The following is a 115343-nucleotide window of genomic DNA, read 5'->3' as shown; positions in this document are numbered from 1 at the left end:
TTAAAGATCCGGTACACGTGCATGATTTTCATGCTACCGTGCTGCATCTCATGGGACTTGATCACGAAAAACTAACTTTTAAACACCAGGGTCGCCGTTACCGGCTTACAGATGTTGCCGGTAAAGTACTACCGGGATTAATGGCCTGATAAATCAATTACTATGGAAAGAAGAAAATTCATACAGTCGTCGGCGTTAGTAGCTGCCTCATTTTATATTTCCCGGGATCTTTTTGCCAAACCCAAAGGACCTGTATACGGCCATAACGGGATGCGGTATGCCCTCGATATTAAATGGGGAACGCTGGACAGTAGCCGGTACCCGGTAAAGGATTGCCATGAAATGGTACAGGACAAGAAAGGCCGTATTATCCTGCTGACTAATGAAACCAAGAACAATATTCTCGTCTACAATAAATCCGGCAAACTGCTGGAAAACTGGGGACATGAATTCCCCGGGGCACATGGCCTGACCCTGACGAATGAAAATGGTACTGAGTTTTTATTTATCACCGATACAGAAAAACACCAGGTATATAAAACCACAATGGAGGGCAAGATCTTGCTGACTATCGATTACCCGGCAGAAACCGGCGTATACAAAAAGAAAGAAGAGTTTGTGCCTACCGAAACCACTGTGGCAGCCAATGGCGACTTTTACATTGCAGATGGTTATGGTGCGCAGTATGTAATACGTTATGACCGCAATGGTAAGCTGCTGGGGTATTTCGGTGGCCGCGGCGAAGGTCATGAACACCTGGACAATGCCCACGGTATTTGCGTAGATACCCGCCGCGGCGAACCTACGTTGATCGTGACCGACAGGACCCGCAACAGCTTTAAACGTTTCAGCATGGATGGAAAGCTACAGGAAGTTATCACCTTACCAGGCGCCTGCGTTTGCCGCCCGGTGATCAAAGGAGATCACCTGTATGCGGCGGTGCTTCGCTCGCCAAATATGGATGCAAATGGCAGTGGCTTTGTGACCATCCTGGACAAAGACAATAAGGTAGTATCCAATATTGGCGGTACTGTGCCGGTGTACACCAATGGCCAGTTACAGCCCATGCAGCAGGCAGAAAAAATATTCGTTCATCCGCATGATGTGTGCGTCGATAATGACGAAAACTTATATGTAGCGCAGTGGAATGCCGGGAAAGTATATCCCTATAAACTCAGGAGGGTGTAATGATATTGAAACAGCGCTTTCGTTGGCAGCAAGTGGGTAGTAGCCTGTTATTTGCTGCAAATATTTTTATCCTGTTTTTGCTGGTTTTCAGCAGCCGGTTGGTATTACCGCCCTGGTTGCAGGTATTGGGACGTATGCACCCTTTGTTGTTGCATTTTCCCATTGTGCTGATCATCATTGCAGGTATTTTAACGTTTATCCGTTTGCGGGAGCCGGCAGCAGAAAGCTGGAAGCAACAGCTTACGGCGGCCTTATTACTGGCAGGAGCGCTCAGTGCAGCCGTTACCGTTATCATGGGCTTGTTCCTTTCCACGGAAGATGGCTACCATGGCAGTGGGGAACTGCAATGGCATAAGTGGAGCGGTGTTACCATGCTTTGGCTGGCCTCTGCGCTATATTGGCTGGGACAATCGACTATACCCCGGCTGCTATGGCAGCAGGCAGGCGCCGTGATGACGATCCTGTTACTGGTGATTACCGGGCACCTGGGAGCAGATATTACCCATGGCAACAACTTTGTGCTGGGCCCCGTAATGCCCGCAGGAAAGCCACAGGTACCTTTTGACCAGGCATTGGTATATGAGCATCTGGTGAAACCAGTATTGGAAGAGAAGTGTATGAGTTGCCACAACGCCGGCAAAGCCAAAGGAGAGCTGGCCATGGAACTACCACAGCAATTGCTGAAAGGGGGAAAAAGTGGTAAATTGTTTATAGCGGGCAAGCCGGAGCTGAGTCTGCTCATGGATAGACTCCACCTGCCGCTGGATGCTAAAAAGCATATGCCTCCGGCAGGGAAGCCTCAACTAACACCAGAAGAAACAACACTATTGTATTATTGGATAAAGAGTGGTGCCGATTTCAAAACGAAGGTGGCCACCTTGCCTCCACAAGATAGTTTACGCCTGTTGGCAGCTGCCTTGCTAAAACCGGCTGCTGCCGCTCCAGAAGTATACGATTTTTCTGCCGCCGATGAAAAGTTGGTACAAAAGCTGAACAATAACTACCGCGTTATTTACCCGATAGCCGTGAATGCAGCGCCGCTGGTGGTAAATTGTTATAACAAAGACCAGTTTAATAGCAAGGCAATAGAAGAGCTATTGCCGTTAAAGAAGCAGATCATTGAAATGCACCTGCAGAAAATGCCGGTGCACGACGAGGATTTAAAAACCATTGCGCGGTTCGAGCAACTGCGTGTACTGAATCTCAGTTTCACTAACGTAAAGGGGCAAACGTTATCTGCCCTGGCAAGTTTGCCACACCTGGAAAGTTTATCGCTATCGGGTACCCCGGTTACGCTGGCGCAACTGCAGGTACTGAAATCGGCTACCAGGCTGAAAGAGCTGTACCTGTGGAATACCGCCCTATCGCCGGCCGACCTGGATCGCTTGCAGGCTTCCTTTAAACAGGTAGCAGTGATCAAAGGGTTTGTGAACGATGGCAGCGAATTACTGAAATTGAATCAGCCGCAGGTGGGTAATACTGCCATGGTGTTTGACCAACATATGCAGCTACTGCTTAAACATCCTATCAGGGGAGTGGAAATACGTTATACGACCGATGGTTCCATGCCTGATAGCGCCCATTCACCAGTGTTTAAAGACAGCTTGTTGCTGGAGGGTAGCACTACTATTCGCGTTATCGCCTGTAAGAAAGGCTGGCTGGCCAGCGACCCGCTTCAGGTATCTTTTTATAAATCTACGTATAAGCCTGATAGCGTGATCCTGTTAACGCAGCCCAATAGCAGCTATGCCGCCAGCGGAGCCAAAACCCTCTCGGATGGCCTCAAAGGAGGGCAGGACCAGGGCAATGGAAAATGGCTGGGTTATACCGGCAATAACCTCGAGGCGATGTTGCTGTTTAAGCAACCTGTGTCGGTGCAGTCTGTGTCGGTGGGCATCCTGAGAAGCATCAACGCTTATATCTTCCCGCCTACTAAGGTGGAAGTATGGGGTGGTATGGATGCGCAGCATATGAAATTGCTGAAGCGCATTATCCCGGCTGCAGGTCAGAAAGATGACCCGCTCACGGCCATGAATATTGATTGTACCTTTCCGCACACCACTGTTAGCTGTGTAAAGCTGGTACTAACGCCTATCGATAAGCTGCCGCTATGGCATCCGGGCAAAGGAGGCCATGGCTGGGTATTTGTCGATGAAATTCTTTTAAACTAAAAGCTGCGTAAAAAATAAAAGGAATGTATTAATTTAATACCCATCATTCCACGTATTTTATGCAACAGCTTTCCCGGTGTTTTTTGCTCTTATCAGTGCTGTTAAACAGCATTGTTACCTTTGCACAACAACCACATCCTATAAAAGTAGCCTGTTTAGGTGCCAGCATTTGTGCTGGCGCCGGACTGGCGCATCCGGAAAATGAATCGTACCCGGCACAGCTGGGGCATAAGCTGGGAGCCCGTTACCGGGTAACTAACTACGGCGTAAGCAGCACTACCTTACTGAAAAAGGGGGATTACCCTTATTGGAATACAGATCAGTATAAAGCTGCTCTGGCGGCAGCGCCGGATATTGTACTGATCGACCTGGGAGGTAACGACAGTAAACTGGTAAACAGAATACATCTGGATGAATTTGTATCAGATTATCGGGCATTGATACATGCGTTCAGGGCCTTGCCTTCGCATCCACGCATTTTGTTGCTGCAACCTGTTGTATCATTTGTTACTGATACCAGTCAAATCTGGGACCCGGTGATTACTCAACGCCTTTTACCCAAAGTGCAGCAGGTGGCTTATGAAGAACAGGTGGAGCTGGTAAATATGAACGCCCTGTTGAAAGGCAAGCCAGCCTTACTGCCGGATGGTATCCATCCTAACCTGGAAGGTAATACGCTCATGGCCAAAACCCTGTACGAAGTATTACATACCGGAAGGGACGACGCCTACGATCTTATTGGGCTGTTGAAGCAAGATAAAAGCATCTCTTCTTTTTATGGATATCGTTGTGCCGACTTTCAGTTTGCCGGACATGCCTGTAAGGTAGTAGCGCCGAAGAAACCGGCGTTGGGCCATCCCTGGGTCTGGCGGGCCCGCTTCTGGGGGCATGAGCCGCAGGCAGACATCGCGTTGCTGGAAAGAGGCTTTCATGTGGTGTTTTGCGATGTAGCGGAATTATTTGGCAATGCGGAAGCTATACAGGTGTGGAACCGTTATTATGCCCATCTGCATGAAGCAGGACTGTCCACAAAAGTGGTGATGGAGGGAATGAGCAGGGGAGCGGTATATGTATACAACTGGGCGGCCGTAAATCCGGAGAAGGTGGCTGCAGTATATGTAGATAACCCGGTGCTGGATCTGTGCAGCTGGCCGGGAGGCGCTATACGGCGGGGGAAGGGTAGTAGTGAATGGAACCAGTTTAAACAGGATTATGGGTTGGCGTCGGACAGTGTGGCGCTGCTTTTTAAAGGTAGTCCGTTATACAAAACAAAAGAAATAGTAAAAGGAAAATATCCCCTGTTACATGTATTGGCAGATGCTGATACCGATGTTCCACCGGCAGAGAACACTCTTCCTTTTGAAAGAAAGATAAAAGCATTAAAAGGAAATATAACGGTGATGCATAAACCGGGTTTTGCCCATCATCCGCATAGTTTCCCGGATCCTACGCCCATCGTGGATTTTATCCTGCATGCCGTATATCAATAGGACTTATTGAGCAGCCATTCCAGTTTATACATGCGGCGAAAGGAATCGTAATGCAGTAGTTCTGCATCCCGCTTAAACAGCGCATCCACCTGGTCAGGCAGACTGGCATGTGTGTCGGCAAATGCCTGTTTTATGTTCCAGGTAGTGAGTGCCTGCATAGTGCCATTGGGGGCGGAAAAATAGTATTTAAACTGGTCGGGGGGCCCTTCTTTGGGAGAAGTGGGTTTTTTCCGCTTGTAGAGCAGCAGCTTAGGGTTATTGTTTAATATCTGGTAACTATGATTCCCTTCAATACGGTAAATTTCGCCGGAAGTGAGCTGATAAGCAAAGATATCTTTTTTATAAATGTGTGTGGAGGTGCTCGCAGTACTCACCGTTACATAGCTTTTAGGAGCCAGGGTATACAGCTTTATTTTGGAAGCCTTACCGTTATCCGCGGTATAGCTAAGCTGTTTGTCCAGGTAGTCATTCATAGTACGATAGATGCCTGTGATCTTCTTTTGTGCGCTTAGCGCTGTGCTGATACACATAAAAAGGACCAGGCAGATGGTCTTCTCCCGATGTTTTATAATGCTGCTACAATACTCCATATGACGTTTTATTTGTTTCGGTGTACGGCAATTTTACAAAAACTGTGCTTCATTTAAAATATTATCGCAAAAAAAACGGCAGAAAAAGCTAAAAATGTTGTGGTATAACGGGATTGAAATGTGCAAATTTAGGCGCTTCACAGAAAGTATATTCTATTATTCAAGTAAAAAATCGAAATGAAACCAAGACGTTTCTTCAAAGGTCTGTTTACATTCCTGGTAATTGTGACAGGGGTTGCTGTATTGCCGGCTAAAGGGCAGGTAAATTTTAAAACCAGGCAATGGAGTCTTCAGCTGGATAATTCCGGGAAGATTACCAGTATGAAAAGCCTTGCTTTGCAGCGGGAGTTTCTCTATGCAGATAAAGCAACGGCGTTAATGAGCATCAAAAAGGAGGGGGCTATCCTTCCTTCTCAACGTTGTACCTGGAATCCGAAAAAATCGGAGTTGGTGTTATCTTACCCGCAGGGGGTAACGGCCACCGTAAAAGTGCAGCGCAACGACAGTTATACCAGTTTTGAACTGATCGACCTGACCCCTGCCGAACATGTTGAGCTGGTGTTATGGGGCCCGTATCCCACCACCATAGCAGATACCGTAGGCGAAGTGGTAGGAGTGGTACGTAATAAGGAATTTGCGATCGGTATTCAGGCATTGAACATAAAAACGCTGGGAGGCTACCCTAACGCGGAAAACGATGTAGAACCATCGTACGACATCTTTGAAAGTGGCCATAGAGTGGATGTGACGGCGGACGATATGAACAAGCAATTGTTCAGGGGCGACGTAGCACGGCCAACGGAATATGGGGCTTCATTGCAGGCCTATTGCCGCAATCGCGATAAGGACAGAGTGATTGAGAACTGGGGGCATGCTGCTTACCTGGCGCCCGCCTTTAAAGACGGAGGTGTTGTGGGCAGCAAGATTGCGCTGTTTGGCGTGGCCAATGCAGATGTGCTACCTACCATTTCCCAGATTGAACTAAAGGAAGGATTACCGCATCCTTTACTGGATGGCGAATGGGGTAAACAGGCCAGCCATGCTTCTGAATCGTACCTGATCATGGATTTTGGCGTAGATAACCTGCCGGCAGCGATAGCGGCTACCAAACAGGCTGGTCTCCGTTATCTTTATCATGGCGACCCCTTTGATACCTGGGGGCACTTCAAACTGCATGCAAAGGAGTTTCCGCAGAACTGGGCAAGCATGAAGCAATGTGTGGAAACAGCGAAGGCAGCGGGTGTACGGCTGGGTGTACATACTTTATCCAACTTTATTACTACCAACGACCCTTATGTAACGCCGGTACCTGATCCGCGGTTGGGCAAAGTGGGCTATTCAAGGCTTAGCCAGTCGATCGATGCCAACACAAAAGAGATTGGTATTGAAGACCCGGTTTTCTTTAATCAATTTCAAAATAATACGTTGAAGTCGGTCGTTGTTGGTAGTGAAATTATCCGTTATGGAAGTGTATCTGCTGCTGCTCCGTGGAAATTACTGGATTGTCAGCGTGGAGCCTTTGGTACTCATGCGGCCGCACATCAGCAAAATGATAGCATAGGGAAATTGATAGATCATGCTTACAAAGTATTCCTTACCGATTATGCGCTGGAGGAAGAAATGGCGACTACCATTGCCAATCTTTTCAATGAAACAGGCCTCATGCAGATTTCTTTCGACGGGCTTGAAGGATGTTTATCCTCCGGCATGGGACAATACGCCCGGCAGTTATTTACTAAAACATGGTACGATCATCTGAAGCCTGAGTTAAAAGGGAAAGTGATCAATGATGCCAGCACGCCGGGTCACTACTTCTGGCATATTTATACCCGGATGAACTGGGGAGAGCCCTGGTACGCGGGTTTCCGGGAGAGTCAGTTACAATTGCGCCTCAAGAACCAGCAGTTCTTCCGCCGCAACCTGATGCCATCTATGTTGGGCTGGTTCAGTCTGCGTCCGGAAACCACGCCGGAAGATATAGAATGGATGCTTGCCATGGCGGCAGGATACAATGCTGGCTTCGGACTGTCGACCAGCCTGGAAACGTTGCAGAAACACGGTAAAAAAGACGAGGTGCTTGGATTGATTAAAACCTGGGAACAGGCGCGTATGCAACATATTTTCAGTGAAGCCCAGCAAGCGCAGATGCGGAGCCTTAAGCATGAATTCCACCTGGAGATGACAGGGGCGAATGAATACCGGCTAACGCCAGTTTACAATGCTTACTTCAAGCATAGTCAACAAATGAAACAACCCGGAGAACCTGTTTTTTCTACATTTCAGTTCAATAACCCTGCAGGTAGCCAACCCGTTTCTTTTATTATTTCTCTCGCTGGCGGCAAGGATTTTGATCCCGACGTTACCTTCGATCAGATATCCATCGCCATCAATCATCAGGATGCCCTGGTGTTGCCGGTAAGCCTGAAAAGAAACCAATTCCTGAAATGTGATGGTAAAGTAGTGAAGTTGTATAACAAGCAATGGCAGGTGATACAAACGGTAGAACTGAGTAAGCCCTTGCCAGTGCTATCTGATAACGCCAATGAAATTGTTTTTGACGGGAAGTATTCCGGAGAAAATGGGGCAGATGTGAAGCTCGAGATACGTGCTAGTGGCGCTCCGGAGGTGATTCACGCAGGTCGCCGGGATTGAGCAATAAATGTGTTTTCATTAACAAGGCTGACCAAACAGGTCAGCCTTGTACGTTATATAAGATTCTAATAGCATCATTATTTACCAATCTCAAACGCGCCGCCTTTCATCAGGTCTTCATGCCGCAGTACCAATGCCGAATACGGCTTACCATTTCTTTTAACCCCGGGTTGAGTACTGGTTGTCAGCGTAGTTACCGTGTTATGCCCGGTATGAATGACAACGCGATCAAATGAAGGGACAGTCAGTGCATATTCTGGTGCTACGGGGTTGACCGGGTAAAATCCCATAGCTGCAAATACATACCAGGCGCTGATCTGGCCGGCGTCGTCGTTGCCGCAAAGTCCGCCGGGCCCTTCGTCATATTCATTGGCCAGTATTTCCCGGACGCGGGCAGCTGTTTTCGCACGGTTGTTGACGTAGTTGTATAAAAATGGAATCTGTTGTCCCGGTTCATTACCATGCCAGTATTCTTTTTTGATAAAGAGACTGTCGAGCGCCTCTTCAAATTTGGCCGCGCCGCCAGTGAGGCGGATCAGGCCGGGTACATCCTGTGGTACATAAAAGCCATATTGACGGGGCGTACCTTCTGTTATAAAGAAAAGTTTCTGATCGCGGTTAGGGTGTTTATACCAGCTGCCATTGGCGTAGCGGCCATTTACATCGCCCAGTGCTGTGTCGAATACATGCGCATAGTTTTGGGCGCGTTGCTGCAGGGCGCGATAGTCATCGTTTTTATGTAGCGCCTTTGCTATGGTCGATAACGCATAATCATCGAAAGCATATTCCAGGGTACGCGACACCTGCTCTTTGTTGTGGAAGGCAAAGGGCACAGCATCTTCCAACGGCACATAGCCATATTGCAGGTAGGAGGCCAGGGCTCTGCGGCCTTTACCCTGTTGATAATCGGCTGGTGCGGCCGTATCGAAAGCATTTTGGCGCATGAGGCGATAGGCCGCTGCTACATCATAGTCACGCATCCCTTTGTTATAGGCCGATGCAATAAAGGCGATGGCATGGTCGCCGATCATGGCGGCAGTATAGTTGTTCCAACAAGGGAAGATGGGCAGCCAGCCTCCCTGTTGTCCTTTCAGGATCAGCGAGCGTACGAAATCGTTGACCAGCTCGGGGTGTAGGATCTCGTATAGTGGTAACTGTGCCCGGTAAATATCCCACATGGAAAAATCGTCGTAGTAATTACCTGTCGCCAGTTGTTTTACCTCGTAGGATTGGGAGAAGGCAGGGTAGGTGCCTTTAACGTCGTTAAAAAGACGGGGATGCTGCATGGTATGATACAGGGCGGTATAAAATATTTTTTTGGTTTTTTCTTGAGATCCATCCACGATGATTTTATTCAATGCCTGGTTCCAGGCATCGTTGCCTGCTTTGGTGACTGCCTTAAAATCCCAGTGATTGATTTCGGCGCGGAGGTTTTCGCGGGCCGCGGCAATACTGGTAAAGGAGGTGCCAATGCGTACTTTGAGGATGCTGCCTTTATGCACTTTGAACTTAACGATGCTGCCAATGCCCGGTTGCGATTCCATGCTGCGGGCCTCCAGTAGCGTGGAATCATGGAATACCTTTGGTGCTTCAAAGCTTTCTTCAAATTGTACCACAAAATAGCCACTGAAGCCGGCGGGTTGTCCTTGTCCCTGGTAAATGCGATAGGCCGGATTATAGCCGCTGATCTCGTGTTGCCCGGGATCGATATATACCGCGCCTTTGCCACGGTCGCTGTTGGGGCGTATAATAAAGTAGCAATCGTCGTCCTGGTCGAAGCTGAATTGCATCATGCTGCAGCGGGCTGTGGCAGATACTTCTGCTTTCAGGTGATATTGAGGCAGCGTAATGCCGTAATAAGCTGGGGTGGCGACTTCACCGGCATGTGAGAACGTTGTAGCGTAGTCGTTAGGTTGTGTTTTCGGTGCACCGCAAATGGGCATGATGGTAAAGCTGCCATAGTCCTGGGTGCAGGAGCCGCTGAGCCAGTGCGTGCCCCGGAAGCCGCTGAAAAGGTTGTCTTTGTAATAATAAGGAGCCACGCATTTTTGCTCGGTGAGCCGCGTTTGTGGCGTCCACTGCGTCATTCCAAATGGAGTGCCCACCGCCGGGATGGTATTGGCCAGTTGTTCTGTGCCTGCGCCATGTTTGATGGCGGTCAGCGTAGTACTGTTGGCTGTACCGGTCAACGGATTTACATAAGGTACCAGGTCCCGCTGTTGTGCGATGGAGGATAAGGTAGTCAGCGAAGAAAAGAAGAGTATATAAAAGAATGGACGCATTACGGATTCATTTAACTTTGGCTATCCCAATAAAAATAATAAACTATTATGACCAATAAAATAAAAGTGTTGGCTATTTGCGGCAGCACGCGACAATCATCATCCAATCATAATATTATCAAGGCTTTTACGGCTTTAAGCAGCGATATTTTTGACGTACGGTTATACGATGGACTTACTCATTTGCCGCATTTTAATCCTGATGAAGATCTGGCGCCTGACGACGCGCCTGCGGCGGTACAGGATTTTCGCCGGCAGTTGGAGCTGGCCGATGCTGTATTGATCAGCACACCGGAATATGCTATTGGCGTACCGGGTACGCTCAAGAATGCAATTGACTGGACCGTGTCTTCCATGCATTTTTCAAAGAAGCCAGTGGCGCTGATTACCGCCGGTACCTCCGGCCATAAGGCGCATCAGTCGCTGTTAGGAACGCTGTTGATTATTGAATCGCGGATCAGTGAAGATACGCAGGTGGTGGTATCGTCGGTGAGGACTAAAGTCAATGACCAGGGTGTGATTACTGATGAGGTAACGCTGACGGCCGTACGTAAATTGATACAATCCCTGGCAGGATTGACAGATGGTAGCGTTACTGCCTGTTTGCCGCCACCGTCGTTGTTTTAACGAGCAGAAAGCTTAAAGCCGAAAGCAAAAAGCTATTGAAGAGGATGACCAGAGCGGGTATTATGTCCGCTAACATCATTCGCTTCAATAGCTTTTTGCTTTCGGCTTTAAGCTTTTCGCTTTTAGTTAACCGTAAACTGTTTGTTTTCCGTAATGCCTTTCCAGTTATCTGTACGGAAGGGCGCTGCCGGGAATCCTTCCTTATTAAACAGGTTGTCTTCTATATTATCGTCGGCCCAGCCATAGCGTACTGCTACGGGGGTAGTCACTTCATCGCAGGATACAATTACTTTATCACCGTTTACATAGGCTTTGGCGTAGTGGAATTGCTGATCGGCGCCGGCGATTTCAAATCCGCGGATATAGCCGTATTTATCTTTTACCACCAGGCCGGAACCGATGCTGGTAAAGCTGAGTTGGGCTTTGTTGCCGTTGATCTGCATAGATTGGAATACAGGTCCGCTATATACGATGTTTTGTCCGTAAGTGTTGTGAAGCGCTACGGCGGCGAGGCGTTTACCTACATCCTGTTTATTCCGGGGATGTATATCTTTCGGATCGCCTACGTCGGTAATCACCGCCATACCAGTATTAGGCAGCTGGAGCGTAAGGGTTTGGGCTTCGCGGAGCTCAGCCCAGTCGCTCCCTTTCTGGCTGTTACCATTGTTGGCGTTGAAGCTGGCCAGCTGAACGAAATAGAACGGGAAATCGCCCTGGTTCCACAGGCGGCGCCAGTCGGTGATCATCAGCGGAAATGCTTTCCGGTACTGGTAAGCGCGCCCGGCATTGGTTTCTCCCTGGTACCAGATGGCCCCTTTGATGGCGAAAGGCAGGATGGGGTGTATCATGGCGTTATATAACAGGGAGGGGTAGCTGTTGGGCCCCACGCTTTTTTCAGGTGAAATGGCTGATGCAATCCGGAAGGCCCAGTCGCCGGCCAGTGGTTGCTGGTGATCATCTACCTTGATAAAGATATTGGCGGCTTCGCCATAGAATCCGCCGCCACCGGCATTATCTTCTATTTTAACGGCAATCACGTTGTTACCGGCTTTTAATACCCCAGCGGGGACCTGGTAGGTGCGCGCTGAATTATAAGAATTGGTATTGCCTACCGGTGTACCGTTGATATAGGTAACATCATTGTCATCTATCGTGCCCAGGCTGAGTACTGCAGCTTTCCCGGCGTCGGCAGCATCAATGTTAAAGCTGCGTCGGAACCAAACTACCCCATCGAAGTTGGGGAGCTGTTGCTCTTCCCACAGGCCGGGGACTTTCATTTTCTTCCAGGCCTGGTCGTCGGTATTCACGGAAGACCAGGACGCAGCGGTAGCTGCGTCGGGGAGACTCCCCTGTACCTTTTGAATTAATTGAACTTGTTTTGCTTTTGCTACGCTGGAAAGGGAGTCGATGTTGAGCACCGGTAAATCTTTCATCAGGTCGCGGAACGTTTCACTGCCAGCCATACCATCTCGGCTGATCCACGTTTCCACCATGGTGCCTCCCCAGGAGGTATGGATCAGGCCAATAGGCACATGCAGCTGTGCCTGCAGGGTTCGGGCAAAGAAGTAGCCTACTGCCGTGAAGTTGCCGGTAGTAGCAGGATCTGCCGCTTTCCAGGCGCTTGCTTTTACATCGCTTTGGGGTGTAATGGCTATATCTTTCGGTAAATAAAAATGACGGATATTGGGGTTGGCGGACGCGGCTTCCTCGGCAGCAGCGTTAATCACGCCATTTACCTGGAATTCCATGTTCGATTGCCCGCTGCATACCCACACATCGCCCATCAGGATATCGTGCAGAGTGATGGTGTTATTGCCTTTAAAAGAAAGACTGTAAGGGCCTCCTGCGGTTTCAGGTTGAAGGAGCACTTTCCATTGACCGTTTTTATCTGCTTTTATGGTTTTAACCTGGTCGTGGAACCGGATAGTAATTTTTTCATTTTTATCGGCCCAGCCCCATACCGGGATGGGTTTATCACGCTGTAGCACCATATTATCCCCGAATATATTGGGCAAACGAACGGTGGCAAAACTGGCAGTGCTGATCATGGCAGCCGCCAATAAAAGAACTGTTTTTTTCATGATGTCGGTATTGTCTGTATAAAGAAAGGAGGGTAACTCCGTGGAATCGCGCCTATAAATGTAGCAAACACAAATTTCATATTTATATTTTTTTTGTTGGCCGTCAACAGGGGCTTAAAAAGATATAAAACTAACAGGCAATAGTGTAACAAGACCGGCCTGGGGGCGGCGTAGCTTTGCATTAAATCGAATAAATTATGTCAACCGCTATATCAATGCAACCTATTGCACACACGAAACGCCCGGTAAAAGAAACCTTCCCCGTACTGGAAATGACCTGCGCAGCCTGTGCTGTCAGCGTAGAATCTATGTTGAAATCTGTGCCCGGCGTGGCGGATGCCGGCGTTAACTTCGCCAACCAGAGCGCCTGGGTAGAATACGACCCGGGAGCTGTTACCCCCGAGCAGCTGCAACAAAGTGTACGCAGCGTGGGGTACGATCTGCTGATTGATAAGGAAAACCAGGAAGAAGAACAGGCCAACGCCCAGCAAAAGCATTACCGACAGGTGAAACAACGTACCATCTGGTCAGCCATATTATCGTTGCCTGTAGTCATTATCGGTATGTTTTTCATGGATATGCCCTATGGTAATTACATTATGATGGCCCTGGCTACGCCGGTGGTATTTTTCCTGGGCCGCCACTTTTTTGTGAACGCCTGGAAGCAGGCCCGCCATGGCAAAGCCAATATGGACACGCTGGTGGCGTTGAGCACCGGTATCGCCTGGATATTCAGTACTTTCAACACCTTTTACCCTGAGTTTTGGCACCAGCGCGGCTTGCATGCCCACGTATATTTCGAGGCAGCGGCAGTAGTCATTGCATTTATTTCTCTCGGGAAATTACTGGAAGAAAAAGCAAAATCCAATACCTCTTCTGCCATCAAAAAGCTGATGGGATTACAACCTAAAACCGTGCTGCTGGTAGGCGCCGATGGCCATACCACCGAAGTGCCCATTGCACAGGTAAAAGTAAATGACCTGTTGCTGGTAAAGCCAGGTGAAAAAATTCCCGTAGATGGTAAAGTAGATAATGGTAGTTCGTATATAGATGAAAGTATGATCACCGGTGAACCGGTACCGGTGGCTAAAAAGGCCGGAGATCCGGTGTTTGCAGGGACTATTAACCAGAAAGGCAGCTTCAGGTTCAGGGCTGAGAAAGTGGGCGCCAATACCCTCCTGGCCCAGATCATTAAGATGGTGCAGGAAGCCCAGGGGAGCAAAGCCCCGGTACAGAAGCTGGTAGACCGCATCGCCGGCATCTTTGTACCAGTAGTTATTGGCATCGCTATACTGACCTTTACTACCTGGATGGTATTGGGCGGCGATAATGCCTTTACCCATGCGTTACTGACCGCGGTGACCGTATTAGTAATCGCCTGTCCTTGTGCTCTGGGTCTGGCTACACCTACCGCCATTATGGTAGGCGTAGGAAAGGGTGCAGAAAATAATATCCTGATCCGCGATGCAGAAAGCCTGGAGCTGGCCCATAAAGTAGATGTGTTGATACTGGATAAAACCGGTACCATTACCGAAGGAAAACCGGTGGTAACCGATGTTCTCGACTATACCGGCGAGGAAGCTGCCTGGTCAGTATTATATGCCCTGGAACGTCAGTCTGAGCACCCGCTGGCCGAAGCTATTGTATCTCATCTCGCTGGAAAAAACATACAGCCGGTAACGTTACCCCATTTCGAAAGCATTACCGGGCAGGGGGTAGAAGCCCGTTATCAAAACCGTACCTGGTATGCAGGTAACCATAAACTGATGACCAGTCGCCAGGTGGTGATCAGCGATGCTACTGCCGCCAGTGCCAGCGCTTTACAGGCTGCCGCCAAAACCGTGATCTACTTTGCTTCCGGTACCACCCTACTGGCAGTGATAGCCATTGCCGATAAAGTGAAAGCCACTTCCAAGACAGCCATTGAAACCCTGCAACGTAGCGGTATCGAGGTATATATGCTTACCGGTGATAACGCCCATACTGCCGCCGCAGTAGCGCAGCAAACAGGTATTAAACACTACCGGGCGGAAGTGCTGCCGGCCCTCAAGGCGGCCTTTGTTAAAGAGTTGCAGCAGGCAGGTAAAGTAGTGGCCATGGCCGGCGATGGTATCAACGACTCCCAGGCACTGGCGCAGGCAGATGTAAGCATCGCCATGGGTAAAGGGTCTGATATCGCGATGGACGTGGCTAAGATGACGCTCATCACCTCCGACCTGAATAGTATTCCCAGGGCCCTGAAATTATCCGGAAAAACAGTCCGCACCATTAAACAAAATCTCTTCTGGGCGTTTATATATAACATCATCGGGATACCGATAGCTGCAGGCGTATTATTCCCCATCAACGGGTTCCTGCTGGATCCTATGATTGCCGGAGCCGCTATGGCACTAAGTTCTGTGAGTGTGGTAAGTAATAGCCTGCGATTGAAAGCCGCTAAATTATAGGCCGGTAATTATATAAAACGAAACATGAATTATATAACGATATGCCCCCCGGGTCGAAGTAATTTTACATCATCAATAAATCAATCACCATATAAAAAAAGTATATCATGGAAACGACTCAATTCAAAACCAATATCAAATGTTCAGGATGTATAGCCACTGTAACCCCCGTATTAAACAGCCTGGTTGGCGAGGATAACTGGGAAGTAGATCTGCAGAGCCCTGATAAGGTGCTAACCATCGCCAAAGAAAATATCGATAAGAGCGAAGTACGCAACGCCATAGAAAAGGCAGGCTATAAAGCAGAAGCACTGGCATAAAGTAAAACAGCCGCCGGCATCATTCATTCAACATTAAAACTGATCATATGAAAAAGATATTATTGACAGGTATAGCACTGGTAGCAGCATTTTTACAACCCGGTATGGCACAGGATCGCCCTGTATCCAAACAATTATCGCCTCTGCTGACGGAGTATTACAATATTAAAGATGCGCTGATTGGCAGCAATGCCGGTACGGCGTCCGCAGAAGCTGCGGCCTTTGTGAAAACTGCCGCCGCCATTGATATGAACAGTATGCCTGCGGCTGCACATGATGCTTATATGCCACTTTCTGCTAAGCTGGTGGCCGACGCACAGGCGATTGCCGATACCAAAGATATCAGCAAACAACGGGCTTCCTTTAAAACATTTTCCGACAACTTTTATCAACTGGCAAAAGCAGTATCTTTATCTGCTCAACCAGTATACCAGGAATACTGCCCCATGAAAAAGGCCTACTGGTTAAGCAGCAGCAATGCTATCAAAAATCCTTACTTCGGCAACCAGATGCTGACCTGCGGAAAAGTAAGCGATACCATTCAGTAGTTTTTTAATTTCCATCATGAGAGCACTATTTTTGTATATCACCTTTATGAGCCTGTGTAGCATTGCCGCCGCACAGGCTTCTTTGAACCAGCCACCCCGCGTGGTACGCTACGACCTCTATGTAGGCGATACCATGGTAAATTATTCCGGTAAACACAGTCACGCACTGGCCATTAATGGATCTATACCCGGACCCACCCTGGAATTTACCGAAGGCGACACCGCCGAAATTTATGTACACAACACCCTCAAGGGTGAAACCTCTATCCACTGGCACGGTGTCATCCTGCCCAACCAGGAAGATGGCGTATCTTACCTGACCACCCAGCCCATCAAAGGCGGGCAAACACATAAGTTCCGTTTCCCGATTGTGCAACATGGAACCTACTGGTATCACAGCCATACCATGTTCCAGGAGCAGAGCGGTATGTATGGTGCGCTGATCTTCCATAAAAAAAACGAAATTCCCGGTAAAGAATATACGTTGTTACTCAGCGACTGGACCGATATGCATCCACATACAGTAAACCGTTATCTGCACAATGCCAACGACTGGTTTGCCATTAAGAAAGGATCTGTGCAAAGCTATACAGAGGCAATACAACACAAACATTTCGGCACCAAAGTGACCAACGAATGGAAACGTATGAACGCCATGGATGTGAGCGATGTATACTATAACCGTTTCCTGACCAATGGCAAAGCAAGTAATGAAGCCCCGCAGTTTAAAGCAGGCGACAAAGTAAGGTTGCGGGTGATTAACGGGAGCTCTTCCACCTATTTCTGGCTCCACTATGCCGGAGGTAAAATAAAAGTCATAGCCAACGATGGCGCAGAAGTAGTACCCGTAGAAGTAGACCGGCTCATCGTGGGTGTATCAGAAACTTATGATGTAGAAGTGACCATCCCCGACAACATGCAGTACGAATTTATGGCCACCGCGGAAGACCGCACCGGCTCTACTTCCCTGTGGCTGGGCCAGGGTATGAAAATGACCGCTAAACCACTACCACGCCTCAAATACTTCGAGGGTATGAAGATGATGAACGACATGATGAAGATGAATGGCAACCTCGATACCAGCGGTGGTATGCAGATGACCAACCAGGAAATGGATATGAATACCGTGATGTATCCTGAAATAACCGGGGAAGAAAAGCCAGTGTCTATGTCACACGATATGCATGGCATGCAAATGGACAGCAGCACTGGGGACATCGTAACTCTCAACTATGGCATGCTGCGGGCGCCGGAGAAAACCACGCTGCCGCCGGGGCCGGTGAAGCTGCTGGAATTTGAACTAACGGGCAATATGAATCGTTATGTATGGAGTATCAATAACAAAACCGTATCAGAGACAGATAAGATCCTGATTAAAAAAGGAGAGATTGTGCGTATTGTGCTATACAACAACACCATGATGCGGCACCCGATGCATCTGCACGGGCACTTCTTCCGGGTACTGAACGGCCAGGGTGAATATTCGCCGCTGAAAACTGTACTGGACATTATGCCGATGGAAAAAGATACGATTGAGTTTGCCGCAACGGAAAGTGGCGATTGGTTTTTTCACTGTCATATCCTATATCATATGATGAGCGGAATGGGAAGGGTGTTCAGCTATGAAGATTCGCCTCCCAATCCACAGGTACCGGATCCTGCGATGGCTTACCGCATGCTGAAAAAAGATGACCGCATGCTGCACACGATGGCAAGAGTGGGACTGGAAAGTACCGGTAGTGATGGAGAGATCATGGTGGCCAATACGCGTTACCGTTTATCCACCGAGTGGAGGCTGGGATTAAATGACCGTCATGGTTATGAGAGTGAAAGCCATTTTGGACGTTACCTGGGAAAAATGCAGTGGCTGTTTCCTTACATCGGTTGGGATGTGCGCTACCGTAAGATGCATGAAGCAGAAAAGAATTTATTCGGACAAAGTAATACGAAAGATTTCAGGCAGGTATTTCATGTGGGCCTGGAATATACACTGCCCATGCTGATTGTAGCCGATGCATCGGTAGATACCGATGGCCGGGTACGGTTCCAGCTGATGCGCGACGATGTGCCGGTAACCAAACGTTTGCGGTTTAGTTTCATGGTCAATACCGACAAGGAATATATGGCCGGATTCCGTTATATCGTTACCCGGAACTTTGCTTTTTCAACACATTATGATAGTGATATGGGACTTGGAGCGGGAATCACTTTAAGCTATTAATTTTTTATTATGGAACATCAGCATCAGCACGATCACACGCACATGGACGGAGGAAAATCAGCCCATGATCATAGTGCTATGGAACACAGTGAACAGCAACACCAGGACCAACACGGCAAACAGGACAAACACGATCATCACGGCGGTCATGGTGGTCATCACGATCATCATGCTATGATGATTGCAGATTTCAGGAAGCGATTTTTTGTGGTGTTGGTACTCACCCTGCCGGTCATGTTGCTTTCACAAATGATCCAGCATTGGTTGGGTATTAATATCCATTTTCCGGGAGATAATTACCTGCTGCTGGCGCTTTCTTCTGTAGTCTTTTTCTACGGTGGCTGGCCATTTTTAAAAGGCTGGTGGGAAGAAATGAAGGGCCGGGAACCAGGCATGATGACACTCATAGGATTTGCCATCACGGTAGCCTATATCTATAGCGTAGCTACCATAGCGGGCTTGAAGGGAATGGACTTTTTCTGGGAACTTACTACGCTGATTCTCATCATGCTGCTGGGGCACTGGATTGAGATGAAGTCGATAGCCGGCGCCTCACGGGAGCTGGAGTTGCTGGTGCAGCTTATGCCCGATGATGCCCACCTGGTGCATGGGGAACATATCATGGATGTAAAAACTGCCACGCTGAAAGAAGGTGACGTGATCCTGGTAAAACCGGGTGAAAAGGTAGCAGCAGACGGTAAAGTGCTGGAAGGCACTACCTGGTTGAATGAGAGTATGCTGACGGGGGAATCTAAACCAGTGGAAAAGCAAAAGAATGATAATGTGATCGCGGGATCTATTAACGGCAACGGTGCTATTAAAGTAGCCGTTGCGCACGGCGCCGCCAACTCTTACCTTTCGCAGGTGGTAAAGCTGGTGCAGGATGCGCAGCAGTCGAAGTCAAAAACACAGCTATTGGCCGACAAAGCGGCGCGTTGGTTAACCGGTATTGCCATCTTATCGGGTATTGTCACTTTTTTATATTGGTGGGGAAGCGGTCGTGAGCTGGCTTTTGCCATAGAACGCATGGTAACGGTGATCGTGATCTGTTGTCCGCATGCGTTAGGGCTGGCGGTACCACTGGTTATTGCCCGCTCTACTGCTTTATCGGCCCGGCATGGATTGCTGATTAAGAACCGTACCGACTTTGAAAACTCCCGTAACATCACGACAATCGTATTTGACAAAACGGGCACGCTCACCGTGGGCCGTTTTGAAGTAGTACGGTTTGAGTCCCTGCAGCAGGGCATATCGAAGGAAATGGTATTGCAATTAGCTGCCGCTGTAGAAGGAAGTTCCGAGCATCCTATTGCCACAGGTATCATCAGTAAAGCGCAAGCTTTGCAATTGTCCTTACCCGCCGGAGCCAATATCCAGGCCATTACCGGGAAGGGGATCACCGGCAGCGTAGATGGAAAACAGGTACAGGTGATAAGCCCCGGATATGCTACCACGGGGTTTAGCAATGCACCGGCGGTAGACATACAGGCAGGGGAAACGCTGGTATATGTGGTGGTAGACAATACTATCGCGGGATTTATAGCCCTGGCAGACCAGATAAGACCAGAATCGGCGGGCGCTATTGCCACGTTGCAGGCCAATCATATCAAAACTACTTTATTGACGGGCGATAATAAAGTGGTGGCAGAAAGTGTGAGCAAGCAATTGGGTATGGACAGCTTCATTGCAGAAGTATTACCGCATCAGAAGCTGGACAAGATCAGGGAACTGCAGCAGCAGGGCGAATTTGTGGCCATGACGGGAGATGGTATCAATGATGCGCCAGCGCTGGCCCAGGCAAATGTAGGCATTGCGATAGGCAGCGGCAGCGACATTGCCGCCGAAACCGCCGGTATAGTGCTGGTCAACAGCAATCCCCAGGATGTGGTGAACCTGGTATTATTCGGAAAAGCCACCTGGCGTAAAATGATGCAGAACCTGGCCTGGGCAACAGGCTATAACATCATTGCCCTGCCCCTGGCAGCGGGGGTGCTCTACAAGGAAGGTATCTTGCTGAGCCCTGCTGCCGGCGCTGTATTGATGACCGTCAGCACCGTGGTGGTAGCGATTAATGCCAGTCTCCTGAAAGTGAAGAACGGGGGGAAATAGGCAGCGCCCCTGGAAGTCACATTGTGATATTATGTATATTCGTGTATTGATCGCTATTTTGCCCTGAAAAGGCAGGGTAAAAACAAAAGGAGGATTTAAATACTATATGGTGACGAATATTCAAAGCCTGGAGAATATACATTTGGCAGTTATTGGCCTGGGATATGTTGGATTACCACTGGCCATTGAGTTTGGCAGAAAATACGATGTGTTGGGATTTGACATTAACCGGGAACGGGTAACCGAATTGGCGGCGGGCGCCGACCGTACCCGGGAAGCCAATATGGAAGACCTGAAGACGGTGATGGAATTGAAAACCCATGGGCCGCTCGGACTTTCCTTTTCCTCCGACACTGCAGATCTGAGCAAATACAATGTTTTTATTGTAACCGTGCCTACACCCATAGATGCTTTTAAGGCGCCGGACTTAGGCCCGCTCCTGAAAGCCTCTGAAATGTTGGGAAAGATATTGAAGAAAGGAGACCTGGTCATTTATGAATCCACCGTTTACCCGGGCTGTACAGAAGAAGACTGTGTTCCGGTACTGGAAAAGACTTCCGGCCTGGTGTATAATACTGACTTTTTTGTGGGCTATTCGCCGGAACGTATCAACCCGGGAGATAAAGTGAACACGCTGACTAAAATAAAAAAGGTGACCAGTGGTTCTACGCCGGCCATCGCCGATAAGGTAGATGCGCTATATGGTTCCATTATCACAGCAGGTACCCATAAAGCGCCCAGCCTGAAGGTAGCGGAAGCTTCCAAAGCCATTGAGAATGCTCAGCGCGATGTGAATATTTCCTTTGTAAATGAGCTCGCGTTGATCTTCGACAAAATTGGTATTGATACCAATGATGTAATTGAGGCTGCCGGGACCAAATGGAATTTCCTGAAATACAAGCCGGGGTTAGTAGGTGGTCACTGTATAGGAGTAGACCCGTATTACCTGGCGCATAAGGCAGAATCATTGGGATATCATCCACAGGTAATCTTATCGGGCCGCCGGGTAAACGACCATATCGGTCACTTTGTAGCCAACAAAGTGGTGAAGCTGATGATCGACAAAGACCATAAGATTAAGGGTTCCAAAGCGTTGATCATGGGTATTACCTTCAAGGAAAATTGCCCGGACGTGCGGAACACACGGGTGGTAGATATATATGATGAGCTGAAACAGTTTGGGTTGGAAGTAGATATTTATGATCCCTGGGCCGATCCCAAAGAAGTGGAAGAAGAGTATGGACTGAAGATCATTGGTGCGATTGAAGAAGGAGCGGTGTATGATGCCATTATTGTGGCGGTGGCACATAAAGAATTCCTGAGCTTCGACTACGCAAAGCACCGGCGCAACAATGGCGTTATCTTCGATACCAAGGCCTGTATAGACCGGGAGTTGGTAGATGGAAGACTATAAAAATAATTGCGATAGCAAATGAAAAATGGGGCGTTTCCGTTGCGGGAACGCCCCCATTTTTTTTGACATCTTATTACTGGTTGATTTCCCCGGGAATTACTTCCACCACGTGTTTGGCGCCATTTCTCAAAATAGTGACCGGTATCCTTCTGCCGATTTGTTTTTCAGAGAGCAGGAGATGGAGATCATCCACAGCGGCTACGGGTTGCTGGTCGAAGGCAACAATGATATCACCGATATGCAGTTCGCTGTTATAGAAATTTCCGTCTGGTACAATTTCAAAAATGTATACGCCCGTTTGGGTAGTCAGTTTGTTGGCGGCAATCATACGACTGCTGAGGTTTACCGGTTGAGCTGCTATTCCCAGCTGGGCTCTCCTGATTTTGCCATGCAGGATCAGCTGCCCGGCTATCTGTGCGGCCAGGTTAGAGGAGATGGCAAAACAAAGACCTTGTGCCGCGGCAATTACCGCCGTGTTAACGCCAATTACATGACCTGCCGAATTAACCAGTGGCCCGCCGCTGTTGCCGGGATTAAGCGCAGCATCCGTTTGAATAACGTTGTCGATCAGCCGGCCGTTGGCGGCACGCAGCGTACGCCCGAGGGCGCTGACTACGCCTGCTGTAACGGTATGTTGTAATCCCATTGGATTACCGATGGCGATCGCGATCTGCCCTACCTGCAACGCAGACGAATCCGCCAGCTGCATGGCTTTTAGCCCCGTTTCATCAATTTTCAACACCGCAATGTCGGTAGAAGGGTCGGTTCCTTTGACCTCTGCTGCCACTTTACGGCCGTCGGCAAAAGATACCCGGATGCTGCCGGCATTTTCTATGACGTGGTGATTGGTAATAACAAAGCCATCGGAGGAAATAACAAAGCCGGAACCGGCACCCGTTTGCGGCCGCTTATCCCGCGTTCGCGGATCATTTGTCTTTATCTTTTTCTGTACTTCTATATGTACCACAGATTCAGCTACCGTGCCTACCACACCGGTAACAGTCTGAGAATAGGCATCTAATAAACTCCTGTCTTTCGACGCCTGATGCGTAAGAAATGAAATTGAGTTATCCATAATCTTTAGCGGGTCAAATATATTTCCAGTTTATTGCAGATGTCGTTTTGGCATTTTATCGGCTATTTTTTATGACAAGATAGCTGAAAGGAGCATAAAGCGGAAGCATAAGGTAAAAGCTACTGACGTGAATGACGAAGAAATACCCGGCTAAAATCATTCTCTGCAATAGCTTTTTGCCTTATGCTTTCCGCTTTATGCGCTTAATTGCCTATTTTGACGGTCTATGCCAGGAATCGATTTAAAGGCACTGTGGAAAGCTGTTTGTATGGAGGACGATCAACAGTCGTTCCGCCAGCTGTTTAATCATTTTTACACAGGATTAGTGCGGTTTGCCATGGACCTGACGATCAGCCGGGAAGCGGCGGAAGAACTGGTAGCAGATGTTTTTATTCAGCTCTGGAAAAACAGGAAACAAACGGACCCCATCCTGTATTTTAAAACTTATTTATATACGGCTGTACGTAACCGTTGTTATAACCATCACCGCGATCAGCAAAAGCACCAGTGGCTGCAGCTGGAAGAAGAAGATGCCCTTCCATTCGATGAAGTGCATCCGCAGCTGGAATGGAAAGAAATGCAGCAGTGGCTGGATAGGGCGGTGGAAAATCTCTCTCCCCAGGGGCGGACCATTTTCCGGTTGGTACGGGAAGAAGGATTTAAGTACAAAGAAGTGGCGGATATCCTGGGTATTTCTCCCCGCACGGTAGAAACCCAGCTGGTGAGGGCTACCGGTCGCCTGCGGCAGGCATTGCATCAATATGGCGGCGGTTTTAACCAGCCCATCTCCGGCCGCTGAAAAATTTTTTCTCCACTTGTAAGTAATTGTCTCCATCCTGGTGTCTATCCCGGTAAGGTACTCTTTGTCGATTAAACCAATCTTACATGAATGCGCATCGCCTGGATGAATTAATCACCGCTAAACTGAGCGGCACGCTGGATAAGAGCGGGCAGCAGGAGTTGGCGGCGTTATTGGAGCAACACCCTGAGTGGAGAACGGAGCTTGGTTTGCTGGAGCAATACTGGCAGTCGGCGCCAACGCCGGAAGTACCTGCTCCTGGTGCTTTTGATAAAATGATGGCAACAGCCCTGGCGCCTGTAGAAACAGATAATATGCCGGTGGTAAAGCGGATGCGTTGGTGGAAGTGGGCGGCGGCGGCGGCCGTAGCTGGCTTGCTGGGTGCACTCAGTTACCAGGCCTGGTGGCACAGCGGGCAATCCGCTGCCGGCGAGGCATTGGTGGCTACCCGCAATGGAGAACGCCGGCAAGTCATTCTCAGCGATGGTAGCATCGTACACCTGAATGCTTCCAGTCGCCTTACCTGTCAATTGAATGCCTATCGCCGGGAGATTTGGCTGGAAGGGGAGGCTTACTTTGAAGTAGCGCCTGATGCGGCCCGCCCTTTTACGGTACATGCCGCTCATCTCAATATACACGCCCTGGGTACTGCCTTTAATGTAAAGGCCTATCCCGGGGATGCCCTGTTTGAAACCACCCTGTTGCAGGGAGCAGTGGAAGTATACACCGATAAAACGCCCGATAATAAAATACGGCTACGACCCTACGAAAAGATTGCAGTAGCGCGTGACCAGCTCCGGGAACTACCGGCAGGAAAGCTGGAAATAAAACCGGTGGTGTCCAAAGCCGTCGTCGCCAAAGCGGGTATGCTGCCGGCGTTGGACAGTACAATACGGGAAACCGCCTGGGTAAGTAATCGTCTGCAGTTCGATTCGGTCAACTTCCAACAGCTGGGCATTTTGCTCGAACGCTGGTATGGAGTGCAGATCGTGTTCCGGAACGACGCCGTAAAACAGTATGTATTCAGCGGTTCTTTTGCTTCCGAATCGGTTACACAAGCCTTGCAAGCGTTACAGTTGACGGAGGATTTTCACTTTGAAAATAAAGGCACGCAGATCATTATATATTAAATACACGTTCACCTAAAAAGCGTTTATGAAAAACTAAAAACCTGTAACACAGTCCAATGAAAAAAACAGGAAATGCTGCAAACATTTCCTGTGTAAGGCAAATCAGCAAAGCGCCGGCCCCTCTTGCAACAGACGGCAGGGCTTTGCTATTTTATCACCCGTTATCACAAATTTATGGAAAAAGTCAACCAATCGGATGCATGCCGGCGAAAAACGGCTATGCGCAAGTATTTGATCATTATGAAGCTATCATTCTTTATTGTTTTGTTTTCCTGTATGCAGGTGGCTGCTACCGGGTATTCCCAAAAGCGCATCACCCTTAACCTGAAAGATACAGAGCTGAAAAAGGTGCTGGACCGCATTGCGGGACAGTCGGATGTTCGCTTTTTGTACAGCAACCGTAAGGTAGACCTGCAACAGCGCGTGAGTGTCAATACCTGGGAAGCACCCCTGCCAACGGTACTGGAGAAGGTATTGGCCGGCACCGGCTTTACCTATAAAGAACTGGAAGGGCAACTGGTGGTGATCATCCCGGAAAATACCCGTTGGGAGAATATAAAAGTCAAAGGCCGCGTTACCGGCATCGACGATCAGGCCGCCCTGCCCGGCGTTACCATACAGGTGAAAGGTACGGCTGTCGGTACGGTCACCGATGCCAACGGTAACTTTTCCCTCGATGCGCCAGCCGATGGCATCCTGCTGTTTCGCTATGTAGGATATGAGCCACTGGAACTGCCTGCCAAAGCCAATATGGAAGTACAGTTAAAAAAATCATCCAGTGCACTGACGGAAGTGGTGGTGATTGGTTATGGTGTTACACAGAAAAAAGACCTCACCGGCTCTATCGCCAGCGTAACGCCCAAAGAGTTCAATAAAGGCATCATCAGCAACCCGGTACAGGTGTTACAAGGAAAAGTAGCTGGCCTGGTGATCAGTAAACCCGGCGGTAACCCCAACGGCAAGATCAGTATCAGCCTGAGAGGCGCTTCTTCTTTATCGGCCAGCAGTCAGCCGCTGTTTGTGGTAGACGGTATCCCGGGTATCGACATCAATGCAGTTCCTCCCGATGATATCGTGTCGATCGATGTTTTGAAAGATGCTTCCGCAGCTGCTATCTACGGTTCCCGGGGCGCCAACGGCGTTATTATCGTTACTACCCGCCGCGGTAAAGACGGCGCCTCACAAGTTTCCTACAGCGGTTATATCGGCATGGAAAAACTCTCCAATACCTATGATGTGCTCGGCGCCTCCGCCTATCGCCAATACCTTAAAGACAACAGCATCGATCCGGCAGGCTTCGACCTGGGATCTGCAACCAACTGGCAGAAAGCTATTACCCGTACAGGTATCAGCCATAGTCACAATATTTCTATGAGCGGTGGTAAAGCCAATACCCGCTACAGCGCCTCTGTCAACTATCTCAACAATGAAGGCATTGTGCTCAACTCCGGCCTCGAACGCATGATTGGCCGCATTACGTTGGACCAGGGCGTGTTCGATAACCGCCTCCGTCTCGGATTATCCATGAATTATGTTGGAGAGAAAAATAGATACCAGGGCCTGGACCCCGACGGCAACGGGGACAACCGCATATGGGAACAATCTGTTGCCTATAATCCCACTGCGCCCGTTTACAACCCGGATGGTTCCTTTTTCGAAAAACTGGATATCAACGATAACTACAATCCCGTTGCCCTGGCAAACGAGATTAAACACCAGCGGGCACTGAACCGCTTTATAGGAACGGCCAAAGCCACCTACGATATCACTTCACACCTCAGCTACGACCTGTTGCTGGGATTGGAGCGTGCCTCCAGTGATCGCGGGTTATATTATTCCAAATATTCACCGGTAACAGAAGGCGCCGGCAGCAATGGTACTGCTACGCGCGCTTCTAAAACCTGGGACAATAAAACCCTGGAAACCTACTTTACCTATAACCTGCCCTGGGGAAAGAATGTGCTGAAAGCCACCGCAGGATATTCTTACCAGAACTTCTTTGCCAACAGCATGTCGGCTGGCAATACCCAGTTTGTGTCTGATATTTTCGGCTATAATAACTTAGGCGCCGGCCAGGGCGATCAGCCCGCGGTAGCATCCGGCGCAGAGGAAAACTCCCTGGTATCTTTCATCGGCCGTGTATTTTACAGCTATAACGATAAGTACCTGCTCACCGGTACCGTGCGCAGGGATGGGTCTACTCGCTTTGGGAAAGACAAGAAGTGGGGTACTTTCCCCTCTGCCTCGCTGGCATGGCGTATTACACAGGAACCATTTTTACAGAACAGCAGCTGGTTGCAGGACCTTAAACTGCGGGTAGGCTACGGTATCACCGGTAACCAGGAAATACAGAATTATAAATCGCCGCTCACTTATAGCCCCGGTGGTAAGGTGCTGGATAATGGCCGCTGGGTAACTTCCTACCAGATAGGGCAAAATGAAAACCCCAACCTCCGCTGGGAGTCGGCAGCGCAATTCAATGCGGGTGTAGATTTTACGTTATTTAAGGGAAGACTGAGCGGAACGCTGGAATATTACGATAAGCGTACCAAAGACTTGCTCTTTAATTACAATGTTCCTTCACCGCCTTATCTTTTCCCTTCCATGCTGGCCAACGTAGGTAAGATCAGCAACAAGGGGGTAGAACTGTCGTTGAATGGCGCCATTATCGATCATAAAGATTTCAGCTGGAATGCTTCTTTCAATATTTCACGTAACTACAACGAGATATTGTCTATCGCCAACGACCAGTTTAAAAGCGATGCTATCTACGATGGTACTGTTGGCGCACGCGGGCTCACCGCTGTACAGATCGTGAAAGTGGTGCCTGGTTATTCTATCGGTACGTTTTACATTCCCCATTACATTGGCACCGATGCAAATGGTAACCAGCAGTTTGAAGATCTGGATGGCAGCGGTACTTTCGATTTTCGCAGCGACAGCCGCGTGGCGGGGAATGGCTTACCTAAATACCAGGCGGGTTTAGCCAACAGCTTCCGTTATAAAAACTTCGACCTCAACTTTTTACTCCGCAGCCTTTTTGGTTACCAGATCTTCAATGCCACTGAACTGGTGCTGAGCGATCGTTTCAGCCGGTTGCCCGGCCGTAATGCCATGGCTAAATATGCTAACAGCAATATTAAAGGCACCTACGTATCCGATCGCTTTATTGAAAATGGCGCCTTCCTCCGCCTGGATAACTTTTCACTGGGATACAATATCCCGGCAGTGCATAGCAAATGGTTCGCTAATCCCCGGGTATATATTTCGGGACAAAACCTGTTCGTGATTACGAAGTATTCAGGTCTTGACCCTGAACTACCTATAGATGGCCTCGCGCCAGGGATCGATAACCGCAATATCTATCCGAAAACACGTTCATTTGCCCTGGGCTTTACGGTCAACTTTAAATAAAAACAATCCACATGAAAGCAACCTTCTTTACATATACTTTACTAGCAGGGATGGTGTGTTCCCTGTTTAGTTGTACCAAACTGGATGAAACATTTTATGACAGGGGTACTGACGATAATTTTCTGAAGACAGAAGATGAACTGAATGCTTTTGCCAACGGCGCTTATGCCAAGTTGCGCGGATACCGCGACAGCTACTGGAAAATGAATGAGGTCACCACCGATGAAACCACGGTGCCTTCCCGTGGCGCCGACTGGAATGAAGGCGGTTTATGGCGGGTATTGATCAGTCATGAGTTTCCAATCACACACCAGTATATCAATGATATGTGGAACTTCATTTACCGGGATGGGGTAAACCCGGTAAATGCCATCCTGCAAAAGCTGGAAGGTTCCACCATCGTACTGCCTACCAAAGATCAGCTGATTGCGCAGATGAAAGTTTTGCGTGCATTTCATTATTACCTGGCTATGGATGCTTTCGGGAATATTCCCATTGTAACGTCCTTTGCACAAACGGAGCCGCCAAAAAATACGCCGAGGGCGCAGGCTTTTGCCTTTATCGAAAAAGAGATCAAAGATAACCTGGCGGCGCTGCCCACTACGCTGGACACCAAAAACTATGGCAAAGTAACCAGGGGCATGGCCTTTATGTTACTGGCTAAATTATATGTGAATGCGGAAGTGTACACCGGTACCCAGCGCTGGGCCGATTGTATGCGTATGTGCGACTCCGTTACAAAGATGGGGTATCAGTTGGAAGCCGATTATTTTGCTAACTTCTCTACAAAAAATGAAAATTCTAAAGAGAATATTTTCGTAGTGCCTTATGATGCTATCAACGCCAAAGGCATGATGCTGCATTATCTTACGCTGCATTACAACAACCGTTATACTTACGGGCTGCCCAGCTCGCCCTGGAATGGCTGGTGTACCCTGAAGGCATTTTACGAAGCGTATGATGCCGATGATAAGCGTAAAACCATGTTCCTGATTGGTCAGCAATATGCCCAGGATGGTACGCCGTTGAAGACAGAGCAGGGAGCGCCGTTGATCTTTACCAGCACTATCGGCGATCTGGCTAATGCTACGCAAACAGAGGGCGTGCGCATCGTGAAATATGAAATCCAGAAGAACACGCCTTATTCCGACCAGGACAACGACCTGGTGATTTTCCGTTATGCCGATGCACTGATGCTGAAAGCAGAATGCCTGCTGCGTACTGGCCAGGAAGGTGCGGCATTGGCATTGGTAAACCAGGTGAGGAGCCGCAATTTTGAAAATGGTAAGCCATTCACTACGCTCACGTTGGACAATCTCCTCGCTGAGCGGGGACGGGAGTTTATATGGGAAGGTTGCCGCCGTCAGGACCTCGTGCGTTTTGGCAAGTGGAACGGCGCCTGGCAGTTTCATCCTGTTGACCAGCCTTTCCGCCGGCTATTTCCCATTCCGCAGGCCCAGCTGGATGCCAATCCCAACCTGGTGCAGAACGAAGGATATAAATAGCAATTATCTTCATAAAACAACAGCAGCGAATGACCAAAGTCATTCGCTGCTGCCATTTTAAGTGAACAGTCAGGGCTGTTTTATTTCTGTTCGCGGAAGGTCTCGGTCGTGGCACCAGGGGCCATTTGCATGCCGGAAAGCGAACCGCATCAACAGCACGTTAGTGCCGATAAATAATATAATCACCAGTATAGCAGCCACTTTGGTGATGGTACGAAGGGCTGGTTTTTTTGAAAAACCGCCAAAAACATAACCGATAATAAACACCATACATGCGGCAAATAGTATGCGCAGGATGATGATAAACACGAGTCCCATAATAACACAGATTTAAAGATTACTTGAATTTGCTCAGCAGGGCCTGGTCTTCCGCTTTACCCCAGCGCGGATAGTTTCCATTGGTGGGGGTATTCAGTTTAGACAGGCTTTCGCCGGCGAGTTTTTTCGCGAGGTCTTTGTCGCCGCCCCACATCTTCGGTGTATAATATTTCAGCCAGGCAGACACATACAAGGCCCGGGGATTTTGTGCATCCAGGGCGGTGGCTTGTTTCAGGAACTGGTCTGACAGCATGCCGTATTTACGTCCGTATGTCATCGGATTGATAAATACCTTGGTGCGGTATATCATGCTCAGCACGGTGTATACTTCCGCCACTTCCTTTTGCTGGGAGCCTGTATCCAGTAAGGACAATGCTTTCTTGGCCTGTTCTTCTCCACGATTGGCATAGCTTTCAATTTTATCACCATCGTCTTGTAAGAGGAAACCGATTTTAGCATTGCAGAGGGCGGCATAGTAGGGCGCCAGCCAGGTAGGTTGTTCACTGATCCCGGTAAATGTTTTTTCCAGTTGTTCGTAATCTTTTACCGTTTGCGCCTGGTCCAGTTTGGCGATAGCCGCTGACAAGCCGCCAGACTGTGCATACGTGCTGTACTGCAATAAAACTGCTGAAAATAGGGTGAAGAGTAGCTTTTTCATTTTTCTTTTTTTGTGAGATTTATAAATCATTGTTGAGAAAATCCTCTGTACGGTCTATGCCTAAGCTCATAAACACCCCGATGAACACACTGCGTGTAGCCGGAGGCGTTATAGCCTCTTTAATTTGCCCGTTATAGCTGTAATTATATCCAAATACCTGCCGGGTGCCGGTAATGTTGTTGATGCCAGCAGCGATACCAGAAAAATCTTTCCAGCGGCTGTGCTTAAAGAACGAGCAGAGGTAGGCTACGTGCAGGTTAAGCATATTGTATGCATTGGTAGTACCCTGGTCGGTAATGCCGTTGGTAGTAATATGATAGTAAGGCCGGCCGGTAGCAAAGGCCCAGGATACGTTCACGCTGGTATTGATATCGGGCAGGAACTTTTTTACCGCGATGGTAGCCGTATGCGGCGCAGCAAAAGAAGGGCGCAGGGAGTAGGGGTAGTCCAGGAAATTGCGTTTGGTATCCAGATACGTATAGGTGACCCAGTAGTCGAGATTTTTGAACGTTTTTTTATCTCTCCAGAATAATTCCACTCCTTGCGCATAGCCTTTGCCGTTATTGTCCAGTGCCGGCATTGTTTTAACCAGGTGTTGGTACTGCTTATAATACGCTTCCACGCGAAACAGGCGGTTGCTGGCTTTCCTGGTATAATTCAGCACGTAATGCGTAGCGCTGGAAAACTCGAGTTGGCGCGATAGGTAAAGAAAGTCATTCGCCGGCTCCTGGTAAAAAATGCCATAGGCCAGGTTAAATTGTCCACCGTTATGCAGGCGGTAGGCGAGGCTTATCCTGGGCGCCAGCACTGCCTTGCCCAATGCGCTGGCATACTCCATACGCAGGCCTGTTTTAGCAGCGAGGTTATCGGCCAGGTAGATATCTCCTTCGGCAAATACGGCAGTCAGGTGGTCGGTGAACCGTATGGCGCTATCGTTGGCATTTCCCTGGTCGTGCGTATAGAATTGTTCTGCTCCTACACGTAGCGCTTGTCCCCGTGGAAAGAAATGGGTGAGCAATATCCTGGCTTGTGCAAAGTTGCTGTTAATGATGCGCTGGCCGTTTTTATAGATAAACGGAATGGTTGGCAGATGTACCGGATCGCCTTTGGCATCACTGAGCAAGTAGCTGTTCTGTTGCTTATTGTAGCTGTAAGCCGCACCCAGCTCTATCTTCCAGTTATTGCTGAGCAGGCTGCGGAAACTGAGGTTGTTATAGCTATTCCAGCCTTTTACCCGAAAGCCTGCTTTGAGGGAGCTGCTGTCGATATCAGGGGTGTTCAGACCTACGTCGCTGTAACCCCAGTTGCTGTAAAATTTGAGCATACCGGTCTTACCGGTGCGTATCCTGAAGTTGGCATTGCCATCGAGGTAGGCGGGGCCAGCATAAAAATCGGGCTTTTGCGGCACAACGGAATTATACAACGCGAGGTTGCTATAAGAGATTTTGGCGCCGTAGCTGCTGCGGTTGTCCGGTGCCAGGTATTGCATACCTGCAGAGAGGTTCATTGGAAATATGCTGAAGCTGGCCGACGTTTTTTCCGGGAGATCTACGCTTTCCAATATGAGCGCGCTGCTCATGGCCTGGCCATATAGGGCGGAATAACCACCGGAGCTGAACAGGATGCCTTTAAAGAGAAAGGGATTAATGCGGGCGTACTGTGGTACGCCGGGAACAGCGGGGTAGTTGGGTGTTCTGAGCAGGGTACCATCTATAAATTGTTTGGTTTCATCGCTGGTACCACCGCGCACGAAAAGCCCTTCCTGTTCGCCGATCTGCTGGGCGCCGGGCAGGGAGCGTAATGCCTGGGAAATATCGCCGTTGCTGCCAGCTACGGTGACGGCATCTATTGGCGTTAGGGCGGCGCCTTTGGCCTTATCGCTGGCTTCAAAAGCGCCGGCGCTTACTACTACCTCGCGTAAGCCCCTGGTACTTTTGATGGTGGTATCGCGTTTCATGGTACTGTCGGCTGCCGGCGTTTTTTGCTGTGCATGTGTGCCAAAGGCAAACAGTAACAAGAGACCTATGGTAAAGAGTGTTTTCATCGCTTAAAGAATGATCTGTCCACAAAGCTATCGGGAATAGCTACTGCGTTTTTGGTGTGTAGACAGGATGGGTAAGTGTCGCGATGAAATGGGAAAAGCTTACTGGTTCAGCAGTTTGTTGACATTGTCTTTGTAAAATTCGCTGACCGGAATTTCTATATCACCGATACAAACCAGGTCGCGTTTGATCGTAGTGATTTTGTCGACCGAATCAGGCGGTAGTTTTGCTGGAAAATAATGCTTATAATATCAGTGAGGTGGCTTATAAAGTCGGGCACAGTGATCCGAAGTATTGCAGTAAAGAATTTAAGAAGCACTTTGGGAAACCACCCAGTGATTGGACATGCAGCGTGTAATCACCTGATGGAATCATTTCCCGCCAATGTTGCTGCTGCTTCTTTTTTGATGAATTCAACCTCGGGACTATTGATCTTTATAGGCATAGACATTATCATGGTTGCCACCCGCTGGATGTTTGCCGAATCGGCAGTTTTTTTATACAAGCGTAATAAATCGTTTTTTACGCCAAACCTGTTGGGCAGGTAGTAGCCAAGCCATTCGTAACAGGCAATAGCATGGTGGTAGTCACCGCGCACGGCGTAGGCCTTTCCCAGCTGTTCTATAGTTAATTTGCTGACAAAATAGTTCCTGCTGCGCTGGAGTATAGGCAACGCGAGCATTGCTGTATTGTGATTTTCCTGTAAAAACAACCCGTAGTCCGTTAGGAACTTTCCATTCTGCTGCAGTATTGGGTAGAGATTTTCATATACTTGTTGCGGGGGAACGTCGGAATTATATCGTCCTTCTGTGAGCATTTCCCATCGTTGAATAGCCTTGTATAGCTGTAGTCCCTTATATATCCCCATGCCCGCCAGTACTAACAGGCATAACATTAAACCTGTTAGCAGGGCATTTTGGTTTGGCGGTGAGTCTATGGAGCTGACCCGTACCAGTACTGATATGGCAAAGCATAAAGCCAGTATCAGCAGGAAAATATTAGTATGCAGCGCGTAGGTGGTGAAGCTGCATGCTAGTATACCTGTTACTGTTAGTTTGGTAACTTTTAGCAAGCTGCTGTAATTGGTGTTGCGTGTGCTGTAAATGTATATCAGCGCGACCATAAAAATTAGAAAGCCGCCAATGCCCACTTCTTTGAGCAGTTGCAGGTATTCATTAAAGAGAATATAGCTTTCACCCGCTGAAAATATTTCCGCCTGAGATATGTCAGGGTGGCTCCTAAAATAGTCCGATTGCCATTGGGGATAGTACCAGCTGAAACGACCAAGACCCGTACCCAGCCAGAAGTGGTCAGTGATGTGCTCCCAGGTAATTCGGATTTTAAGCATTCTGCCGAGGGCCGACATTCTCTTCGCCTGGAACAGGTAGTAGCCGGCACCGCTTAATGTCAGTGTCATCGACGCGGATAAAGTCAATTTTACGATCATCGGCATAGCGGCTGCATATCTCCGGAGGTTTTTCGACCAGGTACTTCCGGCAAAGGCTAATAGCATTACAAATGCTGCAACAATAGCAGACCGGCTTTTCGTGACGAATACAAGGGATATGACGGCTAAAGCAATGATGCTGCAAATGATAAGAGGCGCCCGCTTTTTCAATGGCAGAATATAGCAAAAAAAAGGAAAGCTTATCACCAGGTAGCAGGCGTAAATGCCGGAATTATGTAGGTTGCCCCTGATCATCAAACTCTCATTTTCGCTTCCTGCTACAGCCAATAACTGGGAATATCCGGCATAGAGCTGGAACATGAAGGCAACCGCCAGGGAGACAATTATCGGGATAATGCTGTCGATATTATTGAAGAGAAGTAACGAGCATAATAGGGCAAACATGCTGATACAAACAAAAAAATGTTCATTACCAAAGCTATAATAATTACTGAACAGGAGCAATACCCAAACAATAGCCATGGTAAATACGACGAAATAACCAGGACCGTTGGGCAGCGTTTTTACCGAATTGCCGATGTATCCGGGTTTTATTGATATAATAAAGAAGAATATCAGTGAAAATGGAAAATACAGTAAGGTCCATGCCAAAGTATAATGGTTATTAATATATATCTCATAGTTAAATGAAAATGGGTAACGTAGAATGAAGTACAGGATGCAGGCCAGCCAGGGTACTGCAATAAGGAGTGCGCTTATGCGTTGGGATATATTCATGGAAGGTGATTAAGTTTTTTTCTCCGGCTTCCTGATAGATTACCGCCAAACCTGGAGACTATTTCTATATTCAAAGGGGCGCTCCAACCGTTTGTTACCGACTTTTTCAGTCAGGCGGTATACACCACCTGTAGGGGCTTTTACTGTCGGTAATATGGAATCACGCGTGCACAATATGTCTGATAGCTTTTGCCAGTTGCCAGCTTTGTCAATTCCGTATAGGGTATAAGTATTGCCCTTTTTAACCCAGGATCCGGAGCCGGTGTTGAGTTTGGAAAGCTTCATCTCGCAAAGTTGCTGATCGTTGGCTACGAGTTGGGTTTGTTGGCCTGCAGAATCCAGCAGGAATGGCTGTCCTACAAGCTGGAAACTATTACCATCGGGTAGTGCCATGCGATAGAGAATGTTTTTTCCCATTTGTTTTACATGAACCAGTGTGCCTCGTTGTATCCTGCCCCAATACACGGGTGTCCATTCGCCATAGTTGAAAGCGCAGATATAAGCAATCCGTTTGGTCGTTTTTTGTGGAAGCAAATAGTCGATATCAGCCGTCTGTGTATGAATGGATGTAACATCCAGCCAGTGATCATGTGCTATGCTGCCTAACAGGAACGAATCTGTACCCATGAATGGCCTGATGGAGTCTTTCCAGATGGTGGTGGGAATAAAACTTATCCGGAACACTTTTGCTGCGAGTCCTAATGCATGACCAGGGATGGGGCTTATCACACCGGTGGAGTCTAAAGCCGCTATTTCCGCATGACCTCCATTTCTGGATCCCCAGTATGGAACATAGTCCAATGCGGCCGGGATGCCGAAACTTCGCAGCATATAGATACCTGTGTACGCGCCAAAGTAACAATTCCCCTTTCTGACGCATTTCATCATAGCGAAAGACATGCTCCCGTATCTGTTAAAAGACTGATCTTCAAAGTTGTACCATTTGCTGGCCATGTCCAGTACCTTTGCGGTAATGGCAGCCGGGTTATCGGTATTGCGCTGCCCCTCAAATTTATTGGCGGCTAATACTTCTTTTAATAACCGGCCTTCTTCCCGAAAGAAATATTCACGCCACCGCTGTGGCTCCTCCTTGTGAATCTTGTACGCCAGTAAATAGTTGTGCAATGTGTATTTGTCAGCTTTACGATTCCATTTCCATTTTTTCAGGTAGAAGTCGTAGCTATCTATCTGAGCCATCAATAGATCCGCAGAAAGAATATCTTCGTCCTGTATTATTTCCGTGCGAACAGCCAGGCCATTTTCAGTTAGGAAGGCCGGGAGATTCACGCTGTCCAGGTTAACCTGAACAGTTTGATTGTTGGCTACACTGTAAATTATATTTCTCTCGGAAGTCTGTTGTTCCAGCTGCTCCCTGAGGAATACGGCAGCTTCTAGTCTCGCAGAATCTTCAGGATGTTCCGAATATTTTTGAATCAGCTGATTTATGTCCGTATGCTGTGTCCTGAAATTGCAGGATACTATCAGTAGCACAAGTATAAAAGCCGGAATACTGTAATTTGTCTGCATACGTACTATTTTCGATTAACGGGATTGGGAGGTAATGGAAGCAGCAATTGACTGGTAAAGGCGAAATCATTCCTGTTTACGGGGGGCAGTATACCGGTGATTTCAAAGCTTTTGCCATCGGCTGAAATATGTATGGCTTCAACTGGGTTGCGCAATTCTTGTACAGTAGCCTGGTTGTTAAGCCTGGCCCAACGCAGGAGCGACCAGTAACGGTCATTTTCAAAAAACAGTTCCACACGCCTTTCCGTTTTATATGCATTCCACAGGAGTGGAAGGGAGGTGTTGCCGTTAAGCGGAGGTAGCCCGCCATGATGGGTGCGAGTACTATTGATTGCAGCGATCGCATCTTTGTCGTTGCTCAGTAGCAATGCCTCCGCATAGTTTAGCCAAATTTCTCCCAAACGTAAAACAGGAAAATAATGGTCCGTTCCATCTATGTACCAGACTTTCTTCGTTTCGTACAGAAATTTCCGTACATAGTATCCTGTAGGTGATAACAGGTTGCCATCCATCCTGGCGTTAATACTGAAGTTTCCGCTATCTCTTATAAATGCTGTACTGCTAAAATAAGCGGAGGAATCGTATACGATACTGGCATAAAATCGTTTATCCCGATGTGCGTAAATAGTGCTGGAAATATAACTTTTTCCTGGTTCATATCCGCGGTAGGCAGCGCTTTCACGCCATTGTTTTGCCAAGCCGTCGTTGTCAATTACCAGGTAGGCATCTGTCAGGTCTTGGGTGGGGTACCGCTTGGACCAGCCGTCGAAACTTTCCTGCAAGGGAGGGCCATAACCGGGTTTCATTTTTTCGTTGGACTGGTTTATCACTAAATCCTGCATGAGCGTTTGCTGAAATGTGGTGCTGGTCCTGGATTTATATATGCCAAGAATCACCTCGTTGCTGAAAAGTGCCTTCGCGGAATTATTAAAGAGTTCTTTATAGTCAGGGTCTATCCTATACGCCTTGTTTTGAAGAACTGCTTTGGCCGATTTCATTACCAGATTTAAATATGCTTGCCTTTCGGTTGGCACATATGCAGCAGCCTGCAAAGCTACCCGTGTTAGCATGGCCAACGCCGCAAATTTTGACGCCCGCTGTTTGCTGCAAGAATCAGGCAATTCAGTAGCACAGCGTTGAAAATTGTGGATGATAAAACGGTAAGTGGTAGCGAGCGCGTCCTGCCTGGGATTGGGGATAAAAATGCTGTCTGCCACCTGGGTATCCAGGTTTAAGGTTCCAAATCGCTGTACCCAATAATAATAAACCATATTCTCCAGGAATAGACACTCGGCCTCCCAGCGATTCCGATTAATGTTGCCAGTAGAGACATTCTCTGCTATGATGTTTTGCATCCTCCGGCACATCCCTATCTTGTCCAATTGATAGTATTCATTTATGTACCATTTATCGTTTCGATTAATAGGTACCGGATTATAAAAATTATCCGTACGCTCGTCCGTTGTGCATGCATCGTAGTACAGAGGGACTAATATCTTCTCATAACTATCTTCTATACGTGTTTCCACCAAAGCGCTATCACTTGTCATTAATGCGATAGAATCCCTGTTGAACACGCTGGAAGGTCTGTTGCCAGTCGTGCGGCACGCAGTCAGATTAGTAGCGTAAAAACCGGCCAGTAAAACAATTATGTATCTTGTAATCATTGTATCAATTGTTAGTCTCCGAAAAACTCCAAGGGGAGTTATTTTCCGAATTTCCTGGGGTAGTATGAAAAGCTGAGCATAAAATATTGCTGTAGCACATTATTATACCCAAAGGTCTGCATGTTCTTGTCGCCTGTGTTGATCACGCCTTTGTTTTGACGGAGCAGGTCCAGGGCGGATAACTTAACTTCTCCCTGTTTCGCCGGCAGAAACCGATAAGCAAGGCTTGCATTCCATATAGTGTAGTTCACAGCGGGCAGTCTGTTGGCAGTACTTCGGTTATAGGTGATATTACTGCTCCAGCTGAGAGACTGTGGGAGTCGCAATGTGCCGCTGATACGGGTAAACAGGTTGTTACTGCAGAAAGCAGCATCATTGCTGCTGCGCTGAATACTGTTGTAGTAGGATAGGCCCTGTTGCAGCTTAAAGGCAATGATATCCCTGTAGGCATATCCCAACTGTACATCTATGCTGTGTGCGATGCTTGTTGATATATCCGCTGCTTTATTAATATACATCGGATTATCATACCTGTTAATATTGTACCATGTAGTAAACTCAAATGTATTGTAGGTATTAGGACTATATGCCTTCTTATAGCCAGCAGTGGTATGCCAGTAGTGCCCCCCCTTTACATTTACAGTGTAAATAAGGGTTCTGCCGGTATTGTCATAGAAACTGCTGTCTGCCATTTTATTATCAGTTTGCGTATAATCGGCACTTATCGAAAAACTGTATGGGTTTTTGTGCCTCCTGCTTTCAAAGGTATAGCTGATGGCATACCGTTTATTGTACTCTGGCCGAATACCAGGATTGGCCTGTGGCAGGAGCCATAAATTGGTACTGTCAATAAGTGGTGCCATCTGATTCACCAGCGGATAAACTACATTGGTTTCAAATCTGAAATCATAGGTGGCCTGGTAGTTTCCATATTGGTGGTTATTATAGGTAACGGATGCCTGAGGTATAAAGTAGTTATAGTGGTATTGCAGGTTCTGAATGACCTGTGTGGCGTTATCGCGCAATGAATAGTACTGACTTCTGGCAATGAGGTTGATAGTTACATATTTATTGTACCTGTTGGTAAGCCCCTTGAAAAACAGTCTGGATACTACGAGCTCAGGCTGAAGGTTGCTGATGTTTTCTCGCCGCCAGCCGGTAAGATAACTGTTCTGTACGTAGGCTTTGTTCAACGTATCCAGGTCAGATGCCTCGTTAGTATAGCGATTATCCCTGAAATCGCCGGTCCCGCCAATTTTCAGATCAATATCTCCCAATCTTCCTTTACCGAAAATCAATTGCTTTAGGTAAGGATATTGCACATATACAGTATGATTTTTAAGTTCACTGTTCCGTTTTCCATAGATTCGGTCATAAGCTTTCTGCACTGCCTGTCCGGACAATGGTGTTGCAATAAACAACGAACGGTTACTGCCACTGCCTTCATTGTCCGCAATGCCGAAAGTATAGCGGATAGTAAAGCCGGTAGGCACCCTTTTCGGCTTGGTAAGAGCAATACCACCGCCATCGTTTCTCCTTGTAAATTCCGTTGAAAAAGTTGAATTTTTTGAAAGCAGGCGGTTTTCCTCCGAGGAGGTGCTATTGCTTAGTATACCGGCATCTTCTCTTTTCTGTTCGTCGTCGCTTTTATTTATCGAATGGCTGGATGCGATGGTGCCCTGCGCCTCGATGGTGAGCGCGTAGTTCCTGGTATCTTTTTGATATTTTGCAGCAAATTTCTGATTGGTGTAAATGTTTGTGCGAGAGTTATCTGATTGCCTGATCAGTATACTGTCCGGCTTGAGTAGCGTTTTCGTAATGGTGTTTCCTTCTATCAGCGTATTGTTATGATCTATGAAATAATCTGTATTCAGTCGCTCGCTCCGTTGATATTGCACGTCGGGTAAGAAATCGTATTGGAATTTTAGTCCTGCAGTTACTGGTCTGTTCAGTCCTGCCATGGTGAAATTAGGCTGGTAGTCTATATTGTTGCCTTCACCTTTGTAGGAATTATTATGGATCAATCCATCCGTACTGCTGGCTATTTTGTTGACGTTATTTGCAGCGCCAACTGCACTAATCTGCATCTTCTTATTGAACCCGCTAATCATACCATCTGCGGCGTATCGTTGGGTTGTTCCGTAACTTGCACTTAGTTTGCCGAAGTAACCAGTTTTTTTATCATCCTTTAGTTTCAGGTTAGCCATTAATGTGGAATCCAGGGGATTTTTCTCATCCCGCTGCTGGTACACCTGCACTTTGTCAAGTGTTTCTTTCGGTAAATTCTGACTGGCTACTGTTATGTCGTTACCTGCCATGAAAGGCTTGCCGTCCACATATAAGGCGGTAATCTTCTTCCCATTAAATGTAATGTCCCCATCGCCCCAGATGGTGAACCCCGGCAGGCGCCGCATCAGGTCCTCAGCAGTAGCGTTCGCTTCCGTCTTAAAGGCACGGGGATTAAACTCCAGGGTATCCCCATTCATGCTCACGGGTGCAACCGCGGTAATCACTACTTCCCCGATGTTTTTTGACGACTGATGGAGATATATCCAATCCAGATTGAGCGGATTTTTATCAGGTCGGATAACAAATGTTTTCTCGTACGTGGTATATCCCACATGCGTAATCTGTATGCTGAGGGTATCACGAAGAGGGAGTTTGGGTAAAGAGAATTCACCAAAATTGTTAGGGATACAAAACTGCAGTAAGGAACTGTCTTTCAGTCTGTAAACCGCTATAGTTGCATTACTGAGTACAAAATTGTAGCTGGAGTCTTTTACCTTTCCTTTCACTATTCCGGTGCTGTCTTGTGCATACAAACCGGACGCCAGTAGCATGATACACAATATTATGCTACTGGCTTTGGCATGGAGTACCGCGAACGAATTATTTGTCATGTCCCTGCTTCAAAGTTGTTCTGCCAGTATTTATACCTTTTTGAATGAGCATACGGCACTGATCATATTATTGTTATTACTTCAATTTCATTTTTACAATAACCGGGTTGCTTTTCCTGTCCTGCGTTTTGAAATATTCTTCCAGGTTTTTCGGATAAACAGGATGCCGGTCGGCTGTCTTATCTCTTTCTGTAAACATTTTCAACGAGGAAATACTGCTGTAAAAGTTCTCATTGTAGTATTCCAGCCCAAAAACACTGACACGGTAATCGAACAGTGGCAAGAAGAAATTGGAAGCATCGGCGGTGATTCTTTCCAGTGCCGACAGGCGTCCGGATGTTGTATCATATATGAAATTGTAAATACTGGTATTGTCTGTTCCTGCTTTAGAGATGTATACCCTGGTATTGATTTTGAAAAACAAGAGATTCTTGTTGAAGAAAATATTACTAACGTCCATCACCTTTGTTATGTCGTTGGAGATTTGGTCGCGGATGTTATTCAGGAGGGTTTTGTCATGGGAGTCGAGTATCTGTCCCGAAAAACTTCTATTGCCCGGAAAAACAAATTGAAACATTTTGACGGCGGTATCCCGGCTCACTTTGTATACCTCATGCCGTAATGGAGTAGAAACGTATACAGAGTTGTTCTGTACTACTTTCCCAAGTCGCAGCCAACCCATCAGTGTACAAAACGACATGTCTTTCTGCTGATTGCAGGGAAGCATGGACTTGTGCAGTTGATTGTTTTTGTATATTTCCACCAGTCCCACGGTACTGTCCACCGGTGTTTTTCCCGGGCGTATCAAACAGTTTCTGGTGGTTACGTAGTATCCGTCTCCTAAAGGTAGCATGTTCCTTTCTTCCATTGATTTAAGCGTAAGGGGTTTGATCTTTAGAGGCTGTCCCGTCGATGAATAGTACTTTAACTCAACATTGTAGGTATATGGATTATAGGTAGATACGGTAACCCGGTGACTGGCTTGTTCGTAATTGATATTAGAATACATATTTTCCTTTCCTCTGATCCTCGTGATGTATTTTCCTCCGGGGGTAAAGAAGAGGGTCGATCTTGTATCCCAGTCGTAGATGATGATACTACTGTCAGTGATAATTAACTGCGTTACGTCTCCGAAAAGGCTCTCCTTCGTTGACTCCAATGGTATGTATTCGATCTTGGAAAAGTATTCAGATGCTGTACCGCCGTATGCCGAGGATGGGTCGATACGGATCTTCTGAATCTCCTGTGAAAAGGACATCCGGCAAATTAAAAGGAGCAGCATTGTTGCTGTAAGAAATATTTTCATAATCTCAATTAATCGTATGCTAAATATGCTGCGATACTGTTTTCCTGTTTTTTGCGTATGTTAAACCCATGAAAGCTGAAATAGCAGATAATACCAGGAATGTAACCGCCTGAATCCGTAGATCGATGTTGAATAATACATTTGCACATCCGCATTCACTACCGGTGGATATCAGCAGGTAAATATTGTAGGTCGTATAGAGCAGAAATATCAGCGCGGCCAGTAAATATGTCATGCGGTTTCCAATCATCACAACCAGTATTAATGACAGAACATTCAGCAGCGGGAGGGCATATGCCAAGATGCCCACAATTGTGGGGGTAAACAGATGACTCATGCCAAGTTTGAACATAAAGGCGTTCAGGTGCCTGAAATGGGTGATGGCCAGGTAAGCCAGCGCCGTTGCGAGGATCATATTTCCTCCATTGCTGTACTTATTTTTCATTGTAGCTTTTTCTGATGTAGGTGACCAGGATATTAGATTCATATAGTGCAGCTATTTCATTTCCCGTAACAGCTATGCTGATTGGCCTGTGCCCATCTGCATTCGGCAGTGATACTGATCCTGCATAGGCACCCTTGGAATCGAGGTTGTACATATCAATACTGTTATCTTTATGCTCAGATATATTATTGAGTATAAAAAGCATATTGTTGTATACTGCAGCCCCAGGGAAGAACATGATATTGGGCTGATTCTCCAGGTGTTTGACATCCGGCGTTATTTTAATGTAGGAAGCAACAGGTGCTGGAGTTTTATCAATTGTTTGTGCGAAGTATTTATATTGGCCGGTATTTGTATCAAATACAAAGTAGTAGCCGCCGAATTTGCAGGCATACACCATATATTTTGAAGTGGGATGAGTAACGAAATCTCCGTCGAACGACATCTCCGGAGCGTTTATCTTTTTATTGCTGCCTAGCAGTTGCGTGAGGCCGAGTATGTCATTAGTGCTGTCCTTGTCAGTTCTAACGATAAAGGATAGGTCACTAAACTGCCGGTTGGGATAAGCATAAATGATATTGTTTCCTTGCAGAAAGCCAACTCTATATACGCCCGAATTATCTGGGATATTATATGATCTCAACAGGCTGAAAGATTGTGTGCTGGCATTTTCCAGTTTAAACACCTTCGGTGTTCTGGTGGTGAAATCATATACCCGCAGATTGCCGACCGTATAGTCATAATTCATGATTTCTTTCGCATGGGTGCCGCCGCTGAATGTAAGAATGGTATTGAGGCTGGAGTCCAGGAAACAGATTTTTCCATTCCTATAGTCCTGGACGGAAAGGGTATCATTGTTCAAGTATTTAACGGAGGATGTGTTTCCCTCCGAAAAGATTTTTCTTTTTGAAACAATCAGTGTGTCGGTATAATCTCTTGTGAAATCCCAGCTGTAATTATACTTTTCGCTTTTGAATTTTACGTGTACAGTTCCACGATACGAGGCATTATTGTCGTAATTACTGCATGCAGAGAGGAGCAGTATCACCGCGCATCCGCAGGTCGCTAAAGAAGTATATATTTTTTTAATCTTCCGCATAGAATTAATATGAATCTGCCAGGATTTGCCTGGGCAGTAATGGAATATATAAGGAGCCTGCCAGGATTTTCAGTATGTTTTTGAACTCCCAAACAGGCTCCTGGGTTTGAATGGTATTTGTAATAACTATCTGATGTTGACTACTCTCTCGTATGAAGTAGCCTGGTTATTGAGTGATGATTGTAGCATATCCGGTTGCATTTACCTTTGTGCCATCCTGAAATATTACGATGCAGCTTTGGCTGTTGAGAGCATCACAGGTTGTTCGGGTGCCATGTTCATCACCATCGGCAAAGGAGGAAAGACTCAGTGCCAATGCTACAGCCGCGCAGGATAGGATAAGTTTTTTCATTGTTTTTTATTTTAAGGATGAAATGTATTGAAATTATGTTACAGAAATCTTTTCAATAATCCTGTTGAATAAACAGTGTAACCTCCTGTGGTATTTTCAAAGGTGCAGGCGGTAGATGTGCTTTGGTCGCAGTAGTATCCAACTTTACCACCACCTTCGTCGCCATCTGTAAACGAGAAGAGCAGCGCCGAAACAAAAACAGCGCTAAATAACAATGCAATTTTTTTCATTGTAGATTAAATTTTTAATGATAATAAGGGTTAAGAATAATGCTTTGCCCTGTCACCAGGAAATTGTCAGGGAGCAATCCAGGCACCAGTGGAGTTGGTTATAACCGTTCCGTCGTACTTGGTAATTTTGCAGGGGTTCTGATTAGATTTGTCACAAGTGCCATAAGGGTTGCTTTCATCATCTCCCGTGAAGGAGGATAGCAGCAGCACCGCCAGAACCGGGATAATCGACCACTTTAACTTTTTCATTAACATTGTTTTTAGTTTAAATTGTTGGTAAGAGTATAATTGTGTGAGATTTTATTTCAAACGTACCGCGATAGTTTATTTAATTGGGAGTATTGATTTGCTCAAGGCTGGCGTATAAGATAGCCATCCTTATTGCATAGGGGGCATTACAGGCTCACAAACATACGGCTCACACCTGCAAAACTATCTGTGAACTGAGGTTTAGTTAGCTGACAGTTACATAATGATTATCAAGTTGCTTGTATTTAAGGGTTTTCTAAATTCTGCACTAAAACTAAGTTAGTAACGCTTAACTGGATTTACTAATGCTTTATTGATTCTAATAGCAACAATATTTGCAGAGTAGGTTACTAGATAATTTTAAAATAATGAGAATAAAAACTAAAAGCATTTATTCCACATTATAAAAATACCTGTTTAAATATTGACTGGGAGAAGCACCGGTGACAGCTTAGATACAAAGGTATACAAGGTATGTTTCTTGAGGAAGCGGCAGAACGTGTGAGGTATCATATGTACCGGGCCTGCAGCATCTCCCTGGTAATGGCCTTGTCGTGGCTTTGCATAATGTAGTTATAGATATTACAGATGCGGATACCATCTTGATCGCTTACTGTCATTTTTCTTTAAAGATGAAATGGGAAAAGCTTACTGGTTCAGCAGTTTGTTGACATTGTCTTTGTAAAATTCGCTGACAGGAATTTCGATATCACCGATACAAACCAGGTCGCGTTTGATCGTAGTGATTTTGTCGACTGCTACCAGCCAGGATTTATGAGTACGTATGAAAGCGGGGGCAGGCAGTTTTTCCTCCATAGCTTTCAGTGTCATGCGGGTGAGTATTGGTTTGGGATGGTGGAGGAGATGTATCTTGATATAGTCTTTCAATGCTTCGATATAGATCACCTGGGCGGGTACAATTTTTACCTGCGTATATTCTACATTCACAAAGAAGGCTGGTACTTCATGGGAGCTGGCCACTGGCGGTTGTTTTAGCCGGAACAGTTCACTGGCCCGGTTACAGGCTTTCAGAAAGCGTTCAAAGCTAAAAGGCTTCAGCAGGTAGTCGACCACCTGCAGGTTGAAGCCTTCCAGGGCATACGACTCGTAGGCGGTTACAAGGATTACCAGGGGGGGCTGTGGTAGCGACTGTAATAACTGTAAACCATTGATTCCCGGCATTTGTATATCGAGAAATAACAAGTCAATTTTTTCCCGCTGCAAAATGGCGAGTGCTTCCATTGCATTTTTGCAGGTAGCGACTAACTGCAGGAAAGGTACCTGCCGGATATTATCTTCCAGTAGTTCCCTCACCAGGGGTTCATCATCTATGGCAATGCAGCGTATCATGATAATTGGAGGATAAGTGTTACATGGAATAAGGGCGCCTGCCGTACTATCGACAGCTGGTGCTTGCCCGGGTAGAGCAGCTGCAGCCTGGATTGTACATTGGCAAGGCCGATACCTGAGTTACTATCTTTGCTGGACTGTGGGTCGTCGTCAAATTTGTTTTCTACTTCAAAAGTAAGAATGGCATCGTGAACGGTTAAACGAATGTTGATTTCCGGCTGGGCCGTATAGCTGGTACCGTGTTTAAAAGCATTTTCCACGAAAGGAATCAGCAACATGGGCTCTATGGTGTAATGAGCGATGGACGCATCGGCAGCAATATGCGTATTGATCCTGACATCATTGCCAAAGCGCAGCTTTTGCAGGGAGATGTAGCTGTTAAGATAGGCTACCTCTTTACTGAGCAATACTTTTTTCCCGGTGGTATCGTACAGCATATAGCGCATGAGGTCGGAAAGCATGATGAGGGCAGGTTCCAGCTGATCAGATTTTTTCCGGGCCAGCGATACCAGGTTTGTCAGTACATTGAACAGGAAATGCGGACTTACCTGCGACCGGAGAAATTTGAGCTCTGTGCTGAGTTGCTCTGCCTGTTTCTCCTTAAGGATATTTTCTGCCCGTATCCTGTCTACCACTTTACAGTACACCACACTAACGAAATAGATGCCTACGGAAGGGGCAAATACAAATTTGTATACCGAATAATGCTGTAGCATTTCAGGAAACCAGTTGGCCATTATCGCATATTTCAGCGGGAAGGAGCCACCGATCAGCACGAGTACAGCCGGAACGTATAACCACCAGTATTGCCGGTTACAAAGGGCTGGGTAAATCAGTAGCGCATGGATATAAAATATAGCCATGTGAATGATTACTGTCAGGGAAAAGAACAGCCCGGGAATAGCGCCAATACTATATTCACTGGCAGCGTTGGATACCAGGTAGGGTAGCAGCAGCAGTACACTCCAGATCAGGATATGTAATGCAATAGTTATTTTTTTGAATGGAATACGAATGCTCATTTGTTGCGCTCCTTAAAGCTACAGATTTTTCGCTTTTATCCGGTAGCCGGGTGAAATTAATGCTAATAGGAAGATATAGGAAAAGGTGTAGATAGTACCCGAAAATGTTGCGGTGAGACCGCAAGATGCCGCGATGGGAAGTAATTATCATACTCAGAGAAAATACCATTACTATGGCTAATGGAAGTTGCTATTTTTGAGTTCGTATAGATTTAAATGAAAAACGAGTTATGAAAAAACGTTGTATCGGGTTGTTGTTACTATTGCTAAGTACTTCACTTGTTTTTGCCCAAAAGTATGAAGCCAACTGGGAGTCGCTGAATAAGCGGGGTATTCCGGCATGGTTTAACAATGCCAAGTTCGGGATCTTTATTCACTGGGGTGTATATGCGGTGCCATCTTATGCCGTAGTAGGCCCGGGCGGCTATTCTGAATGGTATTGGTACAACCTGAGAGGCACGCAGGAAGGATCTCATGCCCAGGTGCAGGCATTTCACGATAAGAATTATGGGAAAGGCACTCCTTATGAGCAATTTGAAAGTCAGTTTACTGCATCGCTCTTTAACCCGCAGCAGTGGGCAGAGGTGTTTCGCCGCTCAGGTGCTAAATATGTGGTATTAACTTCCAAACACCACGAAGGTTATTGTTTGTGGGATAACAAACAAGCCAATGAATCCTGGGGCCATTCCTGGAATGCGGTGACGGGCACGCCTAAACGCGATTTGCTGGGCGACCTCACGGAGGCAGTACGGAAGGAAGGGCTGAAGATGGGGTACTATTATTCGCTGTATGAATGGTTTAACCCGCTGTGGTTGAAGGACCGTCAGCGTTATGTAAAAGAAGTAATGACTCCTCAGTTCAAAGACCTGGTGACCCGCTATAAACCTTCTGTTATTTTTTCTGACGGAGAATGGGAGATGTCGGATACCGCCTGGCATAGCCCTTCGCTGCTGGCGTGGCTGTTTAATGAGTCGCCTGTAAAAGACGAAGTAGCGATAGATGACCGCTGGGGCAACAATACCCGGGGCAAAAATAACGGTGCTACTTACCTGACTTCTGAATATGGCAGCGGTATGCAGCCCGGCGTGATCTGGGAAGAAAGTCAGGGAATAGGGCAGTCGTATGGTTATAACCGTATGGAAACTGCCGATGATTACAAGAAAAGCAGCGACCTGGTGCTGATGCTGGTAGATATTGTATCGAGAGGCGGCAACCTGTTGCTTGATATAGGCCCCACGGCTGATGGACGTATCCCGGTGATCATGCAGCAGAAGTTGCTTGACATCGGTAAATGGTTGGAAGTAAACGGAGAAGGCATTTACGACACCAAACCATGGAAAGAAAGCCGGCAGTGGAGCAATGGCAAACGCCCGGAAACAAAGGAGGCAGCGTATATGGCGCATTACAGTGTAAATGACCTGGTGAAGAAATCGGCCGATCATGCCAACATCGAGCTATTCTTTACCACTAAGCCGGGAGCATTGTACTGTTTTGTACCAGCCTACCAGCAACAAGTGACCATCCGCAACTTTGTACCTGCTAAAGGAGCCGCGGTGAGCGTGCTGGGCGCCGGCAAGGCAGTGAAATGGATGCAGAAAGGAAAAGATTGTGTAGTGGATTTATCAGCGCTGCATCCTGGCGATGTACCGGAAGGGCTGCTGGTGATTAAAGTAAAAGGATAAACCGTATATCCCAACCTTATAAGGTCCCCCTATGCTACAGTGCAGGGGGATTTTTTTATTGGAAGATGTTAACCGAAAGATTCTCCCACCGCTGTTGTAGTTTTCTTAAAAAATTATTTTAAAAAGTATATTTTTAAAGGAATAGAAAACCAATAGCTAATTTCATGCGTTCCACTCCGCTCCGGTGGCTGCTCCTTTCCACGTTATGGGCTGCCTGTACTCTACAAGATAAGTCGCATCATACCTGGCAGGTATATGGCGGAAGTAAAGAAAATATCCATTACAGCTCGTTAACGGCGCTCGACACCAGTAATGTATCACTGCTGAAAGTGGCCTGGGCCTATCATACCGGCGATGCGAAAGAAATGACGCAGATGCAGGTAAACCCCATAGTAGTGGATGACCGGCTATACGGCGTTTCTGCGGGGTTGAAATTATTTGCGGTAGATGCCGCCACCGGCAAGGAGATGTGGGTCTTTGATCCGCATACCAGGCCTTCCAACACCTGCCGGGGCGTGGCATTTTATGATAATGGCTCCTCTGATCAACGCCTGTTTTATACAGTAGGTGCCAGGTTATACTGTATCAATGCCGCCACTGGCCGGCCTATTACAACTTTTGCGGATAGCGGCTTTGTAGACCTGCACCGGGATATGGGATGGAATATGGATGGGATGTATATAACCTCCACCACGCCCGGCATTATTTATAAAGACCTGATCATTATCGGCACCCGGGTATCGGAAGAAGCGGGTGGTGCGCCAGGTTATATCCGGGCGTATGATGTACACAGTGGTCGACGGAAATGGATATTCCATACCATTCCTCAGCCTGGAGAGCCTGGATATGAGTCCTGGCAGGACACCGCCGCCTGGCGGCATACCGGTGGCGCCAATGCATGGGCCGGTTTCAGCCTGGATGAGCAAAACGGGGTAGTATATGCACCTATCGGGTCGGCATCTTATGATTTTTATGGTGGTAAGAGAAAGGGAAATAACTTGTTTGCCAACTGTGTACTGGCCCTGGATGCAGCCACGGGGAAGCGTATCTGGCATTATCAAACAGTACATCATGATGTATGGGACCGGGATCTGCCTACTGCACCCATGTTGCTAACGGTTAAAAAAGAGGGGAAGCCTATTGATGCGGTAGTGCAGGTAACCAAAACTGGCTTTATCTTCCTGCTGGATAAGAAAACCGGTCTACCCCTGTACCCGGTTACGGAAACGCCTGTACCGGGAGATACGGCATTGCCGGGAGAACTGCTATCGCCTACACAGCCAGTACCCACTTTTTTCGCACCTTTTGTACGTCAGTCGCTGGAGGAACAGGACCTGAACCACCTGGTATCCGACGCGTCTTATGCAGATATCCGGGCGCGGCTCGCCTCCTATAAGAAAGGCCATCTTTTTATGCCTCCCTCCCGACAGGGCACCGTTATTTTTCCGGGATTTGATGGCGGCTCGGAATGGGGTGGCCCTGCCGCTGATCCGGCCACCGGCATCCTGTATGTAAACGCTAATGAAATGCCCTGGGTGCTCACCATGGTAGATGCCGATGCAAAGCCCGTTGCTGGCAAAGAAACGCAACTACAAGCCGGCAAACGCCTGTATACTGCTCACTGTATGGTTTGCCATGGACCGGAGCGAAAAGGAGGTGGTAATTTCCCTTCACTCCTGGACATTCATCAACGCTATGATGAAAAAGGATTTACACAGCTGGTAGATGCCGGGAGAAGAATGATGCCCGCCTTCAAACAGCTCGACAGTAGCGAAAAACACGCCCTGGCTACTTTTATCCTCGACCTGAAAACGCAGCAGCAAAGCACTTTTGTGGCCGTGCAGAAAAAGTCAGATCCGTATGTAGATTTACCTTACCGGGCCACTGGTTACAATAAATTTTTAACGAAAGAAGGTTATCCTGCCGTATCGCCTCCCTGGGGCACCCTCAGCGCCATTGACCTGAATACCGGGAAACTGCTGTGGAAAGATACGCTGGGTGATTACCCGGAGCTGAAAGCCAGGGGTATTCATAGCGGCACCGAAAATTATGGAGGCCCGGTAGTTACCGCCGGCGGCCTGCTGTTTATTGCTGCTACTGCCGACAGCAAATTCAGGGCATTTAATAAAAGAACGGGGCAGCTGCTATGGGAAACGACCCTGCCTGCCTGCGGTTTTGCTACACCCGCGGTATATGAAGTGAAGGGAAAGCAATACGTGGTGATCAGCTGCGGGGGCGGTAAACTGGGAAAACCCTCCGGGGATACCTATCTCGCTTTTTCGCTGTAATTAACAAAAAAAAATATCCATCCACATTTAAATATCTGTTACTATGCAAATTTCAAGGAGAAATTTTCTGTTAAAAGGAAGCCTGGCCATTGCCGGCACTGCGCTGCTGCCTAAGTCGTTGCTGGCAGCCGCCGCATCGAAGCCCGTATTAGGCATACAACTGTATTCTATCCGCGAGGATATGAAGAAGGATCCCGCCGGCACCCTCAAACAGCTGGCCGCCATGGGATATAAGTATGTAGAACATGCCGGCTACAGCAACCGGAAATTTTATGGCTACAGCGCTACAGAATTTAAAAAACGGCTCAGCGACCTGGGCTTGTCTATGCCCAGCGGTCATACGGTGATGCGCAAAGAACACTGGGATACGACGAAAAAAGATTTTACCGATGAATGGAAATACACGGTGGAAGATGCTGCCACAGTAGGTCAGCATTTCGTGATCAGTCCCTGGCTGGATGAAAGTCTCCGTAAAAATTACGACGATTTCAAAGCTTACATGGATGTTTTTAACAAAAGCGGCGCCCTGTGTAAACGCTCCGGGATGAAGTTCGGGTATCACAACCACGATTTTGAATTCAGCCAGCAGTTGAACGGGCAAAAAATCTTTGACCTGATATTAACCAGTACTGATCCTGCCCTGGTGGCGCAGCAGCTGGATATCGGCAACATGTATCATGCGGGTGGCATCGCCCTGGATATTATCAAAAAATATCCCGGCCGCTTTGAGCTCATGCATGTGAAGGATGAAATTAAGAGCGCCAAAGGCGAAATGGGAAGCAGCTATGAAAGCACGGTACTGGGCAAAGGCGTGATCCCGGTGAAGGAAGTGATCGACCTGGGCAAGCAGTCAGGAGGTACCCGCTACTTTATTATAGAGCAGGAATCCTACCAGGGACAGGCGCCATTGGATGCTGTAAAAATTGATTTACAGGTAATGAAAAAATGGGGGTATTAGTCAAATTAAATCTTACACTATTCAATGAAAAAAATCGCACAAGTATTAGGTGTTGCCGCCTTACTGTTGCCCGCAGCCCTCACTGCGCAGCAGATCAGGTTACAGGGAGCAGAGTCAGAACTCATTGCCGGCCCCGAATCCCCCTCACAAAGGGCCCAATGGTTAGATTCTATACAACAGTGGCGGCTACACGAAAAAGACAGGCTGCAATATAGCGGTAGCGAATATAACAGGAAGGAACTCAGCTGGGTCAGCACTACGTTTATGTATGCGCAGATCATGGCACATGACCGCTACCTGTATGACCCGGTGAACCGGGAATATACCGTAGGTCGCTTTCTGGACGATCTCGAAAAACGGTATGGAGGACTGGATGCTGTATTAATATGGCCCACCTATCCTAATATAGGGATTGATAACCGCAACCAATTTGACCTCGTGGCAGACTTACCCGGGGGAAAAGAGGCGGTGAAGCAAATGATCCGTGACTTTCATCAACGCGGTGTGCGGGTGTTCTTTCCCATTATGATCTGGGATCATGGCACCCGTAAAATAACCATTCCCATGGCCGCTGCACTCACCGAAGAAATGAAGGAGCTGGGCGCTGACGGACTGAATGGCGATACCATGAATGGCGTAACATTCGATTTTAAAGAAGCGTATACCCGTATGGGGTATCCACTGGTATTACAACCCGAAATACATATCGGCGACCTGAAGATGGTAGCCTGGAATACGATGAGCTGGGGTTATTATTGGTTAAAATGGGGCAGCCCTGCCTTTGGGTATGTTCCCGGCGTGAGCCTGTACAAATGGCTGGAGCCCCGCCACCAGGTACATGTAACCGACCGCTGGTCGGTGAATAAAACAGATGATTTACAGTCGGCCTTTTTCAACGGTATAGGCTATAATACCTGGGAGAATATATGGGGCATCTGGAACCAGCTGCCGGAGCGGTATGCCGCCGTCATTCGCCGAATCAGGATGATATACCGGCAGTTTCCTGAGGTATGGAGCAGCGAACAGTGGGAACCGCATATCCTGGTGATGCAACCGGGCGTGTTTGCCTCCGCATTCCCCGGCAAAGCAGCTACCTTGTATACTTTCATCAATAGGGACTCAGTGGCCCGCAATGGCCTGCAAATAACGCTGGCGGCTAAACGAGGCTGGCGTTATTACGACGTCTGGAACGGGATTGAACTGCATCCCGTAAAGGAACAAGGCAATGTGACACTGCGTTTCAATATGGAAGCCTATGGCTATGGTGCAGTAGCCGTTCTGCCCGATACCGTTACCGGCAAAAGCTTTGGTGCTTTCCTGGATAGGATCCGGCAAGAGTCCCGCGTACCTTTGTCCGGACTATCGGCCGATAGCAAGCCCCTGATGCAACGGCTTACGCCGGTTGCCACCACAACGAAACCTGTACAAGCACCGGAAGGCATGATCCTTATTCCTGCTGCAAAGGAATACCGGTTTGAGTCGCATGGGGTGATGATTGAAGGCAATGAACTGCCGAATGCCATTGGGGTGCAATATCCCTGGGAGGCGCATCCGCAGCGTGACCATCAGCACACCCTGGCCATTCCCGCTTTTTATATAGACCGCTACCCGGTTACCAACCAACAATTCAAACAATTTATGGATGCCACCCGCTATCGTCCGGCGGATGATCATAATTTCCTGAAAGACTGGCAGCAGGGCACTTATCCCGCCGGATGGGAGCAGCGCCCGGTAACGTGGGTAAGCATAGAAGATGCCAGGGCTTATGCTGCCTGGGCCGGGAAAAGGCTCCCGCATGAATGGGAATGGCAATATGCCGCCCAGGGCAACGACAAACGGTTGTATCCCTGGGGCATGACCGCCGATTCCAGCCGTATCCCGCCGGCTGATACCAGCCGGGAGCGGAATCCGCCACCTTTCGTCAATGCGTACCCGGCAGGCGCCAGTCCCTTTGGCGTGATGGCACTTACCGGCCATGTATGGCAGTGGACCGATGAATACACCGACGCGCATACCCGTTCGGCCGTGCTGAAAGGAGGTAGTTACTATCACCCGCAAACGTCTTATTGGTATTTTCCACAGGCGCAGCAACTGACACAGTATGGAAAATACCTGTTGCTATCGCCTGGTATGGATCGTGCCGGTACGCTAGGATTCCGCTGTGTGGCAGACTATTAAGCAGTCATCCTTTTTTTTTGAAGGAATCGTCCCGCTTTTTGTATTTTATCCGCTACTGAAAAAAGCAATTACAATTTACCTGGTAATATGAAAATGAAAATAATCTCCACGATTGCTATTCTTCTCCTCACTACAGCGGGAAGCATGGCGCAGCAAGCTGCTTCACGCACCTATAAAACCTGGACGCCTGCTACCGATACCACGTATGCACTTGAAGGACAAGGCTGGAAAACAGGACTTAGAAATTATTACGACCGCTTACCGGAAAGGGCGCAGAAAGATGTACGCCCGCCCGTTTGGAAACTGTCTAATAACAGTGCTGGCCTTAGTCTGCGCTTCCGGACAGATGCCGATGAAATTATCGTTAAATATGCCGTGGCTGATGATAAGCAGGCGCCTCATATGCCTGCCACCGGTGTGAGTGGTGTAGATATGTATGCGAAAAGTATTGATGGCAGATGGATGTGGTGTGGTGGCAAGTATAACTTTGGCGACACCATCGTATACCGGTTTTCTCACCTGAAACAGGCAGACCAACACGTAAAACATGTGGAATATACGCTGTATCTGCCCTTATACAACTCGGTAAAATGGCTAACAGTGGATGTACCAACAGAAAGTATGTTTACACCCTTGCCTGTGCGTACTGAAGCGCCGGTAGTCGTTTACGGTACTTCCATTGCGCAGGGCGCCTGTGCTTCCCGCCCGGGCATGGCATGGACCAATATCCTGGGCCGGCGGCTGGAAAGCCCGGTCATTAACCTGGCATTTTCCGGGAATGGCCGGCTGGAAAAAGAAGTACTGGACTTGGTGGGAGAACTGAACGCCCGCCTTTATGTATTGGATTGCCTGCCCAATCTCACCGGCGCCGCCTATGCAGGCCCAGAGCTGAAAAAACGAATCACCAATGCGGTGACTATGTTGCAAACCAAACGGCCGGGTATTCCCATCCTGCTCACCGAGCACGATGGATATACAACAGATGAAACCAATACCGACAGCAAAGCGGCCTATGAACAGGTGAACGCCACCCTGCGGGAAGTAGTGGATTCCTTGCAAAAGGCCGGGGTAAAGGGCCTCAGCCTGCTGTCCAAAGCAGAGATAGGGCAGGACCTGGATTGTATGGTGGATGGTACGCATCCTAACGACCTGGGCATGATGAACTACGCCAACGCTTATACAAAAAAGATCCGGGAGATCCTGCACATGCAGAATGGCGAGGGGGTTACCGCTACGGCCGTTACCCAGCGGCGCGACTTTGCCACATACGATTGGGAAGTACGTCACCAGGAAGTAATGGCATACAATAAAACACATCAGCCACAGGTAGTGTTTATGGGCAACTCTATCACCCATTTCTGGGGTGGAGAGCCAATAGCCCGCACCCGGAGAGGTACCCAGTCGTGGGATAAATACTTTGCGCCTAAACAAGCTGAAAACATGGGCTTTGGCTGGGACCGCGTAGAAAATGTGTTGTGGCGGGTACAACATGGCGAACTGGATGGCATAGCCCCCAAATACCTGGTACTCATGATTGGTACCAACAACCTGCAACTCAATACGGATGCAGAAATCACAGACGGCCTCAAATACCTGCTGCAGGTGATCCGAGCCAAGCTGCCCACCACGCATATCGTTCTCATGGGACTTTTACCCCGGAGAGATATGGAAAGCAGGGTAGCAGGTATCAATAAGCTCTACGCCCGTATTCCTTCCGGCAAAGACATACAATTCCTGGATGCAGGTAAACTGTTCCTGAAACCAGATGGGAAAATTGATGAAAGTCTTTTTTCTGACGGGCTGCATCCCAATGAAGAAGGCTATGGGAAGCTGGGAGCGTTGATCGAAAAGAATTTGAAAATGTAGCAGAGAGCAGAAAGCTATTATGGAAAATGATCTTATCGAATTACTAAAAATTGTTTTTGGTCATTCTCCATAATAGCTTTTTGCTTTATGCTTTCCGCTTTCTGCTCTAAGCCTGGTCTTCCTTTCCTTCGAGCCAGTTTTTGAATTCAGTAACTCTTTCACGGCTAATAATAACATCAGTATCAACATCAGGTGCTAATTGAACAATTAATCGGCTATTGTAATAGGTGGTAATTTTTTTGATGGCGTCCAGGTGAATGATGAACTGCCGGTTAATACGAAAAAACTGGTTCCGGTCCAGCAGCTTCTCTATCTGGTCGAGCGAATAATCCAGCGGTACCCGCTGATTGGCATTGGTGGTAGCCCAGGTAGTGCCTTTGCTAAACTGTAGCCAGGCAATGTCTTTCGCTTTTACGTAAATCAACTGGTTATTGATCCTGCCAATAAAACGGGTGCTGTCGCGGCGCAGGAACTCTTCTGCAATGCGGCTGATATCCAGGGTGTAATTATTGGCCGGCCGGAACTGTTCGTATTTTTTCAACGCATTTCGCAATGCTTCCACTTCAATAGGCTTCATCAGGTAATCAATGCTGTTTACCTTAAATGCCTGTAAAGCGAAACCATCGTAGGCAGTGGTGAAAATGATGGGCGTTTGTACTTTTGTTTTATCAAATAGTTCAAAGCAGTTGCCGTCTGATAGCTGGATATCCATCATCATCAGGTCCACCCGCTGTTGCAGCTCCATCCATTTCAGTCCTTCTGCTACGGATTCAATCACCGCTACGATTTCTATGTCCGGATCACATTTATGCAACAGTTGAATCAGCCTTTCTGCATTGTGCATTTCGTCTTCAAAGATTACTATTCTCATGAGGAAGTGATAATGGGTAATTTTACAATAAACTGATCATCCCGCTGACACACGACTACATTGTTATTCCCAACTAAGGCGTACCGTTTCTGGATATTTTCCAGACCTATGCCGGAAGATATTTCCGGGTTGGTGCGGGGGCGTATATGATTAGACACTACCAGGCAGTTGTCTTCTTCGCTGATCTTCACCAGCAAGGGATCCTGTGCTGAAAAGCGGTTGTGCTTAATGGCATTTTCAACCAGCATTTGCAGGGTCACGGGCGGTATCATGCCTTTAGCTTTCACCTTTTCGGGCAGCACTACGTTAAACAGTATGCTTTGCTGATGACGGATACGAATGAGAAAAAGATACGCATCGAGAAAGTCGAGCTCCGTTTGGATGGTGACCAGGTTCTCAAATTTTTTATCCAGGATATACCGGTAAGTTTTCGCCAGCTGCGTGATATAATCGGCCGACAAGTCGGGGCTTTTATATACCAGGTTAGTCAGCACACTCAACGAGTTAAAGAAAAAATGCGGATCTATCTGGTTTCTCAGTGCGTCGTAACGGGCTTGTATGTTTTCCCGTTTTAGCCGCTCTGCCTGTAGCTGGTATTCTTTCCAGCCGGAGTAATAAAAAATGATACCATTGAAAGTCAGGATCAGCAGGTAAAACATAAAGGTGCCGAAGTTCAGGTCGTAGCTGAAATTGCGGAAGCTTTCCCAGGCTTCATAGCGGTGAAACAACAAGATGTCTGAAGCTGCATAGCCGAATCCGAATAAAAACGCCACGATCATCCCGTACAGCAGCAGTCCTCCGCAGAGGATCACCAGCCGTCCTGAATTGTTATGACGGATAGTTTTCTTTTCCAACCAACCGGCCAGGCGGGCTGCGCCTTCCCATACAATCAGTCCGAATACCACGTAAAAGAGACTGAACATTTGTCCCCTGAAATCCAGTATCCGCAGTCCTTTTACGAAGGTGTGGTCAAAGGATTTGAAGATGGTACTAAAGGTGTACAGTATCAGTATCCGGGAGAGGTACAGAAACAGCTTGCTGGAAAATAGCTTTTCATTCTCTTGAAAATTCATCGGGTCGTTTGTCTGTTACTAAAAATAGTTATTTTCCTTAAACCAGGTAAATGCGCCTTTCACAGCTGTTTCTACGGGTGTATAGCTTAATTGGAGTTCCCGCTCGGATTTTTTGCCGGAATAGTAGTTATCCAGGCATAACATATAAGCGGTGCTATAGTTTAATTTTCCGGAGATACCGGGAATAGAGCCAATCAATCCTCCCAGTTTCAGTACAAAGGCCGGGATGCGGATCAGTACTTGCCGTTTGCCGGAGATTTTTTTCAGCAGCCGGAAAAACTCCCCGTAACTGAGGTTTTGCCCGGCCAACAGATAGCAATCGCCTGTTTTTCCTTTGGAGATGGCGTTAATAATACCACGACACACATCTTTGATATGTACGAAATTCTTTCCTCCCGGCGGATAGAACAATAGCCGGTGTTTAAGCCCATAGAGCAGCAACTGGCCGGAGCTGGGCTTTACGTCGTGCGGGCCAATCATGAAAGTGGGATTGACCACCACCGCGGGTAATTGCCGGCTCGTTACCTGTTCCAGTACATACTGCTGTGCAAGGTACTTACTGTTGATATAGCCGGAGTTGGCATGGAACAGCGTGAATCCATTGAGTTCATTGCCTGGATTATTTTTCTTGCCCGGACCAATGGTATTGGCCGTGCTCACATAAATAAATTTCTCTACCCGGTGAGCGATGCAGGCGGCCGTGATATATTTGGTAGCGGTGAAATTAGCCCGTTCATACTCGTCGAACGAAATGCCCCACTGCCCTGTGATACAGGCGGCGTGGATCACGATATCGCAACCTTTTACTGCCTCATGTACCTGGTCGTTGTTATCGATGTGTCCATAGAAAACATCGCAGGGAATATCTGCCATGCCTTGTAAATCGGCCGTGGGGCGGATGATCACCCGGATATCATATCCCAGGCGGAACAGTTCCCGGGTCAGGTTAGAACCGAGGAAGCCATTGGCGCCCGTAATCAGTACTTTTTTTCTATTCATTTTATACAGATAATGCGTATGGTATTTCCTTTTTTACTTCCCGGGATACAATCCTCATTTTGAGCGACAAGGGCAGTAATTGCATCAGGGCATGGTTAATTTTATTCATCATCCCCGGAATAATTACCGGTTTACCTGCCAGTGTGTTTTTCAGCGCAATGCGGGCAATAGCAGGGGTAGACAATAACCCCATCTTTCCCTTGATCCCCTGGCTGATAATGCGGCGGGAGGTATGGGAGTTGGTCATGATAGGGCCGGGATATACCACGCTTACAGACAGGCCTGTATTCGCCATTTCCTCTTTTAGTCCGAGTGAAAAAGAAGAAATGAAGGCTTTGGATGCCGGGTATACTGTTTTATAGGCAATGGGCGTAAAAGCGGCCATGCTGGCTATGTTCATGATATAGCTCTGCGGGTGCCGGAGTAGGTGGGGCAGTAGTTGATGGGTAAGCAGTACGGTGCTTCTTACATTCAACATAATAATATCGTCTATCCGTTCGCGTGAGGTGTGGGTAATGGGAGAGGTGCCGCCTACGCCGGCATTATTGATGAGAAAATCGATGTCATACCGTTCCGTCATGCGTTGCAGTTCCTGTTTGAGCACCTGGTCGTTGGACAGGTCAAATTCAAATACTTTTACCTGTATAGGATATTCCAGCATGAGGTTGTCGGCTACTGACCGGAGGCGGCTGCCGGGCAAGGCCACCAGGATGATATTTCTGCCCATGCGGGCGCATTGAATGGCAAATTCTTTCCCCAGGCCGGAGCTGGCGCCGGTAATGAGGGTGTAGTTATTGTTTGGCATATACATCATTTTCGAGCAGATCTTTAAACCTGGTCATGGTCTTAAACAGGTTGTCGTGAATGATCGGATCAGATACCCAGCGGGGAATTTTCTTACTGCGATCGGTGGTAACGAAGTAGGTAATTTTCAGCTGCCCGTTGCCGGCGGATTCCATCATCCATTTCCCCCGGGTGCCTGTAATCCGCGTAATTTTGTTGGAGAGTGGAAAGCGGTGGTCGGAGGTACTTTCAAAGTTTATTTCCGCCTGGTTGCCTGCCGTGGGCTGGTACATATATAAGAGGCAGCAATCCTGGTCGTCCATTGGCCAGGGAATGGCATACCTGATATAGGTAATCCACCTCCCGGCTTCCGGGGTGGAGGCAATTTTATAGTCGCTCGCGTTGGTATTCCATTGCCGTCCTTTTGCCTGGTCTTTGAAAAGCCGTACAACGGCGGGCACAGCAGTTTTTACCAGGAATATTGCTTTTATTTCTCTTACATTTTCCCCATCGGCGCCGGGAATCCACCTTTCATATAATGCAATAGCGTCGTTTTGCTTTACCAGCTTAAAGTCGCTGGTATCCGCAAATAGCGACCTGATCACCATTAAACTGCCGATACAAAATAGCTGCAAACGCTCCATACCTTCATAATTTACAGCAAAAGTGCAACGGCATGGCCGGGTGGCAAACGATTTTCCGATGAGTTGTAGGATAAAAGGGCTGACCTGTAAACACAGGCTGTTTTATTGCAGTATCTGGTTGTTTTTATTATTTTGGCCGCCATTCGCCCTTTGGAGGGCCTTTTTTGTATCAAATCAATCGTTATGAAGCATTTCCTGTTGGTGCTGACCGGTGTGGCGGCATTTTTTATCGGTAAGGGACAAACCGTTTGCCCGGTGATTCCACTGCCTGTAAAAGCCGTAAAAGAGTCCGGCGTATTTCCCATGAGCGCACAAACCGTTATCTGCGCAGGCGATGCCTCGCTACAGCCGCTGGCGGTATACCTGCGGGGGGAACTGCAGCGGCGGTACCAGTTGCCGGTAACGGTGGGCAAAAAAGCAGGAGCTACTACTATTTATTTAAAGCAAAGCGGGAAGGATACTAACGTAGATGCATATACGCTTATCGTAAATAAGAAGGCGATCACCATTGCTGCCGCTCACCGGGAAGGCATCTTTAACGGTATCGCTACGCTTTTGCAATTGAGTACGGCGGCCACCTCGCATGGCGGTGTGCTGACCATAGATGGCTGGAAAATTACAGATGCGCCGCAATATGCCTGGCGGGGGCTGATGTTAGATGAATCGAGGTTTTTCTTTGGGAAGAAAAAGGTGCTGCAGCTGCTCGACTGGATGGCATTTTATAAATTGAACCGTTTCCACTGGCACCTGACGGATGTTCCCGGCTGGCGCCTGGAAATTAGAAGATATCCTTTGCTGACTACTGTAGGCGGTATCGGGAATATCGTTGATTCCACTGCGCCGGCAGCTTATTATACCCAGGAAGATATCCGGGAGATTGTGGCTTATGCCGGGCTGCGCAACATTACCGTGGTCCCGGAAATAGATATGCCGGGTCATGCTGCGGCGGCCAACAGGGCCTATCCCGCATTTGATGGCGGCGGCACCGACAGGTATCCGCGATTTACGTTCAACCCAGGCAGGGAAGGTACTTACCAATACCTGTCGGATATTTTAACGGAAACGGCTCAACTTTTTCCTGCCGGTATGATACATCTTGGCGGGGATGAAGTTACTTTCGGCAATGCGGGCTGGGACAGCGATACCGGGATTACCAGGTTGAAACAGCAACATGGCCTGAAGGATCGTAAAGCAGTGGAAGACTATTTCATACAACGTATGGCCGATACCGTATTGCGGCTGCATAACAAAGTAATGGCCTGGGATGAAATTGCTACTGCCACCTTGCCGGCCGACAGCACCATTGTGTGCTGGTGGCGTCATGATAAGCCCGAAGCCCTGGCAATGGCACTGGATAAAGGATATTCTGTGGTATTGTGTCCGCGGTTACCGTTTTATTTTGATTTTGTACAGGATAGCAGTCATCATATTGGTCGCAGATGGGCAAAAGGTGCCTTTAATTCGCTGGAAACGGTCTATAATTTTTCTGCGGCGGAGCTGCCATCCGTACCGGGGCATGCATCGCAGGTCCTGGGTGTGCAGGCTTGTATATGGACGGAAACCGTGCATAACGACAACAGGTTGGATTTCCTCCTTTTTCCCCGTATTTCCGCCCTGGCAGAAACCGCCTGGACGCCGGCAGACCGCAAGAATTTTAAAGGCTTTACGGACCGTTTAAAGACCCAGCAACAACTATATAAGCAGGCAGGTTTATACTACTTCGATATATTCAACCCTGGCTGGCATAAGGAGTCGGGCAAGTCGGCCGACCACTATATTGATTAGTGTCGGTTTTGTTCTATTTCCGGAAGGGGGAGGTTGGTAATATTGCCATGGGAATATAAAACCCCCCTTCCAACGATGAAAACTTTTTTATTGGCGCTGGCCACTATTACAACAGGACTTATTGCCGGCGTGTATTACGCATTTTCTGTTTCCGTGAACCCGGCTTTTGCGGGCTTACCGGATGGCGCCTATATCGAGGCCATGAATAAGATCAACGTGGCTATCGTTAACCCTGCATTTTCCCTGAGTTTTTTCGGTGCGCCTTTGCTGTTGCCGGTGGTGACCTGGATGTATGCGCGTCCTGCTTTTTCGCGGAAGGCCGGCTACCTGCTGGCAGCATCGCTGATATTTTGGATCGGTTCTTTAGGCGTTACCGTTGCGGGTAATATACCGTTGAACGATAAGCTGGCTGCTTTTGTGGTGAACGGGGCTACAGCGGAGCAGGCAGCCACCGCCCGGAAAGCATTTGCCGGCGCCTGGAACAACTGGCATGCCTTACGCACCTGGGCCAGTATTATAGCGCTGGTATTAACGGTGATGGCTTGTTTAACCAAAGATGCCCCTGCGCAGGCGGCTAAAAGATAAACATTCTTTGTAATTTAGGATATGCGTTATGATACCATTCTGCCACCGCCGCACCTGGCACATCTTATCCGCTTTTTCTGGATCATGGAAGGAGCAGGGGGATATACGCATCATAATATGGCAGATGCCTGCGTGGAGTTGTTATTTCACTACCGGGGACAGTTCGACGAGATCACTGCCGGCGGTCGTTTAAGCAAGTCATTTACTGCCGGTTTGCATGGCGTAACGCATGTGCTGCGTCAATATACCATTGAAGAAGGATTTGGCATATTCGGAGTCTACTTTTACCCACACGCGATTCCTTTGTTGTTTGATATGCCCGCCGCAGAGCTAACCAATGAAACGGCAGAACTGCGCTACTTGCTGAAACACGAGGGGAGTATACTGGAAGAGAAAATAATGCTGGCGAAAGATAACCGGGAACGTTGCAGGATTATCTGCAACTTTACGGAGCGGCGGCTGGCGGCAAGGTATACCATTGAACTGCCGGTGTTTGCCGCTATCCGGGATATCATCCGTTATCGGCCACAGGTGCCCATTGCGAAGCTTTCCGGGCAATACTATTTATCAGAGCGGCAGTTTGAGCGGCAGTTCAAACAATATGCGGGCTTGTCGCCCCGGCTGTTTTCCCGCATCGTCCGTTTCCAGGCAGCGGCTTCTTTTTACAAGCGTGAGGTGAGTAGCCTGGGTAGTATTGCGCTGGAGTGCGGGTACTACGATCAATCGCATTTTATCAACGATTTTAAGATCTTTTCCGGCCTGCATCCACGGGAGTTTTTCTCCGGCAGGTCGCCGGCTACCGCCTGGCGGAATGAAGAGCAGGGATAAATGTCGGTTTTTTCCAATTTTAAGTTAGCCGGGTATGGCAATTTTGTACGAGTATCTCACCTTAAAATTTAATGAAGATGAAAGTACCAGCAGGACACCAGCAAGTAATTCCTTATCTCGTGATAAGAAATGCGGAACAGTTTTATGGATTTGCCCAGCAAGCCTTTGGCGCGATAGAAAAGATGCGGGTGTATGACGAGGAAACCAAAGTGTTTAAGCATGGAGAAATATCCATTGGCGGTAGCGTGATTATGTTTGGCCAAACCAACGATAACTGGGGAACACAGAATGCCGGCCTGTTTATTTACGTAGAAAGCGCGGATGATAGTTATCAGAAAGCCATCCACGCAGGGGCTAAGGAAGTATTGCCATTGTCGGACCAGAGTTACGGACGTACCTGCGGAGTAGAAGATCCATTTGGCAATACCTGGTGGATTACATCTGTGCAATAAACCTTTTCCTGTTCATTAATTGAATACCTCCTAAGAAGCTGTAATTATCCGTATCTTGAGCATAGATCAATTGAGCTCCAAATGTTGTCGTCAATAATCGCCCAGTTGAAAAAGGTAGAACATGGTTTTAAGCATATCATGGAAGCCGGGGATGAACTCATGAAGGACCGGCAAGCCAACCATTTCAACCTCGCAGTTACCTTATTGTCGGGAGAAAGTTACCAGGAGCGGATGCTGGGCACCTACCTGCTGGGGCTACTGGCGCCTGAGAACAGGGAGGCCCTGCGGCTGTTGGAAACAAAAGTGGCGACAGACGATAACTGGCGGGTACAGGAGATGCTGGCCAAAGCGATCGATCATTATTGCCAGGCAAAAGGGTATGAAAAATCGTTGCCGGATATCCGGCGCTGGCTGCAAAGTTCCTCTGCCAATGTAAACCGGGCCGTTGTAGAAGGACTGCGGGTCTGGACCCGGCGCCCGTATTTCAAAGATCATCCCGAAGTGGCCATTGGCTTAATCAGTGCATTAAAATCAAAGGAAAGCGAATACCTGCGAAAGTCGGTAGGAAACGCGTTACGGGATATCAGCAAGAAGAATGCGGCCCTGGTGCAACAGGAAACTGATACCTGGGAATTGGGCGACCCTGTTATCGCATTTGTCTACAAGCTCATCAAAAAATAAAACACCGGTTCATCGAAGCGAACAGCATTCAATGAACCGGTGCTTCCGGGAAATAGTGTAACTATTCCCAGTATTTTTCTCCCTTCTTCATTTTCTCCAGGGTCGTTTCATAATTTTTCCTCTCTTCGTTAGCAGCCTTATTCATGGCTTTTTCTTCCCAGGCCAGTGCTTCACTTTTTTTACCGGCTTTATACAGCAGGTTGGCATAGGTATCCATGAAAGCGGGAATTTCCTTGTCTTTGAAAGAGCGTTTACTCCATTCCAGGGCTTGCTCTATGCACTCCATGTCGTTACATTTTTCGAAGACAGTCCACGCAAATTCATTCAGCGACTGAGGATCTGCTTTGTGGCCATATTTTTTCATATAGGCCACAATGTTAGCCACTGCGTTGTTGGCATCTTTTACATAGCTGTAGTACTGGATTTTTGTTTTCAGGATCAGTTCTTCAGCAATAGATGGATATTTGGCCTTCACGCTTTTTTCCACGCTTTCCCAGTCCGGAGCGCTCTTGTCTTTCTTCATCAGCTGGGGATATACATCTTCTTTGGCAGCAATTTCCATCACTTTGTTTTCAGCTACATCTTTACCCAGCGCTTTATTTACTTTATCGGCGTGGTGCAGGAACACATCAAAGCCGGGGTCTTTGCTGGACTGGGTGAATTTGCCCAGGAACTCCAGGTTAACAGGCGTGTACAGGTCTTTCTGTTGCGCCAGGTATTCTTTAGCAATTTTACCGGCATTGTCCATGTCGTATTTGTCCTGCGCCAGGTAAGCCAGCTTGCGGAGGAAAGCCGTGTCTTTCTGCCCCTGGGTGTATTTATCTAGCTGGGTATAGTATTGCTGGGCAGGGTCCAAAGAGGTGGTAAAACGGTTGATGAACTGGTCTGCTTCACTGCCTCCTACCTGGCGGTCCACGATGCGGCCATCGGGCGCAAATACCAGGAAGGTAGGATAGGCGCGAACGCTGTAGTCTTTTTCAATTTGTTGGGCATCGGCATACCACTGTTTTACTTCCTCGTTGTCTTTGGCGGTTTGGTCCATCTGCACCTTTACGCTGACATACTTATCATTCATAAAGTTGCCGACTTTTTCCTGTGGGAAAATCTGCGCAGACATCATCTTACAGGGACCGCACCAGGTGGTGAAGCAATCCATGAAGATATACTTGTTTTCTGCTTTGGCTTTGGCTTTTACTTCCGCCCAGGTGCTGCCATGTTCAAAATGGATACCCTTCTCCTGGGCAAACGCCATCATGGGCGCCAGGAAGGTTAACAGAAATAGTTTTTTCATGCTAATGTGATTTTGGTGGTTTTGATTGCCTGCTAATTTCGGGATATAATCAGGACGCTATGGGAATTTGTTTGACATGATAAGTTGATAGAAAGGCAGCCCTATCGCCATAAACTGCCGGTGTAACTTTTCTATGATTTCCCGCGTCTTACAGGCAACCGTTCTGATACCTAAACGCATCTATGTATGAAATGTTTTTTTACCTGGCCGGCTGTAAAAAAGACAATACACCTTCCCCTCCAGGCCCGGTTACCGGTAGCTGGGCAGTGGCAGCCACCAGGGGAATCGACGGTTACCGTATTTTCGAAGCGGGAAGTAAGGGAATACTGTATTTGAATGCTGACAGTACTTATGCCGCCACGGGAACTTTTGGGATACAACCGGCATTTTCCATATAAGCACTGAACAAAATAGTGACAGAACCGTGTTCCTGATTCGCTTCGGCGATAGCCCGGCCTGTCAGTACCATTTTGAAAAAGACACCCTGGTGCCGACGCCCTTTGAAGGTATTGAGTATACCTCTCATGCTATAGGGGAAATTAAGTATATAAGCATGAGCCATTAGTATAATGACATCCACTATGAGGGCGGTTCCCGGTACGGCAGGGAACCGCTTTTTTATGCTTGCTTTTCGCCGGGTAATTAAATTGTATTAAATTGTTATGGGTTAAAACTTTGGCCATGGCCGGAAAACATTATGTACAACCAGTTGCGCTGACACCTCACAAGCATCTGCAGCAACTGGTGGAAAACAGGCGCGTATTCAATTTAAAGAACTGTGAACTAAACATCTATGAAAGTTATGAACAAGCATGGCGGGTCCCTCTTACCTTCAACAATTTCGTGATCACGACCATGGTGCAGGGCAAGAAGGTCATGCATCTTTTCGATCAGCCGGCATTTGATTATCGCCCCGGTGAAACAGTGATTGTACCTGCCAACGAAACGATGGTGATCGATTTCCCCGAAGCCACCATGAATAATCCTACCCAATGTATGGCGCTGGCCGTGGATGCAGGTTATATCGGTAAAACATTGGATTATTTAAATGAGTATCACAACAGTGAACGGACAGAAACCAAAGACTGGCACCTGCAGTTTAACCAGCATCATTTCAACAACGACCCGGATATCACTGCCCTGATAGATAAATTAATGCGGGTATGCTCCAGTCCCGACCGGGCCAGGGACATATATGCCGACCTGGGTGTAAAAGAATTGCTGATACGTATTATCCAGCAGGATCATTTAGGCCTGATTGCGCAGGAAAGTAATACTAACAGTAACAGCAGCCGTTTGCATTATGTACTGCACTATATACACGAACACCTGACGGAAAATATTTCCGTAGATGTGTTGTGCCACAAGGCTTGCCTGAGCCGGAATGTGTTTTTCAAATGGTTCAGGGAACAATTCGGCATTACGCCGCTGCAATACATTAACCGTGAGCGGCTCAAGCTGGCCAAGCAACTGCTGGCCGACCGGAACAAAACGGTGAGCGAAGTAGGACTGCTATGCGGCTTTAATGATACCAACTATTTCATCCGGTTGTTCAGGAGCACCGAAGGTGTTACGCCGGGTACGTATCAACTGGTTTGTGCTAAATGATGCAAAAGTATTTTTTCAGACGGGGTATACCTTGTTACCTTTTTTGAGATCAATCTTTGCCGGTTGTTTTTTCCTGGCCAGTAAGAATATGGTCGAGATAATACATGCACTACCCAGCCAGTCCATAACAGTAAACGGGACCTTCAACCACAGCAGGGAAAACAATGCCGCTGAAAGCGGTTCTGCAGACGCCAGCAGGCTGGTAGTCTGTGGCCCGATTAGTTTAACGGCAGTAAGGTAAGCGTAAAATGCCACCAGGCAACCCAGCAAAATAATGAATGCGGTGAATGCCAGTGTATAAATATCCCATTGACCGGAAATGTTCCACGGCGCATGGATGGTTCCCAGCAGTGCGCCCCCGATGATCATTGCCCAGCCAATAATGACGGGTGTTTGATAACGGGTAAGCAACCCGGCGGGATAGATGCTGTAGAAAGCCATGCTTACTGCCGATCCCAGTCCCCATGCCAATGCCTGGCCGGAAATAGATAAGCTGTCGGTTTTTCCATGAGTGACCATCAGGAAAGTACCGGCTACGGCCAGTATAATGGCCAGGTACTCAGCGAGGGTTGGCCACTTGCGTGAATGCAAGGCCATGTAAACGGCGATCATCACGGGACCGGAGTATTGTAATACGGTAGCAGTAGCGGCATTGGAATGTTTAATGGCTGCAAAAAAAGTGTATTGTACGGCCAGCATACCGAGGAGGCTGAACACCAGCAGCTGTGCGGCCGACTTTTTGTCCCGCCAGATAGCCAGCACTTCCACAGGATGCTGGCGCATGGCTATCAGCAACAACAGGATACCGGCTACCAGTAGCCTTACCGTAACCAGCCACTCGGTATTGATGTGGCGGTACATAAAGAGGAATTGCCCGCAGGTACCGGATATTCCCCACAATATTGCTGCTGTAAGCGCCAGGATAATACCCCGCCATTTTATCTTTTGTTTCATATATACTTTCCGGTGAGATAAGGGATCAACGGGTATGCAAATTTGCAGATATTATGGGAAATTATTTCGTGACGGGTAAGGGACTTTGAGTTATTTATCGGGAACGGCGGATAGAAATATCTGCAAGTAGTTTTTTACATAGCGGTTATATACCACTGCTTTCCCGTTGTGCAACCAGGTAACGGCGCCGGTGAGCAAATCTTCACTGCTATTGTTCGTTGTCAGCGGCCAGCTCCGGTGGGTAGCCGGTTGCGTGATATACACGGTGTTGTTGGCGATATAGGCGAGGCGGCTGCCATCGGGACTAAAATTAAAGCTGCCCTGGATACTAAACCGGTGGAAGGTGAGTTGCTGGATGGCGCCGCCATTGGGGGATACGGCAAAGATATTGATAAAGCCGGCGGTATCTTTTGCGAGGAAAGCGATCAGGCTGCCGTCGGGTGTAGTACGCAGCCAGTGCCTTGGTCCCTGTATGCCGTTGGCAGTGAAGGTGATCCGCCGTTGCTGCACGCCGGCAGGTATGCCCGGTGGCTTATCTGCCTTACCTTCCAACGGTTGGCCGGTAACCGCTGTCGTCAACTCATCGGGCAGGTCAGCTACAAATACTTCCGTTTTCGCCTGGTTATCTTTATCTCTCACATTGCCCTGGAAGGTAATGGCTCTTCGCTGGCGGCTGCCATCCGGGCGCAGGTAGCCGTTGACGCCTATCCAGCTTTCATCGAATGCTTTGTCTATTTCATCGCTCCCCGGTTTGGGCGCCGGTGTAACGGAGGTGACGATTACAGCAAACATAGCGCCGCTGTTATTTTCTGTGGTATCGCTTGTGGGAACAGTTACCGGCCCAGGAAACATGACGCCTACGGTGCGCAGATCTTTCACTGTGGGATCGGATTTACTTAATGTTTCCATCACGTAGTCATTATACGTAAAGCTGATCCACTGTCCGTCGCCGCTCCAGGAATGCGCATGTGTGCCGCCGCGTAAGGCGCCGCGGGTGAATGGCGGCGTGATATTCCTGGCATCCATAAAAAGGAGACGAAAGGGTGTATCGATATCTACGGCCACGCCTGTACGACGACTTACACTGTATGGATGATCTTTATCTGCATCACGGATCCCGTGGAGAAACAGGACCCTGTTCTTCGCCGGGGAGAAGGTGGCAGCGCCCACCCCCGGCCCGAAATCCGTTTGGTGGGAAGTGTGGTATAATTCCCTGATTTCTTTTGTGTGGACGTTTACCATAGCGATGCATCCCGTGGCAGCAATCAGTGTATCGTAGTTGCGCGTATCGTATACTATCCAGTTATCATCAGGCGAAACGCATTGTGTGCTATTGAGGGTGTGGCCACCGGCGGTATAGGTAAGTTGTACGGTAGCCGCCTGTTGTTCCGGCAGGAGGGGCTCATAGGCTTTGCTGGTTTTAAAGTGCCTGAAATCATGGATCCGGTGAAAGGTCAAATAGTTGGCGTTGTGCTGGTTGTCGGCGCCGCCGTTAGCGTCGTCGTAAGCCGTTCGCGATACCGCTATGATATCACTGCCATCAAACTGAAAATCCATGTACTGGAAACCATGTTTTGTTACATCGTCGTGATGCAATACAATTCCTTTTATCTGCCAATGATACAGGTCCGATGAATAGAGCAGTGCCTGGGTATTCCTTGTTCTTTCCGGGTTTCCGCCTTTGTCTTGCTCCGGAACGTAATTGGCGAGCGACCAATACAACCTGCTTTTGGAATCATACCTTACCGCAAATTTTTTACAGCCTCCGGGGAAATCAATAAAGCCTGTTTCGGGGTGAAAGGAAGCTGTTTTACCATCTGGGTTGATATCGATGATGGCTGCTTTTTCGTTGCCATTAACGCGGTAGTCGGTCCTGAGCATCATCACCATATGTCCGTCGGGGGCAGGGACCGCGTTGCTTTCGAGCCACCCGCCGAATTGTCCGTTCAGGTAGCTGGCATTATATCCCAGCACATTGCTGGTGGTCCAGTTGCGGGCGTCGAGGTAGTTGCACCCAAGAGGGGCCGACATGATAAATGACCGGAAGTGCTTGCCCCATCCGCCGCCGCCGTTTACATCTTCCATGCCTTTCCAAATGCGGCCGTTGGCCACCACTACCGGGGTGGGGGCGCAATGATGCCGCCCTTTCAGCAGCCTGCCGGTAGTATCATTTTGCGGATTGCTCCAGGTATGGCCACCATCGGTCGATTGCCGGATCACCACATCGCCGCCTTCTTTTTCCGGACCAAGCAGGTATAGTGTATTTTTTTCTGCAAACAGCTGCGACCAGGTCTGTCCCCGGATTTGGTCTACTTGCTGCCAGCTTTTGCCCTTGTTGCGCGAAGCAAAAACGTGCACGGTATTGGGCTGATTTTTCAGACCGGGACCAAAAAATTCATGGGAAGCAATGTAAGTGCCGTTCTGCAGTGTACAGATGCTGGGAGAGCCAATGTACAGGCTGTCGGCCGCCGGCCGGTGATTGATAACAATGCCGGGTACCTGCGCATCGCTGCTGGTCTGACAAAATGTTATACTGACCATCAGGCCCAGGTATATTTTATGTAAAAGCATGCTTTCATGTAGTTAAGCGTAGGTATTACGTGGATAATCTTTGAAAATAAGAAAACTGGAGGAGCCTTACAATAGTCCATGGGCAAATAATGGTATAAATCGCCTCCTAATTGTCGTGATTATACCCGCTCTATGATGGGCAGTCTATAGATATTTGTGATAGAAATAAACACCTCACTTTTTAAAAACGATTGCTATGCGAAAATTAAAATTACAAATGCAAATGACTATCGATGGTTTTGTAGCGGGGCCAAATGGTGAGCAGGACTGGGTATGGCTGGCAGGGCCTGATGAAGTTGGCTTCCAGAAGATAATTGAGCTGGCGGATAGTAGTGATACCATTTTGCTGGGGCGCAAGATGACCCGTGAGTTCATCGATCACTGGGAGGATATGGTTGACCATCAGCCAGACCATCCCGCACAGCCTTTGGCCCAGCTCATCGTAAATATGCACAAGATTACTTTTAGTCATACGGAAACGGATATTACCGGCAGAAACCTGGAGGTGGAAAACGGGGACCTGGTTACGGCAATACAGGCGCTGAAAAAAGAACCGGGTAAGGATATCCTGGTATATGGCGGTGCCGGTTTTGTAACGTCGCTGATTGATCATGACCTGGTGGATGAATATTTTATTATCAGCAACCCGGTTGCTATCGGCAGCGGACTTACCATTTTTAAAGAAAGGAAGGTATTGAAATTAGAAAGTTCTCTTCCTTTTAAAAATGGGAAAGTACTCAACAAATACCTGCCGGCATAGAATATTTTGTTGTTCCAAATGGTTTAGTTACATTTATGTAATTAATTACGTAACTAGATTCGTATGGACTTCTTTAATAAAACAGGCAAGACTGCCATAGGCAGCAGGCTCCGTATGTTGACCGAAACCATTATGGAAGATGCGGCCCGGATTTACCAGTTGTATGGTTCCAACCTGCAACCTAAATGGTTCCCGGTATATTATGTATTAACGGAGGGAGACGCTAAAACCATTACTGCCATTGCGAAGGAAATAGGGCATTCCCATCCTTCTGTGTCCAAGATCATAGGAGAGATGAAGAAAGCAGGGCTGATAGTGGAAAAGAAGGACAAGGTAGATGGCAGAAGGAACCTGGTACAGCTTACTAAAAAAGGGTTAGAGATCAATGAAACGCTGCAACTACAATTGATAGATGTGGGAAATGCTGTCGAGGCTATTTCTGCGCAGACGACCAACGATTTGTGGAAGGCCATTGCTGAATGGGAATACTTGCTGGAGCAGCAGTCGCTGATCAGCCGGGTAACCGCTTTATGGAAGAAGAGGGAGGCAGACAAAGTAAAGATAGTTGATTATCAACCAGCCTATAAAACTGCCTTTAAGGCATTGAACGAAGAATGGATTTCCCGCTGGTTTAAAATGGAGCCGGCCGACTATCAGTCGCTCGACGACCCTGATGGATATTTCCTAAAAAAGGGAGGACATATTTTTGTGGCATTATTCAATGATGAACCGGTAGGGGTGTGCGCTTTAATAAAGCTGGATGACCCGGACTACGATTATGAAATGGCTAAAATGGCGGTATCTCCCAAAGCCCAGGGCAAAAGCATAGGCTGGCTGCTGGGGCAGGCCATTATTGAGAAAGCACGCTCCCTGGGTGCGCGCAATGTGTTCCTGGAAAGTAACACCATCCTGAAGCCCGCTATCAGTCTCTATGAAAAGCTGGGCTTTAAAAAAGTGGTGAACCGCCCTTCTCCCTACGAACGCGCCAATATACAAATGGCATTGGATATCGTATAGTCGTTACTGTTATAATAAAAAAGCAAAAAGCATAAAGCGGAAAGCAAAAAGCTATTGACGTGAATGATGTTAGCGGATATTTGACAAAATACCTGCTGTGGGCATCCCCTTCAATAGCTTTTTGCTTTCCGCTTTATGCTTTTTGCTTTCTACGCCGTATATTGGAGTATTGAATGTGACCGATCCACGTTATATAAAAAAATTAAAAACTCAGAAGATGCTATCACCCGACTCGCTGGTAGAAGAAAAAGCCGTTTCTTCCGCTTCGCCGGCAAAATTCACCGAGAAAAAATATGTGATTACACTGATATTCGTTACCTCACTGTTCATGTGCTGGGGCATTGCCCTCACGATGGGGGATGTGCTTAACAAACATTTCCAAAACGTATTAAATGTATCCAAGTCCCAGTCCGGGCTGGTGCAGTTTTCCATCTTTGGCGCCTATGCGTTGATGGGTATCCCGGCGGGATTATTTATTAAGAAGATGGGATACAAAAATGGGGTGCTTTTAGGCCTTACGCTATATGCCATGGGCGCCTTCCTGTTTGTGCCTGCTGCAAACGCAGGCTCCTTTGCTGTTTTCCGGATAGCCCTCTTTGTACTGGCTTGTGGCATGGCTACGCTGGAAACAGTGGCGCACCCCTTTATGGCCGCCCTGGGCGATCAACGCACCAGCGATCAGCGTATTAACTTTGCCCAGTCGTTCAATGCGGTTGGCGCAATGGTAGGCCCTACACTGGGGACGCATTTCCTGCTGAGCGCTACCCACGAGGCAGGAAATGAATTGGTGTCAGTTAAGCAGCTGTATATTTATATCGGGGCCGTAATCGCTGCTATCGCCCTTGCATTTGCTTTGGTGAAAGTGCCGCCCGTAACAGATCCGCATGATGGCACCGGGGAAGCAGTTGACCTAAAGGACGATCGCAAAACATTATTCCAGCATAAAAATTTCGTATGGGCAGTAGTTGCCCAGTTCTTTAACGTGGCTGCACAGGCAGGCACCTGGGCCTTTTTCATCAACTACGGGCATGAGGTGATGCATTTCTCTGATGAAAAAGCAGGTTACTTTATGCTGCCATTTATGGGGATGATGCTGGCCGGTCGCTTCGTGGGCACCGCCCTAATGCGTTATATTGCTCCAAATAAGCTGCTTGCAGCCTTTGCACTCGGCAATATACTGATGTGCATACTGGTAGCACAAGGCTGGGGTTGGACTTCCTATATTGCCCTGCTGATGATCAACTTCTTCTTCAGCATTATGTATCCCACTATATTCAGCCTTGGGTTAAAGGACCTGGGCCCTAAAACCCAACAGGCTTCTTCCTTTATTGTGATGGGGATGTTTGGAGGGGCCGTATTTCCTTTCCTCATGGGTCGTATTGCTGACACTAACATTGCTACTGCATACTACCTGCCGGTAGTTTGTTATGCCGTAATCTTCCTTTTTGGCTATAAATTGTATAAACTAAGATAGGCGGATGAACTACCGCTTTGTAATATGCCTGCCCCAGGGGCGGTAACGCTATGGGGCCAATCATTTACCCCAAACAGGATATCATCCTGGATTAAGATAAGGATGCACACATTTGCGGTCCGGCAGCATTATTCTCCTGACCTGGCCCTTGATGCGGCTAACGGTACCCGCCGGCCGCGCTGCCTGCGCCGGGGATATGGAAGCTGGGATATATTGATGAACAAACGGGCCGCATTCATTGTTCCTAACTTAGTAGATGCATTGATTCATCAAAGATCGAACAGCTATGGTCCGTACACCAAATGAAATCGTCACTCATCTTTTATCTTCTGCCGGCATTGCTATCAACGGCCAACAACCATGGGACATACAGGTACATGACGCCACTTTTTATAAATCAGTATTGCACAACGGCTCCCTGGGATTAGGGGAGTCATATATGCACCAGCGGTGGGACTGCGAGTGCCTCGATGAGTTCTTTGCCAAAGTACTGAGGGCCAACCTCGATGTAAAGGTCAAAAAGAGCCTGTCGTTCCAGGCGGAAGTTTTAGCGGCCCGGGTATTGAATTTCCAGACCTCCTCCCTGGCTTACCGCAACGGCAGTGCGCATTACGATATCGGCAATGATCTGTTTGAAGCCATGCTCGACAAGCGGATGACCTATACCTGCGGCTTCTGGGAAAAGGCCCATACCCTGGACGAAGCACAGGAATATAAGTTGGAGCTGAGCTGCCGCAAGTTGCAGCTGCAACCCGGCATGCATGTGCTGGACATCGGCTGTGGCTGGGGGAGTTTTGCCCGTTATGCAGCCGAACATTACGGCGTAAAGGTAACCGGCATTACCATCTCCAAAGAACAAGCGGAGCTGGCGGCTGCCCGTTGCAAGGGCCTGCCGGTAGAAATACGGCTTACCGACTACCGCGCGGTACGTGAATCGTTTGATGCCATTGTATCTCTGGGCATGTTTGAACACGTAGGGTACAAAAATTATGGCACTTACCTGCAAATGGTTCACCGCTGCCTGAAAGACGACGGATTATTTTTGCTGCATTCTATTGGTGGTAACACAGCCAACCCGTTTACAGACCGGTGGCTGAATAAATACATTTTCCCTCACGCTATGATTCCCACCATCCGGCTGATAGGACAGTTTATTGAAGGATTGTTTGTGATGGAACACTGGCAGAATTTCAGCGTCAACTACGATCGTACCCTGATGGCCTGGTACGATAATGTAGTACAGCATTGGGACCAGCTCAAATCCCGTTATGATACTACTTTTTTCCGCATGTGGAAGTATTACCTGCTATCCTGCGCCGGTTCTTTCCGGGCGAGGAAAAGTCAGCTGTGGCAAATCGTGCTTTCAAAAAATGGCGTTCCCGGTGGGTACCGGTTTGACCAGCCTTAGAGCGGTTGCAGAAAGTATTATCCCTCTTTTTTCAGGTAGTCAAATCCGCCTGTTCTCAGGTTAATGTTGTACTCCAGATATGCTTTCAAACAAGCGAGGAAGTTAGCCCATCCTTCGGTGTTTCCTTTCAGCCATTGGATACCTGCTTCATTATTATCCATCTTGCCCTCAGAGATCTTTATTAATGTAGCGTTACCAGGTCTTTCCGTAAGTGCAATATTTACAGTGAGATGATGATCTTTAGCGCCCTCCCATTCAAAGGAAACTAATTCATCCGGTACAATTTTCAGCACTTTGATGGTAAATTGGTCAGGAAATTCTGGGAATTGCCAGGTCACTTCTTTACCGGCTTCCATCGTGGCAGAGCCATTGGCAATAAAATAGCCCGACATTTTCTTCGGGTCGATAATGGCCTGGAAAACTTCCTGCCTTGGTTTGGCTACCTGGATAGCAGCATTGATTTCTAATGATTGCATAACAGGGCGTGTTTAGTGAGGATAACGAATATACGAAAAAGCGGAAAGCTAAAGGCAGAAAACTCAAAGCGAAGACGGCGAATGACCAATACGACTTTTACATCGTAAATATCATTTGCTGTCATCGCTTTGAGTTTTTTGCTTTAAGCTTCTTCGCTAATAACTCAGCGCTTTAAAGATGGCTATATCCTCTATGCTCAGGCGGCCATTGAAGATATGGAGATTGTCAGTAGTGCCTAATCCCAGTTTGTTAATGCGAAAACGTACCGGACCTTTTATATTCATCAGGAACGTAGCGGTTTTAGCGGTGGCGCTGGCATCGCGGATAGTATCGCCGGCGGGGAGCCAATTAGCGCCCTGGCTGGTAGAGTACTCCAGCAGCCAGCTGCAGCTGGCATCGGTATAGTAGGATCCGTACGACAGGGTTACTTTGGACGCGCCGTTAGGCAGGTCGAAGTTCATCTGTACATACCCGGATCTGTCGAGGTTTTGCTGCATGCGTATACATTGTTTGCCGGCGGGATTGAACCGGTCGCGATCTTTCGTGGTTCCCAGTATTGCCTGGTCGAGCAGCCACAGGCCTGTTTTTAAGGTAATGACTTTCGCGGCGTAGCTCCCTTTTTCTGCAGCATCGGGCGATTCAAAATCTTCCGGGTAGCCGGCGTATAAAGGTCCGCTGGCGTTACTAACGTCTTTGGCTGTACGTAAACGTAATTGTTTAACTGTATTGCTGTCCGTGAAATTGCCATTGGCATTGTAGTAAACCGGGATACCGGTAAAGGTGGCGCTGGCAGGCATCTTATCCTTTGCAAAGGCAGCGCTTTCCTGGGTATGTAATACGATAGAGGCATTCAGTCCGTCAAACAGCTGTTTGTCTCCCGCATAAGTATCGGTGGGCGCAGGCAGGTTTTTAAAGTCTGCATTCACTTTTACCAGGGTTCCTTCGTAATTGGAGAAATTGGCTGCCAGTTCAGAGAGGGAAATGCTTTTCACCGTGACTTTCGCTTTCCGTTTCAGCAGGGTAATTTTATCCGGGCTGATGCCGCTGAGTTGCAGGGTACCATTTACATTCGACAATGTGGCGCCTATGATGTTGATGGTAACGGAATCGCCTACACTGTAGTTAACAGCGGTATTGGCGCCCATGGCAATGGTAATACCGCGGAGGATGCCGCGGCCCTGGTCCTGTATCACCAGGTTGCCGGCCGCTAGGTTGCCGGAGCTGGTATCAGAAATCACCACGCCATTAATACGACCGGCGCCCATCAGGTGGTCGGTCGTTAATTGAAAGGTGGTGCCTTTAAAGGTGTTGCGCAATACTTCCACGGCGGCTACGGGGCTGGGAGTGCCATGTGCATAATCGATATCTTTCTTCAGACAACCGGTGAAGGCCATGCCTGCCAGTAAGAGGGTTGCTGAGAAACGTATATATTTCATGATTGAGATTATTTATTTCCGCTAAAGAATTAATTTTTGTTCCACCATACCTTTACGTTCAGGTCATCGCCTCCCATGGCAGCTACCGCTTTCTGGTAGTTGGTACGGTTGAGCGATTGTACATATACCGGGTATTTGAAGCGTGCCGGCATCAGGCCATTATTCTGCAACCCTGGTCCTTTAGGCAATACGGGGTGCCCGGTGCGTTTGTATTCGTGCCATTGCTGGAAGTCGGTGAAAAAGAGGCTATAGTATTTCTGTACCATGATCATCTCCATTTTATCTTCCAGGGAGAGTGCGTCGTTCCATTTTACGCCTTCGCGGTTGGTATACCCCGAGGGTATGGCGAGGCCCCAGAGTGTAATCCCGGCTTCCACGCCTTTATTGTAGTAGGTAGCGGGATTGCCGGAGATATAGCCTTTAAGGGCTGCTTCTGCCAGGATGAACTGCAGCTCGGGGTAGTTCATGATATTTCCCAGTAAGGGTTCATTCATGAGTGCTTTGGGATAGTAAGACATTCGTTGGGGAATATTTCCCGGCGCATATCCACTGGGAATGCCTTCATAGGCGCCACTCACGGTAGTAGCCCATTTGGCGATGCGGGGATCACCCCATTCTTTCAGGTTATTGATGAAGAAGGTAGAGAGTCCGTTATCGCCGTTGAAGTCAAACTCCCGGTAGGTATAAAAAGCGGAAGTGTACGGAGGTACGCCGGTAAATCGGAGAATGGCGGATTCTTCGTTGTTCTGGAAGATGGGATAGTTACCGGTATTCGTTTCTGCGATCTCTTTTATCTTGGCCGCTGCATTGATGTCCGTTTTCGCCGAAGCGCGCATCAGCAGGCGCAGGTAAAGGGAGTTGCCGAATTTGCGCCATTGGTTAACCGTGGAATCGCCTTTGTACAGGGGATCCAGCGGGGCATCATCGGTAGGCACGGTTTGCTTTTTAGCCAGCAGGGTATTGGCTTCTTCCAGTTTGCGAAACAGGTCGGCGTAAATATCCTTCTGCGCGTCAAATTTGGGTTGGTAAATCGTATCGCGCCCCCTGTTGGCTTCTGAGTAAGGTACATCTCCAAACATATCTGTGAGCATGGAGGTGGTCCATACATCGAGGATCAAACCGATACCCATATATGTGCTGGACTGTAATTTTTGAGCGCCTTTGTACATATCTACGAAGTTGGTGCGGGCCAGGTACCAATTATTCCACATATTATCTGATTCGCCGGGGCGGATGATATAGCGGTGTATTTCATCGGAATTGATGGTGGTCACATGATCCTGCATCAGTTCATTGGTGAGGCGGAGCGCGCGGGTTTGATTATTATTAATTACGCTATATAATGCCGGCGCCAGCAAGGTTTCCGGGGTGGCTACCGGCGACGTGTTGGGATCGTTGTTGATATTGATGAAATCCTTTTTACAAGCCATCGTACCGATACAAAGGGTGGCCAATAGAGAAAAGGCAGTGATCCTGATATTTTTCATGATACTTCTTTTTGCGATAAAAACTAGAATGATGCGGTAAGATTAATACCAAAGCTCCGGGTGGAGGGGAACTGACCGATTTCAAAACCGGCGTTGATGTCTCCATCTCCCAGGGTACCAAATTCGGGGTCAAAGGAAGGCCAGTGGCTGAATACCAGCAGGTCGCGGCCATACAGGCCGATGGTGCCTCTAGTGAAACCGATTTTTTTCAGGAATTGCGGTGTGACTGTGTAATCCAACCGGGCTTCCCGTAGTTTGATAAAGTCAGTGCTGAACAGGTTGGACTCAATATTATCCCGTTTAAAATGTTCGGAATAATAAGTTTGAATGTTAGCCGCCACCACATCATTTTTACGGAAGGTGCCATCTGCATTCCTGATTACGCCATCGCCGATGATACCATTATAGCGGCCGGGTATGGTTTTTTTCAGTTTGCCTTCTTCAGCCAGGACAGAGTGGGTGAGGGAGTAGGCTACCCCGCCGGTTTGCCCGTCGAACAGGAAGCTGAAACGGAATTTTTTATAGGTGAAGGTGTTGGTGATCCCTGCTTTCCAGTCGGGGTTGGTATTACCGAGATAGGAAGCGGTTTCGGACAACAGTGGATAGCCTTGGTCGTTATAGATGATTTGGCCGTCGGGGGAGCGTTGATAGCCCAGACCGTAGATGTCGCCCATTCGTCCGCCGGGGCGGGCTTCAATGGAACCACGGCCGGCAGGGCCGGTAGACATTACATACGTTTCAATACCATCGGGGAGAGAGCTGATGCGGCTACGGTTAGCGGCAAAAGTACCGTTCACGATCCAGGTAATGCCTTTGGGCTTTTTCACCGGCGTAGCGCTGGCTTCTATTTCGATGCCCTTGTTGGCTACCGTACCGGCATTGATGATGGCGCCTTTGAAGCCGGTGGCTTTGTCGAGCGGCGCTTGTATGATCTGGTTATGCGTATTGTTTTGATAGAAGGTGATACCGAAGCCGAGGCGATTGTGGAACATGCTGGCGTCTATTCCTGCTTCCACGCTGATGGTTTTCATCGGCTTCAGGTTGGGATTGGCGATGTATCCAGGGTTGGAAAGACCGCTCTGGAATTGTTCTTTCAGGTAGCCGAAGCGGGTAAAGTAAGGAGTGGTGCCACCACTACCTACACCTGAAACAGACGATCGTACTTTCAGCAGGGAGATGGCTGCCGGCAGTTTAAAGATATCCGACAGGATAGCCGATGTATTAATGGAAGGGTAGAAAAAAGAGGTGTTATCTGTGGAGGTTTCCGACGCGAGGGTGCTGCTCCAGTCGTTACGCGCGGTAATATCCAGGAACAGGTAATTATTGTAGCTGAACTGCGCCAGGCCATAGAAGCTGTTCACCGCATATTGTGAGCTGTATGGCAATGCTACCGGGATATTTTTGCTGTTGGCAAAATTGTATACGCCGGGATACCTGAGTTTGTCGGCCCGTACTTCATCGCGATTGTAGAAGTTACGCATCTGGCTGCCTCCGAGGGAGATGGTGGCATCGAACTTACTGGTAACCGCGTGGTGATAACGCAGGAGGAAGTCATTGTTCAGTTCACGGGAATATATGTTTTGTGTACGGAACATACCATCTGCAAACTTCTGGGTATTTTTCGGACGTTGCTGGGAGCGGCTTTCTGTGCTGTAATCCAGCGAGGTACGTACCATCAGGCTGAGGTCTTTGGTGAAGTTGTAGGTAGCGGATATATTACCAATAACGCCGTTGCGGTTTACTTTATTCAGCATTTCATAAGCCTGCAGGTAAGGGTTGTCGAGCAGACTGCTGAAAGGGCGGTTTTGCGCCATTTGTTCCTGTCCGGGTAGCCAGTATTCCTTGAACCAGTCGAGGTTGGCGTTGGGCACCATACCGCGGATGAAATACATAATCGTCTGGTTATTGTAACCGCTGGAGGGCAGGTTATCACTTTTCTTGTTGGTATAATTTACTTTGGCAGCGATTTGTAGTTTATCCGATACTTTGTGATTGACGGATAATGCCACGGTATTTCTGCCATATCCGGTATTAGGCACGATCCAGTTGTTATTCAGGTTGGTATAGGATAACCGGATGGAGGTGTTGTTATTACCACCCTCCAGTGTTACGCTGTTGGTAAATGTTTTGGCGGTATTAAAGAAGTCTTTACGATTGTTTTTATAAGGCACCCAGGGTGTTCTGACGGTGCCGCCGGTATGGGTAACGGGATCATACTGGTAGTACATTTGTCCGTCGAATTTAGGGCCCCAGGCGGAGCTAGTGCTTCGGGTGCTGGCGCCGTCGGCGGTAGCGCCGTAGGAGTACCAGGTATCCTGTCCGGATGCGCCCTGTCCGTATTCGTATTGATAGTCGGGCCAGCGGTTAATTGTTTCGAAGGTAGCATTGGAGTTAACGGTAACGCCCAGTCCTTTTTTCACTTTACCGGATTTGGTGGTGATGATGATGGCGCCGTTGGCTCCCCTGGCGCCATAGAGGGCGGCAGCGCCGGGGCCTTTCAATACGGATACACTTTCAATATCATCGGGGTTGATATCATTGAGGCTGGTACCAAAATCGGTGGGGGAGTCGCCATCGAGATAGGAGCCGCTGCCATTGCCGGTTTGTTTACCGCTGCTACCATTGATAATAACGCCATCAACTACGATGAGGGCTTCACTGCTGCCGGTGATATTGTTTTCGCCGCGCAGTATAATTTTAGTGGAGCCTGCGGGGCCTCCGTTGGATTTCAGCATATTGAGTCCGGCCACTTTCCCGGTGAGTGCGTTGGTCCAGTTGTTACTCAGTGCGTCGGTAAGCTGTTCATTGCTTACTTTACTGACAGCATATCCCAGGGCTTTTTCATCGCGCTTGATGCCGAGTGCCGTTACCACCACACCTTCCAGTTGGGTGATGTTTTGTTGCATTTTTATTTTGAGATTGGCAGCAGCGCCGGCTACCGGGTAAGTATATGGATCGAGGCCGATGGCACGGAATACCACGTAGCTGCCAACGGGGGCCTGTATATCGAAGATGCCGTTTTCCCCGGTGACGGCGGCTGTTTTACCATCGATAGAGATGCTTACGCCGGGCAAGGCGCCGTCGGCGTCGCTGCCCAGCACTACGCCTTTTACGGGTACTTTTTCTGCGGCGTCGGTGTCTTTGTCTTTAATGTAGATATTGTTGCCCTGCAGTTTTATGTCGAAGCCGGTTTGCGCGGCGATGAGGGCCAGCAGCTTTTCCAGCGGCATTTTTGCTGCCGGCAGTTGTAGTTCATGGCGTGCGCGTACTATTTTATCGTCGTACAGCACCGCTATTTTCTCTTGTTGCTGGAGGGTGGTGATCACCTCCTGGAGGGACATCTTTTTTTTTGTAAACTGGATGACACGGGTAGCCGTTTGCGCCCATACTGACCCCGCCAGTACCAGGCAACACAGCCCGCCAATAATTTTTTTCATGCTACATTATTTATTTGTTGTTCCGGAGAGAATTTGATTGTAAAGAAAGAATAACACTGTCTGCGGTTACGTTGTATTGTACCCCAGCAAGGAAGCTGAGTCCCCCGAGTACAGCTTGAATGCCATTGTCTTCTACGCTACCGGTGAAGGATACCCGTTGTGGTGTACCATGGATAATGACTTTACGGTTATACCATTGTTCCAGTTTTGCGGCAATGCCGGGTAAGTCGTCGTTTTCAAATACCAGTTTATTATCTCTCAGGCCAGTTATCTGGTGGAGGGAGATATGGCTGGTAGTTGTTTTATGCGTAGCCGGGTCGTAACTGATTTTTTGTTCCGGCAGCAGGTTGATGTTGAGCTGATCGGCGGTTACATTGATCTTACCGGTGGCCACGGCAATTTCCTGCGGTGCATTTTCACGTGCGTTGATATGGAAAGAGGTACCTAATACGGTAATGGCTGTATGGGATGTTTTTACCCGGAAGGGTTGGGCTGCGTTGCTGGTAACGTTGAAGAAAGCGGTTCCCTGCAGGGTCACGCACCGTTCGCTGTTGTGGAAGGTGGTGGCATCGTAGGTAATGGAGGAGTTGTATTGCAGCCATACCTCTGTGCTGTCGGGCAAGGTGATACGTTTTTTATCACGGGCGGTGGTGATTAGTTTCACCAGGTGTGGCGTAACGGGGGCCGGGCGGTGTGCCCAGTACCAGCTGGTGGTGCACAGCATGGCTGCTATGGCGGCAGCGGCGCTGTAACGTTTCCACGGAAACATTTTCTTGATGGGCGCTTCCTCTATACTAGCTTGTATTTTAAGCCAGTCGCTGTCGGCACTGTCTTTATCGGCTGCTTTTTCGAGCGATAGTTTACGTTGTGCCAGGGCAGCCAGTATATCCCTGTTCTTTTCCGATTCCTGTAGCCAGGCTACTACCATTTCCCGTTCGGCGGCATCTGATAGTTCATGGATATAACGAAATAAGATATTAGCGTTCAAAGTAAGCCGTTTATTATAGAGGAGGAGGCGCCGATCCCAAATTCCTGTAAATGTGTGTTAAGGAATTGTTAACAAGTGATTTTGCGATACAGCAAAGGATTTGGGCGGATTGCTAGGAAGGGATGAGCAGTAACAGGGAGCCAATCATGAGGCCTATTTCGCAATCCTGTGCAGTGAGCTGCATGGTTTTTATTTCATCCTGTAGTACCCGGATGGCGGTGTTTAGCTGGTACTCTACTTTTTTGGGAGTGACATGCAGGAGGTGGGCAATTTCTTTATTAGTGAGTCCCAGTAGTTTTAGGTCAATGATTTCTTTTTTCACCGGGTCTAGTCGCAGCAGGAGTTGTTGCAGTGCTGCTTTTGATTCTTTATGCACCATATGTGTATCGGGTGTATGATGCGAGATGCCTTCTTCCAGTTGATCATCTGCAATGGTAATGGTGAGGGGGAGTTTATCTTTATGTTTTTTGCAGCGGCGGCGTGCGGCTACCAGCAGGTAGTTTTTGATATTGGTGTTCACGCGGATGTTGGCGCGCTGGCGCCAGAGGTCACAAAACAATTCAGCGGCAATGTCCCGGGCCAGTTCATAATCGCCCGTAAACGCGTAGCAGTACCGGCTTACCAGTACATAATACTCATCATACAAAACTTTAAAAGTCTGCTGATTCCACTCTGCTCCATTTAGTTCTGATACAGGTTGCATATAGGGTGGCGAAATTAAGTAAGGCGATAGTTTAATTACTTCAGCGCTCCCTAATTTAATAAAAAGTTCATACTGTACAGGGGATATTTTGATGGGATTGGGAGGGGGGATGGCCCATATTATTCCTTTCTTTTATCATCCATATGTTTTTCATAGCTTTTGAGATTTACGAGGAAAATGAGGAGTATGATCATGATGATGACGAGCATGATATAGGCAATCATAAAAGGCATATTATAGATGGTGAGCGGCATCAGGTGGGGTTGTTTTTGCGAGGGGCGGGCAAAGGGGGCTTCGTCTTTGGGAGCTTTGCTGGCTTCTTCTTTCACATAGGCGAGTATATCTTTAATGAGGTCATCACTGAGATCGGGATGATCGGGCATGGTTACCTGGTTGTTTTGGTTGTATACGGTTAATGCGTCTTTATCACCGGCTTTGATCATGCTTTGGGAACCCTTTACGAAGCTGAGTATCCATTCCAGGCTGCGCCTGTTTTCTACTCCTGCAAGGGCCGGACCGATCAGCTTTTTATTTACGTTGTGGCAGGAAGCACAGCGGGCCTGGAATAGCTTTTTCCCTGATACGGGGTCGGCTGCCCGGAGGAAGGCCGGTAAAAGCAGGAAAAGGAAGAAGAGAACTTTATTTTTCATGTTGTAATTTTTTGATATCAGACAGGAGCAGGGCGATTGTGCTGGCCGAAGTACCGGGATAATATCCCCTGATGCGTTGCTGTTGATCCAGTAATACGATGTTATCGCTATGAATGAAATCATCTTTTCCTCCGTCGCCATCTGTGGCGGTGAGGTATAGTCCTTTACGGGCAAAATAGTAGAGGCTCTTTTTGTTGCCGGTGAGCAATTTCCAGGTTTGAGGCGGAATGTGCCACCTCGTGCCATAGCGTTGTAATGTGGCCGGGGTATCCCGGTCGGGGTCTACGGTGAGCGACAGGATACGCAGGCTGCTGTCTGCCGCGGCTAAACGTTGCAGTTGATGCATCATTTTAGGACATACTACCGGGCAGGACGTGAAGAAGAAATTGGCCACGCAGATACGGTTTTGCAACCAGTCGTTTGTAACGACTTGCTGGTCCTGATCCATAAAGGAGAAAGGCGGCAGGTATACCGCTTCTTTTTGGGTGGCAGCCAATTGCTGGTTGCGGCCATAGAGCGGGAGTGTCCCAAATTTATTTTCGGTCCAGTGCACAATGCTCCAGGCCAGTAGTGGTAGCCCGATCAATGCTATCAGTGCTGCTTTCCAGGAGTGGAGTATATGGAATCTGTGCATGTTCATTTTTTCTTGACAATAGGTGTAGGATCGGAGGGAAGGTAGGGCGGCGCCTTTCTGCCCGTGTTGTTCAACGCATCTGAGATGGCCGGTATATAGGTTATCAGTATAATGAGTGCCATCAGTGCCAGCCAGGGGCGGAAGGTATCGAACAGGGGGATTCTTTTTTCCGGGTGAAGGCTTTCGCTTACCGGGAAATCGATGGTAGGGGCGAAGGACGGTTTCCGGAAAAAAGTACCGAAGAAGACGACGAAGTAGAGGAAGCCGGCAATGAACATGATGCCGCCGCCTGCGAGTCCCAGCATACTGGAAATCACCCAGTAGGAGTGAAACTGTTCACTGGCAGGGTTGAGGTAAGTGAGGCCCATATTGGTTCTCCTGGGTTCGCCCATTAGCCCTCCCCACATCAGGCCGGTAGAGAAAATAAGTACCCCCACCGTCCACAGGTAGGGGATAATAGTATTGATAACTGGCAGGAATATTTTTTTGCCGGTAAGCTGGGAGACGAGAAAAATCGACATGCCTAATATGGCGAGAAACACCGGGCCGGCCACGGTGAGATGAAAATGCCCGGGTATAAAAGCGGTGTTATGCACTACATTGTTTAGTGAATAAGATGCATTTACCAGGCCGGTTAGTCCACCGAAAATAAAAAGGATGAGCCCATTGATCAGGTAGCCGAACAGGTACACATCTTGCCGGAAGAAGGGAAGTTTCCATATCCATTTGTACAGGCCTGTGCCCCCACGCTGGCGGGCTGCATGTTCCAGCGATGCGGCAATGGTGAAAGCGGTAATAAAGCTGGGAATGGCTACGCCGAAAGTGAGTACTGATTGGGTGAGTTTAATACCCCTGCCAATTGAAGGATCGCCGAACTGGTGATGTACACCGATGGGGATGGAGAGGATGAGGAAGAGGAAGAAGGCGATGCGCCCGGCGGTGCCGGAGTAGAGTTTGCCTCCGGCTAGTTTGGGTAGCAAGGTGTAAAACATGATATAAGAAGGTAGCAACCAGAAATATACCAGGGCGTGTCCAAAGAACCAGAATAGGGTACGTGCCAGTACTACGTTTACACTGGTGGTCCAGCCCAGGCTCCAGGGCACCAGCAATACCAGTACTTCATAGGCAACCGCCAGGGTGCAAACAAACCAGATCGTGAAATTGACCAGCGTTCCGATGACAGCGAGCGGAGTATTGCTGTCGCGGTTTTCTTTCTTCCATTGTACATAGATGATGGCCCAATCCCAATAAGCTACCCAGGAGCCAACAATCAGCATAGCAGTGCCTATATAGAAGGCGGGATGTGCTTTCAGTGGCGGATAGAAAGTATAGAGTACGGAGGCTTTGCCCGATAGCATTGCTACCGCCGCCATCAAGGTGCCTGTTACCATGAGCACGAGCGACAACATCGTTGCTTTGGGGTTAGGTTCCCGTTTGAGGTAGAAGGCGATGGTGGCATGACCGAAGGCTACCGCGAAGAAGGTAGTGAGAACAATGGCATTGATCACGCCGTGAAGGGTTAATCCCTGGTAATAGTCCAGTTTGGCTACCGACGCCTGGTGTATCACGCCGGCGCGGTAAATCACCTGCATGAGGCCATGGTAAATACCAATTGTGAGTAACAGTACCGGTACAAATAATTCGACCAGTATAACGTTCTTGAGGAACCTGCTGACATTCATCGTGATTATTTTTTGGGAAAATTGACTATGATTTCGGCTTGCATATTCTGGTGTCCGGTGCCACAAAACTCATGGCATACTACTTTGTAAACGCCTGGCTGGTCGAACCGGATGGTCGTTTTGGCAACACCGCCGGGAACCCCCATCAGGTTTACATTTTTATTATAGATATTAAAGCCGTGTACCACATCGAGGGAAGTGACAAACAGGTCTACTTCGCTACCCACGGGGATATAGGCGATAGCAGGTTCGAAGTTCCACATCCTGGCCACATAAAAGATCTGGTAGGTGGATTTATCGACCTGGTTTACCCGGGCGGTTTCGTACGATTTGTCATAGGGCAGGCATTCCGTCACATCCGCCTTCCTGGCGCCCATAGCATACAGGAGGGAAAAGATGAACAGGCCTGACAGGCAGAATGCCGTGATAATAACGTTTCTCTCAAATTTATCGATCATAACAACGACGATTTAGATCCTGGAAAGCATGAGAAAATAGATACCAAACCAAATCACTAACCCAATAGCTACCAGTAATACAAAGAATGCGATAGCGCCTCTGGGAACAAATTTTTCAGGGTGGTTAGGGTCCTGCATAAGGGAATGTTTTGTGTTCATTTCTAATACAAATAATTGCAGTAAAGTGTTTATCTCCTGGTAAAAAAAGTTGGGACAACCCTGGCTGGCGGCCCGTATTTAGCCGTGTAGCCAGTTTCTTCATCCAGATAGCTGTCTTGAACAGGCGATATCGGCAGATGGGATGCCACGTCATTTTTGACGTAAGTCAATTTATTAACCCAGGTGCATCAAAAATGAGGTGCGCCGGAATAGCTTTGCAGGTATAACAAATCAATTTTATTCACATGCTGTTATTCAATATTATACTGATCATCCACGTGAGTGCTTTCCTGCTGTACTTATGCCGCTTGGCGCTTTTATTTCCCATAAAACAGCCGGCCAAAGATAAGTGGGGACTTCCCCTGGGCATCCTGGTCCTGTGCACCGGGATTGCCCTGGTAGCCCTGAAATATCCCGTAATCAACTATTACAAGATCGTGCCTAAGCTGAGTTTATTTTTACTGGTGGGAGTGATCAATGGTATCTATGATAAACGGCCGTTGTCGAGATGGGCTTACTACCTGCTGCTGGGAGCAACAGTGTTGGCAGCGTTGATCGCGGTGGTGAAGGTGTAGGTGTAGGAGGAACGCTGAAACTAACTATCATCGCAATATTAACTACCCTTCTACACGTGGGCTATGGCAACGCGAATACAAAGGCATGCCTATATCAGTTCGATACTTTGGCAGGCATGAACGTTTTTACTCAGGTAGATCACATGCCGGAATACCCGGGAGGGCAGGTAGCGTTAGCCAAGTTCCTTGTCAAAAATTTCAGATATCCTGAGCAAGAGCTGTCGCAATTCACCTTTTTCTGCCGTTTTGTAATTGATACAACTGGCAAAGTAATAGCTGTAGGAATCTTGAATAAGTCGCCGGCTGACTATTCGCCAGCGGAACGAGTATTGGTAAAAGCCGTGAATAAGATGCCTAGATGGAAGCCCGGCTCCTGTGCGGGAAGAATTGTGCCTGTATTGTTTGTGTTGCCTTTGCGGCTGTAATATATGAGGAGTTGTTTTTTGAATCAAAAGTAAAAAGCCGCCAGGCCACGTTTCCCCAGTATGAATTTTTACTCGCTGCAAAAATAGCGCAGTGGCAAAATTTAGTTTTGCATCACAAAGAAATGCCAACATTATCCAATAAAAGGTAATCGGGAAATTATACTATGTCCAGCAAGATTCCTTCTGCATTGAAATTATCATGTCGGAAGTGAGGCTATTTGCCGTTAAGGAAACCAGGTCATGAGAATGCCGTTTATGTAATTGAAAACCGAAAATGCGATCATAATAATGATGTCACGCGATATGTGTATTATTCTCCTCTCTTCATCCAGCTGATGTTAAAACGAACATGCTATTGACAAAAGACAATGCAATGAAAAAGAAACAAGTACTGCTGGAGCTGATTATCATGGGATTGGTATTCCTGTTCGTATACACTCCCGCCAGTAAGCTGATGAAATTTCATGAGTATGTGTTAACGATGAAAGCCCAACCTTTTGCTCCCTGGTTTAGCACCTTTCTTATTTATGCGGTGCCGGCGACAGAAATACTGGCAGTAATGCTGCTGGTGATACCATTCACCAGAAAGATAGGGCTATATGTATCCCTGATGTTGATGACGTTATTCACGGGATATATTGGGTTAGTACAGTTCAACTACTATGGTAAGATCCCTTGTACTTGTGGAGGCTTCATTTCTTCATTAACCTGGAATCAGCATTTGGTACTTAATATAGCTATAATGCTCCTGATTGGGCTGGCGTTTTGGTTGATGAGAGAAACAGCAGAGGACAGGACAAACGAAAGGAACATATTGATATGACCATCCTGATAACATCGAGCATAAAATCTAACATATTACTTGTAAGTAAGGTCCAATCACTATCGTTAATCATTAAAAGTTTCCAAACATGAAAATCGTAAAATTTGCCCTGGCTGCTACAGCCGTTTTCGTTGGCCTGGCTACTGCCTATGCCGCCAATCACCGTATCGACTACACCTATGTTAATTTACTCAACAATGGTACCTATACCAAATTAACGACTACCTATGATGCAGCTAATTGCGCCAGTTCATCTACGAGGATTTGTGCCTATAGTTCTCCGGTAGATTTCGGAGCAGGCGTAACGCCAACGGCTACACAAATCTTAGCCGCCGGCGGTTCGGTAAAAACGAATGTTAATAAGATTTATTTGCCCTGATAGCGGGCTGGGTATAGAGGTTACCGAAAGGTAACCTCTATACTATCGTTGCAGGCTGTCGGTAGTACCAATAGCATGGGCAATAATGGATCTTAGCTTATCAGCAGCGTTGGAGCCATTGTTTGTCGGTATGGGCGGATCGCCATCAACTATGTTCCCGTCTTTGCCAATGATGATAAGCTTCGGATATCCTGTTATGCCATAATATTTTATGATGGCATGCTCCATTCCTTCCCCGTTGGTGTATAGATTCACGCCTCCTTTATGCGTATAAATGCCAGACGCTACTGACTCAAGGAAGAGCGCTTTAGATGAATCGATCGTGATAGATACAAAAGCCACATTGGGATGGTTCCTGAACTCCTGGTAAACGGGTTCAATTGCCCTGACAAGGAACGCACATCCGGTACACCCGTTAAAATAGAAATCAAGTATAACTACCTTCCCTTTAAAGTCATCGAGGGATACCCATTGATCATGTTCGTCCGGTAGTTTGAATGGGTAGGCTTTTTTCCCCCGTCCCAATGCATTGCGTTTATTTACAAGCAGACTTCTGCTAGGAGGATCTGTAATGATGGGCAGATCTTTTTCCAGGACATCCAGTAAATTTATCTTTCCAAAAAAGTTAGTAGAAAATATTAATGTGGTTAGCAGCCTGTCCCGCGTTACGTTGGAATAGTAATGCATAAAGCTGGAATGTAATTCGTTAAATCCATAATCGCTATTGGGGTCGTTATTGAAATAACGGGATTCTGCACGGCATCTTTCCTTCAGATACAGGTAGTATAGGTAGGGAGATGAATTGAGTGCTGTTAAGGGGTTCACCGCTGCAGAATCGATACTCAGTATCAATTTTTCAATAACTGCAGCCATTTTGCTTCGCATAATTGAATCCCTCGATTGCCGGAAGTAAAATATGAAATAGGTGAGCTTATCTGAGTTACTTTTGTATACAGCATTCATTTCGAGCACATCCCACGAACGGGGATCGATCTTCGTCTTGTACCCCGTAAGTATTGCCAGCTGCTTGGCCATTACGCCGTCCAGTTCTTTGAATCTTCTTTCTAATGTGCTGGCGTCGTCTGGTGTTATCTCGGAGGTGGTTTCGGGAGGCACCGATGCCAATTCCCATTGACATCGGTATTGGGGGGCGTCCATAAAAGTAACCTTCCCTCCGTCCAGTTTTATGGCAATATCATCTCCAGACGTGGTCAGCAATAACTTATCGGTGATCTCCAGGTAAGGGGGCGGCGGCACAATCCTGATATATGCAAAGGGCTGATCCTGTTTAATAGAAAAGGAAAGCGTTTTACCGGTTATTTTTTTTGTGAAGGTGCTACAAAATGTTCCAACAATAGCTGGCGTGTAATAGATATATTGCTCCACCTGGAGATCTTTCCCAATAAGTGAAGCATCAGAAATTAATACTTTGAGGTTGATAGCCCCATTTCCCGGGGTGTTTGAAAAGGCGTTATGTAATAAGGCAGTTATCAGAAAAATTGATAGTATGCAATTTTTCATAACTATCTTATATTTTGTTGGATATGGCTGATCGCTATTTCGTCTATGGGAATGGGCATCACATATTTAGGGTCATTTGGGGAAAGTGTGAATGTTTTACCATCCAGCTCCCTTTTTAAAGTAATATTTGCACCTTCCTTGTTTAAGCGTTTCAAGTCTGTCCACCTGGTACCTCTCCATACCAATTCTTTTCTTCTTTCCAACAGGATGGAGCGTAATAGCTGATCGGGCGGTTGCTGCGTAATGGGCGTAAATGTGCCCGCCTTGTATCTTTTTGCTAATAATGTGTTCATGGCGGCAATGGCATCGTTTAACCTGCCGGTCCTGGCATCGCTTTCGGCTTTTACCAGGTAAACTTCATCCACGGCCAGCCCCGTGAAGGGATATGAGCCGCTTCCTGCATACACTGTTTTGGGTATGAATGTACCTGTTTCATTCCTGAAGAAAACAGGTTTTCTTAAATCGTCGTCATCAAACAAGTTAATTAGGTTGCTGTCGATGCTCACCAGGGAGGCAGATCCTGTTAAAACAGCCCCATAGTAAACGGCAGTAGCATTTAATAATAGGAGTTCATCGTTGTAAATGGTGAGAGGATACCTGGCAGTAGTATCCAGTGTATTGTAGTCAATTAACTTGTTATAACAGGATAAACTGCTATCAGCATATTTTGCAGCGCCGGCGTAATTTCGCATACTCAAACATACCCTGGCCAGGAGGGCGTAAGCCGCCGCTTTGGAAGGCCTGTTGCGGTGCTGTACGGGAAAGGTACCGGAGAAGTATCCTATGGAGGATGTCAGGTCTGAAATTACCTGGTTATATGTATCTCCTAACGTTGCACGCTGTTTAACTTCATTGATATTAGCCGATTCTTTTAAGGGAACGCCCAGGTCCGTTGTTTTTTTGCTTTCATCATAGGCTGATGAGAAAACAGAAACAAGATTATAATAAGAGAAGCCTCTGAAAAAAAGTGCAGCGCCCCTGACAAACTGCCCGGGCACACTGTTTTTCTCCTCCGTTGCCAGGTGATCCCACTGCTCCAGTACTGCATTGCAATAGTAAATCGATTGATAGGGTAGGTTCCAGTCAGGAATGGCAATTTCGCCATTATAAATATCCTGGTTCCATATATAGCAGTTTTTTTCTGTTTTTGTTGCCAGCGTATTGTATACATCAGCGGAGGCATAGTAATATTCATCTCCTGACATAATCCCCAGGGAAGCGCTATTTGACCTGAAGATATTCTGGTTGTCTAATAGCTGGATCATATCAGCTACAGTACCAGGAATCACAATATTGGTATTGGGCTTTTTGTCGAGGAAGTCGCTTTTCGAACAAGCAACGAAAAGCAGGCAGCTCAACAATACCAGGTTTTTTTTATAGTTAGCCATAGAGAGAATTAAAGTATCAGAAATTGACGGTTGCTCCAAAAGAATAGCTTGTGGGAGTAGGCATGACATATCCTCCATTTCCCACGAAATCCGGATCAAGCTTCAGTTTATTGGCACGCCATAGGATTCCCGGGTTATTAACATATCCATATATTTTTATACTGCTAAACAGATACCTGTTGTTTTTTCGTAGTAACGTATAAGCTACCTGAATATCCTGCAGGCGGATTTGATCCCCTTTTTCTACCAGTATTTCAGCGCCATTATAAAAGGCATCCCGTTGATCATCGGCCGGGTATATCAGAGAGGGCACGTTAGTCATTTTCTCATCTCCGGGATGTTGCCAACGCTTGTCGTAGTCGGCCTGCTGATAGCTGTCGTTAGTGGCATTGAACGATCCTCTTCTAAAATAGTAACCCATTTTATATGTAATGTTAAACGACAGCTCGGCGCCCTTATAAGAAAAGTTGTTACGAATACCTCCAAAAAAAGAAGGACTTGCCGGACCTTTATACATCAAGCCCTCCCGGTTGGTGGAGTTTAAGATGGCGCCATAATCTTCACTGATCTTTCCATCGATGATCCCCTGTGGATTCCCGTTGTTGTCGAGACCTGCCCATGCGTAGGCAAATATGGCCGAATACGGGCGCCCTACTATTGGGTTAATGTAGTTTGATTGGATATAGCTGTTATTTACGCCTGTCTGAAGTTTATAATTCGTGATTTTATCCCTGGCATAGCTAAACAGGAAGTTGGTGGTCCAGGTAAATACGCCTTTTACGTTAATACTATTGAGCGTCAGATCAATGCCTTTGGTGAGCATATCGGCCGTATTACCGGTGAATTGCGTATTACCTGTTTGAGGAGCTACCGGACTATTGCCGATGAGGTTCTCCCCTTTTTTGGAATAAAAGTCGATACTTCCATTTAACCTGTTACCCTTACTACCAAAATCGAGTCCTGCATTGAGAATATTTACTTTTTCCCAACTCAGGTCGGGATTAGGTGGATTGATAATTACCTGTTGAGGGGCGCCATAATTGTTGAGGCCATCCGCTTTGGCTGTGGTATATGCAGAAAGGTTTTTACTCAGGTTACCATTGTACCCATGTGTCACCCGGATTTTCAGGTAGGGGATGGCTTCCAGGTGATAGAATTTCTCCTTGCTTATCAACCAACTGACGCCGGACGAATAAAGCGGTACTCCCTTCTGGTTGGCATTTACGCCGAAAAGATTTGATTCATCCCTCCTGAGACTGAAGGAAAATGAGTATTTGTAATCATAAGTGTAGGCAGTATTAATATAGTACGACAGGAAACGATCTGAAATACCACCCTGCCCATCCATATTGGGAATCCTGTCCGGGTTGCCATCAAATTGCCTGGTAAAGTAAGTAAAATAGTCAACAGGAATGTTAGTCGCGTTATCCGGATTGTATCCATACAGCGTAGTCCGGCGATTGAAACTGTTATAATCCTTTATTTCAAACCCCCCTATGGCGGTTACCTGGTGTTTGGCTGAAAATGTTTGATTGTAATTAAGCTGTACCCTTCCTGTATTACTTTTATAGCTGACAGTGTTATTGGTAAAAATAGCCCCTAGCGGCACAGGGTAAGTAATATTACCAGCGGGATCAATCTGCGTAAACTCATTGATGAGCAGACGTGTTGCATAGCTCGACTGATCCATGAGGATATTTTGATCGGTATTACCTTGTTGATATTGGTAGTTGATATGCAGGCTCAGTAATGTAGGAATAATTTTATACTGTACCCCAATATTTATTCTGTAGTCAGAAAGATCGGTTTTGTTATTATCGTTCAACCGTTCATTAAACGGGTAGTAATTCCAATCAAGATAATCTGCGTTGGACAGTTCGTCTTTGCTGGCCTGGCGAAAGTCCCGTATAACTGGTAACGCATTTCCTTTACTGTCAACAACTTTTTCATAGGGATACGAAGGGCTGTAACGTGCAGGGTGGGAGCGTGTCAGGCTTTTAGTAAAAAATAAGTCGCTGGTTAATTCCAGGCGTTCCTGTAATAGTTTATAGGTATTTTTAGCATTTAAGGTAAACCTATTATAATTGTCGGGCACAGCGCTGTTCAGGTTCCTGTCAAAACCACCAGATAGATAGTATTGGTCATTTTGACTGCCACCAGACATATTCAGGGCATATTGCTGATAGATGGCTTTTCTGAGAAAATATTTTGAATAGTCACTCCGGCTATCTATGGAAGAAAGCGCGTTGAGCTGCTGCTCCGCATCGGCATGGCTAATGCGTCCTTTTTTTTCATTGTCCAGGATATCAATAACAGGGGATTGCTGCATATAGGGTATATACGAAAGAGGGATATCGTATTTCCCATGGTCAAACCAAAATTTTTCCAGGTCCACATATGCTTTGGTAGTTAGCTGTGGTATCGCATACACATCAGGTTTACAGGCCACGGTGACATTGGTGTTGAAGGAGATAACCGGCTTTTGATTGCGTTGTCCCATCTTTGAAGTAAGTACTATCACGCCGTTTCCGGCGCGAACGCCCCAGATTGAGGCGGCTGCTGCATCCTTTAATATGGTGATGGATGCTATATCATTCGGATTGATGTTGGAAAGATCTCCATCGTATGGAAAGTTATCCAGGACAACAAGTGGGGCCGTATTAGCAAAAAGGGTGCTTCTGCCCCGAATACTGATGGCGGGATCACCTCCATTTCCCGGGAAGCCCACCCGGTTGGCCGCTTTGTTAAAGAGCACGCCGCCCGATATGCCTTCCAAACGGCTTAAGATGTCTGTACTCACACTCCTGTTAAGCAATTGGTGGTCCAGGTACTCAAACGATCCTGTTGCCGGCTCTTTGGGTAATTGCTGATACCCGGTAGACAACACTTCTACCTGTCCTAAGTCGCTGGGACTGGGCGTCAAATCTATTTGCAGGTCCTGTTGACTGCCTGTAATAAGGAGCTCCCGCTGCTCAAACCCGGTAAAGGTAACCTGCAGCCACGAATTTGGAGGTATTTGCTGGAGCGCGAATTTTCCATCAGCATCGGACAGGGTGCCGATACCGGAACCGGCTATACGTAAGGTGGCGCCGATCAGGGGAGCACCGGTTTTATCTGTTACCTGACCGGTGATAGTACTGGTAGCACTGGAGTCGGAGGCTGCAATAGTGGGTGAGGGGCGTTGGACATCACGGCTCACAATACGAACGGACTTATGTTTCCGGTCGATGACCCAGCTGAATTTTTTTATGTCAAGGATGAGTGTCAGGGCCTGTTCCAAGGGAACCTTGCTCACTTTAATCGTGCGGCGCTCTTTGTTGTTGAGCAGGTTGTTACTATAGAAAAAGATGAATCCTGTTTGCTGTTGGATGCTGTTCAGAATTTCCGCAATTTCAACGTTGGTAAAACGGAGGGTGACAGGTATATCGTCCGGTAACCTGCTTCCTGGTTGCTGGACGGCCACCATTGTATGAAAAGTAAATAAAAAAAGTATCCCTATAATAAATGCTCTATAGGTAAAAATGATCATAAATGAAACATTAAGTGGTGGAAACACCGTTGAATCTCAAAACCCTACCAGCGTAACAATGTTAGTTTAGTTGACTTGTTTTGGTAAAAAAGCATTTCCAGGTGAACTGCCCGCTACGCCTGTCCGCCTATCACTTAACAAACCTTTAACCAAATTAAATAAGTACGTCCAAAAACCATTTTTGGTTTTATCTCGTTAGTAAATAGGGAAGAGAATTTTATCGCTTATAGCCAGCTTGACAACCCTGTTAACTTTTGGAATGCGCTATATGCTGTACTATGGGGGATCGGGCGGCATTATTAAGCCAGAACTTTAAACATTTAGTGAAATTGCCATATCTGAGTTAGTAAACACCTATGCGGTTGATGCGCATTTTAGTTATGCCATCAAATCCCTGAAAATGAAATATATAGATTGTGCTTAGGAGTAAAGATTAACAAGGGTACTGCGTTTTTTAAAGATATCATGGGTAAACTTACCGAGGAAGAAATAGAAATTTATTTCACATTAAAGCTGTCGAATGCTTTACCCGACCGGGAATTGAACAGCTTAAACGAAATGATGGAAGACGACCCGGCCTTAAAGGCCAGGTGGGAGGAGTTTTGTTTGCGCTATGCTCATGAAGACGTCGACAGCCATTTTGCCAGGCTCCATGATGATCGCTTATGGGAACCATTAGCCCCCATCGAAAGACCGGCACCAGTAATAGAAGGAAAAAGGCATCGGCCGTTATCCATATTGGCATCCCCCAAAGGCGGCATAGTAGCCTTATTAGCTGCTGCCGCGTTATTGGCGATCATTCTTTTAGCATACAAAGGGAATTATTTCGCCCCGGCTAAACCCAAACTAGCTGTTAATGGTCAGGCGCAGCCAGGCAAGGAAAACACCCGGCTGATACTCCCGGATGGCAGGAGTATCAACCTGGACGACGAAAGGACACATTTCAGCCAGTACGGCATTCAGTTCGATCGCAGCGCAGGAGGGCTCCTGGTGAAAGCACCCGCAGCGATGAATGGAACCGGCCAGCTGATAGTACCACCCGGCAAGATTTTTAACCTTAGGCTAAGCGATGGGTCGGACCTGCAAATAAATGCCAATACCATCATATCCCTGCCCCTAACATTTTCTGGAGGTAAAAGAGAAATCTGGGTTAACGGAGAAGCCTATATTGACGTAACCAAAGATCCCGGTCGTATGTTTATAGTACATACCAGGAACGGTGATATACAGGTGTTGGGAACCGCATTCAATGTCAATACGTACGATAGTAATCATACAAGGATAGCATTGGTAAGCGGCGCCGTGAATATCCAGACGGCAAAGCAAAAGATGCTCTTGAAAGCCGGTACCACCGCTACAACAATCAGCAACAATGGGATTGAGGTACACAACACAAATTCAGACACAGAGCTGTCCTGGAAAGAAGGTCGCTATTTCTTCCAGAATGCAGGCATCACTGAAATCAAAGCAATACTGGAAAGATGGTACGGCGTGTCCATAGTGGTGAATAACAGCGCCTCCCTGGTAGACCTCCGGTTTACCGGCGGTGTGAACAAAGATGAAGACATCAAAATATTCCTGGATAACCTGAGCGCCGTTACTCAAGTTACCTACCAGGTCCGTCCCGGACAGGTTATTTTAAATTAAAACGACATCCACCCAATCGTTTCATATTCCCCGTTTTTCTAACGACTTATCCCGCTTTGTAAAGCCACATCTCTGCTATGCAGGTATAATTTTATGCCTTCATCAAAGCTGTTATTATGCTAAAGAAATATCTTTTCTTTCTGCTCTTACTTGGCGCTGCTGCGCGAAGTAATGCCCAGGTAGACACCAGCAAAGTATACCGCGTAGCGGTGTTGCTATACCCTGGCGTGGAATTACTCGATTTCGCCGGCGCTACTGACGTATTTGTAAAGGCGGCCGGGGTTACCGGTGGTAAGTACCAGGTATATACCCTGGCAATGACAACGGGAATGGTATCGACGGAACGTAACACCATCACGATACAGCCTGAGTACACCGGGCGGGGGGCCTCTCCGCCGCCAGACATCCTGGTGATTCCCGGCGCGCCACTGGAAACCATCGACACCCTCATGAGTAATACCGCTTTTATGGGATGGCTGAAGCAGTTAACGGACAGGGCCGGTATAACCATGTCGGTATGTACCGGCGCTTATTTCCTGGCACAGGCCGGGCTGCTCAAAGATAAGCCGGCTACCACGCACTGGTACGCTTCAACGGACTTCGGGACGCGGTATCCCGGTGTCCGGCTGGTACGGGATGTGCGGTACGTGGATGCCGGTCGCCTGGTCACCGCATCGGGCGTATCGTCTGGTATCGATGGCGCATTGTATATAGTGGAGAGGTATAGTGGACCGGCCATAGCGGCGCTGGTGGCAAAGATTATCCAGTATACGCCACACCACCAGGAGCCCTGGCCATTGAAATAATTTTTAGCGAACTGCTGACATAGGGTTGTCACCTGGGGGATCTAATATTGTATCCTGTTTCGGTTTTTTAGCAAATATACGGGCCTGCTAAAAAACGCTATTTAAAGTTCCTGTAGATATGTAGCTGTATATGGGCATACAGCGGCATATTTGCAGGGCTTTTTAGCAAATTGGACCTTGTAACAGGCAACAATATCGATTAGCTGGCTGTTACACAAGAAAGAACCCGATAAAAAGGCAGTTATGAAAAAGTTATTATGCTGTTTATTGCTGTTGCCCGCTTTAGGATTTGCCCAAATCAATAAGTTATTGAGCGGGTATGTGTATGTAATGGCGCATGATGGTAGTATTGGAGGAGGATTAACCGGTAACGTCGAACTGTTTAATGCCATAGGTATCGGGCCAGGAGTAGAAGTTACCTCCTTTGAAGGCCGCACTCTCATGCCGGTATTTGCGGATCTGAAAGTAAAGCACCGGTTTAAATACATCGAGCCCTATATCAACGGACAGTTTGGATATAATGTATACAGTGTAGACCGTACCGAAAATGTACCTCTGTCAACCGGCGGAGGGCAACAACCCATTACCTATAACCAATCGGGCAAATTCTTTTATGGCGCCGGCGCCGGCGTGGCCTGGCACTTCAATACCATGGGCGTTTTTGTTTCCTATGTGTACCGGGGATATAAATACAGGTCTCCTAAAAGCGTTGCAGAAGACGGGCAGTCGGTTAATTTCGGCACCCGGTCTGTCAATGCCAATGTATTTACACTGGGTGTGGTATTTTAATAGCCGCTAAGCTTTTTTCCGCTTAGGCATTACGAGGCTGTCGGCCGGGTACTTTGCCTGTATCGCTGCACGGATGCCATCACACCAGTCGTTCAATTGTTTTTTCTCGTCAGCACTCAACTTTGCGTTGGTATGTACCAGTGTATAGGAAGATAAGGGCATATCGCCTTCATTCACTTCTTCGGCTACTTCTCCGATTTTTTTATATTGACGGGCAATGCGATAACCCAGGAATTCGCTAAAGTTCAACTCACGTTTCCCTTCTTTAATATGATTGTCTAACCACCATGCTACCGGCTGTATCTTTGAGTACCAGGGATAAACGGTATTGTTGCTATGACAATCATTACAGGCGCGTTGTAATATAGCCTGTACCTCCGGGGAAGCCGGGTAGGCTTTCATAATGTCATGATCGCTCACAGTGGCGGATACATTGGGCGCCGGACGAAAGAACTGGATGATGAGCAATATGCCCAGTAATACCCACAGAAGTTTTTTGATGATTTTCATGACAATTATTTATAACCTGAAGGTAAAATAATCTCTGGCATTTTAGAAATTCTGTCTCCGAAGTTTGAAAAATATGTTAACAATAAATTGATATGCAGTTTTTCCACAGCTGATTACTTTTGGCTGGAAATTGATCTTATGGATATCGAAATGGGGAGACTTCCGGGTGAATTTTTGCTGATAGAAAGTTTGAAGAACGGAGATGAAAAAGCTTTCCGGGATATTTATAACTTTTATTGGGAGAAGCAGTACGACCTGGCTTACTATAAGCTGGGCATCAAAGAGCTGGCGGAAGAAATTACCCAGGAAGTATTTGTTGCGCTATGGATGAACAAGGCAAGCCTGGACCCTGAAAAGCCGGTAGGGGCCTGGCTGTATGGGGTGATGAAAAACCAGCTGCTGAATGCCTGGCGTAAGCAGTCGTCGCATCACAAATACCTGCAACAGGCGCCATTAACCGTAGTCACCAACAATACCCTCGATCAGTTATCCTTCAATGAGCTCAATGCGATGGTGAATCAATACATTCACCTGCTACCCGAAAAATGCCGCGAAGTATTTACGTTAAGCCGCATCCGTGGCCTGAACACCCAGCAGATAGCAGATACGCTGAATATTTCTCCGAAAACAGTCAATAACCACCTCGTAAAAGCCCTGAAAATAATGAAGGTGGGCCTGAAAGATTATATCACCATCCTGTTGATCCTCTCTCTCCGCAAATAATAGTTGTTCATATTAATTTAACATGGCTGCGCGTAGGTGTTTGTGTGCACTTGCGGTAAATGTAATTGGTGCCGGGAAATATCCGATCACCAGGCTGTCAATTTATTTACATGCAGGAAGATCATACAATACAACCACTGATAGACAGGTATCTTGCCGGCCAGGCTTCGCCGGAGGAAGCAAAACAGGTAAACGACTGGTTCGACCAATGGTATACACCTCCACAGGGAGGCGCCAATGATGAGCGTCCGTCGGGAGATGATATTTTTGCCAGCGTGCAGGCGCGGGTGCAGGCTTATGAGGCAGAAAACGCCGGCAAGGTAGTAGCCATGAAACCCGGCCGCATCAGGTGGCGTTTAGCCGCTTCCGTTATATCCGCTGCCGTGATGGTAGCAGGTGGATGGTGGTATAGATCTAAAATGCCTGCGCGCACGCCTGCGGTTAAATACCTCGATCTATATACCCGGGCGGGGCAACTATCAAAAATTACGCTTACCGACAGCTCCATTATCTGGTTAAACGCAAGCAGCCATTTACGCTACCCGGAGCAATTCAGCACCAATAGAACAGTATACCTGGAAGGGGAGGCATACTTTGATGTACACCAGGATCCGCAACATCCTTTTTTGATTGAAAGTAATGGCTACCGCACGCGGGTACTCGGCACCACTTTCAACATCCGTTCCTATACCGCACCCAATACTTATAAAGTGACCGTGTCTTCCGGCAAGGTGGCCGTATACCAGGGCGTCGATAGCTCACATGCAGTATTGCTCACCGCCAACCAGGAATTGCGCGTCAACATCGACAAGGGCACGCAGCAGGTTAGAAATGTGCCTGCACAGTCCATTATGCGATGGAAGGAAGGAGGACTCTGTTTTGAGAAAGACCATCTAACTGAAGTGGTGATATCGCTGCAGCATCGCTATGGTAAGACGTTCCGGATAACGGCTGCCCCTTTGCAGAATATGGAGATCAGCGGCACCTTCGATCCGCATCAGTCCCTGGAGGATATCCTGAAGATATTAAGTAAGGTATATGGCCTGCATTTCAAAGCAACACGAAACGGTACTATTAATATTTCCTGACCTACTAAAACTGACATGATGAGAGAAAGATTTACTTAATGCACGTCATAAAAAAAACCGGATCACGCACGCGTACCCGGTTTAAGGTGTGATAGATATGAAACCTGGCCTGAGAAACCGATCCATATCATCGCTGTCATTAACTAACCCGAAGGATTAACTAATTAACAAGGTAAAAGTATGAATTTTTTCCTGGGGAAACCCTGTGCTTATTTAAAATGGGTTATGCGTATCTCCTTTTACGTAATAGTGCTTGTTGTTACGGCTACGAACCTGATGGCCAGCGTAACTACCAAAGGTCAGTCTGTGGAGCGGATACGTATGTCTGTCGATATCCACGACCTGCCTCTGCGGACTGCGCTGGAAGAAATATCTGCCCGGTCTGGCGTACGGATTTATTTCAACGATGAAAAGGTAGACAAAATAAAACATGCCAGCTTTAGGGCCAATAATGCACCACTGCTGGATATCCTGGCAGGATTGCTGATGCCGGCCAATATGGTGGCGCAGGTGTATGCCGACAACCGTATTACGGTAATGCCGCTTCTTCCGCCGGTAAAAGGTACCGTTACCGACAAAAACAATGGTACCCCGCTGCCGGGCGTAGGCATACGCATCAAAGGACAAAGCGCCGGCGCCATCACAGATGCCAACGGACATTTCAGCATTACCATTCCCGACGAGGGCGCCGTATTGGTAGTGACCTATATAGGTTACCAACCACAGGAAATCAAGGTAGCGGGTGGCGCCACCACTTTGCAGATTGCCCTCAAACCTTCCCGTACACAACTAAACGAAGTGCAGGTGCAGGCCCGTCGTAAAGCCAATACAGAAGCGGCGGTACTGGCGGAAAGAAAGGCATCGGCCATCGTGCAGGATGCCATTTCCGCTGCCAATATCGAAAAAACAGCCAGCATCACCACTACACAGGCCCTGCAACGGGTATCCGGTGTTACCATCACCGATGATAAGTACGTGGCGGTACGTGGACTGGGCGACCGCAGCGTAATCGGACAGCTCAATGGCGTACGCCTGGCCTCCTCAGACCCCGATCGCAGCGCCATCCCGCTGGACCTGGTACCGGCAGCCCTGCTGGAAAATATTACCATCTATAAAACCTATACGCCTGATAAACCTGCCGACGCCGCAGCTGGTATCATAGAGCTGAAAACGAAATCGGTCCCCGATTCGGCTACACTCAATATTACCGCGCAATCCGGATTCAATTCCAACATCGGCATGGGTGGGCAGGTCAACAGTTTCTATAACAGCGATCCGGGCTTCTTCGGGCAAAAGGTAAAACAGGCGGGCTTATCATCCGACTTTACCGCGCTCGGAAAGCAATATCCAGGCGGCTTTGCACAGGTGCAATCCATGATCGCCAATAGTGGCAACGACCCGGCTATTAAACAAGAGGTGAACCGGATCAATGGTATCATGCACGGCTTCGACCCCGTACTGACCACGCATTATGCCAATGCAAAGTTGAACCAGATTTATGGTATCACCTATGGCAACAGCTTCCAGGTATTCAAGCGGCATAAGCTGGGCGTGATAGCCGGTGTGAACTACTACCAGCGGTCTACCGATATACATGGCGGCGACCTTACGCAATGGAGCATTTACCAGGGGGTGTTAACCGGTAACAACCAGGTAAACAGCACCCGCATTATTCCTAACTATATCACGCCCAATAACATTAACCTGGGAAAATATATTTCGTATAAAGAAAACACCGGAACATCTACCCTTAACTACGGGTTCCTGGGCGGATTGACTTACCGCTTTAACCCACGTAATGAAATCAGTGTACAGTACATGGGGAGCCGCGGCGCGGAAGTACAGGCCACTAACCTTTATGGAGCCTATGAGTACACCGGTTTATCCGGCGCCGTTTCCAATACCGTGTATTCACTCAAACGCAGTTACCGCACGCTGAATACGTTCAACTTACAGGGCGAGCATAAACTGGCCACGGGAGAATATGCGCCGAAGTTGAGCTACAACATGGCCAGTTCTACTTCCGGCCAGGAAGATCCGGATTATCGCTTCGTGAACCTGGCGGTGTATCATCCTCTTGGCGGTGGCTCTATTCCGGTAAATGGCAGCCTGCCTGGTAGCACCGGCAGCACCGGTACGCCGGTGTACTACTCCCTGGTATCCGGTTATGTAAATGGATATGGCCCGTATGGTATTATTCAGGCCGACCCTAACGGCCGCCGGTATCGTCAGCTAAAAGAAACTAACTATAACTATAAAGCCGACCTGGCCTGGCCTTTCCGCCTGTTTAGACAAAAACAGGAATTCAAAGGCGGCGTCAACTACCTGCATCGCGATCGCACGTTCAACGAAAACGTATTGTCCCTGCCTGGTTCCAATTTTTCCTCTACCGGCAACCAGGCGTTGTATAACGTGCACGGAAACCTCGACAGGCTCGTAGGATACGACCAGATTGGCGTGAAGGTGCCCACCGGCGCCGTCGGCGAGGGACAACCAGCCGTAGGAGGATTTTTATATAACGCACAGAAATCGCCCAACAACTACAAAGGTTCTTTTGAAACCCGGGCATTTTATGGTATGCTCGACCTGCACTTGTTGCAAAATCTCCGGGTGACTGGCGGGGTGCGTTTCGAAATGACCGACATCCGGGCAGCGGTAGATACCGCCGGCGTTTTCCTCGATCCTTCACTGACTACACCTAACAAAGACGGGCAAACGGTGAAGCTGGTATTTACACAGCCTAACTCAATGTATAAAACAGATTATAAGCCCTATTACTCACTGAACCTTACCTATACCCTGCAGGAGAACATGAACTTCCGATTGGGCTACAGCACTACGCTGGCACGGCCGGAGCTGCGGGAAATTACCAACGTGTTTGAATTTGATCCCTTCCAGTTTGCACTGGTGGTAGGTAACCCGAAGCTGGTAAACCAGCAAACCACCAACTATGATTTCCGTTGGGAATGGTTCCCGAATTCTGGAGAAGTGATCGCGGCATCTGCTTTCTACAAACAAATTGATCACCAGCTAACCAAAGTATATTCACAGAATTCAGCCGGCCTCGATGCACGCTTTCCTGAATTTCCGGCCATTCGTTTTGAGAATGATCCCAACAGGGGACAAGTGTATGGCGTGGAACTGGAGGTCGTGAAAAACCTGGGCCGCTGGTGGTATCCGCTGAAAAACTTTTATCTCGGCTCCAACCTGTTGCTCGCACAAAGTGAGATTAAAAAATCACCTGAACGGTTAAACGATTCGCGCATTGTAGACCGCAAGGCGCCTTCCAACAGCCCTTTGTTTGAACAGGCGCCCTATTCCATCAATGCTTACCTGAACTATAATAACCCGCGTACCCGCACCGACCTCACCGTTACTTTCAATGAAGTAGGAGAGCGGCTCATACAAATTAACCTGACCGGGGAGCCGGATCTGTATAGCAGGCCAGCGCCGGTGCTGGACTTTGTTTTCAGCCAGTATCTCACCCGGCGGTTACAGCTGAAAGGATACGCTAAAAATATCCTGAACCCGGCCTGGCGGGAAGTATATGCCAACCCCGGCACAGGAGGTAAGTACTATGGAAATACATATATCCGCCGCAGTTATTACCGGGGCACGGAGTTTATGCTGGGCCTGAACTATAATATTTTCTAAAGGGATTGACTGTAAAATGAAAATGATGCAAGCTGTAAAATATTTTCTGGCTATACTACTGCTTTCAGGGCTATGGGCCTGTAAGAAAAGTAAATCGGACTACCTGTTCCAGGAACAGCCGCAGTTGCCGCCATTGACGGCATCTACCGTGCGGCTGATGAACATGGGCAGGACTGCTACTGAATTGATCATCAATGATACGCCGCTTACCAGTTTCATGCAGCCTAACATAGAAGGCTACTACCTGGAATCAAGGCCTACAATATATTTCCAAAACGGTCGCCTGGGCGCGTCCTATGCCATTCCGCAGCGTTTTATTAATGCCGGCGGTAATGCGCATATCCGTATCGGAAGCATGATTTTTGGCGATAAGCAACTGCAGTATCCAAAGGATTTCGATATCCATGAAGACGTGAATAATCCAACTGACTTTTACAATGTGTTGTATGGCGCGCATGGCGATGCCGGCGCATTGGGAGATGATTCCCTCTTTGCCATTCCACGCTCTATTTCACCGCCAGCGGCGCCGGATCGCTTTAAGATACGTTTGCTGAACCTGAGCTCTGCGCCTGACGTAGCATCGCTGGAAGGTAACATGACGTTGATACTGGCAGATGGCACCAGGGTGAGTGCCGCTACCACCAGTATAGCGCCTGGTAAATACTCCGACTACATAGAGCTGCCCTACGGCACCTACCAGTTTAAAGTGATGACGGATGACGGGAAGTTATTGCCCGCTGTAAAGATGAATAGTGATGAGCTGTTGAGCATAGTCAATAAAACTACCGCTACGATGACCACGGGAGAAAATCCAATGATAGATACCCGGCTAACGTATGCGCCTACACGTGCCTACCAGCCCGGAGGAGTGTATACCATCATGGTATGTGCTAATGCTGGATTCAGCTTTAAAGACCCCGGCAGCAGTTATGCCGCTTCGGTAACGTTCAACAGCTTCCGGATTATTGCAGACAACAAAGAAGCGATGAATATTACCTATGGCCACCTGCAGGCAGCCAATGCTTTGCCGGGACAGCCGGTGACCGTGAATGTTGACGGCCTGCCGTTAGCGGAAGGAGGACTGGCTTATAGTAAGTCTTCTGCCTATAAAATCCTCATTACAGGCACGCATTCAGTAACATTGAATGACGCCAGTGGAAAAAAGTTGGCGGAGCAACCGCTAACCATCAGTGGCAGCGACAACTACACTGCCTGGGTATATCCCGACAGTAAGGGACAACCGTCGTTGAAGATCGTAGCCAATAACCTGAGCGGCAGTTTTTATCTCCCCGGAAGCAGTAAAGGAGATGATGGCAGCAATGACCAGTACAGCGTGTCGATGCCCTTTAAAGTACGTTTCCTGAACTTGTCGACAGACGTGCCGGAGGTGACATTCACAGGTGCTAACGGCGCATTGCTTTCCGGCTATCTTACCTTCAGTGGCACCGCCAGCCAGCACCTTAGCAGGGGGCAGGTGTTGACTGATCAGCCTTATATACTTTTTTCGCCGTTGACGGGCATTAATAAAATCGGCGTATATGCATCGACACCTGGTGTATTACCCGGCGATTGGATTACGGACATACCACAGCTGAATGGCACTGATTTCATAGCCCGTCCTGAATTGTATAAGAATGGTTTGCCGGCGTATGAAACCGGCGTGTATACGGTGGCGTTAACCGGTACCCTGTATCCAAAGAATCCCGGGGAAGTGCGGGCGCAAATGATCATCATCAAGCACAATCAATAACGATTATTATGAAACGTATATATAGCAATAGCAGGAATATTATCTGGAGATATATAGCCGTAGTGAGCATATTGGTGATGGGATGCCGCAAGACGGATTTCCCCGAGGTAAGCTCCCCCGCTTATCTGCGGGTATTTAACTGTCTTACCTACAATGTGTCTGTCGGCAATAAGGATGCGCCGCAACCTTTTATAACCATGCTGATAGACCCGCAACTGGATGCCGCCGGTGTGCCAATCGGCGCCGACGTTACTTTCGATTTCATGGCTACCCGCGGGCCTTTGGCCAGACCTTACCCGGATGCCGGCAATACTACATTATGGCAAAAGGAGTTTCCCGGAACCGCCAAAATACCGGTAGGTCCCATTGTAAACGGATACGATCTCTCCGGCTACGGCATGGTGAAAAGTGGTAAGCACCGCTTCCTGTTCATGACACGGCCGCGCAGCAGCGACCCGTTTTATACCCTACCCGTCAGCGCCAGGAAAAAGGTATTGATAGATACAACAGTGAACCTGGAACAGGGAGAAATTTATACCATGAACATCCTGGAAAAATCTGTGTACACGCGTGAAACAGGGGTATATCTCCGAAAGGAACAGTTTACGAAAATACCTTTATCGGATTCATTGGTATATACCAATTTCTATAACCTCAGTGCGGAAGGATTTGCGAAAACCTACGTGTTCGATCTCTCTAATAACGACAATACCTGTATAGGGGATACCATGAATGTGTTTTATTCCCTGTACAAGGAAGGTAATACGCCTGTGAACGGATATAAGAATGTATATGCAACGAAGATCACCAGGTCGCAGGAGCCGGTGGCGCAGCCATTTACCAATTTCCCGCTGTTCCCGGATGCGGGCGCCAGCCATATTTATGCCGGCCTCGCCGGGCAGCTGTTCAATATCCTGAAGCCAGGTTTGCCGCCCGAGCAGGATTACCTGAACTCCAACAGTAAAGGTAGTTATACCTCTTTTTCATTGGGGCCTGTAGCGCCGCCAGCGGTGTTTGTGCTGGGAGGGGATGTCCGTACTGGGATGGTAATTTCTGTGTATTCGGGTATATACAATCCCCGCTCATTTGCTACGATTAATACGGTAGAATACGTGAACGGCAATATGTATATCACGACGCTGCAACGCCGCTATGATCCGCCCATCTATAAATAAATGTATTATGAAAAGATATTTTCCTTTCTATATTTTCCTGTTGACATTGCTGGTAGCGGCATGTAAAAAATTAGACATTACTTCCGACGATCATACTGCTGATGTACGTATGGTGGGTGATTTCATACATAATAACTATGACCTGAGCATCCTGTCGGCTGCCCTGCAAAAAACAGGATTCCTGGATAGCTTAAATACAGACGGTCCTTTTACCGTATGGGCGCCCGATAACCAAGCGTTTAAAGCTCTGGGGATCAACAAGCCGGAGGATTTCAATGGCATGAATGCCGACAGTCTGCGCACCAGTTTAAAGAACCTGGTGATCAAAGACCGTTTATACATAGCCGCTATTCCCACGCAGCTCGACAATCGCTACGCCACCCTGGGCAATATGAACAGCTATGTATCGGTAGGGGTGATCGGTAACAACGCCGACGCCTATCCGGCCGCTTTCAATGGTGGTATGGTATATGATGCGCCTAAGCGAAACCTGGCCATGAAAAACGGGGTAGTACATATTATCCAGGCCGTACCAAAGTATGTGCCACAGCGGATTACCGACTTCCTGTCGGCCGATACCAGCCTGTCTGTTTTTGTAACGCTTTTGAAAAAAACAAACCAGTGGGAAACCCTGAAAACCGACGGACCTTTTACCATTTATGCTCCATCGAACAGCGTTTTCCTGGGGTATGATCTCACGACCGACAGCATCAACAAACTGGATGTGAGCCGCTATAATCCGCTCGCTTTTAATATTTATACGCTAGGCCTGCAACCGCACCATATTCTAATGAAAGATTATGATGTGATAGGCGCATACTCTGAAAAGCTGGATATGGGAAGTGGTTATTTCATGAATCCTCGTGGCAGCTTTGCTATTTGGGCTCCTGGCGGCAGGTGGGGAGCACACAGCCCGGGTAATATCACCGTTGATGGAGGCGCAAAGGGACAGGATATTATGGTGAGCAACGGGGTCATTAACCGCATGAATAATATCCTGCTATATCCTGATTCACTTTTAATCAAGTAAAAAGAGGACTGATGAATAAAAATCATTTCATATATACGTTTACGTTAGTGCTGTTATTCCTGGCTGCCTGCCAGTTGAAAGATGCACAGGTAACGCCCATAGGTAAGCCTATTGACTACACCGGTCCTTCCATGAAGATCAGGCAGCTGCTGGATAGTTCCAATCTTACCATTTACAAAGCGATCTGGAAGAAAGTGAATATGGATTCCGTAATCGCCGATGACAACCTACAGGCATATACGCTGTTGGCGCCTTCCGACGACGCATTTGCGAAGGCAGATATTACCATCGATAAAGTAAATACCATGGCGGTAGCAGACCTGGACACCCTGTTGTTCTACCATGTGCTGGACAGCTGGTTATCGGGCGACCAGCTGCAGCGGTTGAGCGGCAGCAACAATATGCATACGTTGCTCACGCGCGTCGATTTTCCGGGCTTCTATTCCAACAATCCCTATATCTATTATCAATACCTGGGACTACATAACGGGAAGCTGATGGTAAACGGGAAACCACATCCACTGAAAGCCCTGGAGGCCACTAATGGAACCATCTATGTACTGGATGAAGTGTTGACCAAACCGGAGCAGGACCTGTATGGTTACCTGACCACCCATCCGGAGTTCAGCTTCCTGATGGAAGCGTTTCGTATCAGTGATAGTATTTACCAGCAGAATTGGGCGAATCCGATGATGATGAGGTTATTGCAGATCACCTCCGATAATAAACCGGTTACACTGTTTGCACCAACTAACAGGGCCTTTCAACAGAGTGGATTTAAAACGGTCGATGATCTTAGACAGAGGGCCCTGTTATATCCGTTAGATGGTGCGCATTACGACGAAAATGCCTTTTATGTGAGCCCTACCACTTCGCTCGATTCGCTATTGTCGGCCAACCATCTGGACTTTAATAGCGCCATGCGGGCAGACTACCCGATGATGCTGTTTTCCAATGACCTTACCGACAACCCATTGCTGTCGGGTTTTCAAATAAGGCCAGGCGCCACTTACCACGAGCCGCCACAGTTTATCCGGCTCACCTTTGCCGGCAGCAACGGCAGTATCCTGGTGAACCAGGTAAAATCGCCGCTGCCTGCGCGTAAGCTGATAACTACCGACCTCTTGTTGCTCAACGGCGTTATTCATGTAGTGGATGATGGATTGTTCATGCCATAAGGCGCATACCTAAAAGCATTTAGTAAAATGAAACAACATATTTTAATTTTTGCATCGGCGCTTTTATTGTTTTCTTGTAAGAAAGACGACAATAAACCGGCAGATAGCCAGGATAATAATAAGCTCCTGTACGTAATTGAGGATAATAAGTTCAACTTCTCCTTTTTTAATACGGCACTCACTGCCACCAATTTCAATACCCTGTTGCTGGATAAAGGGCCTTATACCGTGTTGATCCCGGATAATAACGCCTTCCAGAAAAGTGGTTATAACACGGAACAGGATGTAGCCAAAGAAAGCGGCGCTGTATTGGTGAACATGGTACAGTACCATATCCTGAAAGGACTGTGGCAACTGAATAAGCTGCCTTTCAGGTTTAACCAGCCAGTGAGCACCTCTTCCGGCGCGCAGTTGTTTGTTACCCATTGGGTACATAACCAGGACACCGTGATTACCATCAACGGCACCCCGGTAACGGCGCAAAACCTCCCTGCCAGCAATGGCCTGGTGCAGGTGATCAGCGCCGTACTGAATCCACTAAACCAGGATAAACTGAGTGCTGCTGTTGCCGCAGAACCTTCGCTAACCTATTTCAATGCGGCTTTACAAAGGGCGGGGATGAAAGACCTGTTGAAGGGAGATGGCCCGCTGACGGTATTTGCTCCCAACAACAATGCATTTATAGCCGCCGGTTTTCCTACTACCGACAGCATCATACAAACCAGTCCCGATGTTCTGCGCAACTTGCTGCAGTTTCATATGTTAGGCAGCCGTCGTTTTGTATACGATTACGTACTCACAACAGATGATTCCAATCAAAGTTTACAGAACATGCTGAACAACAGCACGACTACGGTGAATATACAAAACAACGGCAGCGATTATACCATTACCGTTCAGGGAGCAGGCAACCGCCAGCCGGCACAATTGCTGAAATCCAATGTACTCACCAATAATGGCGTGTTACATATCATCGACCAGGTATTGATGGAAAATTTCTGATGCTTTCAATTAAAATGAATCAATGATGAAGAAGCTATATATACTTTGCTGCATCATATGCATGTTGTTATGCATACGCGTGCAGGCACAGGAAACCAGCGGTCGCCTGGATGGGCGTATCGTTGACGGGAAAGGGCTGCCGGTACCAGGAGTTACGGTGCAGGCCATACATACGCCCACAGGCACCCGTTACGGCACGGTTGCCGGTAACGACGGCCGCTATCACCTGGCAGGCATGCGGGTAGGAGGTCCGTATACTGTACTGGCATCTATGATGGGAATGGGTACGCAAAGCCGTGAAGGCATTATGATCCGCCTGGGAGAACCTCTGCAGTTGTCCATTGTGCTGGAAGACAGTAAGCAGCAATTGTCGGAAGTGGTAGTGAAAGGCAGCAAGACCGCCAAAGCCAACACTTATGGCGCCGGCCAGAACATAGGCAGCACCCAGTTACACAATATGCCTACGGTAAACCGCAGCATTACCGACATGACACGCCTGGTGCCACAGGCATCTAAAGACAACTCTTTTGGTGGAACCAACTTCCGGTATAACAACGTTACCCTGGATGGAGCGATTAATAACGATGCTATCGGCTTTAGTCCCTCTACCGGCGGTATTACCGGTACTTCCGGTATGCCCGGCTCCAGCACGCATAGTAACCCGGTATCTATGGATGCCATTGAAGACATGCAGGTATACCTGGCGCCCTTCGATGTAAAAATTGGCAATTTTACCGGCGGCAGTATCAACGCGGTAACCCGTAGCGGTACTAACCAGTTCACCGGCTCTGTGTACGCCTATGGTCGGAATGCCGCTCTTACCGGCAAGGATAAAGTAGGTACGCTCGGCAAAATGAACAGCGATTTTTATGACTATCAGTCCGGCGTAAGACTGGGTTTCCCCATTGTAAAGGATAAGCTGTTCTTCTTCACCAATGAAGAGGTAACCGGCCGCCGCGATCCGGCGCAACTGCTGGTGGGACAGGCAGAAACCGCCCAGATCCTGAGTGTAAAGGATGAACAGGATATCCGCAATGCCACCCTGCAACGCTACGGTAAAGCATTTGATCCCGGTACCGGCGGAAGCTACAATGCCAGCACCCATTCGCAGAAGTTCTTCAACCGCCTGGACTGGAACATTAACGCCATCCACCAGTTGTCGTTACGCAATAATACCATCTTGTCGGATGCCATGATTATGGACCGGGACCAGGCGGATTTTAGATTTACCAGCATGGCATATAAGCAAACCAATAACCAGACTTCTACCGTAGCAGAATTGAAATCACGTTTCAGTCAGCAGCTGGCCAATAGTTTACTGGTGGGTTATACGGTAGTCAATGACCGACGTGATCCGCAGTCCGACCCTAACCTGCCGCAGGTGCAGATCATGGGGCGTACGCCTGGTACTACCATTTACCTCGGCACCGACCGCGAAGCCGCCATCTTTAACATGCAGCAACGTACCTGGGAAATTACAGACAACCTCACCTTGTATAAAGGCAAACATACTTTCCTCTTCGGTACACACAACGAAATTTACCATATCAACTATGGCTTTGTAAACAGCTGGAATGGCCGTGTAGACTACCTGGGCATAGATGATTATCTCAACAATAATCCGTGGAGAGCAAGAGGTAACTACAACTATACCAACAATAGCCGGGATTACATCCTGTCACACCCCGAGTCCTTTAACCTGGGGATGCTGAGCGCTTATGCCCAGGATGAAGTTCAGCTGACAGATAAGCTGAAGATTACGCCGGGTATACGGGCGGATTATACGTTGTTGCCGACAAAGCCTATCCTGAGCGAGAAAACACAAACGGCTATACAGGATGCCTTCCTGGGTAACACGTACTACTATACGCCGTTGAATGCTATCCGCAACAACTACTTCAATAAAATACAGATTTCACCGAGACTGGGATTCCGTTACGACTGGCTGGGTGATCAAAGCCTGATCCTGCGGGGTGGTATTGGTATGTTTACCGGCCGTATCCCGTTGGCGTGGCTGGCATATGCCTACTATAACAACGGCGATACCTATGGTTCATTTGACCAGAAAGCAGACCAGCAAGCTTTCGTAAAAGGTACCGACCCGCTGAAAACAGGCAAGAATGGAATCGCAGATTTTATTGGCCAGAACGGGGCTGTTCTCAATAATAAAAATTCAGGTAAAACACAAGTGGATGTGGTAGACAACAACTTTGTAATGCCTAAGGTATTACGTACCAGCCTGGCAGTAGACTATACCACCTTTAATGGCTATAAGTTTACGTTGGAGGGCATGTATACCAAAAGCCTGAAGGATGTGATGTTCCGGCAGGTAAATATCAAAGATGATCCCCGCTATTATGGCTATGATGCAGGTATACAGCAACCGATATATAGCGGCGGTATAGATCCGCGTTTTGCCAATGCTTATGAGTTGAGCAATACCAACAAAGGCTATCGTTACAGTATTACCGGCAGTGTGGGCCGTAACTTCAACAATGGACTGAATGCAGGGGTATCTTATACCTACGGTACCTCTAAAGATGTGTCTAATGGTATCCGCAACTCCATGGAAAGTAACTGGCAGCTGAACCAGGCCCTGAATCCAAATAATCCGGACCTGGCCTATTCTAACTTTGACATCCGTCACCGTATCGTGGTACATGCTGATTATCGTAAAGCATGGAGTACAAAATGGATCAGCAGTTTTTCGCTATTCGTCAGTGCCCAATCTGGTTCACCGTTTACCTACGGTATCGTGAACAACAGCATCCAGGGATTACCACAGCAGGTAAGCCTGGTTTATATACCGCAGGCGGATGATGCCATTCATTTCTTCCAGGATTATACCAATACTGCCGGAACCCAGGTGAGTGCTGCCGCACAGGCAGATGCCTTTAACCGGTATGTGGACGGCAACCCGTATTTGCGGAGTCGCCGTGGTAGCTTTACCGAACGTAATATGGGACGTACGCCCTGGAATACACAGGCTGACTTCCATTTCGGACAGGAGTATCATTTTTCGGAGCATCCCCGTAGCAGCTATCTCACCTTTACCCTGGATATTATGAACC

At 47.8% G+C, this 115343-nt stretch carries 91 protein-coding genes and 1 pseudogene (2 of these 92 running past the window's edge); 50 read left to right on the top strand and 42 right to left on the bottom strand.

The window, feature by feature from the left end:
* The 4 genes in view from HGH90_RS03165 to HGH90_RS03150 are tightly spaced (at most 59 nt apart) and all read left to right on the top strand, a layout consistent with a single transcriptional unit that may run on beyond the window.
* Positions 1–149: the final stretch of a DUF1501 domain-containing protein gene (locus HGH90_RS03165; protein ID WP_168763554.1), read on the top strand. It extends 1306 nt beyond the left edge of the window; the window shows 149 of its 1455 coding nt (coding positions 1307–1455); its start codon lies off the left edge, out of view; its stop codon occupies positions 147–149.
* Between the two features lie 13 nt (positions 150–162).
* Positions 163–1188, top strand: a complete 1026-nt coding sequence (locus HGH90_RS03160) for a 6-bladed beta-propeller (protein WP_169190378.1) — start codon at positions 163–165, stop codon at positions 1186–1188.
* Positions 1188–3359 carry a c-type cytochrome domain-containing protein gene (locus HGH90_RS03155; RefSeq protein ID WP_169190377.1) on the top strand — a complete coding sequence of 724 codons (2172 nt, stop codon included), beginning with the start codon at positions 1188–1190 and terminating at the stop codon, positions 3357–3359. The genes HGH90_RS03160 and HGH90_RS03155 overlap by 1 nt, the downstream gene beginning before the upstream one ends.
* A 59-nt stretch (positions 3360–3418) precedes the next feature.
* Positions 3419–4849: a GDSL-type esterase/lipase family protein gene (locus HGH90_RS03150; protein WP_168763551.1), complete on the top strand. Its 1431-nt coding sequence runs from the start codon at positions 3419–3421 to the stop codon at positions 4847–4849.
* Here the strand turns inward: HGH90_RS03150 and HGH90_RS03145 are convergent.
* Positions 4843–5439, bottom strand: a complete 597-nt coding sequence (locus tag HGH90_RS03145; protein WP_168763550.1) for a hypothetical protein — start codon at positions 5437–5439, stop codon at positions 4843–4845. The two genes, HGH90_RS03150 and HGH90_RS03145, sit on opposite strands and share 7 nt — an antisense overlap.
* A gap of 177 nt (positions 5440–5616) precedes the next feature.
* Here HGH90_RS03145 and HGH90_RS03140 point away from each other — a divergent pair, with 177 nt between their 5' ends.
* Positions 5617–8091, top strand: a complete 2475-nt coding sequence (locus HGH90_RS03140) for a hypothetical protein (RefSeq protein WP_169190376.1) — start codon at positions 5617–5619, stop codon at positions 8089–8091.
* A 77-nt stretch (positions 8092–8168) separates the two neighbouring features.
* Here the strand turns inward: HGH90_RS03140 and HGH90_RS03135 are convergent, their stop codons facing one another.
* Positions 8169–10373: a GH92 family glycosyl hydrolase gene (locus HGH90_RS03135; protein ID WP_169190375.1), complete on the bottom strand. Its 2205-nt coding sequence runs from the start codon at positions 10371–10373 to the stop codon at positions 8169–8171.
* Positions 10374–10421: 48 nt separating this feature from the next.
* Here HGH90_RS03135 and HGH90_RS03130 point away from each other — a divergent pair, with 48 nt between their 5' ends.
* Entirely contained in the window at positions 10422–11000 is a 579-nt protein-coding gene (locus HGH90_RS03130; protein WP_168763547.1) for an NADPH-dependent FMN reductase, read from the top strand.
* Positions 11001–11122: 122 nt separating this feature from the next.
* On the opposite strand, the gene HGH90_RS03125 is transcribed toward HGH90_RS03130, so the two are convergent.
* The gene (locus HGH90_RS03125) at positions 11123–13081 is read right to left on the bottom strand and encodes a sialate O-acetylesterase (protein ID WP_169190374.1); all 1959 of its coding nucleotides are present in this window, start codon (positions 13079–13081) and stop codon (positions 11123–11125) included.
* 197 nt (positions 13082–13278) lie between these two features.
* On the opposite strand from HGH90_RS03125, the gene HGH90_RS03120 reads away from it, so the two are divergent.
* From HGH90_RS03120 to HGH90_RS03095, 6 genes are all read left to right on the top strand, one after another.
* Positions 13279–15528, top strand: a complete 2250-nt coding sequence (locus HGH90_RS03120; protein ID WP_169190373.1) for a heavy metal translocating P-type ATPase — start codon at positions 13279–13281, stop codon at positions 15526–15528.
* A gap of 107 nt (positions 15529–15635) precedes the next feature.
* Positions 15636–15848: a heavy-metal-associated domain-containing protein gene (locus tag HGH90_RS03115; RefSeq protein ID WP_168763544.1), complete on the top strand. Its 213-nt coding sequence runs from the start codon at positions 15636–15638 to the stop codon at positions 15846–15848.
* Between the two features lie 47 nt (positions 15849–15895).
* A complete protein-coding gene (locus HGH90_RS03110) occupies positions 15896–16396 on the top strand; it encodes a DUF3347 domain-containing protein (protein WP_168763543.1) in 501 nt (166 codons plus the stop codon).
* A 16-nt stretch (positions 16397–16412) separates the two neighbouring features.
* Complete coding sequence (locus HGH90_RS03105; RefSeq protein WP_169190372.1) at positions 16413–18617, top strand: multicopper oxidase domain-containing protein; 2205 nt, start codon at positions 16413–16415, stop codon at positions 18615–18617.
* Between the two features lie 9 nt (positions 18618–18626).
* Positions 18627–20726, top strand: a complete 2100-nt coding sequence (locus tag HGH90_RS03100) for a copper-translocating P-type ATPase (protein ID WP_169190371.1) — start codon at positions 18627–18629, stop codon at positions 20724–20726.
* 106 nt (positions 20727–20832) lie between these two features.
* Positions 20833–22140 (top strand): nucleotide sugar dehydrogenase, encoded by a 1308-nt coding sequence (locus HGH90_RS03095; protein WP_168763540.1) that lies wholly within the window; start codon positions 20833–20835, stop codon positions 22138–22140.
* Positions 22141–22213: 73 nt separating this feature from the next.
* Here HGH90_RS03095 and HGH90_RS03090 read toward each other — a convergent pair whose 3' ends face one another.
* Positions 22214–23215 carry a S1C family serine protease gene (locus HGH90_RS03090; protein WP_169190370.1) on the bottom strand — a complete coding sequence of 334 codons (1002 nt, stop codon included), beginning with the start codon at positions 23213–23215 and terminating at the stop codon, positions 22214–22216.
* Between the two features lie 268 nt (positions 23216–23483).
* Between HGH90_RS03090 and HGH90_RS03085 the strand changes: the two genes are divergently transcribed.
* The 4 genes from HGH90_RS03085 to HGH90_RS03070 all read left to right on the top strand — a co-directional run bounded on the left by HGH90_RS03085 (position 23484) and on the right by HGH90_RS03070 (position 30063).
* Positions 23484–24014, top strand: a complete 531-nt coding sequence (locus tag HGH90_RS03085) for an RNA polymerase sigma-70 factor (RefSeq protein ID WP_169190369.1) — start codon at positions 23484–23486, stop codon at positions 24012–24014.
* 86 nt (positions 24015–24100) lie between these two features.
* On the top strand, positions 24101–25144 hold the full coding sequence (locus tag HGH90_RS03080) for a FecR domain-containing protein (RefSeq protein WP_169190368.1): 1044 nt from the start codon (positions 24101–24103) through the stop codon (positions 25142–25144).
* A 174-nt stretch (positions 25145–25318) separates the two neighbouring features.
* Positions 25319–28558 (top strand): TonB-dependent receptor, encoded by a 3240-nt coding sequence (locus HGH90_RS03075; protein ID WP_169190367.1) that lies wholly within the window; start codon positions 25319–25321, stop codon positions 28556–28558.
* A gap of 11 nt (positions 28559–28569) precedes the next feature.
* Positions 28570–30063, top strand: a complete 1494-nt coding sequence (locus HGH90_RS03070) for a RagB/SusD family nutrient uptake outer membrane protein (RefSeq protein ID WP_168763535.1) — start codon at positions 28570–28572, stop codon at positions 30061–30063.
* 69 nt (positions 30064–30132) lie between these two features.
* On the opposite strand, the gene HGH90_RS03065 is transcribed toward HGH90_RS03070, so the two are convergent.
* From HGH90_RS03065 to HGH90_RS03055, 3 genes are read right to left on the bottom strand one after another with little or no spacing between them, the layout of a single operon-like run.
* Positions 30133–30381, bottom strand: coding sequence for a hypothetical protein (locus HGH90_RS03065; RefSeq protein WP_168763534.1), 249 nt, complete (start codon positions 30379–30381; stop codon positions 30133–30135).
* 19 nt (positions 30382–30400) lie between these two features.
* On the bottom strand, positions 30401–31039 hold the full coding sequence (locus tag HGH90_RS03060; RefSeq protein ID WP_168763533.1) for a hypothetical protein: 639 nt from the start codon (positions 31037–31039) through the stop codon (positions 30401–30403).
* A gap of 19 nt (positions 31040–31058) precedes the next feature.
* Positions 31059–33083: a TonB-dependent receptor plug domain-containing protein gene (locus HGH90_RS03055; RefSeq protein ID WP_169190366.1), complete on the bottom strand. Its 2025-nt coding sequence runs from the start codon at positions 33081–33083 to the stop codon at positions 31059–31061.
* A gap of 215 nt (positions 33084–33298) precedes the next feature.
* On the opposite strand from HGH90_RS03055, the pseudogene HGH90_RS32240 reads away from it, so the two are divergent.
* Positions 33299–33439: pseudogene (locus tag HGH90_RS32240) on the top strand (helix-turn-helix domain-containing protein); the annotation flags it as partial.
* Here HGH90_RS32240 and HGH90_RS03045 read toward each other — a convergent pair.
* From HGH90_RS03045 to HGH90_RS02990, 12 genes are all read right to left on the bottom strand, one after another.
* Positions 33440–35266, bottom strand: a complete 1827-nt coding sequence (locus HGH90_RS03045) for an O-antigen ligase family protein (protein ID WP_168763530.1) — start codon at positions 35264–35266, stop codon at positions 33440–33442.
* 39 nt (positions 35267–35305) lie between these two features.
* Positions 35306–36793, bottom strand: a complete 1488-nt coding sequence (locus tag HGH90_RS03040; RefSeq protein WP_169190365.1) for a hypothetical protein — start codon at positions 36791–36793, stop codon at positions 35306–35308.
* A gap of 5 nt (positions 36794–36798) precedes the next feature.
* The gene (locus tag HGH90_RS03035) at positions 36799–38460 is read right to left on the bottom strand and encodes a RagB/SusD family nutrient uptake outer membrane protein (RefSeq protein WP_169190364.1); all 1662 of its coding nucleotides are present in this window, start codon (positions 38458–38460) and stop codon (positions 36799–36801) included.
* Between the two features lie 38 nt (positions 38461–38498).
* A complete protein-coding gene (locus HGH90_RS03030; RefSeq protein WP_168763527.1) occupies positions 38499–41300 on the bottom strand; it encodes an outer membrane beta-barrel protein in 2802 nt (933 codons plus the stop codon).
* A 136-nt stretch (positions 41301–41436) separates the two neighbouring features.
* On the bottom strand, positions 41437–42618 hold the full coding sequence (locus HGH90_RS03025; RefSeq protein WP_169190363.1) for a 6-bladed beta-propeller: 1182 nt from the start codon (positions 42616–42618) through the stop codon (positions 41437–41439).
* 67 nt (positions 42619–42685) lie between these two features.
* Positions 42686–43111: a MauE/DoxX family redox-associated membrane protein gene (locus tag HGH90_RS03020; protein ID WP_168763525.1), complete on the bottom strand. Its 426-nt coding sequence runs from the start codon at positions 43109–43111 to the stop codon at positions 42686–42688.
* Complete coding sequence (locus HGH90_RS03015; RefSeq protein ID WP_169190362.1) at positions 43101–43973, bottom strand: hypothetical protein; 873 nt, start codon at positions 43971–43973, stop codon at positions 43101–43103. Before HGH90_RS03015 ends, HGH90_RS03020 begins: the two co-directional genes overlap by 11 nt.
* 403 nt (positions 43974–44376) lie before the next feature.
* The gene (locus HGH90_RS03010; RefSeq protein ID WP_168763523.1) at positions 44377–44562 is read right to left on the bottom strand and encodes a hypothetical protein; all 186 of its coding nucleotides are present in this window, start codon (positions 44560–44562) and stop codon (positions 44377–44379) included.
* Positions 44563–44600: 38 nt separating this feature from the next.
* A complete protein-coding gene (locus tag HGH90_RS03005) occupies positions 44601–44792 on the bottom strand; it encodes a hypothetical protein (RefSeq protein WP_168763522.1) in 192 nt (63 codons plus the stop codon).
* Between the two features lie 66 nt (positions 44793–44858).
* Entirely contained in the window at positions 44859–45041 is a 183-nt protein-coding gene (locus tag HGH90_RS03000; RefSeq protein ID WP_168763521.1) for a hypothetical protein, read from the bottom strand.
* A gap of 648 nt (positions 45042–45689) precedes the next feature.
* Positions 45690–46391, bottom strand: coding sequence for a LytR/AlgR family response regulator transcription factor (locus HGH90_RS02995; RefSeq protein WP_168763520.1), 702 nt, complete (start codon positions 46389–46391; stop codon positions 45690–45692).
* Positions 46388–47413 carry a sensor histidine kinase gene (locus HGH90_RS02990; RefSeq protein ID WP_168763519.1) on the bottom strand — a complete coding sequence of 342 codons (1026 nt, stop codon included), beginning with the start codon at positions 47411–47413 and terminating at the stop codon, positions 46388–46390. Before HGH90_RS02990 ends, HGH90_RS02995 begins: the two co-directional genes overlap by 4 nt.
* Positions 47414–47643: 230 nt before the next feature.
* Here HGH90_RS02990 and HGH90_RS02985 point away from each other — a divergent pair, with 230 nt between their 5' ends.
* From HGH90_RS02985 to HGH90_RS02965, 5 genes are all read left to right on the top strand, one after another.
* On the top strand, positions 47644–49095 hold the full coding sequence (locus HGH90_RS02985; protein ID WP_169190361.1) for an alpha-L-fucosidase: 1452 nt from the start codon (positions 47644–47646) through the stop codon (positions 49093–49095).
* Positions 49096–49259: 164 nt separating this feature from the next.
* Positions 49260–51383 carry a PQQ-binding-like beta-propeller repeat protein gene (locus HGH90_RS02980; protein WP_169190360.1) on the top strand — a complete coding sequence of 708 codons (2124 nt, stop codon included), beginning with the start codon at positions 49260–49262 and terminating at the stop codon, positions 51381–51383.
* A 43-nt stretch (positions 51384–51426) separates the two neighbouring features.
* On the top strand, positions 51427–52341 hold the full coding sequence (locus HGH90_RS02975; protein ID WP_169190359.1) for a TIM barrel protein: 915 nt from the start codon (positions 51427–51429) through the stop codon (positions 52339–52341).
* A 24-nt stretch (positions 52342–52365) separates the two neighbouring features.
* Complete coding sequence (locus HGH90_RS02970; protein WP_169190358.1) at positions 52366–54519, top strand: formylglycine-generating enzyme family protein; 2154 nt, start codon at positions 52366–52368, stop codon at positions 54517–54519.
* A gap of 87 nt (positions 54520–54606) precedes the next feature.
* The gene (locus HGH90_RS02965; protein ID WP_247679849.1) at positions 54607–56385 is read left to right on the top strand and encodes an SGNH/GDSL hydrolase family protein; all 1779 of its coding nucleotides are present in this window, start codon (positions 54607–54609) and stop codon (positions 56383–56385) included.
* Between the two features lie 106 nt (positions 56386–56491).
* On the opposite strand, the gene HGH90_RS02960 is transcribed toward HGH90_RS02965, so the two are convergent.
* From HGH90_RS02960 to HGH90_RS02940, 5 genes are read right to left on the bottom strand one after another with little or no spacing between them, the layout of a single operon-like run.
* Positions 56492–57256, bottom strand: a complete 765-nt coding sequence (locus HGH90_RS02960) for a LytR/AlgR family response regulator transcription factor (protein WP_168763514.1) — start codon at positions 57254–57256, stop codon at positions 56492–56494.
* Positions 57253–58329: a sensor histidine kinase gene (locus HGH90_RS02955; protein ID WP_168763513.1), complete on the bottom strand. Its 1077-nt coding sequence runs from the start codon at positions 58327–58329 to the stop codon at positions 57253–57255. The genes HGH90_RS02960 and HGH90_RS02955 overlap by 4 nt, the downstream gene beginning before the upstream one ends.
* Positions 58330–58347: 18 nt before the next feature.
* Positions 58348–59328 (bottom strand): NAD-dependent epimerase/dehydratase family protein, encoded by a 981-nt coding sequence (locus HGH90_RS02950; RefSeq protein ID WP_168763512.1) that lies wholly within the window; start codon positions 59326–59328, stop codon positions 58348–58350.
* 1 nt (position 59329) lies between these two features.
* Positions 59330–60133, bottom strand: coding sequence for an SDR family NAD(P)-dependent oxidoreductase (locus HGH90_RS02945; protein WP_168763511.1), 804 nt, complete (start codon positions 60131–60133; stop codon positions 59330–59332).
* The gene (locus HGH90_RS02940) at positions 60120–60755 is read right to left on the bottom strand and encodes an START domain-containing protein (RefSeq protein ID WP_169190357.1); all 636 of its coding nucleotides are present in this window, start codon (positions 60753–60755) and stop codon (positions 60120–60122) included. Before HGH90_RS02940 ends, HGH90_RS02945 begins: the two co-directional genes overlap by 14 nt.
* 183 nt (positions 60756–60938) lie before the next feature.
* Here HGH90_RS02940 and HGH90_RS02935 point away from each other — a divergent pair, with 183 nt between their 5' ends.
* From HGH90_RS02935 to HGH90_RS02915, 5 genes are all read left to right on the top strand, one after another.
* Entirely contained in the window at positions 60939–62540 is a 1602-nt protein-coding gene (locus HGH90_RS02935; RefSeq protein WP_169190356.1) for a beta-N-acetylhexosaminidase, read from the top strand.
* Between the two features lie 75 nt (positions 62541–62615).
* Positions 62616–63125 (top strand): DUF1772 domain-containing protein, encoded by a 510-nt coding sequence (locus HGH90_RS02930; RefSeq protein ID WP_169190355.1) that lies wholly within the window; start codon positions 62616–62618, stop codon positions 63123–63125.
* A 21-nt stretch (positions 63126–63146) separates the two neighbouring features.
* A complete protein-coding gene (locus tag HGH90_RS02925; RefSeq protein WP_169190354.1) occupies positions 63147–63953 on the top strand; it encodes a helix-turn-helix transcriptional regulator in 807 nt (268 codons plus the stop codon).
* A 77-nt stretch (positions 63954–64030) separates the two neighbouring features.
* Positions 64031–64405, top strand: a complete 375-nt coding sequence (locus tag HGH90_RS02920) for a VOC family protein (RefSeq protein ID WP_169190353.1) — start codon at positions 64031–64033, stop codon at positions 64403–64405.
* An 81-nt stretch (positions 64406–64486) separates the two neighbouring features.
* Positions 64487–65086, top strand: a complete 600-nt coding sequence (locus tag HGH90_RS02915; RefSeq protein WP_169190352.1) for a DNA alkylation repair protein — start codon at positions 64487–64489, stop codon at positions 65084–65086.
* 61 nt (positions 65087–65147) lie between these two features.
* Here the strand turns inward: HGH90_RS02915 and HGH90_RS02910 are convergent, their stop codons facing one another.
* Entirely contained in the window at positions 65148–66377 is a 1230-nt protein-coding gene (locus HGH90_RS02910; protein WP_169190351.1) for a thioredoxin family protein, read from the bottom strand.
* A 182-nt stretch (positions 66378–66559) separates the two neighbouring features.
* Between HGH90_RS02910 and HGH90_RS02905 the strand changes: the two genes are divergently transcribed.
* Both HGH90_RS02905 and HGH90_RS02900 read left to right on the top strand, forming a co-directional pair.
* The gene (locus HGH90_RS02905; RefSeq protein ID WP_169190350.1) at positions 66560–66775 is read left to right on the top strand and encodes a hypothetical protein; all 216 of its coding nucleotides are present in this window, start codon (positions 66560–66562) and stop codon (positions 66773–66775) included.
* Positions 66776–67058: 283 nt separating this feature from the next.
* On the top strand, positions 67059–67985 hold the full coding sequence (locus HGH90_RS02900) for an AraC family transcriptional regulator (RefSeq protein ID WP_169190349.1): 927 nt from the start codon (positions 67059–67061) through the stop codon (positions 67983–67985).
* 15 nt (positions 67986–68000) lie between these two features.
* Here the strand turns inward: HGH90_RS02900 and HGH90_RS02895 are convergent, their stop codons facing one another.
* Positions 68001–68939, bottom strand: a complete 939-nt coding sequence (locus HGH90_RS02895; protein WP_169190348.1) for a DMT family transporter — start codon at positions 68937–68939, stop codon at positions 68001–68003.
* A 90-nt stretch (positions 68940–69029) separates the two neighbouring features.
* A complete protein-coding gene (locus HGH90_RS31595) occupies positions 69030–71510 on the bottom strand; it encodes a DUF3748 domain-containing protein (protein WP_211172575.1) in 2481 nt (826 codons plus the stop codon).
* 196 nt (positions 71511–71706) lie between these two features.
* Here HGH90_RS31595 and HGH90_RS02880 point away from each other — a divergent pair, with 196 nt between their 5' ends.
* The 5 genes from HGH90_RS02880 (at position 71707) to cfa (ending at position 76169) form a co-directional block, all read left to right on the top strand.
* Positions 71707–72270, top strand: coding sequence for a dihydrofolate reductase family protein (locus tag HGH90_RS02880; protein WP_169190347.1), 564 nt, complete (start codon positions 71707–71709; stop codon positions 72268–72270).
* Positions 72271–72333: 63 nt separating this feature from the next.
* A complete protein-coding gene (locus HGH90_RS02875; RefSeq protein WP_169190346.1) occupies positions 72334–73287 on the top strand; it encodes a bifunctional helix-turn-helix transcriptional regulator/GNAT family N-acetyltransferase in 954 nt (317 codons plus the stop codon).
* Positions 73288–73504: 217 nt separating this feature from the next.
* Positions 73505–74761: a sugar MFS transporter gene (locus tag HGH90_RS02870; protein WP_168763499.1), complete on the top strand. Its 1257-nt coding sequence runs from the start codon at positions 73505–73507 to the stop codon at positions 74759–74761.
* Positions 74762–74863: 102 nt separating this feature from the next.
* Complete coding sequence (locus tag HGH90_RS02865; RefSeq protein ID WP_168763498.1) at positions 74864–75067, top strand: hypothetical protein; 204 nt, start codon at positions 74864–74866, stop codon at positions 75065–75067.
* Positions 75048–76169, top strand: a complete 1122-nt coding sequence (gene cfa, locus HGH90_RS02860) for a cyclopropane fatty acyl phospholipid synthase (protein WP_168763497.1) — start codon at positions 75048–75050, stop codon at positions 76167–76169. The genes HGH90_RS02865 and cfa overlap by 20 nt, the downstream gene beginning before the upstream one ends.
* 17 nt (positions 76170–76186) lie before the next feature.
* Here the strand turns inward: cfa and HGH90_RS02855 are convergent, their stop codons facing one another.
* The 11 genes from HGH90_RS02855 to HGH90_RS02805 form a co-directional block, all read right to left on the bottom strand.
* Positions 76187–76645: an SRPBCC domain-containing protein gene (locus tag HGH90_RS02855; protein ID WP_168763496.1), complete on the bottom strand. Its 459-nt coding sequence runs from the start codon at positions 76643–76645 to the stop codon at positions 76187–76189.
* Between the two features lie 156 nt (positions 76646–76801).
* Entirely contained in the window at positions 76802–78082 is a 1281-nt protein-coding gene (locus tag HGH90_RS02850; protein ID WP_168763495.1) for a DUF5689 domain-containing protein, read from the bottom strand.
* A 29-nt stretch (positions 78083–78111) separates the two neighbouring features.
* Entirely contained in the window at positions 78112–79569 is a 1458-nt protein-coding gene (locus tag HGH90_RS02845; RefSeq protein WP_168763494.1) for a SusD/RagB family nutrient-binding outer membrane lipoprotein, read from the bottom strand.
* A gap of 23 nt (positions 79570–79592) precedes the next feature.
* Positions 79593–83006, bottom strand: coding sequence for a SusC/RagA family TonB-linked outer membrane protein (locus HGH90_RS02840; protein ID WP_169190345.1), 3414 nt, complete (start codon positions 83004–83006; stop codon positions 79593–79595).
* A 10-nt stretch (positions 83007–83016) separates the two neighbouring features.
* Positions 83017–83994, bottom strand: a complete 978-nt coding sequence (locus tag HGH90_RS02835; RefSeq protein ID WP_169190344.1) for a FecR family protein — start codon at positions 83992–83994, stop codon at positions 83017–83019.
* 112 nt (positions 83995–84106) lie between these two features.
* A complete protein-coding gene (locus HGH90_RS02830; RefSeq protein WP_169190343.1) occupies positions 84107–84697 on the bottom strand; it encodes an RNA polymerase sigma factor in 591 nt (196 codons plus the stop codon).
* Between the two features lie 119 nt (positions 84698–84816).
* Positions 84817–85347: a c-type cytochrome gene (locus tag HGH90_RS02825; RefSeq protein WP_168763490.1), complete on the bottom strand. Its 531-nt coding sequence runs from the start codon at positions 85345–85347 to the stop codon at positions 84817–84819.
* On the bottom strand, positions 85337–85981 hold the full coding sequence (locus tag HGH90_RS02820; protein WP_168763489.1) for an SCO family protein: 645 nt from the start codon (positions 85979–85981) through the stop codon (positions 85337–85339). Before HGH90_RS02820 ends, HGH90_RS02825 begins: the two co-directional genes overlap by 11 nt.
* A 2-nt stretch (positions 85982–85983) precedes the next feature.
* On the bottom strand, positions 85984–87663 hold the full coding sequence (locus HGH90_RS02815) for a cbb3-type cytochrome c oxidase subunit I (protein WP_169190342.1): 1680 nt from the start codon (positions 87661–87663) through the stop codon (positions 85984–85986).
* A gap of 5 nt (positions 87664–87668) precedes the next feature.
* The gene (locus tag HGH90_RS02810) at positions 87669–88121 is read right to left on the bottom strand and encodes a cytochrome C oxidase subunit II (RefSeq protein ID WP_168763487.1); all 453 of its coding nucleotides are present in this window, start codon (positions 88119–88121) and stop codon (positions 87669–87671) included.
* Positions 88122–88133: 12 nt separating this feature from the next.
* Positions 88134–88259, bottom strand: coding sequence for a cytochrome c oxidase subunit 2A (locus HGH90_RS02805; protein ID WP_168763486.1), 126 nt, complete (start codon positions 88257–88259; stop codon positions 88134–88136).
* A 266-nt stretch (positions 88260–88525) separates the two neighbouring features.
* On the opposite strand from HGH90_RS02805, the gene HGH90_RS02800 reads away from it, so the two are divergent.
* From HGH90_RS02800 to HGH90_RS02785, 4 genes are all read left to right on the top strand, one after another.
* The gene (locus HGH90_RS02800) at positions 88526–88855 is read left to right on the top strand and encodes a hypothetical protein (RefSeq protein WP_168763485.1); all 330 of its coding nucleotides are present in this window, start codon (positions 88526–88528) and stop codon (positions 88853–88855) included.
* Entirely contained in the window at positions 88789–89280 is a 492-nt protein-coding gene (locus HGH90_RS02795; protein ID WP_169190341.1) for an energy transducer TonB, read from the top strand. Before HGH90_RS02800 ends, HGH90_RS02795 begins: the two co-directional genes overlap by 67 nt.
* Before the next feature lie 373 nt (positions 89281–89653).
* Positions 89654–90103, top strand: a complete 450-nt coding sequence (locus HGH90_RS02790) for a MauE/DoxX family redox-associated membrane protein (RefSeq protein WP_168763483.1) — start codon at positions 89654–89656, stop codon at positions 90101–90103.
* A gap of 88 nt (positions 90104–90191) precedes the next feature.
* Positions 90192–90482 carry a hypothetical protein gene (locus tag HGH90_RS02785; protein ID WP_168763482.1) on the top strand — a complete coding sequence of 97 codons (291 nt, stop codon included), beginning with the start codon at positions 90192–90194 and terminating at the stop codon, positions 90480–90482.
* 42 nt (positions 90483–90524) lie between these two features.
* On the opposite strand, the gene HGH90_RS02780 is transcribed toward HGH90_RS02785, so the two are convergent.
* Genes HGH90_RS02780 through HGH90_RS02770 form a run of 3 tightly spaced genes read right to left on the bottom strand, consistent with a single transcriptional unit; the run spans position 90525 to position 96920 of the window.
* On the bottom strand, positions 90525–92003 hold the full coding sequence (locus tag HGH90_RS02780; RefSeq protein WP_169190340.1) for a peroxiredoxin family protein: 1479 nt from the start codon (positions 92001–92003) through the stop codon (positions 90525–90527).
* A gap of 2 nt (positions 92004–92005) precedes the next feature.
* Positions 92006–93391 (bottom strand): RagB/SusD family nutrient uptake outer membrane protein, encoded by a 1386-nt coding sequence (locus tag HGH90_RS02775; RefSeq protein WP_169190339.1) that lies wholly within the window; start codon positions 93389–93391, stop codon positions 92006–92008.
* Positions 93392–93407: 16 nt separating this feature from the next.
* Positions 93408–96920 carry a SusC/RagA family TonB-linked outer membrane protein gene (locus HGH90_RS02770; protein WP_169190338.1) on the bottom strand — a complete coding sequence of 1171 codons (3513 nt, stop codon included), beginning with the start codon at positions 96918–96920 and terminating at the stop codon, positions 93408–93410.
* 465 nt (positions 96921–97385) lie between these two features.
* Here HGH90_RS02770 and HGH90_RS02765 point away from each other — a divergent pair, with 465 nt between their 5' ends.
* The 3 genes from HGH90_RS02765 to HGH90_RS02755 all read left to right on the top strand — a co-directional run bounded on the left by HGH90_RS02765 (position 97386) and on the right by HGH90_RS02755 (position 100162).
* Positions 97386–98567, top strand: a complete 1182-nt coding sequence (locus HGH90_RS02765; protein WP_168763478.1) for a FecR family protein — start codon at positions 97386–97388, stop codon at positions 98565–98567.
* A gap of 116 nt (positions 98568–98683) precedes the next feature.
* On the top strand, positions 98684–99373 hold the full coding sequence (locus tag HGH90_RS02760; protein ID WP_169190337.1) for a GlxA family transcriptional regulator: 690 nt from the start codon (positions 98684–98686) through the stop codon (positions 99371–99373).
* Positions 99374–99616: 243 nt separating this feature from the next.
* Positions 99617–100162 carry a hypothetical protein gene (locus HGH90_RS02755; protein WP_168763476.1) on the top strand — a complete coding sequence of 182 codons (546 nt, stop codon included), beginning with the start codon at positions 99617–99619 and terminating at the stop codon, positions 100160–100162.
* A 6-nt stretch (positions 100163–100168) separates the two neighbouring features.
* Here HGH90_RS02755 and HGH90_RS02750 read toward each other — a convergent pair whose 3' ends face one another.
* Positions 100169–100672 (bottom strand): heme-binding domain-containing protein, encoded by a 504-nt coding sequence (locus HGH90_RS02750; RefSeq protein ID WP_211172574.1) that lies wholly within the window; start codon positions 100670–100672, stop codon positions 100169–100171.
* A gap of 138 nt (positions 100673–100810) precedes the next feature.
* On the opposite strand from HGH90_RS02750, the gene HGH90_RS02745 reads away from it, so the two are divergent.
* The 9 genes from HGH90_RS02745 to HGH90_RS02705 form a co-directional block, all read left to right on the top strand.
* Positions 100811–101395, top strand: a complete 585-nt coding sequence (locus tag HGH90_RS02745) for an RNA polymerase sigma factor (RefSeq protein WP_168763475.1) — start codon at positions 100811–100813, stop codon at positions 101393–101395.
* 110 nt (positions 101396–101505) lie between these two features.
* Complete coding sequence (locus HGH90_RS02740) at positions 101506–102483, top strand: FecR family protein (protein WP_169190336.1); 978 nt, start codon at positions 101506–101508, stop codon at positions 102481–102483.
* Between the two features lie 225 nt (positions 102484–102708).
* Positions 102709–106137 carry a TonB-dependent receptor gene (locus HGH90_RS02735; RefSeq protein WP_169190335.1) on the top strand — a complete coding sequence of 1143 codons (3429 nt, stop codon included), beginning with the start codon at positions 102709–102711 and terminating at the stop codon, positions 106135–106137.
* Positions 106138–106159: 22 nt separating this feature from the next.
* Positions 106160–107887 carry a DUF4397 domain-containing protein gene (locus HGH90_RS02730; RefSeq protein ID WP_169190334.1) on the top strand — a complete coding sequence of 576 codons (1728 nt, stop codon included), beginning with the start codon at positions 106160–106162 and terminating at the stop codon, positions 107885–107887.
* Positions 107888–107895: 8 nt separating this feature from the next.
* Positions 107896–109062 (top strand): hypothetical protein, encoded by a 1167-nt coding sequence (locus HGH90_RS02725; RefSeq protein WP_168763471.1) that lies wholly within the window; start codon positions 107896–107898, stop codon positions 109060–109062.
* A gap of 7 nt (positions 109063–109069) precedes the next feature.
* Positions 109070–110092, top strand: coding sequence for a fasciclin domain-containing protein (locus HGH90_RS02720; RefSeq protein ID WP_169190333.1), 1023 nt, complete (start codon positions 109070–109072; stop codon positions 110090–110092).
* 11 nt (positions 110093–110103) lie between these two features.
* Entirely contained in the window at positions 110104–111270 is a 1167-nt protein-coding gene (locus tag HGH90_RS02715) for a fasciclin domain-containing protein (RefSeq protein ID WP_168763469.1), read from the top strand.
* Between the two features lie 27 nt (positions 111271–111297).
* The gene (locus HGH90_RS02710; RefSeq protein ID WP_168763468.1) at positions 111298–112272 is read left to right on the top strand and encodes a fasciclin domain-containing protein; all 975 of its coding nucleotides are present in this window, start codon (positions 111298–111300) and stop codon (positions 112270–112272) included.
* 22 nt (positions 112273–112294) lie between these two features.
* Positions 112295–115343: the 5' portion of a carboxypeptidase regulatory-like domain-containing protein gene (locus HGH90_RS02705; protein ID WP_168763467.1), read on the top strand. The gene runs 215 nt beyond the window's last position; only the first 3049 of its 3264 coding nucleotides appear in the window; it begins with the start codon at positions 112295–112297; its stop codon lies off the right edge, out of view.

Origin of the sequence: Chitinophaga sp. Ak27 (genome assembly GCF_012726295.1) — a bacterium.
Classification (GTDB): domain Bacteria; phylum Bacteroidota; class Bacteroidia; order Chitinophagales; family Chitinophagaceae; genus Chitinophaga.
The sequence above is the reverse complement of the archived record's forward strand: the minus strand, read 5'-3'. Positions and strand labels throughout refer to the sequence as shown.

Excerpts from the sequence above, each read along its gene's own strand:
- HGH90_RS03160 (WP_169190378.1), top strand. The coding sequence starts at position 163 with ATGGAAAGAAGAAAATTCATACAGTCGTCGGCGTTAGTAGCTGCCTCA.
- HGH90_RS03155 (WP_169190377.1), top strand. The coding sequence starts at position 1,188 with ATGATATTGAAACAGCGCTTTCGTTGGCAGCAAGTGGGTAGTAGCCTG.
- HGH90_RS03150 (WP_168763551.1), top strand. The coding sequence starts at position 3,419 with ATGCAACAGCTTTCCCGGTGTTTTTTGCTCTTATCAGTGCTGTTAAAC.
- HGH90_RS03145 (WP_168763550.1), bottom strand. The coding sequence starts at position 5,439 with ATGGAGTATTGTAGCAGCATTATAAAACATCGGGAGAAGACCATCTGC.
- HGH90_RS03140 (WP_169190376.1), top strand. The coding sequence starts at position 5,617 with ATGAAACCAAGACGTTTCTTCAAAGGTCTGTTTACATTCCTGGTAATT.
- HGH90_RS03135 (WP_169190375.1), bottom strand. The coding sequence starts at position 10,373 with ATGCGTCCATTCTTTTATATACTCTTCTTTTCTTCGCTGACTACCTTA.
- HGH90_RS03130 (WP_168763547.1), top strand. The coding sequence starts at position 10,422 with ATGACCAATAAAATAAAAGTGTTGGCTATTTGCGGCAGCACGCGACAA.
- HGH90_RS03125 (WP_169190374.1), bottom strand. The coding sequence starts at position 13,081 with ATGAAAAAAACAGTTCTTTTATTGGCGGCTGCCATGATCAGCACTGCC.
- HGH90_RS03120 (WP_169190373.1), top strand. The coding sequence starts at position 13,279 with ATGTCAACCGCTATATCAATGCAACCTATTGCACACACGAAACGCCCG.
- HGH90_RS03115 (WP_168763544.1), top strand. The coding sequence starts at position 15,636 with ATGGAAACGACTCAATTCAAAACCAATATCAAATGTTCAGGATGTATA.
- HGH90_RS03110 (WP_168763543.1), top strand. The coding sequence starts at position 15,896 with ATGAAAAAGATATTATTGACAGGTATAGCACTGGTAGCAGCATTTTTA.
- HGH90_RS03105 (WP_169190372.1), top strand. The coding sequence starts at position 16,413 with ATGAGAGCACTATTTTTGTATATCACCTTTATGAGCCTGTGTAGCATT.
- HGH90_RS03100 (WP_169190371.1), top strand. The coding sequence starts at position 18,627 with ATGGAACATCAGCATCAGCACGATCACACGCACATGGACGGAGGAAAA.
- HGH90_RS03095 (WP_168763540.1), top strand. The coding sequence starts at position 20,833 with ATGGTGACGAATATTCAAAGCCTGGAGAATATACATTTGGCAGTTATT.
- HGH90_RS03090 (WP_169190370.1), bottom strand. The coding sequence starts at position 23,215 with ATGGATAACTCAATTTCATTTCTTACGCATCAGGCGTCGAAAGACAGG.
- HGH90_RS03085 (WP_169190369.1), top strand. The coding sequence starts at position 23,484 with ATGGAGGACGATCAACAGTCGTTCCGCCAGCTGTTTAATCATTTTTAC.
- HGH90_RS03080 (WP_169190368.1), top strand. The coding sequence starts at position 24,101 with ATGAATGCGCATCGCCTGGATGAATTAATCACCGCTAAACTGAGCGGC.
- HGH90_RS03075 (WP_169190367.1), top strand. The coding sequence starts at position 25,319 with ATGGAAAAAGTCAACCAATCGGATGCATGCCGGCGAAAAACGGCTATG.
- HGH90_RS03070 (WP_168763535.1), top strand. The coding sequence starts at position 28,570 with ATGAAAGCAACCTTCTTTACATATACTTTACTAGCAGGGATGGTGTGT.
- HGH90_RS03065 (WP_168763534.1), bottom strand. The coding sequence starts at position 30,381 with ATGGGACTCGTGTTTATCATCATCCTGCGCATACTATTTGCCGCATGT.
- HGH90_RS03060 (WP_168763533.1), bottom strand. The coding sequence starts at position 31,039 with ATGAAAAAGCTACTCTTCACCCTATTTTCAGCAGTTTTATTGCAGTAC.
- HGH90_RS03055 (WP_169190366.1), bottom strand. The coding sequence starts at position 33,083 with ATGAAAACACTCTTTACCATAGGTCTCTTGTTACTGTTTGCCTTTGGC.
- HGH90_RS03045 (WP_168763530.1), bottom strand. The coding sequence starts at position 35,266 with ATGAATATATCCCAACGCATAAGCGCACTCCTTATTGCAGTACCCTGG.
- HGH90_RS03040 (WP_169190365.1), bottom strand. The coding sequence starts at position 36,793 with ATGCAGACAAATTACAGTATTCCGGCTTTTATACTTGTGCTACTGATA.
- HGH90_RS03035 (WP_169190364.1), bottom strand. The coding sequence starts at position 38,460 with ATGATTACAAGATACATAATTGTTTTACTGGCCGGTTTTTACGCTACT.
- HGH90_RS03030 (WP_168763527.1), bottom strand. The coding sequence starts at position 41,300 with ATGCTACTGGCGTCCGGTTTGTATGCACAAGACAGCACCGGAATAGTG.
- HGH90_RS03025 (WP_169190363.1), bottom strand. The coding sequence starts at position 42,618 with ATGTCCTTTTCACAGGAGATTCAGAAGATCCGTATCGACCCATCCTCG.
- HGH90_RS03020 (WP_168763525.1), bottom strand. The coding sequence starts at position 43,111 with ATGAAAAATAAGTACAGCAATGGAGGAAATATGATCCTCGCAACGGCG.
- HGH90_RS03010 (WP_168763523.1), bottom strand. The coding sequence starts at position 44,562 with ATGAAAAAACTTATCCTATCCTGCGCGGCTGTAGCATTGGCACTGAGT.
- HGH90_RS03005 (WP_168763522.1), bottom strand. The coding sequence starts at position 44,792 with ATGAAAAAAATTGCATTGTTATTTAGCGCTGTTTTTGTTTCGGCGCTG.
- HGH90_RS03000 (WP_168763521.1), bottom strand. The coding sequence starts at position 45,041 with ATGAAAAAGTTAAAGTGGTCGATTATCCCGGTTCTGGCGGTGCTGCTG.
- HGH90_RS02995 (WP_168763520.1), bottom strand. The coding sequence starts at position 46,391 with ATGATACGCTGCATTGCCATAGATGATGAACCCCTGGTGAGGGAACTA.
- HGH90_RS02990 (WP_168763519.1), bottom strand. The coding sequence starts at position 47,413 with ATGAGCATTCGTATTCCATTCAAAAAAATAACTATTGCATTACATATC.
- HGH90_RS02985 (WP_169190361.1), top strand. The coding sequence starts at position 47,644 with ATGAAAAAACGTTGTATCGGGTTGTTGTTACTATTGCTAAGTACTTCA.
- HGH90_RS02980 (WP_169190360.1), top strand. The coding sequence starts at position 49,260 with ATGCGTTCCACTCCGCTCCGGTGGCTGCTCCTTTCCACGTTATGGGCT.
- HGH90_RS02975 (WP_169190359.1), top strand. The coding sequence starts at position 51,427 with ATGCAAATTTCAAGGAGAAATTTTCTGTTAAAAGGAAGCCTGGCCATT.
- HGH90_RS02970 (WP_169190358.1), top strand. The coding sequence starts at position 52,366 with ATGAAAAAAATCGCACAAGTATTAGGTGTTGCCGCCTTACTGTTGCCC.
- HGH90_RS02965 (WP_247679849.1), top strand. The coding sequence starts at position 54,607 with ATGAAAATGAAAATAATCTCCACGATTGCTATTCTTCTCCTCACTACA.
- HGH90_RS02960 (WP_168763514.1), bottom strand. The coding sequence starts at position 57,256 with ATGAGAATAGTAATCTTTGAAGACGAAATGCACAATGCAGAAAGGCTG.
- HGH90_RS02955 (WP_168763513.1), bottom strand. The coding sequence starts at position 58,329 with ATGAATTTTCAAGAGAATGAAAAGCTATTTTCCAGCAAGCTGTTTCTG.
- HGH90_RS02950 (WP_168763512.1), bottom strand. The coding sequence starts at position 59,328 with ATGAATAGAAAAAAAGTACTGATTACGGGCGCCAATGGCTTCCTCGGT.
- HGH90_RS02945 (WP_168763511.1), bottom strand. The coding sequence starts at position 60,133 with ATGCCAAACAATAACTACACCCTCATTACCGGCGCCAGCTCCGGCCTG.
- HGH90_RS02940 (WP_169190357.1), bottom strand. The coding sequence starts at position 60,755 with ATGGAGCGTTTGCAGCTATTTTGTATCGGCAGTTTAATGGTGATCAGG.
- HGH90_RS02935 (WP_169190356.1), top strand. The coding sequence starts at position 60,939 with ATGAAGCATTTCCTGTTGGTGCTGACCGGTGTGGCGGCATTTTTTATC.
- HGH90_RS02930 (WP_169190355.1), top strand. The coding sequence starts at position 62,616 with ATGAAAACTTTTTTATTGGCGCTGGCCACTATTACAACAGGACTTATT.
- HGH90_RS02925 (WP_169190354.1), top strand. The coding sequence starts at position 63,147 with ATGCGTTATGATACCATTCTGCCACCGCCGCACCTGGCACATCTTATC.
- HGH90_RS02920 (WP_169190353.1), top strand. The coding sequence starts at position 64,031 with ATGAAAGTACCAGCAGGACACCAGCAAGTAATTCCTTATCTCGTGATA.
- HGH90_RS02915 (WP_169190352.1), top strand. The coding sequence starts at position 64,487 with ATGTTGTCGTCAATAATCGCCCAGTTGAAAAAGGTAGAACATGGTTTT.
- HGH90_RS02910 (WP_169190351.1), bottom strand. The coding sequence starts at position 66,377 with ATGAAAAAACTATTTCTGTTAACCTTCCTGGCGCCCATGATGGCGTTT.
- HGH90_RS02905 (WP_169190350.1), top strand. The coding sequence starts at position 66,560 with ATGTATGAAATGTTTTTTTACCTGGCCGGCTGTAAAAAAGACAATACA.
- HGH90_RS02900 (WP_169190349.1), top strand. The coding sequence starts at position 67,059 with ATGGCCGGAAAACATTATGTACAACCAGTTGCGCTGACACCTCACAAG.
- HGH90_RS02895 (WP_169190348.1), bottom strand. The coding sequence starts at position 68,939 with ATGAAACAAAAGATAAAATGGCGGGGTATTATCCTGGCGCTTACAGCA.
- HGH90_RS31595 (WP_211172575.1), bottom strand. The coding sequence starts at position 71,510 with ATGCTTTTACATAAAATATACCTGGGCCTGATGGTCAGTATAACATTT.
- HGH90_RS02880 (WP_169190347.1), top strand. The coding sequence starts at position 71,707 with ATGCGAAAATTAAAATTACAAATGCAAATGACTATCGATGGTTTTGTA.
- HGH90_RS02875 (WP_169190346.1), top strand. The coding sequence starts at position 72,334 with ATGGACTTCTTTAATAAAACAGGCAAGACTGCCATAGGCAGCAGGCTC.
- HGH90_RS02870 (WP_168763499.1), top strand. The coding sequence starts at position 73,505 with ATGCTATCACCCGACTCGCTGGTAGAAGAAAAAGCCGTTTCTTCCGCT.
- HGH90_RS02865 (WP_168763498.1), top strand. The coding sequence starts at position 74,864 with ATGCACACATTTGCGGTCCGGCAGCATTATTCTCCTGACCTGGCCCTT.
- cfa (WP_168763497.1), top strand. The coding sequence starts at position 75,048 with ATGGTCCGTACACCAAATGAAATCGTCACTCATCTTTTATCTTCTGCC.
- HGH90_RS02855 (WP_168763496.1), bottom strand. The coding sequence starts at position 76,645 with ATGCAATCATTAGAAATCAATGCTGCTATCCAGGTAGCCAAACCAAGG.
- HGH90_RS02850 (WP_168763495.1), bottom strand. The coding sequence starts at position 78,082 with ATGAAATATATACGTTTCTCAGCAACCCTCTTACTGGCAGGCATGGCC.
- HGH90_RS02845 (WP_168763494.1), bottom strand. The coding sequence starts at position 79,569 with ATGAAAAATATCAGGATCACTGCCTTTTCTCTATTGGCCACCCTTTGT.
- HGH90_RS02840 (WP_169190345.1), bottom strand. The coding sequence starts at position 83,006 with ATGAAAAAAATTATTGGCGGGCTGTGTTGCCTGGTACTGGCGGGGTCA.
- HGH90_RS02830 (WP_169190343.1), bottom strand. The coding sequence starts at position 84,697 with ATGCAACCTGTATCAGAACTAAATGGAGCAGAGTGGAATCAGCAGACT.
- HGH90_RS02825 (WP_168763490.1), bottom strand. The coding sequence starts at position 85,347 with ATGAAAAATAAAGTTCTCTTCTTCCTTTTCCTGCTTTTACCGGCCTTC.
- HGH90_RS02820 (WP_168763489.1), bottom strand. The coding sequence starts at position 85,981 with ATGCACAGATTCCATATACTCCACTCCTGGAAAGCAGCACTGATAGCA.
- HGH90_RS02815 (WP_169190342.1), bottom strand. The coding sequence starts at position 87,663 with ATGAATGTCAGCAGGTTCCTCAAGAACGTTATACTGGTCGAATTATTT.
- HGH90_RS02810 (WP_168763487.1), bottom strand. The coding sequence starts at position 88,121 with ATGATCGATAAATTTGAGAGAAACGTTATTATCACGGCATTCTGCCTG.
- HGH90_RS02805 (WP_168763486.1), bottom strand. The coding sequence starts at position 88,259 with ATGCAGGACCCTAACCACCCTGAAAAATTTGTTCCCAGAGGCGCTATC.
- HGH90_RS02800 (WP_168763485.1), top strand. The coding sequence starts at position 88,526 with ATGCTGTTATTCAATATTATACTGATCATCCACGTGAGTGCTTTCCTG.
- HGH90_RS02795 (WP_169190341.1), top strand. The coding sequence starts at position 88,789 with ATGGGCTTACTACCTGCTGCTGGGAGCAACAGTGTTGGCAGCGTTGAT.
- HGH90_RS02790 (WP_168763483.1), top strand. The coding sequence starts at position 89,654 with ATGAAAAAGAAACAAGTACTGCTGGAGCTGATTATCATGGGATTGGTA.
- HGH90_RS02785 (WP_168763482.1), top strand. The coding sequence starts at position 90,192 with ATGAAAATCGTAAAATTTGCCCTGGCTGCTACAGCCGTTTTCGTTGGC.
- HGH90_RS02780 (WP_169190340.1), bottom strand. The coding sequence starts at position 92,003 with ATGAAAAATTGCATACTATCAATTTTTCTGATAACTGCCTTATTACAT.
- HGH90_RS02775 (WP_169190339.1), bottom strand. The coding sequence starts at position 93,391 with ATGGCTAACTATAAAAAAAACCTGGTATTGTTGAGCTGCCTGCTTTTC.
- HGH90_RS02770 (WP_169190338.1), bottom strand. The coding sequence starts at position 96,920 with ATGATCATTTTTACCTATAGAGCATTTATTATAGGGATACTTTTTTTA.
- HGH90_RS02765 (WP_168763478.1), top strand. The coding sequence starts at position 97,386 with ATGGGTAAACTTACCGAGGAAGAAATAGAAATTTATTTCACATTAAAG.
- HGH90_RS02760 (WP_169190337.1), top strand. The coding sequence starts at position 98,684 with ATGCTAAAGAAATATCTTTTCTTTCTGCTCTTACTTGGCGCTGCTGCG.
- HGH90_RS02755 (WP_168763476.1), top strand. The coding sequence starts at position 99,617 with ATGAAAAAGTTATTATGCTGTTTATTGCTGTTGCCCGCTTTAGGATTT.
- HGH90_RS02750 (WP_211172574.1), bottom strand. The coding sequence starts at position 100,672 with ATGAAAATCATCAAAAAACTTCTGTGGGTATTACTGGGCATATTGCTC.
- HGH90_RS02745 (WP_168763475.1), top strand. The coding sequence starts at position 100,811 with ATGGATATCGAAATGGGGAGACTTCCGGGTGAATTTTTGCTGATAGAA.
- HGH90_RS02740 (WP_169190336.1), top strand. The coding sequence starts at position 101,506 with ATGCAGGAAGATCATACAATACAACCACTGATAGACAGGTATCTTGCC.
- HGH90_RS02735 (WP_169190335.1), top strand. The coding sequence starts at position 102,709 with ATGCGTATCTCCTTTTACGTAATAGTGCTTGTTGTTACGGCTACGAAC.
- HGH90_RS02730 (WP_169190334.1), top strand. The coding sequence starts at position 106,160 with ATGATGCAAGCTGTAAAATATTTTCTGGCTATACTACTGCTTTCAGGG.
- HGH90_RS02725 (WP_168763471.1), top strand. The coding sequence starts at position 107,896 with ATGAAACGTATATATAGCAATAGCAGGAATATTATCTGGAGATATATA.
- HGH90_RS02720 (WP_169190333.1), top strand. The coding sequence starts at position 109,070 with ATGAAAAGATATTTTCCTTTCTATATTTTCCTGTTGACATTGCTGGTA.
- HGH90_RS02715 (WP_168763469.1), top strand. The coding sequence starts at position 110,104 with ATGAATAAAAATCATTTCATATATACGTTTACGTTAGTGCTGTTATTC.
- HGH90_RS02710 (WP_168763468.1), top strand. The coding sequence starts at position 111,298 with ATGAAACAACATATTTTAATTTTTGCATCGGCGCTTTTATTGTTTTCT.